This window comes from Mesorhizobium sp. SARCC-RB16n, from assembly GCF_008520305.1.
Lineage (GTDB): Bacteria > Pseudomonadota > Alphaproteobacteria > Rhizobiales > Rhizobiaceae > Mesorhizobium.
In genome coordinates this window covers 1-110,513 of sequence record NZ_ML703268.1, presented here as the reverse complement: position 1 = coordinate 110,513, position 110,513 = coordinate 1, and the positions used below count along the sequence as shown (strand labels likewise).

119 protein-coding genes, 4 tRNA genes and 1 pseudogene (1 of these 124 running past the window's edge) are annotated in these 110,513 nt (G+C 61.5%); 69 read left to right on the top strand and 55 right to left on the bottom strand.

The window, feature by feature from the left end; translation table 11 throughout:
• On the top strand, window positions 1-142 hold the end of the coding sequence (locus C7I87_RS15525; RefSeq protein WP_149905031.1) for a phosphodiester glycosidase family protein. The gene continues 650 nt to the left of window position 1, outside the view; only the last 142 of its 792 coding nucleotides appear in the window; its start codon lies beyond the left edge, outside the window; the stop codon is at window positions 140-142.
• Window positions 143-171: 29 nt separating this feature from the next.
• Here the strand turns inward: C7I87_RS15525 and C7I87_RS15520 are convergent, their stop codons facing one another.
• Both C7I87_RS15520 and C7I87_RS15515 read right to left on the bottom strand, forming a co-directional pair.
• Complete coding sequence (locus tag C7I87_RS15520) at window positions 172-804, bottom strand: DedA family protein (RefSeq protein WP_149905030.1); 633 nt, start codon at window positions 802-804, stop codon at window positions 172-174.
• A 26-nt stretch (window positions 805-830) separates the two neighbouring features.
• Entirely contained in the window at window positions 831-1,799 is a 969-nt protein-coding gene (locus C7I87_RS15515; RefSeq protein WP_149905029.1) for a DUF1402 family protein, read from the bottom strand.
• A gap of 236 nt (window positions 1,800-2,035) precedes the next feature.
• Between C7I87_RS15515 and C7I87_RS15510 the strand changes: the two genes are divergently transcribed.
• On the top strand, window positions 2,036-3,109 hold the full coding sequence (locus tag C7I87_RS15510; RefSeq protein ID WP_149905028.1) for a glycoside hydrolase family 25 protein: 1,074 nt from the start codon (window positions 2,036-2,038) through the stop codon (window positions 3,107-3,109).
• A 128-nt stretch (window positions 3,110-3,237) separates the two neighbouring features.
• On the opposite strand, the gene C7I87_RS35235 is transcribed toward C7I87_RS15510, so the two are convergent.
• From C7I87_RS35235 to C7I87_RS15490, 4 genes are all read right to left on the bottom strand, one after another.
• Complete coding sequence (locus tag C7I87_RS35235) at window positions 3,238-3,618, bottom strand: hypothetical protein (protein WP_188393876.1); 381 nt, start codon at window positions 3,616-3,618, stop codon at window positions 3,238-3,240.
• A gap of 91 nt (window positions 3,619-3,709) precedes the next feature.
• The gene (locus C7I87_RS15500) at window positions 3,710-5,236 is read right to left on the bottom strand and encodes a tripartite tricarboxylate transporter permease (protein ID WP_149905027.1); all 1,527 of its coding nucleotides are present in this window, start codon (window positions 5,234-5,236) and stop codon (window positions 3,710-3,712) included.
• A gap of 38 nt (window positions 5,237-5,274) precedes the next feature.
• Window positions 5,275-5,733, bottom strand: coding sequence for a tripartite tricarboxylate transporter TctB family protein (locus C7I87_RS15495; protein WP_149905026.1), 459 nt, complete (start codon window positions 5,731-5,733; stop codon window positions 5,275-5,277).
• A gap of 94 nt (window positions 5,734-5,827) precedes the next feature.
• Window positions 5,828-6,802, bottom strand: a complete 975-nt coding sequence (locus tag C7I87_RS15490) for a Bug family tripartite tricarboxylate transporter substrate binding protein (protein ID WP_246696292.1) — start codon at window positions 6,800-6,802, stop codon at window positions 5,828-5,830.
• A 270-nt stretch (window positions 6,803-7,072) separates the two neighbouring features.
• Here C7I87_RS15490 and C7I87_RS15485 point away from each other — a divergent pair, with 270 nt between their 5' ends.
• The 7 genes from C7I87_RS15485 (at window position 7,073) to C7I87_RS15455 (ending at window position 12,406) form a co-directional block, all read left to right on the top strand.
• Window positions 7,073-7,747 carry a response regulator transcription factor gene (locus C7I87_RS15485; RefSeq protein ID WP_149905025.1) on the top strand — a complete coding sequence of 225 codons (675 nt, stop codon included), beginning with the start codon at window positions 7,073-7,075 and terminating at the stop codon, window positions 7,745-7,747.
• Window positions 7,734-9,125, top strand: coding sequence for a sensor histidine kinase (locus C7I87_RS15480; protein WP_149905024.1), 1,392 nt, complete (start codon window positions 7,734-7,736; stop codon window positions 9,123-9,125). Before C7I87_RS15485 ends, C7I87_RS15480 begins: the two co-directional genes overlap by 14 nt.
• A complete protein-coding gene (locus C7I87_RS15475) occupies window positions 9,122-10,207 on the top strand; it encodes an ABC transporter substrate-binding protein (RefSeq protein WP_149905023.1) in 1,086 nt (361 codons plus the stop codon). The genes C7I87_RS15480 and C7I87_RS15475 overlap by 4 nt, the downstream gene beginning before the upstream one ends.
• The gene (locus tag C7I87_RS15470) at window positions 10,208-10,441 is read left to right on the top strand and encodes a hypothetical protein (protein WP_246696291.1); all 234 of its coding nucleotides are present in this window, start codon (window positions 10,208-10,210) and stop codon (window positions 10,439-10,441) included. It abuts the gene before it with no gap.
• A gap of 4 nt (window positions 10,442-10,445) precedes the next feature.
• The gene (locus C7I87_RS15465) at window positions 10,446-11,057 is read left to right on the top strand and encodes a hypothetical protein (RefSeq protein WP_246696290.1); all 612 of its coding nucleotides are present in this window, start codon (window positions 10,446-10,448) and stop codon (window positions 11,055-11,057) included.
• 98 nt (window positions 11,058-11,155) lie between these two features.
• Complete coding sequence (locus C7I87_RS15460; protein ID WP_188393854.1) at window positions 11,156-11,620, top strand: DUF488 domain-containing protein; 465 nt, start codon at window positions 11,156-11,158, stop codon at window positions 11,618-11,620.
• Complete coding sequence (locus tag C7I87_RS15455) at window positions 11,621-12,406, top strand: hypothetical protein (protein WP_149905020.1); 786 nt, start codon at window positions 11,621-11,623, stop codon at window positions 12,404-12,406.
• A gap of 68 nt (window positions 12,407-12,474) precedes the next feature.
• On the opposite strand, the gene C7I87_RS15450 is transcribed toward C7I87_RS15455, so the two are convergent.
• The 6 genes from C7I87_RS15450 to C7I87_RS15425 all read right to left on the bottom strand — a co-directional run bounded on the left by C7I87_RS15450 (window position 12,475) and on the right by C7I87_RS15425 (window position 20,349).
• The gene (locus tag C7I87_RS15450; protein WP_149905019.1) at window positions 12,475-16,272 is read right to left on the bottom strand and encodes a vitamin B12-dependent ribonucleotide reductase; all 3,798 of its coding nucleotides are present in this window, start codon (window positions 16,270-16,272) and stop codon (window positions 12,475-12,477) included.
• 676 nt (window positions 16,273-16,948) lie between these two features.
• On the bottom strand, window positions 16,949-17,260 hold the full coding sequence (locus C7I87_RS15445; protein WP_149905214.1) for a PilZ domain-containing protein: 312 nt from the start codon (window positions 17,258-17,260) through the stop codon (window positions 16,949-16,951).
• 115 nt (window positions 17,261-17,375) lie between these two features.
• A complete protein-coding gene (locus tag C7I87_RS15440) occupies window positions 17,376-17,864 on the bottom strand; it encodes an NUDIX hydrolase (RefSeq protein ID WP_149905018.1) in 489 nt (162 codons plus the stop codon).
• Window positions 17,865-18,074: 210 nt separating this feature from the next.
• Entirely contained in the window at window positions 18,075-18,575 is a 501-nt protein-coding gene (gene gpt / locus C7I87_RS15435; protein WP_149905017.1) for a xanthine phosphoribosyltransferase, read from the bottom strand.
• Window positions 18,576-18,689: 114 nt separating this feature from the next.
• Entirely contained in the window at window positions 18,690-19,523 is an 834-nt protein-coding gene (locus C7I87_RS15430) for a universal stress protein (RefSeq protein ID WP_149905016.1), read from the bottom strand.
• Window positions 19,524-19,605: 82 nt separating this feature from the next.
• On the bottom strand, window positions 19,606-20,349 hold the full coding sequence (locus C7I87_RS15425; protein WP_149905015.1) for a competence/damage-inducible protein A: 744 nt from the start codon (window positions 20,347-20,349) through the stop codon (window positions 19,606-19,608).
• Between the two features lie 309 nt (window positions 20,350-20,658).
• On the opposite strand from C7I87_RS15425, the gene C7I87_RS15415 reads away from it, so the two are divergent.
• A complete protein-coding gene (locus C7I87_RS15415) occupies window positions 20,659-20,943 on the top strand; it encodes a hypothetical protein (protein ID WP_149905013.1) in 285 nt (94 codons plus the stop codon).
• A gap of 65 nt (window positions 20,944-21,008) precedes the next feature.
• Here C7I87_RS15415 and C7I87_RS15410 read toward each other — a convergent pair whose 3' ends face one another.
• The 3 genes from C7I87_RS15410 to C7I87_RS15400 all read right to left on the bottom strand — a co-directional run bounded on the left by C7I87_RS15410 (window position 21,009) and on the right by C7I87_RS15400 (window position 22,761).
• Window positions 21,009-21,248, bottom strand: coding sequence for a DUF2188 domain-containing protein (locus C7I87_RS15410; protein WP_015318080.1), 240 nt, complete (start codon window positions 21,246-21,248; stop codon window positions 21,009-21,011).
• 28 nt (window positions 21,249-21,276) lie between these two features.
• Window positions 21,277-21,555 (bottom strand): DUF982 domain-containing protein, encoded by a 279-nt coding sequence (locus C7I87_RS15405; protein WP_149905012.1) that lies wholly within the window; start codon window positions 21,553-21,555, stop codon window positions 21,277-21,279.
• A gap of 102 nt (window positions 21,556-21,657) precedes the next feature.
• Window positions 21,658-22,761: an NADH:flavin oxidoreductase/NADH oxidase gene (locus C7I87_RS15400; RefSeq protein ID WP_149905011.1), complete on the bottom strand. Its 1,104-nt coding sequence runs from the start codon at window positions 22,759-22,761 to the stop codon at window positions 21,658-21,660.
• Window positions 22,762-22,917: 156 nt separating this feature from the next.
• Here C7I87_RS15400 and C7I87_RS15395 point away from each other — a divergent pair, with 156 nt between their 5' ends.
• Window positions 22,918-23,496 (top strand): NUDIX domain-containing protein, encoded by a 579-nt coding sequence (locus C7I87_RS15395; protein WP_149905010.1) that lies wholly within the window; start codon window positions 22,918-22,920, stop codon window positions 23,494-23,496.
• Window positions 23,497-23,518: 22 nt separating this feature from the next.
• Here C7I87_RS15395 and C7I87_RS15390 read toward each other — a convergent pair whose 3' ends face one another.
• A complete protein-coding gene (locus tag C7I87_RS15390; RefSeq protein ID WP_149905009.1) occupies window positions 23,519-24,058 on the bottom strand; it encodes a J domain-containing protein in 540 nt (179 codons plus the stop codon).
• A gap of 213 nt (window positions 24,059-24,271) precedes the next feature.
• On the opposite strand from C7I87_RS15390, the gene C7I87_RS15385 reads away from it, so the two are divergent.
• The 4 genes from C7I87_RS15385 (at window position 24,272) to C7I87_RS15370 (ending at window position 26,610) form a co-directional block, all read left to right on the top strand.
• Window positions 24,272-24,559, top strand: coding sequence for a PilZ domain-containing protein (locus tag C7I87_RS15385; protein WP_149905008.1), 288 nt, complete (start codon window positions 24,272-24,274; stop codon window positions 24,557-24,559).
• Window positions 24,560-24,728: 169 nt separating this feature from the next.
• The gene (locus C7I87_RS15380) at window positions 24,729-25,448 is read left to right on the top strand and encodes a carbonic anhydrase (protein ID WP_149905007.1); all 720 of its coding nucleotides are present in this window, start codon (window positions 24,729-24,731) and stop codon (window positions 25,446-25,448) included.
• 60 nt (window positions 25,449-25,508) lie between these two features.
• Entirely contained in the window at window positions 25,509-25,805 is a 297-nt protein-coding gene (locus tag C7I87_RS15375) for a hypothetical protein (protein WP_149905006.1), read from the top strand.
• 49 nt (window positions 25,806-25,854) lie between these two features.
• The gene (locus tag C7I87_RS15370; protein ID WP_149905005.1) at window positions 25,855-26,610 is read left to right on the top strand and encodes a bestrophin-like domain; all 756 of its coding nucleotides are present in this window, start codon (window positions 25,855-25,857) and stop codon (window positions 26,608-26,610) included.
• A 255-nt stretch (window positions 26,611-26,865) separates the two neighbouring features.
• On the opposite strand, the gene C7I87_RS15360 is transcribed toward C7I87_RS15370, so the two are convergent.
• A complete protein-coding gene (locus C7I87_RS15360; protein WP_149905004.1) occupies window positions 26,866-27,666 on the bottom strand; it encodes a hypothetical protein in 801 nt (266 codons plus the stop codon).
• 291 nt (window positions 27,667-27,957) lie between these two features.
• Window positions 27,958-28,043 (bottom strand) — tRNA-Leu (locus C7I87_RS15355).
• A gap of 249 nt (window positions 28,044-28,292) precedes the next feature.
• Here C7I87_RS15355 and C7I87_RS15350 point away from each other — a divergent pair.
• Together C7I87_RS15350 and ade are read left to right on the top strand one after the other, a co-directional pair.
• Window positions 28,293-28,496 carry a hypothetical protein gene (locus C7I87_RS15350; RefSeq protein WP_149905003.1) on the top strand — a complete coding sequence of 68 codons (204 nt, stop codon included), beginning with the start codon at window positions 28,293-28,295 and terminating at the stop codon, window positions 28,494-28,496.
• 94 nt (window positions 28,497-28,590) lie between these two features.
• A complete protein-coding gene (gene ade / locus C7I87_RS15345; RefSeq protein WP_149905002.1) occupies window positions 28,591-30,408 on the top strand; it encodes an adenine deaminase in 1,818 nt (605 codons plus the stop codon).
• A gap of 24 nt (window positions 30,409-30,432) precedes the next feature.
• On the opposite strand, the gene C7I87_RS15340 is transcribed toward ade, so the two are convergent.
• Window positions 30,433-31,593 carry an alpha/beta hydrolase gene (locus tag C7I87_RS15340; protein WP_149905001.1) on the bottom strand — a complete coding sequence of 387 codons (1,161 nt, stop codon included), beginning with the start codon at window positions 31,591-31,593 and terminating at the stop codon, window positions 30,433-30,435.
• A 142-nt stretch (window positions 31,594-31,735) separates the two neighbouring features.
• Entirely contained in the window at window positions 31,736-32,842 is a 1,107-nt protein-coding gene (locus C7I87_RS15335) for an alpha/beta hydrolase (RefSeq protein WP_188393853.1), read from the bottom strand.
• 353 nt (window positions 32,843-33,195) lie between these two features.
• Here C7I87_RS15335 and ilvA point away from each other — a divergent pair, with 353 nt between their 5' ends.
• Together ilvA and C7I87_RS15325 are read left to right on the top strand one after the other, a co-directional pair.
• Window positions 33,196-34,452: a threonine ammonia-lyase IlvA gene (gene ilvA, locus C7I87_RS15330; protein WP_149904999.1), complete on the top strand. Its 1,257-nt coding sequence runs from the start codon at window positions 33,196-33,198 to the stop codon at window positions 34,450-34,452.
• The gene (locus tag C7I87_RS15325) at window positions 34,449-35,003 is read left to right on the top strand and encodes a DUF1697 domain-containing protein (RefSeq protein ID WP_149904998.1); all 555 of its coding nucleotides are present in this window, start codon (window positions 34,449-34,451) and stop codon (window positions 35,001-35,003) included. Before ilvA ends, C7I87_RS15325 begins: the two co-directional genes overlap by 4 nt.
• Window positions 35,004-35,050: 47 nt before the next feature.
• Here C7I87_RS15325 and C7I87_RS15320 read toward each other — a convergent pair whose 3' ends face one another.
• Entirely contained in the window at window positions 35,051-35,344 is a 294-nt protein-coding gene (locus tag C7I87_RS15320) for a DUF2218 domain-containing protein (protein ID WP_127869427.1), read from the bottom strand.
• Between the two features lie 130 nt (window positions 35,345-35,474).
• Window positions 35,475-35,915, bottom strand: a complete 441-nt coding sequence (gene gloA / locus C7I87_RS15315) for a lactoylglutathione lyase (protein ID WP_149904997.1) — start codon at window positions 35,913-35,915, stop codon at window positions 35,475-35,477.
• A gap of 216 nt (window positions 35,916-36,131) precedes the next feature.
• Here gloA and C7I87_RS15310 point away from each other — a divergent pair, with 216 nt between their 5' ends.
• The 3 genes from C7I87_RS15310 to C7I87_RS15300 are packed head-to-tail and all read left to right on the top strand — an operon-like array spanning window position 36,132 to window position 38,104.
• Window positions 36,132-36,728: a cold-shock protein gene (locus tag C7I87_RS15310; protein WP_149905213.1), complete on the top strand. Its 597-nt coding sequence runs from the start codon at window positions 36,132-36,134 to the stop codon at window positions 36,726-36,728.
• Window positions 36,729-36,752: 24 nt separating this feature from the next.
• The gene (locus C7I87_RS15305) at window positions 36,753-37,316 is read left to right on the top strand and encodes a DUF192 domain-containing protein (protein WP_149904996.1); all 564 of its coding nucleotides are present in this window, start codon (window positions 36,753-36,755) and stop codon (window positions 37,314-37,316) included.
• A gap of 20 nt (window positions 37,317-37,336) precedes the next feature.
• Window positions 37,337-38,104 (top strand): alpha/beta fold hydrolase, encoded by a 768-nt coding sequence (locus tag C7I87_RS15300; RefSeq protein WP_149904995.1) that lies wholly within the window; start codon window positions 37,337-37,339, stop codon window positions 38,102-38,104.
• A 43-nt stretch (window positions 38,105-38,147) separates the two neighbouring features.
• Here the strand turns inward: C7I87_RS15300 and C7I87_RS15295 are convergent, their stop codons facing one another.
• Window positions 38,148-38,744, bottom strand: coding sequence for an HD domain-containing protein (locus tag C7I87_RS15295; RefSeq protein WP_149904994.1), 597 nt, complete (start codon window positions 38,742-38,744; stop codon window positions 38,148-38,150).
• Window positions 38,745-38,877: 133 nt separating this feature from the next.
• Here C7I87_RS15295 and cysE point away from each other — a divergent pair, with 133 nt between their 5' ends.
• On the top strand, window positions 38,878-39,726 hold the full coding sequence (gene cysE, locus C7I87_RS15290; protein ID WP_149904993.1) for a serine O-acetyltransferase: 849 nt from the start codon (window positions 38,878-38,880) through the stop codon (window positions 39,724-39,726).
• A 147-nt stretch (window positions 39,727-39,873) separates the two neighbouring features.
• On the top strand, window positions 39,874-40,077 hold the full coding sequence (locus C7I87_RS15285; protein ID WP_006200852.1) for a DUF3126 family protein: 204 nt from the start codon (window positions 39,874-39,876) through the stop codon (window positions 40,075-40,077).
• Window positions 40,078-40,132: 55 nt separating this feature from the next.
• On the opposite strand, the gene C7I87_RS15280 is transcribed toward C7I87_RS15285, so the two are convergent.
• Window positions 40,133-40,864 (bottom strand): hypothetical protein, encoded by a 732-nt coding sequence (locus C7I87_RS15280; RefSeq protein WP_149904992.1) that lies wholly within the window; start codon window positions 40,862-40,864, stop codon window positions 40,133-40,135.
• A gap of 117 nt (window positions 40,865-40,981) precedes the next feature.
• On the opposite strand from C7I87_RS15280, the gene C7I87_RS15275 reads away from it, so the two are divergent.
• Complete coding sequence (locus C7I87_RS15275; RefSeq protein ID WP_149904991.1) at window positions 40,982-41,317, top strand: DUF6949 family protein; 336 nt, start codon at window positions 40,982-40,984, stop codon at window positions 41,315-41,317.
• A gap of 19 nt (window positions 41,318-41,336) precedes the next feature.
• Window positions 41,337-41,864, top strand: coding sequence for a gamma carbonic anhydrase family protein (locus tag C7I87_RS15270; protein ID WP_149904990.1), 528 nt, complete (start codon window positions 41,337-41,339; stop codon window positions 41,862-41,864).
• 38 nt (window positions 41,865-41,902) lie between these two features.
• Here the strand turns inward: C7I87_RS15270 and C7I87_RS15265 are convergent, their stop codons facing one another.
• Window positions 41,903-42,577, bottom strand: a complete 675-nt coding sequence (locus C7I87_RS15265; protein ID WP_246696288.1) for an ankyrin repeat domain-containing protein — start codon at window positions 42,575-42,577, stop codon at window positions 41,903-41,905.
• Window positions 42,578-42,699: 122 nt separating this feature from the next.
• Between C7I87_RS15265 and C7I87_RS15260 the strand changes: the two genes are divergently transcribed.
• Window positions 42,700-43,359 carry a DUF2726 domain-containing protein gene (locus C7I87_RS15260; protein ID WP_149904989.1) on the top strand — a complete coding sequence of 220 codons (660 nt, stop codon included), beginning with the start codon at window positions 42,700-42,702 and terminating at the stop codon, window positions 43,357-43,359.
• Between the two features lie 176 nt (window positions 43,360-43,535).
• On the opposite strand, the gene C7I87_RS15255 is transcribed toward C7I87_RS15260, so the two are convergent.
• The 3 genes from C7I87_RS15255 to C7I87_RS15245 all read right to left on the bottom strand — a co-directional run bounded on the left by C7I87_RS15255 (window position 43,536) and on the right by C7I87_RS15245 (window position 45,776).
• On the bottom strand, window positions 43,536-44,144 hold the full coding sequence (locus tag C7I87_RS15255) for a transglutaminase-like cysteine peptidase (protein ID WP_149904988.1): 609 nt from the start codon (window positions 44,142-44,144) through the stop codon (window positions 43,536-43,538).
• Between the two features lie 264 nt (window positions 44,145-44,408).
• Entirely contained in the window at window positions 44,409-45,026 is a 618-nt protein-coding gene (locus C7I87_RS15250; RefSeq protein WP_149904987.1) for a PilZ domain-containing protein, read from the bottom strand.
• Between the two features lie 114 nt (window positions 45,027-45,140).
• Window positions 45,141-45,776, bottom strand: a complete 636-nt coding sequence (locus C7I87_RS15245; RefSeq protein WP_149904986.1) for a PAS domain-containing protein — start codon at window positions 45,774-45,776, stop codon at window positions 45,141-45,143.
• Between the two features lie 449 nt (window positions 45,777-46,225).
• On the opposite strand from C7I87_RS15245, the gene C7I87_RS15240 reads away from it, so the two are divergent.
• From C7I87_RS15240 to C7I87_RS15220, 5 genes are all read left to right on the top strand, one after another.
• On the top strand, window positions 46,226-46,981 hold the full coding sequence (locus C7I87_RS15240) for a rhomboid family intramembrane serine protease (RefSeq protein WP_149904985.1): 756 nt from the start codon (window positions 46,226-46,228) through the stop codon (window positions 46,979-46,981).
• Between the two features lie 87 nt (window positions 46,982-47,068).
• Window positions 47,069-47,500, top strand: coding sequence for a CBS domain-containing protein (locus tag C7I87_RS15235; RefSeq protein ID WP_149904984.1), 432 nt, complete (start codon window positions 47,069-47,071; stop codon window positions 47,498-47,500).
• A gap of 266 nt (window positions 47,501-47,766) precedes the next feature.
• Window positions 47,767-49,266, top strand: coding sequence for an Asp-tRNA(Asn)/Glu-tRNA(Gln) amidotransferase subunit GatB (gatB, locus tag C7I87_RS15230; RefSeq protein WP_149904983.1), 1,500 nt, complete (start codon window positions 47,767-47,769; stop codon window positions 49,264-49,266).
• 4 nt (window positions 49,267-49,270) lie between these two features.
• On the top strand, window positions 49,271-49,765 hold the full coding sequence (locus C7I87_RS15225) for a GNAT family N-acetyltransferase (RefSeq protein WP_149904982.1): 495 nt from the start codon (window positions 49,271-49,273) through the stop codon (window positions 49,763-49,765).
• 149 nt (window positions 49,766-49,914) lie between these two features.
• Entirely contained in the window at window positions 49,915-50,613 is a 699-nt protein-coding gene (locus tag C7I87_RS15220) for an AIM24 family protein (protein ID WP_149904981.1), read from the top strand.
• Window positions 50,614-50,748: 135 nt separating this feature from the next.
• Here the strand turns inward: C7I87_RS15220 and panC are convergent, their stop codons facing one another.
• Window positions 50,749-51,600 carry a pantoate--beta-alanine ligase gene (gene panC / locus C7I87_RS15215; RefSeq protein ID WP_149904980.1) on the bottom strand — a complete coding sequence of 284 codons (852 nt, stop codon included), beginning with the start codon at window positions 51,598-51,600 and terminating at the stop codon, window positions 50,749-50,751.
• Window positions 51,597-52,439 (bottom strand): 3-methyl-2-oxobutanoate hydroxymethyltransferase, encoded by an 843-nt coding sequence (gene panB, locus C7I87_RS15210; protein WP_149904979.1) that lies wholly within the window; start codon window positions 52,437-52,439, stop codon window positions 51,597-51,599. Before panB ends, panC begins: the two co-directional genes overlap by 4 nt.
• Window positions 52,440-52,665: 226 nt before the next feature.
• Here panB and C7I87_RS15205 point away from each other — a divergent pair, with 226 nt between their 5' ends.
• The 3 genes from C7I87_RS15205 to C7I87_RS15195 all read left to right on the top strand — a co-directional run bounded on the left by C7I87_RS15205 (window position 52,666) and on the right by C7I87_RS15195 (window position 54,255).
• Window positions 52,666-53,064, top strand: a complete 399-nt coding sequence (locus tag C7I87_RS15205) for an NADH:ubiquinone oxidoreductase subunit NDUFA12 (protein ID WP_149904978.1) — start codon at window positions 52,666-52,668, stop codon at window positions 53,062-53,064.
• A gap of 141 nt (window positions 53,065-53,205) precedes the next feature.
• Window positions 53,206-53,799 (top strand): DUF2155 domain-containing protein, encoded by a 594-nt coding sequence (locus C7I87_RS15200; RefSeq protein WP_149904977.1) that lies wholly within the window; start codon window positions 53,206-53,208, stop codon window positions 53,797-53,799.
• A 75-nt stretch (window positions 53,800-53,874) separates the two neighbouring features.
• Complete coding sequence (locus C7I87_RS15195; protein WP_149904976.1) at window positions 53,875-54,255, top strand: hypothetical protein; 381 nt, start codon at window positions 53,875-53,877, stop codon at window positions 54,253-54,255.
• Window positions 54,256-54,264: 9 nt separating this feature from the next.
• Here C7I87_RS15195 and aat read toward each other — a convergent pair whose 3' ends face one another.
• The 6 genes from aat to C7I87_RS15165 form a co-directional block, all read right to left on the bottom strand.
• Window positions 54,265-54,882 carry a leucyl/phenylalanyl-tRNA--protein transferase gene (gene aat / locus C7I87_RS15190; RefSeq protein ID WP_149904975.1) on the bottom strand — a complete coding sequence of 206 codons (618 nt, stop codon included), beginning with the start codon at window positions 54,880-54,882 and terminating at the stop codon, window positions 54,265-54,267.
• A 25-nt stretch (window positions 54,883-54,907) separates the two neighbouring features.
• Entirely contained in the window at window positions 54,908-56,251 is a 1,344-nt protein-coding gene (gene accC, locus C7I87_RS15185; RefSeq protein ID WP_149904974.1) for an acetyl-CoA carboxylase biotin carboxylase subunit, read from the bottom strand.
• 11 nt (window positions 56,252-56,262) lie between these two features.
• Complete coding sequence (gene accB, locus C7I87_RS15180) at window positions 56,263-56,724, bottom strand: acetyl-CoA carboxylase biotin carboxyl carrier protein (protein WP_149904973.1); 462 nt, start codon at window positions 56,722-56,724, stop codon at window positions 56,263-56,265.
• Between the two features lie 26 nt (window positions 56,725-56,750).
• Complete coding sequence (gene aroQ / locus C7I87_RS15175; RefSeq protein WP_027146847.1) at window positions 56,751-57,185, bottom strand: type II 3-dehydroquinate dehydratase; 435 nt, start codon at window positions 57,183-57,185, stop codon at window positions 56,751-56,753.
• A 145-nt stretch (window positions 57,186-57,330) separates the two neighbouring features.
• Window positions 57,331-58,152 carry a DsbA family protein gene (locus tag C7I87_RS15170; protein ID WP_149904972.1) on the bottom strand — a complete coding sequence of 274 codons (822 nt, stop codon included), beginning with the start codon at window positions 58,150-58,152 and terminating at the stop codon, window positions 57,331-57,333.
• 69 nt (window positions 58,153-58,221) lie between these two features.
• Entirely contained in the window at window positions 58,222-59,616 is a 1,395-nt protein-coding gene (locus C7I87_RS15165) for a M48 family metalloprotease (protein WP_149904971.1), read from the bottom strand.
• A gap of 147 nt (window positions 59,617-59,763) precedes the next feature.
• On the opposite strand from C7I87_RS15165, the gene C7I87_RS15160 reads away from it, so the two are divergent.
• The gene (locus C7I87_RS15160) at window positions 59,764-60,912 is read left to right on the top strand and encodes a pyridoxal phosphate-dependent aminotransferase (RefSeq protein WP_149904970.1); all 1,149 of its coding nucleotides are present in this window, start codon (window positions 59,764-59,766) and stop codon (window positions 60,910-60,912) included.
• Between the two features lie 4 nt (window positions 60,913-60,916).
• On the top strand, window positions 60,917-61,846 hold the full coding sequence (locus C7I87_RS15155) for a glutaminase (RefSeq protein ID WP_149904969.1): 930 nt from the start codon (window positions 60,917-60,919) through the stop codon (window positions 61,844-61,846).
• Window positions 61,847-61,940: 94 nt separating this feature from the next.
• Here C7I87_RS15155 and C7I87_RS15150 read toward each other — a convergent pair whose 3' ends face one another.
• Window positions 61,941-64,886 (bottom strand): Rne/Rng family ribonuclease, encoded by a 2,946-nt coding sequence (locus C7I87_RS15150; RefSeq protein ID WP_149904968.1) that lies wholly within the window; start codon window positions 64,884-64,886, stop codon window positions 61,941-61,943.
• 650 nt (window positions 64,887-65,536) lie between these two features.
• Here C7I87_RS15150 and C7I87_RS15145 point away from each other — a divergent pair.
• The 7 genes from C7I87_RS15145 (at window position 65,537) to C7I87_RS15115 (ending at window position 73,808) form a co-directional block, all read left to right on the top strand.
• Window positions 65,537-66,799, top strand: coding sequence for an N-acetylmuramoyl-L-alanine amidase (locus tag C7I87_RS15145; RefSeq protein ID WP_149904967.1), 1,263 nt, complete (start codon window positions 65,537-65,539; stop codon window positions 66,797-66,799).
• 212 nt (window positions 66,800-67,011) lie between these two features.
• Window positions 67,012-69,456, top strand: coding sequence for a penicillin-binding protein 1A (locus C7I87_RS15140; protein ID WP_149904966.1), 2,445 nt, complete (start codon window positions 67,012-67,014; stop codon window positions 69,454-69,456).
• A gap of 122 nt (window positions 69,457-69,578) precedes the next feature.
• Window positions 69,579-70,710, top strand: a protein-coding gene (gene prfB / locus C7I87_RS15135) for a peptide chain release factor 2 (protein WP_149904965.1) whose coding sequence is annotated in 2 segments (ribosomal slippage) — window positions 69,579-69,644 and window positions 69,646-70,710 — 1,131 coding nt in all. Because the reading frame shifts where the segments join, the coding sequence is not laid out codon by codon here.
• Between the two features lie 584 nt (window positions 70,711-71,294).
• A complete protein-coding gene (locus tag C7I87_RS15130) occupies window positions 71,295-71,672 on the top strand; it encodes a hypothetical protein (RefSeq protein WP_149904964.1) in 378 nt (125 codons plus the stop codon).
• A 116-nt stretch (window positions 71,673-71,788) separates the two neighbouring features.
• On the top strand, window positions 71,789-72,157 hold the full coding sequence (locus C7I87_RS15125) for a GFA family protein (protein WP_149905211.1): 369 nt from the start codon (window positions 71,789-71,791) through the stop codon (window positions 72,155-72,157).
• Window positions 72,158-72,307: 150 nt separating this feature from the next.
• The gene (locus C7I87_RS15120; protein ID WP_149904963.1) at window positions 72,308-72,958 is read left to right on the top strand and encodes a YiaD family glycine zipper/OmpA-like lipoprotein; all 651 of its coding nucleotides are present in this window, start codon (window positions 72,308-72,310) and stop codon (window positions 72,956-72,958) included.
• Window positions 72,959-73,208: 250 nt separating this feature from the next.
• Window positions 73,209-73,808: a hypothetical protein gene (locus tag C7I87_RS15115; protein WP_149904962.1), complete on the top strand. Its 600-nt coding sequence runs from the start codon at window positions 73,209-73,211 to the stop codon at window positions 73,806-73,808.
• A gap of 120 nt (window positions 73,809-73,928) precedes the next feature.
• On the opposite strand, the gene C7I87_RS15110 is transcribed toward C7I87_RS15115, so the two are convergent.
• The gene (locus tag C7I87_RS15110; protein ID WP_188393852.1) at window positions 73,929-75,521 is read right to left on the bottom strand and encodes a DEAD/DEAH box helicase; all 1,593 of its coding nucleotides are present in this window, start codon (window positions 75,519-75,521) and stop codon (window positions 73,929-73,931) included.
• Between the two features lie 192 nt (window positions 75,522-75,713).
• Window positions 75,714-76,487, bottom strand: coding sequence for an NAD kinase (locus tag C7I87_RS15105; protein WP_149904961.1), 774 nt, complete (start codon window positions 76,485-76,487; stop codon window positions 75,714-75,716).
• 772 nt (window positions 76,488-77,259) lie between these two features.
• Here C7I87_RS15105 and C7I87_RS35960 point away from each other — a divergent pair.
• Window positions 77,260-77,574: an NAD-dependent epimerase/dehydratase family protein gene (locus tag C7I87_RS35960; protein WP_373424738.1), complete on the top strand. Its 315-nt coding sequence runs from the start codon at window positions 77,260-77,262 to the stop codon at window positions 77,572-77,574.
• On the opposite strand, the gene C7I87_RS15090 is transcribed toward C7I87_RS35960, so the two are convergent.
• The 3 genes from C7I87_RS15090 to C7I87_RS15075 all read right to left on the bottom strand — a co-directional run bounded on the left by C7I87_RS15090 (window position 77,563) and on the right by C7I87_RS15075 (window position 80,741).
• Window positions 77,563-78,192, bottom strand: coding sequence for an FkbM family methyltransferase (locus tag C7I87_RS15090; protein ID WP_149904959.1), 630 nt, complete (start codon window positions 78,190-78,192; stop codon window positions 77,563-77,565). The genes C7I87_RS35960 and C7I87_RS15090 overlap by 12 nt on opposite strands.
• A gap of 463 nt (window positions 78,193-78,655) precedes the next feature.
• Entirely contained in the window at window positions 78,656-79,840 is a 1,185-nt protein-coding gene (glf, locus tag C7I87_RS15080; protein ID WP_188393850.1) for a UDP-galactopyranose mutase, read from the bottom strand.
• Window positions 79,841-79,856: 16 nt separating this feature from the next.
• On the bottom strand, window positions 79,857-80,741 hold the full coding sequence (locus C7I87_RS15075; protein WP_149904958.1) for a hypothetical protein: 885 nt from the start codon (window positions 80,739-80,741) through the stop codon (window positions 79,857-79,859).
• Between the two features lie 272 nt (window positions 80,742-81,013).
• Between C7I87_RS15075 and C7I87_RS15070 the strand changes: the two genes are divergently transcribed.
• From C7I87_RS15070 to C7I87_RS15055, 4 genes are all read left to right on the top strand, one after another.
• Entirely contained in the window at window positions 81,014-81,940 is a 927-nt protein-coding gene (locus tag C7I87_RS15070; RefSeq protein ID WP_149904957.1) for a hypothetical protein, read from the top strand.
• A 372-nt stretch (window positions 81,941-82,312) separates the two neighbouring features.
• The gene (locus tag C7I87_RS15065) at window positions 82,313-83,347 is read left to right on the top strand and encodes an extracellular solute-binding protein (RefSeq protein ID WP_149904956.1); all 1,035 of its coding nucleotides are present in this window, start codon (window positions 82,313-82,315) and stop codon (window positions 83,345-83,347) included.
• Window positions 83,348-83,445: 98 nt separating this feature from the next.
• Window positions 83,446-84,873, top strand: coding sequence for an amidase (locus tag C7I87_RS15060; RefSeq protein ID WP_149904955.1), 1,428 nt, complete (start codon window positions 83,446-83,448; stop codon window positions 84,871-84,873).
• A 21-nt stretch (window positions 84,874-84,894) separates the two neighbouring features.
• A complete protein-coding gene (locus tag C7I87_RS15055) occupies window positions 84,895-85,587 on the top strand; it encodes a TetR/AcrR family transcriptional regulator (protein ID WP_246696287.1) in 693 nt (230 codons plus the stop codon).
• 7 nt (window positions 85,588-85,594) lie between these two features.
• On the opposite strand, the gene C7I87_RS15050 is transcribed toward C7I87_RS15055, so the two are convergent.
• Both C7I87_RS15050 and C7I87_RS15045 read right to left on the bottom strand, forming a co-directional pair.
• Complete coding sequence (locus C7I87_RS15050; RefSeq protein WP_149904954.1) at window positions 85,595-86,356, bottom strand: MBL fold metallo-hydrolase; 762 nt, start codon at window positions 86,354-86,356, stop codon at window positions 85,595-85,597.
• Between the two features lie 2 nt (window positions 86,357-86,358).
• A pseudogene (locus C7I87_RS15045) lies at window positions 86,359-86,937 on the bottom strand (ABC transporter ATP-binding protein); the annotation flags it as partial.
• 359 nt (window positions 86,938-87,296) lie between these two features.
• Here C7I87_RS15045 and C7I87_RS15040 point away from each other — a divergent pair.
• Window positions 87,297-87,884, top strand: coding sequence for a TetR/AcrR family transcriptional regulator (locus C7I87_RS15040; protein WP_246696285.1), 588 nt, complete (start codon window positions 87,297-87,299; stop codon window positions 87,882-87,884).
• 26 nt (window positions 87,885-87,910) lie between these two features.
• Window positions 87,911-88,480, top strand: coding sequence for a DUF2569 family protein (locus tag C7I87_RS15035; RefSeq protein ID WP_149904953.1), 570 nt, complete (start codon window positions 87,911-87,913; stop codon window positions 88,478-88,480).
• 103 nt (window positions 88,481-88,583) lie between these two features.
• On the opposite strand, the gene C7I87_RS15030 is transcribed toward C7I87_RS15035, so the two are convergent.
• Window positions 88,584-88,659 (bottom strand) — tRNA-Thr (locus tag C7I87_RS15030).
• 154 nt (window positions 88,660-88,813) lie between these two features.
• Between C7I87_RS15030 and C7I87_RS15025 the strand changes: the two genes are divergently transcribed.
• From C7I87_RS15025 to C7I87_RS15015, 3 genes are all read left to right on the top strand, one after another.
• A complete protein-coding gene (locus C7I87_RS15025; RefSeq protein ID WP_149904952.1) occupies window positions 88,814-88,981 on the top strand; it encodes a hypothetical protein in 168 nt (55 codons plus the stop codon).
• Between the two features lie 171 nt (window positions 88,982-89,152).
• Window positions 89,153-89,377 carry a hypothetical protein gene (locus C7I87_RS15020; RefSeq protein ID WP_149904951.1) on the top strand — a complete coding sequence of 75 codons (225 nt, stop codon included), beginning with the start codon at window positions 89,153-89,155 and terminating at the stop codon, window positions 89,375-89,377.
• Window positions 89,378-89,679: 302 nt separating this feature from the next.
• Window positions 89,680-89,988, top strand: coding sequence for a BA14K family protein (locus C7I87_RS15015; protein WP_149904950.1), 309 nt, complete (start codon window positions 89,680-89,682; stop codon window positions 89,986-89,988).
• A gap of 82 nt (window positions 89,989-90,070) precedes the next feature.
• Here the strand turns inward: C7I87_RS15015 and C7I87_RS15010 are convergent, their stop codons facing one another.
• Window positions 90,071-90,496 (bottom strand): hypothetical protein, encoded by a 426-nt coding sequence (locus C7I87_RS15010; RefSeq protein ID WP_149904949.1) that lies wholly within the window; start codon window positions 90,494-90,496, stop codon window positions 90,071-90,073.
• Between the two features lie 128 nt (window positions 90,497-90,624).
• Entirely contained in the window at window positions 90,625-91,446 is an 822-nt protein-coding gene (bhcR, locus tag C7I87_RS15005) for an HTH-type transcriptional regulator BhcR (RefSeq protein ID WP_149904948.1), read from the bottom strand.
• Between the two features lie 206 nt (window positions 91,447-91,652).
• On the opposite strand from bhcR, the gene gcl reads away from it, so the two are divergent.
• The 3 genes from gcl (at window position 91,653) to C7I87_RS14990 (ending at window position 95,268) form a co-directional block, all read left to right on the top strand.
• Window positions 91,653-93,434, top strand: a complete 1,782-nt coding sequence (gene gcl, locus C7I87_RS15000; protein ID WP_149904947.1) for a glyoxylate carboligase — start codon at window positions 91,653-91,655, stop codon at window positions 93,432-93,434.
• A gap of 70 nt (window positions 93,435-93,504) precedes the next feature.
• Window positions 93,505-94,302: a 2-oxo-tetronate isomerase gene (otnI, locus tag C7I87_RS14995; protein WP_149904946.1), complete on the top strand. Its 798-nt coding sequence runs from the start codon at window positions 93,505-93,507 to the stop codon at window positions 94,300-94,302.
• Between the two features lie 48 nt (window positions 94,303-94,350).
• On the top strand, window positions 94,351-95,268 hold the full coding sequence (locus tag C7I87_RS14990; protein ID WP_149904945.1) for a 2-hydroxy-3-oxopropionate reductase: 918 nt from the start codon (window positions 94,351-94,353) through the stop codon (window positions 95,266-95,268).
• A gap of 119 nt (window positions 95,269-95,387) precedes the next feature.
• On the opposite strand, the gene C7I87_RS14985 is transcribed toward C7I87_RS14990, so the two are convergent.
• Complete coding sequence (locus tag C7I87_RS14985; RefSeq protein WP_149904944.1) at window positions 95,388-96,236, bottom strand: TrmH family RNA methyltransferase; 849 nt, start codon at window positions 96,234-96,236, stop codon at window positions 95,388-95,390.
• Between the two features lie 184 nt (window positions 96,237-96,420).
• Here C7I87_RS14985 and C7I87_RS14980 point away from each other — a divergent pair.
• Window positions 96,421-96,505, top strand: a tRNA-Tyr gene (locus C7I87_RS14980).
• A gap of 174 nt (window positions 96,506-96,679) precedes the next feature.
• Here the strand turns inward: C7I87_RS14980 and C7I87_RS14975 are convergent.
• The gene (locus C7I87_RS14975; RefSeq protein ID WP_246696284.1) at window positions 96,680-97,159 is read right to left on the bottom strand and encodes a hypothetical protein; all 480 of its coding nucleotides are present in this window, start codon (window positions 97,157-97,159) and stop codon (window positions 96,680-96,682) included.
• A gap of 209 nt (window positions 97,160-97,368) precedes the next feature.
• Between C7I87_RS14975 and C7I87_RS14970 the strand changes: the two genes are divergently transcribed.
• From C7I87_RS14970 to C7I87_RS14945, 6 genes are all read left to right on the top strand, one after another.
• Complete coding sequence (locus C7I87_RS14970; protein ID WP_188393875.1) at window positions 97,369-97,569, top strand: hypothetical protein; 201 nt, start codon at window positions 97,369-97,371, stop codon at window positions 97,567-97,569.
• 326 nt (window positions 97,570-97,895) lie between these two features.
• Window positions 97,896-98,327: a hypothetical protein gene (locus tag C7I87_RS14965; protein WP_149904943.1), complete on the top strand. Its 432-nt coding sequence runs from the start codon at window positions 97,896-97,898 to the stop codon at window positions 98,325-98,327.
• Between the two features lie 210 nt (window positions 98,328-98,537).
• Window positions 98,538-99,032, top strand: coding sequence for a DUF1772 domain-containing protein (locus tag C7I87_RS14960; protein ID WP_149904942.1), 495 nt, complete (start codon window positions 98,538-98,540; stop codon window positions 99,030-99,032).
• A gap of 81 nt (window positions 99,033-99,113) precedes the next feature.
• On the top strand, window positions 99,114-99,299 hold the full coding sequence (locus C7I87_RS14955; protein WP_149904941.1) for a hypothetical protein: 186 nt from the start codon (window positions 99,114-99,116) through the stop codon (window positions 99,297-99,299).
• Window positions 99,296-100,192: an alpha/beta fold hydrolase gene (locus tag C7I87_RS14950; RefSeq protein WP_149904940.1), complete on the top strand. Its 897-nt coding sequence runs from the start codon at window positions 99,296-99,298 to the stop codon at window positions 100,190-100,192. Before C7I87_RS14955 ends, C7I87_RS14950 begins: the two co-directional genes overlap by 4 nt.
• Before the next feature lie 124 nt (window positions 100,193-100,316).
• Window positions 100,317-100,727 (top strand): DUF427 domain-containing protein, encoded by a 411-nt coding sequence (locus C7I87_RS14945; RefSeq protein WP_149904939.1) that lies wholly within the window; start codon window positions 100,317-100,319, stop codon window positions 100,725-100,727.
• A 52-nt stretch (window positions 100,728-100,779) separates the two neighbouring features.
• On the opposite strand, the gene C7I87_RS14940 is transcribed toward C7I87_RS14945, so the two are convergent.
• From C7I87_RS14940 to C7I87_RS14930, 3 genes are all read right to left on the bottom strand, one after another.
• Complete coding sequence (locus C7I87_RS14940; RefSeq protein ID WP_149904938.1) at window positions 100,780-102,381, bottom strand: DHA2 family efflux MFS transporter permease subunit; 1,602 nt, start codon at window positions 102,379-102,381, stop codon at window positions 100,780-100,782.
• Entirely contained in the window at window positions 102,378-103,373 is a 996-nt protein-coding gene (locus C7I87_RS14935; protein WP_246696283.1) for an HlyD family secretion protein, read from the bottom strand. The genes C7I87_RS14940 and C7I87_RS14935 overlap by 4 nt, the downstream gene beginning before the upstream one ends.
• Before the next feature lie 315 nt (window positions 103,374-103,688).
• Entirely contained in the window at window positions 103,689-103,871 is a 183-nt protein-coding gene (locus C7I87_RS14930; protein ID WP_149904936.1) for a hypothetical protein, read from the bottom strand.
• Window positions 103,872-104,033: 162 nt separating this feature from the next.
• Between C7I87_RS14930 and C7I87_RS14925 the strand changes: the two genes are divergently transcribed.
• The 4 genes from C7I87_RS14925 (at window position 104,034) to C7I87_RS14910 (ending at window position 108,254) form a co-directional block, all read left to right on the top strand.
• Window positions 104,034-104,651 carry a (2Fe-2S)-binding protein gene (locus C7I87_RS14925; protein ID WP_149904935.1) on the top strand — a complete coding sequence of 206 codons (618 nt, stop codon included), beginning with the start codon at window positions 104,034-104,036 and terminating at the stop codon, window positions 104,649-104,651.
• A 1-nt stretch (window position 104,652) separates the two neighbouring features.
• Window positions 104,653-105,675, top strand: coding sequence for an FAD binding domain-containing protein (locus C7I87_RS14920; RefSeq protein WP_149904934.1), 1,023 nt, complete (start codon window positions 104,653-104,655; stop codon window positions 105,673-105,675).
• Window positions 105,676-105,678: 3 nt separating this feature from the next.
• Window positions 105,679-107,958 (top strand): xanthine dehydrogenase family protein molybdopterin-binding subunit, encoded by a 2,280-nt coding sequence (locus C7I87_RS14915; protein WP_149904933.1) that lies wholly within the window; start codon window positions 105,679-105,681, stop codon window positions 107,956-107,958.
• Window positions 107,959-108,180: 222 nt separating this feature from the next.
• Window positions 108,181-108,254 (top strand) — tRNA-Gly (locus C7I87_RS14910).
• Window positions 108,255-108,331: 77 nt separating this feature from the next.
• Here C7I87_RS14910 and C7I87_RS14905 read toward each other — a convergent pair.
• Window positions 108,332-108,796 carry a YidB family protein gene (locus C7I87_RS14905; protein WP_149904932.1) on the bottom strand — a complete coding sequence of 155 codons (465 nt, stop codon included), beginning with the start codon at window positions 108,794-108,796 and terminating at the stop codon, window positions 108,332-108,334.
• A 131-nt stretch (window positions 108,797-108,927) separates the two neighbouring features.
• Between C7I87_RS14905 and C7I87_RS14900 the strand changes: the two genes are divergently transcribed.
• Complete coding sequence (locus C7I87_RS14900) at window positions 108,928-109,185, top strand: GlsB/YeaQ/YmgE family stress response membrane protein (RefSeq protein ID WP_127279958.1); 258 nt, start codon at window positions 108,928-108,930, stop codon at window positions 109,183-109,185.
• A gap of 112 nt (window positions 109,186-109,297) precedes the next feature.
• Here the strand turns inward: C7I87_RS14900 and C7I87_RS14895 are convergent, their stop codons facing one another.
• Window positions 109,298-110,185: a DMT family transporter gene (locus tag C7I87_RS14895; protein WP_149904931.1), complete on the bottom strand. Its 888-nt coding sequence runs from the start codon at window positions 110,183-110,185 to the stop codon at window positions 109,298-109,300.
• Window positions 110,186-110,332: 147 nt separating this feature from the next.
• A partial coding sequence (locus C7I87_RS35590) for a hypothetical protein (RefSeq protein ID WP_210250636.1) occupies window positions 110,333-110,513 on the bottom strand: 181 nt, incomplete at its 5' end.

Here is a 110,513-nt window from a genome sequence, read left to right as displayed (position 1 = left end):
CCTGTTTCGCGATGCGCTCGGCTGCGACAACGCACTCTTTCTCGACGGCACGATATCGAGCCTGCTCGCTCCGGCCATCGGCCGCAACGACGACTACTGGAACCTGGGGCCGATGATCGGCGTCTTCAGGAAACGCGGTTGATGCTTGGCGCCATCAATCGCGGCGCGCGCCTAAGTCCGGGCGTCGCGCCTGCCGCGCAGTCTGATGACGACCACGGCGACGATGATCGCCGCTACAATGGCTGCAATCACCGCCAGGCCGAACAGGCTGGTCGCGTCGGGTTCGGGCAGACTGTCGGCCCCTTTCGCCACCAGCCATCCCGGCGACAGCACGACCGGCGCCCAGATGATCGCCGACAGGATATTGGCGATCTGGAAGCGGCGTCTGTTCATGCCCATCATGCCCGCGACCAGCGGCACGGTGGCACGCACCGGGCCGAAGAAGCGGCCGACGAAAACCGCGGCGAAACCGTAGCGATGGAAGAACAGGCGCGCCCTGGCGATATCGCGGCGATAGCGGTTGAGCGGCCATTTGTGGACGACGCCGCGCCCAAGCCATTTGCCGAGAAAATAGGAGATGGTGTCGCCGAGTGCCGCGCCGATCACCGCGGCAAGGAGAACGGGCAGGGGCTGGACGATACCGGCGCCCACCAGGCCGCCGACGATGATCAGCACGGTCGTGCCGGGCAACAGGATGCCGACCAGCACCAGCGATTCGCCGAAGGCCAGCAATCCGACCACGAGGCCCGCCCAGGCCTGATGGTTCTCGATGAAACAAACGCTCTGGTCGATGAACGACTGCACGCAAGCTCCCTTTTTGAAAGTGTTCCTCAGCTGCCGCTGTCGAGCAGGCTCCTGAGTTCGTCGAGCTTGTCGTTGACGAGCCAGCCGTAATAATTCTCGACCGGCAGCTTGCCGCCCTTGCCGCTGGCGAGGGCGGCTGCCCGATGCCGTGGCTGGCCGACATTGTAGAGCGTCGCCGTGATGCCGGGATTGCCGGAGATGTCGAAACCCTGTTCCTTGTAGGCATCGATGGCGTCGCGCACGATCGCGGCGATGTAGACGATGCTGCGGTCCGGATCCATGACATCGCGATAGATCGCCTGCGGATGATCCGGCGTGAGCCTGTCGTAGCCGCTCACCTTGTTGACCAGATCCGTCACTTCGAGCGCCGTCAGCGGGCTGATCTGGCCGAGGCCGAAAGTCTGGCCGGCGAAGAAGGGCTGGAAGAACGCCTGCTGGAAGGTCATGGCGTCATAAGTGACGCCGTCGACGGTCTTGCCGCGGAAATGCTCGACCCAGACCCTGTCGCGGCAGCTCCATAGGGAGGCGCTGTCCTTGATCTCCGCGCAACTGGCGAATTCCGGCCGCTGGACAAAGGTCTGCACCGGCACGCCCTTGTAGCGGAAGGCAAAGTCGAGGCCGGAATAGGACAACGCTTTCACATAATAGGTCTGCACCGAGCCGACGGCGGTAACGTTGTAAGTATGCTCACCGACCAGCGCGCCGACGATGTGGATGGGGTCGATGTCGTAGGCCGCCGCCGCCTGCTTGATGTGCGCCACGAGCTTCTTCTCGCGCTTCAACAGTGCGACGATCTTTTCGTACTTCTCATCGTAGGTGGTCTTGAAGGCGCGGGTTCGCGTGGCCGATGCCTCCGGAATGGCCGGCTGTGTCACGGAGCGGTTCCCCTTGGGAACGACGACCAGCCCGCTCGCATGCGCCGCCTGCAACGAAAAAGCTCCTCCGCCGGGAACGGCGAGCAGGAAGACCAGGAGAAGTCGCTGCAACGCGGTCATCGGGGGGCCTTTTCAGGATTCTTTGGAACGCCAGCACAAACGCCGCATATCGTTCTCAACAGCCACATCATGGCGCTGTCAAGGCTTGGCCGGGCCGCTGCCCGCGACTGTCTGATAGCGGCCACAGCTATGGTAAAAAACTTGATTCAAACTTTATTGGTAATTTCTCGTTCATAACTCGTCTGGTTGTCCGTCGGCCGTCGCCTTCGGTCTGTTGTGTTTGAGTACAGGTCCAGATGCGGTTACCAGGCGTCATCAGTTTCGTGATCGCATCGCTATGCCTTGCCGGCTGTTCGTCGACATCGGGCATGGATGCGCTCGACATGCAGAAGCCATCCAATGAAACGACCAGTTCGGTTGTGAGGCCAAGCGCGCCGATCGCGTCCGTTCCGGTGGCCAGGGCAAACGCGCCGCGCAAGCGGATTGAGGTTGCGTCCGAGGACGACACCGCTCGGCCCTTTGGCCTAGCAGAGGAAGAGACGGTGGCTTTTCCGGCGCCCGAACTGCCCGACAGCGTCGAGCCGCCGATCGAGGAGGCCGCCCTGGTGTCGCCGCCGAAGCTGTTGTCGCGGGCGGCACCACCCATGCTGGCAGGCCCGGTCACGCGATACGGTTTTCGCGATGCCAAGCCGATCAATTTCGGCCGCTCATCGCCCCGTCACCTTGCCGTGCACGGTGTCGACGTGTCGCGCTGGCAGGGTGACGTGAATTGGGAAAAGCTGCGCGCCCAGGGCGCCAACTTCGCCTACATCAAGGCGACCGACGGCGGCGACCATCTCGACCCGATGTTCACCAGGAACTGGCGCGGCGCCGGCGCCGCGGGCCTGAAGCGCGGCGCCTATCACTTCTTCTACTGGTGCCGCACCGCCGGCGAGCAAGCCGACTGGTTCATCCGCAACGTGCCGAAGGTGGAGGGCGCGCTGCCGCCGGTGATCGACGTCGAGTGGAACGGCGACTCCAGCTGCCAGCGCCGGCCGTCGCGCGAAAAGGTGCTTGAGAAGATGCAGGTGTTCATGGACAAGCTGGAGCGTCACTATGGCCAGCGGCCGATCATCTACACGGCGCCCGACTTCTATCGTGACAACCTCCAGGGCGCCTTCCCAGACTACCCCTTCTGGCTGCGCGCCGTGGCCCGGCATCCGTCAAAGGTCTATCCCGATCGCAAGTGGCTGTTCTGGCAATATTCCGGCTCCGGCCTGTCGCATGGCGTGACCGGCCGCATCGACCTCAACGTCTTCCATGGCGATGAGCGGCAATGGCGTGCCTGGGCAGGCGGTGGCGGCCGGCAGATGATGGCTGACTCGGACTAGGAAATACCGCCCGCCCACGGACGATCGTTGCCAGCCTATTGGAACTGATTGCTCCCGCCGTTCTTTTCCTCGCTCAGCCGCAGCCGCGTCCTCAGGTCCATGCGCGGCATCGATCATGGTGAGAAGCGTCAGCGTGTCGTGCTGGTCGGATCGGCCCTGACATAGGCGAGCCGGTTCACGATATGGGTGTCGTTATCGGCTTCGTCGCTCATGCGCATCGTCCCGGCTGTTGTCTTCCTGGATTTTATCCGATTGGATCGATCGTTGAATGGTCCTTTTATCACGTCATCGTGCGGATGACCTGCCGCATTGGCCACCAGGTCCAGGCGCGGTTTCACCGCGCTTGGAAACATCCTCGGAGGCAGGATGCAGAACATTGGCATGAGGCTTTGGCGCAGTGGGGCACTGGTCTGCTTGCCGACATTGCTATTGCCTGCGAGCCTGATGGCCGCAGGTCTGAAAGACGCCACCGCCGATACGCTCGAGCGCTGCCTGAACGATGCGGCCAATGGTTCTACCGCTGGTCAAACCGACTGCGAGACGGCGGCATCAAGCGACTACGATCGCCGGATGAATGCCGCTTATGCGACATTGCTGCGTCTAGCCGTCGATCGCCGGCATCCCAGCGGTGCGAGCCACCTTCAATCGCCGCGAGCGCCAGGACAGCATCGTCGGCAGGACCGCCACCGCCGCCGCCATGAACCACAACACGATGCAGATGGCACTGGAGAAGAGGATAGACAATTCGCCGCCGCTGATCGCGAGCGCGTTGCGCAGGTTGATTTCCATGACATGGCCGAGCACGAAGCCGAGGATGATCGGCGCCATGTCGAAGCCCGCCTTACGCAGCAGCCAGCCGGCCATGCCGATGCCGAGCATCAGGAAAATTGCGAAGACGGAGGCGTGGGTCGAATAGACGCCAACGATCGACAGGACCAGAATGCCGGGAACCAGAAGCCAGTTCGGAACGGTCAGCACGCGGGCGAAGATGTTGACCAGCGGAAGATTGAGCAGCAGCAGCAGAAAGTTGCCGATGAACAGCGAAGCGACCAGGCCGCCGACGATCTCCGGCCGCTCGGTCAACAGCATCGGTCCCGGCTGGATGTTATAGAGCATCAAGGCGCCAAGCATGACGGCGGTGGTGCCGGAGCCTGGAATCCCGAGGGTAAGCATCGGCACGAAAGCGCCGCAGGCGGTGGCGTTGTTGGCCGCTTCCGGCGCCGCCAACCCGCGCACGTCGCCCTTGCCGAAGGTGTCCTCGGTGTCCGACAAGCGTTTTTCGGTGGTGTAGGCGATAGCGCTGGAAACGGAAGCGCCGGTGCCAGGCAGCACGCCGACGACGAAGCCGATAACCGAGCTGCGCAGCATGGTGCCCGTGCATCTTGCGACATCGGCCGCGCGCACGGTCATGCGACCGAGTTCGCGGATCACGGTGAAGCCGCGGCCCTGGTGCTCTAGGATGACCAGCGCTTCCGAAATCGAAAACAGGCCGATCACCAGCACCACGAATTCGATGCCGTCGCCGAGTTCGGGCTGATTGAAAGTGAAGCGGTAGGCGCCCGACGTGGCGTCGAGGCCGACGGTGGCGAGCATCAGGCCGAGTGTGCAGCCGATCAGCGTCTTGACGGGCTGGCTACCGACCATCGAGCCCAGAGTGGCGAAAGCGAAGACCATCAGCACGAAATATTCGGCCGGGCCGAAGCCGATGGCCAGCCGGGCAAGCACCGGCGCGAACAGCGCCAGGCCGATGGAGCCGAGAATGCCGCCGACGAAGGACGAGATGCCGGACAGCGTCAAGGCTTCGCCGGCCCGCCCCTGCCGCGCCATCGGATAGCCGTCGAGTGCCGTCATCACGGCGCCGGCATCGCCCGGCACATTGAGCAGGATCGACGAAATGCGACCGCCATATTCGGCGCCGCAATAGATGGCCGACAACAGGATCATCGTGCTTTCGGCGGGAAGGCCCATCGTGTAGGCGATCGGCAGCAACAGGGCGATGCCGTTGATGGGGCCGATGGCGGGAAGCGCGCCGACCAGTGTGCCGATGAAGCAGCCGATCAGGCCGACGAGAAGGTTCTGGCCGGTCAGGGCAACGGCGAACCCATGCCAGAGATAATCGAGATTCATAATGTTTGCCTTTCCCGCAAGGAGCGGCCGACCCGCGGTCAGCCGAACAGTGTGCCCGTGGGCAGATAGACTTGCAGCAGGTAGGAGAAGATGAACCACCACAACGCCGCATGACCGGCCGCGCCGGCTGCCGCGTAACCGAGCGGCGCGCCGAAGATCAGGCCCGTGCCGAAGGTCAGCAGGAAGATGCACATAGCGAAACCAACCGTCTCGAAGATCGCGACGCAGACGACCAGCAACAGAGGGATGGCGAGCACGCGCCACAAAAGCCGTCCGGATGGAAACGCCTCGGCAGTGCCGGGCGAGCGCAGATAGAACAGGCACAGAAGTCCCAGAACGGTGGCCAGGGCCACCGGCACCACGCGAGGCCCGAGCGGGTCGGACGAGAAGGCGTACTCGATGCTGGCGCCGCCGACACCATAGGCAACGGCCAGGCCGATCAGACACAATGCCGAGATGCGGCCAATCAGTAAGGTGGTTCTGGCGTTGTCAGACATTGCGGTCCTCCGTCAGTCCGTTTGAAGTCATTCGTCCGGAAGTCGGCAGGCGGACCTTCCAATCGTCGGGGAGGGTCCGCTGCCTTTTTGGGGACTACATTCCGGCTTCCTTGGCGAGTTGCTTGAAGCGCACGACGTCGGCCTTGACGCGCTCCTCGAAGGGCTTGCCGACCATGGTGAATTCGAACAGCCCGCGCTCCTCGCGTTCCTTCGCGAATTCGGGGGTCTTGCTGGCAGCCTCGAAGGCTTTCACCCACCAGTCGAAATCGGCGTCGGAGACATCCTTGCCGACGTAGTAACCGCGCCAGATCGGCCAATCGATGTCAAAGCCCTGTTCGTGCGCGGTTGGAACATCGGCCAATGCGCCCGTCAGCCGCTGCGGTGCCATGACGGCAAGGATGCGGATCTTGCCGGCGACATGGTGCTTGACCATTTCGGCGGCATCGCCCGATCCGACCTGGACGTGCCCGCCTTCGAGTGCCGTCAGAACGGCGCCACCGCCTTCGAGGGCAGCGTAGTGCATCTGCTTGGGCTCCTGGCCGGCGGCCTTGGCGAGAAGCGAGGCCTTCATCCAGTCCTGCGAACCGACGGCGCCACCGCCGGCGATGGCAAAGGAAGACGGATCGGCCTTGTAGGCGTCGACGAGATCCTTGAGCGTCTTGTAGGGCGAGTCGGCATTCACGACGAGAACCCCGTAATCCGCGCCAAGCGCGCCGAGCCACCGTACGGCATTCTCGTCATACTGGCCGAATTTGCCCTGGGCGATCAGCAGCGCCGAGCCCGACGAAGCGGCGGTGATGAGATTGCCGTCCTTGGGGCGCTTGGCAATGACATGGTTGTAGGCGACCGCGCCGACCCCGCCTTCCATGTAGGTCACGGCCATCGGCTGTGAAATCTGCTTGGTGACAAGCAATGCGTTGGCGGCGAGGCGGCAGGTGAGATCGAAGCCGCCGCCGGGCTTGGCACCGGCGAGGCATTCCGGCTTTGCCGGCTGGGCCAGCGCCGCGCCGCCCGCGGCCATCGCCACAAGGGCGGCACCGGCCACCATTTTCGTTAGAAATCGGATCATCGTTTTCTCCTCATGGACGTGGAATGCCGTGGCGGAAAACCGAACCGCCAGCGCGGGCGAGCGCACGAAGCCTTCGATCGCCACGGCGCTTGCCGCGTTCGATCAAACGTCTCGTCTGTTTCGGGGCTCTCCTCCCCCGCGCATGTCCGGACACTCCTCGTGACGCGGACAGGCGCAGCTCTGATACACCTCAAAACTGTCACCATGCTGTCATGCCCGGTGGCGGCTTTGGCGCTTGAAAGCCGCCGGGTTCAGTGCAAGACGTTGCGAATGCGTATCCTGCTGGTCGAAGACACCCACGATGTCGGCGAGGCGATCGTCCGCCGCTTCGAGGCGGTCGGACACACCGTCGACTGGGAACCGCATGGCGATGCGGCGTCGGAGATTCTCGACTTCACCGAATTCGACCTGGTCATCCTCGACGTCATGCTGCCGGGTCTCGACGGCTTCGAGATCCTGCGGCGGCTTCGCCAGCGGAGCAACGCCGTGCCTGTGCTGATGCTGACCGCGCGCTCGGAAGTCGATGACCGCGTCAGCGCACTGGATCTCGGCGCCGACGACTACCTGATCAAACCGTTCGATTTTCGCGAGCTCGAAGCGCGCGCAAGGGTGCTGATGCGCCGACGCAGCGGTGAGGCGACGAACCTGGTCGTCTGCGGTGACATCGTGCTCGACCGCGCCAATCGCACTGTGCGCGTCGGCAAGCGCGAGGTGCAGTTGAAGCGGCGCGAGATCAGCCTTCTCGAGATTCTGGCGAGCAAACCCGGCCGGGTTTTCGGCAAGGACGAATTGCTGGACCAACTGTTCGGGTTCGACGAAGCCGCAGGCGCCAACGCGATCGAGCTCTACATCGGCCGCCTGCGAAAAAAGCTGGAAGGCGCCAAGGCGCACATCGTCACGGTGCGGCACATCGGCTACAAGCTTGTCTCCGATGCAGAGCATTGAGCGCTCCCTCTTCTCGCGGCTGGTGCTGCGCGTCGCGCTGGTGTTGGCGGTGGGTGCGGCCATTTTGGTCACCGCCGCCTGGTACTATGCGCGTGCCGCCGCCGACGATGCCTATGATCGCCTGCTGCAAGGCGCGGCGTTTCAGATGACCGAGAGCCTGACGGTCGAGGAGGGAACGCTTACCTTCGATCTGCCGCCGTCCGCATTCGAACTGCTCGGCCTGGCCGGGCGGGACCGCATCTTCTACCGGGTGATGGCGCCGTCGGGCCGGACGCTGACCGGCTATGACGATCTTCCGCCCGGGATCGATCTCGGCGCGGTGCGGTCAAACCCGGTGTTTCATTCGGCCGTCTATCGCGGCGTGCCGGTGCGCGTGGCGGTCACGGGCCGCGCACTGTCCGATCCAGCGGTTTCCGGATGGGCTCACATCATCATCGCCCAGACAACCGAGGCGCGGGCGGAACTGGCATCCCAACTGACGCTGCGGGCCAGCGTGCTGGTCGCCATCATGAGCGTTCTGGCACTGGCCGGCTCGGCCTTGGCGGTGCGCTATTCCCTGCGTCCGGTGGCCGATCTTGGCGAGGCGCTGCGCTCGCGCGATCCGCAAGACCTGACGCCGCTTGCCGTGGCGGTGCCGCGCGAGCTATCGCCCTTCGTCGCCTCCATCAACCATTTCATGAACCGGCTCGACGGCCGGATGAAGCTGCTGCAGCGCTTCGTCGCCGACAGTGCCCATCAGCTGCGCACACCGCTTACCGCCCTTTCGGCGCAGGTGAGCCTGATCAATGACGACAGCCTGTCCGACGGCGACCGCCGCCATCTGACACGGGTACGCGACCGCGCGGCGGAACTGTCGCGTTTCACCAATCAGCTGCTCAGCCATGCCATGGTCATCCATCGGTTTGATTCGGCGCAACTGGTGCCGGTCAATCTCACCGAGGCGGCGCGCAAGGCCTTTCGCGCCGCCGTTCCGATCACCATAGATCCGGACATCGTCGTTTCCTTCGAGGCTCCGGACGACGAGGTGACCGTTCTCGGCGACGCGCTCAGCCTGCGCGAGGCAATCGTCAACGTCATCGACAATGCCTTGCGCCATGGGACCATTTCCCGGCTCGAAGTGCGCGTCGCGACTGGCGATGGGCTGGCGATGGTCGACGTGGAGGACGACGGTCCAGGCCTTTCGGCGGCGGACTTCGACCATCTGACCAGGCGGTTTACCTCCACCAAAAGCGGCGAGGGCAGCGCGGGACTTGGCTTCGCCATCGCTTCCGAGGTCGCGGCCGCTCTCGGCGGCGCGCTTCGGTTTCGCGAGAAGACCGGTGCTCACGGTTTCACCGTGGTGCTGGAATTGCCGCTTCATGCGCAGGAGAGGTCATGAGAGCGACCCTCGCCACGCTGTGCGCCCTGGCCCTGCTGCTGTTTGCCGGCGTCGCCAGCGCCGTCGAAGGCGACCGGGTGTTCTTCAAGTCGAAACAGGCGCAGTCGGCCGTGCTGACCATCCATGCGGCGACCGATCTCGACGCCATGCGGCCGCTCGTCCTCGACTTTCAGCAAATTGCGCCCGGCGTGTCGGTGGAGTTCGCCGACTATGTCACCAACGACCTGTTCCGCGAGGCGGAGCAGGCGTGCCGCCAAGGCAGCGGGCCGGGCGACATCCTTTTGTCGTCATCGGTGGATCAGCTGGTGAAACTGGCTAATGACGGCTGCGCCCTGCAGCATGTCTCGCCCGAAGCGCGATCAGCGCCGGCTTGGGCCGACTGGCGCGAGGAGGTATACGGCTTCACCTTCGAGCCGGCCGTCTTCGTCTACGATTCCACGAAAGTACCGCCCGGGGACGTCCCGCATACACATGACGAGCTCGCCAATCTTCTGCGCCGCGAGCCCGAGGTCTACCGCGGTCGCATCGGCACCTACGATGTCGCCGCCTCCGGCATCGGCTATCTGCTGGCCTTCAACGATGCACGCCAGGCGCCGACGATCTACGGGCGGCTGCTGGAAAGCTTCAGCCGAGCGGAAGCGGTCAAACGCTGCTGCAACGCCGAGGTTCTCGGCGAAGTCGCCAACGGCAACATTCGCATCGCCTACAACATTCTCGGGTCCTACGCCTATGCCGCCTACCGCAAGAATCCCAACCTGAAGATCGTCGTGCCGCGCGACTACGCGCTGATCCTGTCCAGGGGCGTGATGATCCCAACGACCACCGGCAACCGCGATCTCGCGGCACGGTTTCTCGACTATCTGCTGTCCGAGCGGGGTCAGCGCGTCGCCCGCGAGCAGGCGTTTTTCTTCTCGGAGAAATCGCCCTTGCCCGACGGTGTCGACGGGCCGGCGGCACTTATGGAATCGGGCATAGGACGGCCCATCCGCATCGGCCCCGCTTTGCTTGCCGCTCAGGACAGGATTCTGCGTGAGCGCTTCATCGCCGACTGGGCGAGCTTGATTGCCAAGCCGTTGAATTGATTGCCGGGTCTGCAGGACGGCAGCGGGCTGTGCAGGATATGGGACGGGCAGATCTACGCCCTGACGGGTGGCGGCGCCGAGCAGCTGAATTCGCGCGAAGCGACACCGGCGCCGAAAGGGCTGTTGCTGCCGGCGTTCGGTGCGACGTTCAGCGAATGGCCCGACTTCGCCAATGCCAACCCCCACGGCTCGGCCTGGGATGCCTTTACGCTGACGGGATGCAGCGATGAATAGCGCGATGAGGTCCAGCGTCTGGGCCTGCGCCTTGCTTGTATCGGTGACGATACCTACGAAAGCTCGCGCGGACGAACCCGCGCCATCGCGCCCGCCAATCGACAAATGCATCTGGGAAAAACTGACAGAGAGCACTGTCGGGCTTGCCGCCTGGGTGCAGCGTTGCGACTTCGGCTTCCGCCAGATTCATTTCGAATTCGTCGGCAACGGGCTCGCCATCAAATACAGTGATGGTGGTGCGGCCGATCCGCTTGTCGAAGTCTTCGACATCAGATCAGGCGAAACCTCCGAAGCTGCTGTGCAGCGTCTGTTGCAGGAGAAGACCGACAAGGCTGTCAGCGCACGCTGCGCGTTGACGCGTTACACAGAGGGAACCGTGCCCGCCGGAGTCAAGCGCTACACATTCAGCCCCGACGCTGCCTACGCCAAGAAGTTGAAGGCGCACGCTGATGACGAGGTTCCCGAGCCGCCCTGCGGCGAATGGGGCGAAATGCCCGACGGCATCCAGTATTTCGAGGTGCCAGCGGACGAGGGGCGGAAAGTGCTGTTCGTGCATATCGGCCAGGACGAGTCGTTGTTCGATGAGCAGACGCTGCGGGTGTTGGCTGCGGAGTAGGGGCTGACGAGCCGACGGAGACCGCCTCGTTTGGCGTGCGTCACGCTTCGGACAAGTTTGATCGGCTATGACAATTACAACAGATAATGAGATGTCCCATGGCGCTATTTACGATTGGCTACGAAGGCTCTGACGTTGAGGATTTCGTATCCGTACTAAAGGCAGCAAAGGTCGAATTGCTGGTTGATGTCAGAGATTTACCTCTGTCTAGGAAGCCTGGCTTCTCCAAAAACTCACTTAGGAGCCACCTCGAAAGCTCTGCGATCGACTATCTGCACACGAAAGTTCTTGGTGATCCGAAGGAGGGTCGGCTGGCTGCCAGAAGCGGGGATCGTCAGCGGTTCGAGCGAATTTTCAGAAGCCACGTCGCAAATGAGGCGGCAAAAAAAACGATCCGTGAGCTAGCCCTGCAAGCCGAAACAAAAAACATCTGTTTGATGTGTTTTGAAAGAGACCATAAGGACTGCCATCGATCTATTGTTTGTGAAGAGATGTTGAAAATAAAAAATATTTCAGTTAAGAATCTTGGAGTGCCGAAAGGATTTTGTTTAAAGGCTGCTTGATTGGCATCTATTTCTCAGCGCGACTCTGCAGTAATCCTGGTAAAGGCAGCGCCAAGAGTTGGTGAAACTCACGGGGAGCTGGTCTGTTGTGCGGGATTGGATTTTAACGGCAATTGGGTTCGGCTGTATCCCGTCGCGTTTAGAACCCTAGAAGATTCTCAGAAGTTTGGTAGATGGGACACCATAGAGTATGGCTGGAGCCTTCCTAAGGGCGATCACAGACATGAGAGTCGAAGGCTAGAGCACAGATCTCTGGTAATAACAGGCAGTTTGGTCGAAAAATCACGAGCTCAATTCTTAGCCCGGCATGTTGTTTCCAGTCTCAATGACGAACTGGAGCAGGGCCGAAGCTTGGCGCTCATTCGACCTCGGAATGCTGAATTTGTGGCTGAAAGAAAAGATCGTGCTGTGCTTGACGAGGAGAAAACGCGATTTCGTTCTTGGCACGACCAAGAAGCCAACAGTCTATTTGGCTTCATGGGCAAGGACTTGGTTCCTTACGAGCCATCTCCGTTTCTTTTCAAATATAGATATGAAACCATTGATGGACCACGCGAAGGAACATGCCAGGATTGGGAGATAGAAGCGACGTTTCTCAAGTGGAAACGCCTTTATGGTGAGTCAGAAACGCTTCGAAAAATGACCGAAAGATTTGGGGTTGAGTATCCGAAGAAGGGTTTCGTTCTCGCAATGGGCACGCACAAAGCCTATCCGCAATGGCTGATCAATGGTGTTATCCGGCTCGATCACGGTGTTGAAAACGAAATACAACAATTGCTGTTTTGACGGTTTAAAAAATTCGGCCCGATCTTACGACCGGGCCGATGATGATATTGCGTTTTAGCGGCTGGTTCTCAGCTGCACCCGCTCGTGGCGCCGCACGTGTCGCACTTCTCGCAAGTTCCATTCCTCACCATGGTAAAGTTCTGGCACTCGGAGCAGGAATTGCCGGTGTAGCCTTGCAGCAGCGACTTGGCGCGGCGGTCGGCGGCGAGTTTCTTCGCCTCGGCAGCTTCATGGGCCGCCGTATCGGTAAACAGCGCCGCGGTGGTATCGGTCGAGGCTTCGGAGGCCGCCTCCTCGAAGGCGATGTCTTCCGCCAACTCCTTGGCCCGCTCCTCATAGTCGCGCTTGTAGGCGATCGCCTCGTCGCTTGCCGGCTTCAACGCCAGCACGTTGGAGCCGGAGAAGGCTGTCGGCGCCGAGCGGGCAGGGGTGCCGGAGGAACCGGCAAAGCCCTTCGGCTCGCTGCCGCCCGCCCTCGACACCAGCTTCACCGGTGAGCCGCGGGTCAGGCCCTTGGAGACGGCGTCGGTCTTGCCTTCGCTGATGCCGCGGCCAAGTGCGGTGTTGGAGAAGTCCGACTGGTCGACATGGGCGAGGTCGTTGCGGCCGAGATAGGAGATGGCGAGTTCCCGGAACACGTAGTCGAGGATCGACGTCGCGCTCTTGATGGCATCGTTGCCGATCACCATGCCGGCCGGCTCGAACTTGGTGAAGGTGAAGGCGTGCACATATTCGTCGAGCGGCACGCCATATTGCAGGCCGAGCGAGATCGCGATGGCGAAGTTGTTGAGAAGGCCACGCAGCGTGGCACCCTCCTTGTTCATGTCGATGAAGATCTCGCCCAGACGGCCATCGTCATATTCGCCGGTACGCAGGAAGATGGTGTTGCCGCCGATCTTGGCCTTCTGCGTATAACCCTTGCGGCGGCCGGGCAGCTTTTCCTGCTCGCGCGACACGCGTTCGATGATGCGCTCGACGATGCGCTCGGTGATCTGCGCCGCGCGCGCCGCCGCCGGTGCCTGGATCAGCTGCTCGACCGCATCGTCCTCATCCTCCTCGCCATCGGCGAGCAGCGAGGCATTGAGCGGCTGCGACAGCTTCGAGCCGTCGCGGTAGAGCGCGTTGGCCTTCAGCGCCAGCTTCCACGACAGCATGTAAGCGCTCTTGGCATCCTCCACCGTCGCGTCATTCGGCATGTTGATGGTCTTGGAAATGGCGCCGGAGATGAAGGGCTGTGCCGCCGCCATCATCTGGATGTGGCTGTTGATCGAAAGCGAGCGCTTGCCGATCTTGCCGCAGGGGCTGGCGCAGTCGAACACGGCGAGGTGTTCGGCCTTGAGGAACGGCGCGCCTTCCAGCGTCATCGCACCGCAGACATGGATGTTGGCGGCCTCGATGTCCTTCCGGGAGAAACCCAGCGCCGGCAGCATTTCGAACGAGAAGTCGTTGAGCTGCTCGTCGGTGAAGCCAAAGGTCTCCTTCACCCAGTCGGCGCCGAGCGTCCACTGGTTGAAGACGAATTTGATGTCGAAGGCCGACTTCAGCGCGGCATTGAGCGCCGCGATCTTGTCGTCGGTAAAGCCCTTGGCCTTGAGCGAGCCGGGGTTGACCGCCGGCGCCTGGTTGAGATTGCCGTGACCGACGGCATAGGCCTCGATCTCGGCGATCTGACTCTCGGAATAGCCGAGCGTGCGCAGCGCTTCCGGCACGGCGCGGTTGATGATCTTGAAGTAGCCGCCGCCGGCGAGCTTCTTGAACTTCACCAGGGCGAAGTCGGGCTCGATGCCGGTGGTGTCGCAATCCATGACCAGGCCGATCGTGCCGGTCGGCGCGATCACGGTCGCCTGGGCGTTGCGGTAGCCATGCTCCTCGCCGAGCTCGATGGCGCGGTCCCAGGCGGCTTTGGCGTGGGTCGCCAAATCCTGCTGCTTCAGGTCCGACGCGACGAGAGGCACCGGATTGACGGCGAGTTTCTCGTAACCGTCCTTGTCGCCATAGGCGGCGCGACGATGGTTGCGCATGACGCGCAGCATGTTCTGGGCGTTGCGGTCATAGTCGGGGAAGGCGCCGAGTTCGGAAGCCATTTCCGCCGAGGTGGAGTAGGCGACGCCGGTCATGATCGCGGTCAGCGCGGCGCAGATGGCACGGCCTTCGTCGGAGTCGTAGGGAATGCCCGAAGTCATCAGCAGGCCGCCGATATTGGCATAGCCGAGGCCCAGCGTGCGGTAGTCGTAGGAGAGCTTGGCGATCTCCTTCGACGGGAACTGCGCCATCATCACCGAGATTTCGAGAACCATGGTCCACAGCCGCACGGTGTGCTCGTAGGCAGCGATATCGATCGTGCCGTCGGCGTTGCGGTAGGGGAGCAGATTGATCGAGGCGAGGTTGCAGGCCGTGTCGTCGAGGAACATGTATTCCGAGCACGGATTGGAGGCCCGGATCGCACCGGCGGAGGCGCAGGTGTGCCAGTCGTTCATCGTCGTGTTGAAATGCAGGCCGGGATCGGCCGACGCCCAGGCGGCGTAGCCGATCTTTTCCCAGAGGTCCCGCGCCTTCAGCGTCTTCAAGACCTTGCCGTCCTTGCGGGCGGTCAGGTGCCAGTCGGCGTCGGTCTCGACGGCGCGCAGGAAATTGTCCTTCAGCGACACCGAATTGTTGGAGTTCTGGCCCGAAACGGTGAGGTAGGCGTCAGAATCCCAGTCGGTGTCGTAGGTCTTGAACGACATCGACTTGTAGCCCTGCTTGGCGAACTGGATGACGCGGTAGATGTAGTTTTCCGGCACCGCCGATTTCTTGGCCGCCTTGATTTCGCGCTTCAGAGCTGTGTTGACGGCCGGATCGAAGCAGTCGTCGTCATGGCCTTCGCAATTGACGCAAGCCTTCATGATCGCTTCGAGATGCTTCTTGACGATCTTGGAACCGGTCACCAGCGAGGCGACCTTCTGCTCCTCATTGACCTTCCAGTCGATGAATTCCTCGATGTCGGGGTGGTCGGCGTCGACGATGACCATTTTTGCCGCGCGGCGCGTCGTGCCGCCCGACTTGATGGCGCCCGCCGCACGGTCGCCGATCTTGAGGAAGCTCATCAGGCCGGAGGAGCGGCCGCCGCCGGACAGCTTTTCGCCTTCGCCGCGCAGCAGCGAGAAGTTCGAGCCGGTGCCGGAGCCATACTTGAACAGGCGCGCCTCGCGCACCCACAGATCCATGATGCCGCCCTCGTTGACGAGGTCGTCCTGCACGCCCTGGATGAAGCAGGCATGCGGCTGCGGATGCTCGTAGGAGGATTTCGACTTGGTCAGCTTGCCGGTGAAGGGGTCGACGTAGAAGTGACCCTGGCTCGGGCCGTCGATGCCATAGGCCCAGTGCAGGCCGGTGTTGAACCATTGCGGCGAGTTCGGCGCGACGCGCTGGGTCGCCAGCATATAGGCGAGCTCGTCGCGAAAGGCGCGCGCGTCTTCCTCCGATGCCTTGAAGTAGCCGCCCTTCCAGCCCCAATAGGTCCAGGTGCCGGCCAGCCGGTCGAAGACCTGGCGGGCGTCGATCTCGGAACCATAGCGCTCGGCCTCGGGAAGCTTGGCGAGCTCGGCCTCATCGGCGACGGAGCGCCACAGGAAGGAGGGGACGTCGTTCTCCTCGACCTTCTTCAGGCGCGCGGGGACACCGGCCTTGCGGAAGTATTTTTGGGCCAGGATGTCGGCGGCGACCTGGGAGAACTGCGCCGGCACATCGATGTTGTCCAAGCGGAACACCACCGAGCCATCCGGATTCTTGATCTCGGAAAGTGCCTTGCGGAATTCGATCTCCGCATAAGCGGCCCCTTCTTGACCTGCATGTCCTGGCTTGGTGAAACGACGCTCGATGCGCATTGGTCCGGTCCCTTTTGTCTATATATAGCGCTTTCATCAGGGGATTTCTGCCCCCAAAAGACGAAACGCGCAGTCCGCCGTTTGCCGGCATTGCGAACAATGCCGGCATCTCCTCTTCGCAGGCGCTGCCACGCACGCGACAAAACGCCTTGCCGGGCGTTTGCCGAGGCTGCCAACCGACCCCACGGGTCCCTCAAAACTGAAATTTTCGATTTCCTCACCTGAGGGAAATTCACACTATCTAGCGTCGAACCTACCTGCAAACACTAAATATAGTGTTAACAGACAATTTATTCCAGTCCGACAATTCTCCCTTTCGTCGCCCCACCACCCCACGATCCCAACGCTTCCGCCGGCCTCGTAAACAGGCGGAAATGCGGGCAAAACGCACATAATTCGGGAAAAAGACCGGGCTCAGAACTTTCCGGTCGCGCTCTCAACAGGAGCGCATGGCCTATAAAAGGCGACTCGTTTCGAGCCGTCAAGGATTCGTTTGCGTAGCTTTTGTGACCCCAACATCTTGTGTGTCACACATGTGGATAACGGGGATAGAATTGACCGCTATGGCGGCCATTTTCCGGCGGCAGGCATGCGCGATCACCGGGCCGCGATACGCGAGGTGCGGAAATACTGTCCCGCGGGCTCGGAAAAAACCGGCAAGCCGGTGCAACAGCAGTCAGCCGTAGTGCAGCTTCGGCTTGGGTTCGGTACCGGTGAACCGTACGCCGATCCGGTCGTTGCGGCGCCAGCGGACCTCGCAGCGATAGGCGACGCTGTCGAGCGGCACATAGAGAAGGAAATGATCGGGAACCCGTGCCTCGAGCGGTATTTTCAGTTCGGCGCCGCCCGCATGCTGGTTGCGCACCGTGCAACTCACTTCGGAATTCTGGATCCCGGTGATGATCGTTCCACCTTTGAGCACGCGCGGACGATGCTCGCGCTGGGGCTCAGTGGACTCTTGCTGCAGTGGGTTTACAGGGTTCGCCATCATGAAACGCGCCAGACTGGCCAATTTCTAGCGAAGAAAAATTAGCAAACCATTCACGCGATGCATCACATGGTTGTGAATCCACCGATGCGCGCGCGGGCGGATGGCCTGCGCCCTAGGAGAACCTGCGCGGGTCGGCGCAGAAATAGGCGATGATCTGGCCAAGGTCGGGCTCATTGACCATGCGCACGGCCTCGCTCGAACTGACCCATCTGCGGGTGCGGGAATGCTTTTCCTTCCAGCGGTCGGCGATCTTGTCGACGTGCAGTGGAAACACCAGCACCTCGCAAGGCACTTCTTCGCCCGAAGCCAGCACCTTGGCATAGAAATAGCGGCCAGCTTCGAGATGAGAGATGTTTCCGCGCAACCCGGCTTCCTCGGCGGCCTCGCGCGCTGCTGCTTCACAGAGCGGCTCCCGGGCTTCCGGCCAGCCCTTCGGCAGCACCCAGCGGCCAGTATCGCGGCTGGTGATCAGCATGACTTCGACGCCATTCCCGGCATCGCGCCAGGGCAGGGCGGCAACCTGCAGACGGCACGGCGCAGTGCCGAAGAGTCGCTTGACCCTGTCAGCAAGGTGGTTGTGCGTCATCGCCCGTGTCAACATCGGAGAAGCTAGCCCCAGCCTCCAGAATCGTTTGCCGCCTCATGAATTTTACGGCTAATTGTGACCAATAAAAGTAAAAACTTCGGTCACGCTGGCTGATTCCCGTCAATAAGGGTCGATTTCACAGGAAATCCTGTCGGCGGGGCACTCCGCGCAAGCAAATATTGTCGTCGGCGCTGGCTTGATTGGAAAAATGCGGCTTGCCGCGAATCAGCCGGCGTGATCGTCGGCGATCGGCTTCTGATAGGTGAAACCCATGTCCCAGGGGAAATAGATCCAGGTGTCCTGGCTGACCTCGGTGACGAAAGTATCGACCAGCGGCCGGCCCTTGGGCTTGGCGTAGACGGTCGCGAAATGGGCCTTGGGCATCATTGCCCGCACGATGCCGGCAGTCTTGCCGGTGTCGGTCAGGTCGTCGATGATCAGCACGCCGGCGCCGTCGTCGGCCAGCAAGGTCGGCGTGATTTCCTTCAGGACCTGCAATTGTCCCTGGCTGGTATAGTCGTGATAGGAGGCGACACAGACCGTCTCGATGATGCGGATGCCGAGTTCGCGCGAGATGATCGCCGCCGGGACAAGGCCACCGCGCGTGATGCAGACGATAGCCTTCCACTGGCCTTTGCTGGTGCCGGCAAGCCGCCAGGCAAGCGCGCGGGCATCGCGATGGAACTGGTCCCAGGAGACCGGGAAGGCTTTTTCGGGAAGGGACATTTCTTGCGCACTCCGCGGCACGCGACGGCCGCGTGCAAGAAAACAGGGGAATGCGCGCGGAATTAACTGGAAACCCCCGGGCTTGGCAAGGTGGCTGGTTGCGATCGCTGTGACTTATCGCGACAGGAAGGCCGCCACCTGCGCCGTGCGCAGCACCGTGCGTGTCACCCCGCCGAACAGAAGCTGGCGCAGCCAGGAGTGGCTGTAGGCGCCAAGCACCAGGAGATCGGCACCGGTCTCCGCGATCCTGTTCTGGATCATGTCGTCGACCGAGGAGCCGTCCGATTTCTGCACCGAGACACTGACGGTGGCGCCGTGGCGCGACAGGGCCGACGCGATTTCGGCCCCCGCGGCCTCCGGGCTTTCGTCGAGCGTATCGGGTGGATCGATGACCAATATGTCGGTTTTCTCGGCCTCGATGATGAAGGGCAAGGCATCGAAGGCAGCGCGGGCCGCTTCCTTGCTGCCGTTCCAGGCGAGCAGCACGTGTTTGAAGGTGGTGACGAGAGGACCGGCATGCGGCACCACCAGCACCGGCCGGCCGGCATCGTAGACCAGCGTATCCACGTCCGCGCTCGGATCGCCGCCGGTCTCGCGTTGGGCGGCGATGATGAGATCGGCGGCGCGCACGTTTGAAATGCCGGTCAGCGCGCTGTCGCCGGAGAAGCTCTCCAGGCTGCGCCATTCGAAGGAGAGGCCGGAATCCTCGATGCGCCTGAGGAAGACAGCCTGGAGTTTGTCCGCCCGCTCCCGATTCATGTCGGCCGACACCTGCAGGAACTCCGTGTCGGGAAAGCCCGTCGCCGAAGTGTAGGGCACGGGCAGCGCCTCGGCATGGATGCCGATCAGATGGCTCTCGAAGCGGCTGGCAAGCGGAATGGCGCAGTCGAGTACCCGCTCCGCGTCCTGCTCGTTCTGCAGAATGGCAACGATGGTCTTGAAACGCATGATGATCCCTCAATCTTGCGAGCGACGGGCCTCGCGGCAGGAAAACGTTGCAGCGTCGTGCTTGGTTCCGGTTTGCGCCGGATCAGCTCGCCTTGCCGGCGAAGCCGGCCACCATGGCTTCGACGTCAGCGCGCGCCGCTTCAAGCGCATCCGCGCTACGGGCACGAACCACCAGTTCAGTCCAGAACTTGCCGTCGCCATATTTGGGGTAGGAGCCGATGATCGTATCCGGATGCGCTTTTTGGACCTCGCCCAACGGCCCGCCGACAAGGCCCTCGCCGAACGGGCAGTGCACCGTGGCCGACAGCATTTTGGTGCCGGCTCTCAGCGTCGGGACGACATTGTCGAGCATGGCCTGGAAGATCGAGGGCACGCCGGCCATGACATGGACGTTGCCGATGCGGAAACCGGGCGCCACGGACACCGGGTTGTCGATATGGTCGGCGCCGCGCGGCATTCGCGCCATGCGCTTGCGCGCCTCCGTGTATTCGATCCCGCGCGCCGCATAACTCGCCTCCAGCAAGGCATAGGCCTTGGCATCGTATTCACAAGGCACGCCGAACGCCTTGGCGATCGAATCGGCTGTGATATCGTCATGCGTCGGGCCGATGCCACCGGTTGTGAACACATAGGTATAGCGCGTGCGCACGGCATTCACCGCCGCGACGATCTCGTCTTCCTCGTCGGGAACGATGCGCACCTCCTTCAGGTCGATGCCGATCGCCGTCATGATATCGGCGAGGTGACCGATGTTCTTGTCCTTGGTGCGGCCGGACAGAATCTCATCGCCGATGACAAGCATGGCGGCAGTGACGATTTCAGGCATGGAAGGCTCCGGCAGACGGGCCGTCTGAATAGCGCGACCGACGGGCGGCGGCAATGCCGCCCAAACGGCGAACGATCCGGCATACGAGATATCGTCTGGATTACAGTGCTTGGCATGGTTTGACCAAGATGGGAACAAGCCGCAACTTGTCGATCCGGCGGGTCGTTGCCTTCATCGAGCGCATCGCGGCGCGTGCGTTTTCAGATGTGGCATCACCACCGGTTCACAACAATTTCAATGAACCATTCGGCTGATTGCCGGGTTTACCCCGTGTCGCATCCCAAGGCGGCCAAGACACGGAGTAATTCAATGTACAGGAAACTTTTCGCAGCATCCGTCCTGACGATCGGTCTCGCCACATCGGCGATGGCCCAATCGTCGGACGGCACCTACTCCAACCATCACAATTGGTGGCTGTTCGGCAATGAGGATTCCTCTGCCGTCGACCAGACCACCACCGGCAGCATCAACGGCGATGGTTCTGGACTGAATACCCTTGGCAATCCTGGCCCAGCGGGGCCTTGTGCCTCAAGCACGCCAGGTCCTGATGCGAATGCTCAAGGCAACGTCAACGATCAGTATTGCGGTAAATAGCTAGTCGCAAGCCTGCCGCCGGACGCCGTCTCTCCCGGCGTCCGCGGCTGGCGCATGGCTGGATATCAATCCGAGATTTCGGTCTGAGGCCGGTCGCGGCCGTCGGCCAGTTCCTCATGCCATTTGCCTTCGGCGTCCTCATACTGGATGCCATCGGTGGAACCTGCCACCTGTTGTTCGGCCGAAGCGATCTCTGCGGCGCGCAACGCATCCTGATGGGTGGGAAATGTCTCCGAGAAGGTTGCGCCGACCTTGTAGGCCCAGCCACCGTCATGCTCGACGATCTTGTAAGTCAGCTTCGCCATCAAAACCTCCAGTTAAAGGTCCGCCTGCTCAATGCAACCGGTCGTCGGGCAGCTTGTCGTCGGGCACCAGCACTTCCGATTCCCTGGCGGCCTCGATCAGTGCCCTGCGCGCGTCCGCTGTCGAACGATAACCTTCCAGCACTTTGAGGCAAGTGTCGAGGGCATCACGATGACGAGGTCCGCGATTGAGCGGCCACACAGTCATCAGGCACTCCGCCGCCTCCTGGGTCGAGCGGATATGGCGATATTTGCCCACATGGCCAAGCTCGACCACGACCGGCGTTTCAAACGGTTTGTTGTCCATCATCATGGCCGCAACGCAAAGCAGCCAATTTGGTTGCAAAAGTGGCCCTTGGCCTGCGCCCAAAGGTCGCGTCACCCATGGGCGCCGGTATCGGAAGATAGGCGATCAGCTCGCCGCCTTCATCCAGTGTTCCATCGTCGTCACCGAGCGGGCGAGCTGAGGCGCCGGATGGATCTTTTCGCTGAACGTGGCGGCCGCACGCCATCCCCAACGCGGATCGGCGAGGAAGGCGCGCGCCAGCGCCACCATGTCGGCGCGACCCTCGGCTATAACAGCCTCGGCCTGTTTCGGGTCGTCGATCAGGCCGACCGCACGGGTCGGAATGCCGGCGCCCTTGCGCACGGCTTCGGCCAGATGCACCTGGTATCCCGGCCCGGTAGGCAATTTCTGCAATGGCGAATTGCCCCCGCTCGAGCAGCAGAGATAGGCGATGCCTTCGGCCTTCAGCGCTTTCGCCACCTCGATCGCGTCCTCGACGTCAAAGCCGCCGTCGACCCAGTCCGTCACCGACAGCCGTGCGCCGAGCATCAGCCTTGGCGCCGCTTTCTTCACCGCCCTGGCGATTTCGACGACAAGACGCATCCGGTTTTCCAGCGAGCCGCCCCAGCGGTCCGTGCGCTGGTTGGACAGCGGCGACAGGAACTGGAAGATCAGGTAGCCATGCGCCGCGTGCAGTTCGATGAAGTCGAAGCCGGCACGTTCGGCCCGCCTGGCGGCTTCCGCGAACCGCTCGATCAGCTGCAGGATTTCCTCGTTCTCCAGGGCGTGCGGCACGTTCCAGCCGGTGTCGTAGGCGATGGCCGAGGCCGAGACGGTCTGCCAGGGATCCTCGTTTGGCCGCAATGGGCCGCCACCTTCCCAGGGCTTGCGGTTCGAGGCCTTGCGGCCGGCGTGCGCCAGCTGCGTGCCGAACTTCGTGCCGGGCGCAGCCACACGCCGGGCCGCGTCCAGCGCGCGGCGCGCGGCTGCTTCATTGTCTTCGGAATAGAGGCCGAGGCAGCCATGGCTGATGCGTCCGCGCCGCTCGACATCGGTCATCTCCACCGTCACCATGCCGGCGCCGGACATGGCCAGGTTCATCCAGTGGTAGAGATGCCAGTCGCTGGCCGAGCCGTCCTCGGCGGAATACTGGCACATCGGCGCCACGGCTATGCGGTTGGGAAAGGTGAGCCCATCGAGCGTGATCGGCTGGAAAAGCGATGTCGTCATGAAAAAACTCCGGGAGGGGAATGCGCTATTTAGGCGACGGCACCCTTCCATACCACACACGAGACGGTGAAGCGCGCTGGACCAATCGTTGGCCCGGTTGCGCCTGTGCCGGTTCGCGGCTACGCCTGCGTCCGCCAGCAAGCAACGAGGTGTCAGATGGAAGACCGCATTCGTATCCGCTCGGAAGAGGTTCTCTCCGACGACTGGGCGGTCCTGAAGAAGACCGTGCTCGACTATCGCCGGCGTGACGGTCAATGGGAGACGCAGATCCGCCAGACCTATGATCGCGGCGACGGCGCGGTGATCCTGCCCTACGACCCCGAGCGTTCGACGGTGCTGCTGGTGCGCCAGTTCCGCTATCCCGCCTATGTCACCGGCCACCGCGAGCCACTGATCGAGGCCTGCGCCGGGCTGCTGGATGAAAACGATCCGGAGACCGCCATCCGCAAGGAAGCCGAGGAAGAACTGGGTTACCGGTTGAACAAGATCGAGCGGCTGTTTTCGCCTTACATGAGCCCGGGCAGTGTCACGGAGCGGCTCTGGTTCTTCGTCGCCCGCTATTCGCCCGCCGACCGCATCTCGGCCGGTGGTGGCGCTCCGGAGGAGGGCGAGGACATCGAGGTCCTGGAAATGCCGCTCGACGAAGCGCTGGCCGGCATTGCCGACGGCCGCATTGTCGATGCCAAGACCATCATCCTGATCCAGCATCTGAAGCTGAACCCGATCTCGACTTGATCAGAGACCGAGGGATTCCAATTCAGCCTGCATGATCCAACAGTCGGGGGGTGGCTGCGTCACGATGATGTTCGGAATTAACCCGATCGATGCCTTCGACGGTGATGGCGAACGTGCCGTTTTCTGTTCTGGCTATCCAACCCTTCGCTTTCAGATACCAGAGGTGAAACTCGAGGTGCTCACGCGGACAGCCTGACATTCGTTCGAGTTCTTCGTCACCGATGCCAGGATGGTTGACGTCTTGTCGGCGTTTTACATAAAGCAGTGAGAGCACTTTGGCCTGAAAGACGGAATCTCGATCGAGGCTCTTGGTGTTGCTCGCCTCATCGGTCAGCCCGGCCCGGAGGTCCAAATGGGCCTTGTACTGAATGTCGTACTGTGCGCGCTTGACCGGATCCTTGAGCGTGTTGTGGGCCTCCAGGATATCACTGAAGCGCGACTCATCGCCGGTGACCTGGTTGTCGGGATGGTAGCGCATGGCAAAATGACGAAAAATGCGTTCTATCGTTTCCGAATTTGCATTCGGACTGATTTCCAGCATTTCGTAGAAGTCAATGAACATACTGGTCTTCCCATGCTATGTATTTTGGGCTGTCACCGCCGCACTCTCGGGGGCCAAACCCGGCGATGATCATAGAGCTGAATATTTCATGATTTGCTAATGTAAAGAACGTACAAAGGACAAGAACGGAACCTGAGCGAAAACGTAAGACCTTTGCGCTCCGCACCGCAGACTTTGGTCTGATAGCACTTTGCTCGTTAGAGGCAGCTTACCATGATCGACAAACCTTCTGAACCGCCAATCGAGCGTCGAAGTCACTTGAGAGAGGTGGTTCTGAAGGATGCGTTCATAATCACGCAGGATGGCGAAATCGGCTGCGCCGTCAGAAATCAACATGAGCACGGCGCCGAGTTGCGTGTCGCTGCGGGGGTTGAAGTGCCAGATACCTTCCGGCTGCGCGTTCCGTTGGACGGCGCGACTTATCGAGCGGAAGTGCGGTGGAGAAAAGGCGAGCGACTAGGCATCCAGATCCACGGCAATTTCTCGCTGAAGATTAGATGATAAGGGGCCAGCCTGAGTATTCGGGGGCACGCCCAGGCACCGCGTTGGAGTGGGTTTCGTGGTCCCAGCATCCCGGCCTCCTCTCTTCAATCTCGACCTTGTCGCCAATCGCTTGCCTATATATTAGCGTGAGCGCATATTATTCGGAAGCAATGGCGGGGGAGTTAGAATGTGCAGCACCTGTGATGGTACAGGGGTCGGCCGGAGGGAGTTCCTCAAGGTCGGCGCGGTGCTCGTTGCGTTCGGCCTTGGTGGGGCCACGTGGTCGGCGCGCGCGGCCCAAGGCGCGGCGACCCCGTTAAGCGCCGATGAAGCGCTCGCTGCGCTGAAATCCGGCAACGAAAGCTACGTCAGTCACCCGGAACTCTGCTCGATGGACCTTGCCGCGCAGCGAAACGCCGTCGCCGCACATCAGGCGCCCTGGGCCACGATCATCAGTTGCGCCGACAGTCGCGTTCCTCCGGAGCTGATTTTCGGCGGTCACGGCGTTGGAGAACTGTTCGTTGCCCGCAATGCCGGCAACCTCGTCGACACTGCGACGCTCGGTACGGTCGAATACGGGGCAGCGGTGCTCGGCTCACCCTTGATCGTCGTTCTGGCGCACACAAACTGCGGCGCCGTCAAGGCGGCGTGCGATGTGGTCACCAAGAACGCGACCTATCCTGGCGCGATCGGCCCGATGATCGAACCGATCCTGCCCGCGGCGATAGCAGTGCGGAGCGAAACGGGCGACTTCGTCGACAATACCGCCAAGGAAAGCGCTCGGAGGACCGCGAAGCGGCTGGCTGCCTCGAGCAAGGTGCTAACCGGTCTCATCAAGGCGGGGAAGCTGAAGATAGTCGCAGCGATCTATGATCTCCAAACGGGTTCGGTAACTTACATCGAATGACACATCCGTCATCGGGATCGAAGGCTCGGGCGGCCTCGATGCGTTGGCGTCTGACTTGGCTTGCTTTGGCGGGATTATTTTGAGCGGTTGCGCAACGGCCTGCCGACATCGACGGTGGAGCGCTATCGCGGCAGCCTTGCCGGCTGGGACTGTCGCCAGGTGAGGATGGCGGTGGAATTGGTCTCGTTTGGCGATCTGCCTCCGGCCGATCTGGCGGCGCTCAACGCTATTTCGACCCGGCTTAGGCCGACTCCCGAACAGGTCGACGGAACTATCGCGGCGGGCCGCGAGGCGGTGCGCGTCACCCGCGCCTGCGTCAGGCGTTCGGCAGGGCGCAAGAACGCGCCGGAATCGTGATGGCGGTCATCAACTGACGACCTTGCCATTGCCAATCGGAATGAGCGGCATGCGCGAAGCTTTCATCGCAATGGTCATCTTCCTGTGCTTGACGGCGGCCGCGCTCGCCAGCACGGCTGTGTGGCCAAAACTGCCGGCCAAACATCGTGACGACGACACGAACACCGTGGTTCGGCACGCCGCGAATCTGTTCGGGGTCATGACCTCGCTGATGCTGGGGCTGATGATCAATTCGGCCAAGAACACCTTTGAATCGATCGATCACAATGTCCACGCCTACGCGACCGAGTTGATCCTGCTCGACAGGACCTTACGCCAATATGGTCCGCAAACCGAAACGGTACGCCAGCCGCTGGTCGTCTATGTGCAGCGGGTGGCGGGCGATGCCTCGCCGACCAGCGAGACGCTGGTCGGCGCTAACCAGCTCTCTGAGCAGTTCCTGGCGGAAATCGGCACCCGGCTGAGTGCGCTGGCGCCGACCGACGACGCGCATGGCTTCATTGTGCAGGACGCCCGCCAGCATTTGCAGAAAGTGCTGGAATTGCGCTGGGTGCTGATCGAGCAGTCGGAGGGCACGATTCCGGTGCCCCTGATCACGCTGCTGGTTACCTGGCTGGTACTGATCTTCGCCAGCTTCGGCTTCAGGGCGCCACGTAACACGATCACCATTTCGACCTACCTAGTGTCGGCGGCTTTGGTTGCCGGAGCGATCTATCTGATCTTCGATATGGACCTGGCTTTTTCCGGCCCAATCCAGATCTCGATGGCTCCGCTGGAGAGGGCATTGTCCGAGTTACAGGAGTGATCCGCAGCCGGTGACCGCGCCGGCTAAATGACGTTGCGGCGATTCAACAGAGCAAATCCAACAACATGACCTCTATTTCGTGCCTTTGATCTGCTGCACCTCGATGGTCACAATCTTCGCGACATGGCGCTGGAGAACCGGCGCGACATCCTGGCCGACTTGATCCCGCCGAACATCAGGATTCAATTCTCTCGGGCGATGCTGCCAGCATCCAGGAAGCGGCTTATTCGCCTCAGCGAGAAGCGCCAGAGCGGCCTACCAGACGAGAAACCGGCTCGCAATGAAACCGGCGAGCGAAGCTACCGTCGCGAACAGTACCATGGCCGAAATGGAAACCGGCCATCGCCGTCGTGCCCTGCTGTCATCAAACTCTATAGCGATTTCCGGCGGCCGATTAGGCGGCAAATGCCCGGTCGTTGGAAGTTTGGCGGCGTTAACCCCTGTCACCGTGTTCACCGGCTCGGCTTCGCTATTCAGAGCCTGCAACCGATAAGCATTCAGGGTCTCGACCATCTTCTCGGTCGATAGCGGCCATCCCGCACCGGATATACTAAACTCAATCCCGGGCCTTCTGTTCAACGGCGTCTTGGCGCTAAGTTCAAAGCGAAAGCCGATCGACTTGTAGCGGTTCTGCTTCCGGACGTGAAAGCCCTGAATATCCCGCCATGCAATTTTCAACGGTCGGATGAAGCCGCCGCCGAGCACAAAGCCATCGCCGTCCAGGATCAAAGCACGCGGGCGGATGAACGTTAATGCGCCGCCCAGCGCTGACAGTCCGAAAACGACTATGCAACCCCATCCCGCAAATAAGAGCTTGACCGCGATTAGTCCTGAGCGAGATGCGGAGTCCTGGATCGCATGAGTTCCCACCCAAACGAGGGCTATGCCTCCGAGAAGATAGAAAAGGCTCTTGCCTCGCGATCCTCTGATGGTCCTAGGCTCGATTGGTTCGGTCGCGCCGATCATTGCCGCGCGCCCATTGCCAAAATGATCTTCAGCATCCCCAACCTCCCTAGTCATCGCCCGGCTGAATACTCGCGCAACCGTTGTGCCCAAGCAAGCCGGCTCCCTTTCGGGTAGTGTCTGGCTGCGCAAACGCCTATATGCTCGGCGGAAGCATAGGAATTTCTGCCATGCTTCGATCAGAGATCATGGGCTGGCATTGGGCCATAACTTGGGACAATCCTTTGCCTGCCGAGTCTTCTCGATGGCGGGTGCCCTGAAATCTAGACTCAGCTTCTGCTGCATCTGGACCTGTATTGCCTCCGCTAACAAACCTTCGCCGCGCGCGCCAACCCATCAAATCCCAGCATTGTCCACCTCGGTAAAGCAGCTCGGCTAACTGACTGGTGCGGACGACGGGAATCGAACCCGTACGATCAGAGATCGAGGGATTTTAAGTCCCTTGCGTCTACCAATTCCGCCACGTCCGCAGGCCAGCCCTTTTCAGACGCCAGACAAAGCCCGTCAAGTCGTGTTCTGCGGTGGCCGCACGCGCAACCCAAAGGAGGTGGCGTAGCGATACTGGTGCGATCGCGGAATTTTCCGCGCCGCGAGCATCGATAAATATCTGGGTGGCGGATCTGATCCGCCTAAGGCCGGCGCCTCTCAGGCCCAAACCCATCCCCCCGCCCACTTGGGGCGCCGGCCGCCCCTCTCCAGCAACCATAGCTGCAGGCGCTTTGCGCTGGCCCGCCACCTTCACCGGGCAGAATGTCGGCAAGGTCGTCGACGTCAGCATCGACGGCATCGGGGTGACGTCGCCGCGCATCAGGGAACCGATCCGCGGCGGCGAAATCATGGTCAGCGGAACGTTCAAGCCGGCGAGGTCGAGCGCATCGCCGAACGGATTTCAGCCGGCAACGCCAAGGTGGAAGTCGACGTGAAACCGGAGTAATCCGGCGATCCCTGGCAAATCCACTCTTCCTCGCTGGCCAAAACGCCGTCGGCTTGGCACAGTCGGGCAAACAGGAGTCTTTGATGGCCAGGAAGCCGCCCGCCCGCGCGACGAAACCCAAACCGTGGACCGAAATGGCGACCGATCTGGTCGATGTCGCGATGGGCCGCAAACCCGCCGATCTCGTCATCCGCAACGGGCGCTGGGTGAACGTCCATTCGGGCGAGATCATCGCCGGCACCGACATTGCCATATCAGGCGGCCGCTTCGCCTATTGCGGGCCGAATGCCAGCCATACGATCGGGCAGGGCACCAAGGTGGTCGACGCGGGCGGACGCTACCTCGTGCCCGGCCTTTGCGACGCGCACATGCATGTCGAGAGCGGCATGGTGACGGTCACCGAATTCTGTCGCGCCGTCATCCCGCACGGCACCACCTCGATGTTCATCGATCCGCACGAGATCGCCAATGTGCTGGGCCTGCCGGGCGTGCGGCTGATGCATGACGAGGCCGTGGCCATGCCCATCAACGTGCATGTGCAGATGCCGTCCTGTGTGCCTTCGGCACCGGGGCTGGAGCACGCCGGCGCCGAGTTGACGGTCGCCGATGTCGCCGAGGCGATGACCTGGGAAAACATCATCGGACTTGGCGAGGTGATGAATTTCCCCGGCGTCGCCGCCAACGATCCGGTGATGTCGGGCGAGATCGCCGCGACGGTTCGTGCAGGCAAGACGGTTGGCGGCCATTATGCCTCGCGCGATCTTGGTCTGCCGTTCCACGGCTATGTCGCCGGCGGACCCGAGGATGATCACGAGGGCACGCGCGCCGAGGACGCCATCGCCCGCGTGCGCCAAGGCATGAAGGCGATGCTCAGGTTGGGCTCGGCCTGGTATGACGTTGCCTCCCAGATCAAGGCGGTGACGGAGAGTGGCATCGATCCGCGCAATTTCATCCTGTGCACCGATGACAGCCATTCCGGTACGCTGGTGCACGAGGGACACATGGACCGGGTGGTGCGCCACGCTATCAGCCAAGGTCTGAAGCCGGTGACCGCGATCCAGATGGCAACGCTCAATACCGCCCTTCATTTCAAGCTCGAACGCGAGATCGGTTCGATCGCGCCGGGGCGGTTGGGCGACCTGCTGATCGTCTCCAATCTCACCCAGATGAGCATCGACGAGGTCTATGCGCGCGGTGTCAGGCTGGCCAAGGGTGGCAAGCTCGACATCGATATTCCGGCCTATGACTACCCGAGGACGGCGAAGAACACCGTCAAGCTCGGCAAGAAGCTGAAGGCCGGCGATTTCGACATCGCTGCCCCCAAAGGCGCCAACGAGGTGCGGGTTCGGGTGATCGGTGTCATCGAGAACCAGGCCCCCACGCGTCCGCTGGAGGCCGATCTGCCGGTCGAGGATGGACTGGTCGCCATGGATCGCCGCAACGATATATCTCAGATCGCACTGGTCGAGCGGCACAGGGGCACGGGCGGCGTCACCAATGCCTTCGTCTCCGGTTTCGGTTACATGGCCGACTGCGCCATGGCCTCCAGCGTGGCCCATGACGCCCATCACATCATCTGCGTTGGCACCAACAAGCAGGACATGGCGCTGGCCGTGAACCGGTTGGGGGAAGTCGGTGGCGGGGTCGTGCTGTTCTCCAGGGGCAAGGAACTGGCACTGGTCGAAATGCCGATCGCCGGGCTGATGTCGGACGAGCGCGCCGAGATCGTCGCGGCCAAGGCTGAGAAACTGACCGAGGCGATGCGCAAGATGGGCTGTTCCCTGAACAACGCCTACATGCAGCACTCGCTGCTGGCGCTGGTGGTCATTCCGGAGTTGAGAATTTCCGATGTCGGGCTGATCGACGTGACGACGTTCCAGAAAGTCGATCTGTTCGTCTGAAACCAGCCGTCCGCTCTTGTTTGCTTACCCGCCGGTGGCGATGGTCAGCACCTTGAACGGCGTCGTGATGATGACTTCGGCGGCGGAGCCGACGGCCTTTCCCAGGCCCTGGCCGATATTGTTGAGCTGTGCCGGGTCTTCGTCCGCGGCCAGGCCCGCCGGCGTGCGCAGCCTGTCGCCGAGCAATTGCACCAGGAACGGGTTGTCGGCGAATTTGGCGTGGTTGAGGCCGCCGTCGCCGCCTTTTGTCTTGGTCAGGTCGACGACGGCCACGCCGTAGCTGACGAGGTCGGCGGCATTGCCATAGTCGCCGACACGCGGTTTGTCGCCGGAGATAAACGAAGACAATTTGAGAGCCCGGTCGTCGCCTGAAAGCAGCACGGCGAACGGCTTGTCGGGCTTGCCGTAGCGGATCATCTGCTTCTTGAACACGTCGACGTCGATGTCCGGTGAGGCAAGGATGACATAACCCAGCTTGCCGCCGAGATCGCGGTCGCCGGTGATGGCGAGTTGGCGCAACGCCTCCATCGTCAGCCAGGTTCCCATCGAATGGGCAATGATGTCGATACTCTTGACCCGCGTCTTGGCGAGCATCCTGAGCGTTGCCTCGAGATCGTCACGGGCGGCGGTGGCACTGTCCTTGTCGTAGATATAGCCCGTCGTCTTAGCGCTCGACGCCCACGAGAACAGCACCGGCGTGCCCGGATATTTCGTGTCGTGGGCGATCTGCGTCAGCCGGTAGATGCCGTCGTCGAAACCATTGTTGAAGCCATGCACGAAAACCAGCGCACGGTCGCCGCGCATGGCGATGTCGGCGCCGACCGCCTTGGCGAATTGCGGTGCGCCTTCGTAAAGGGTGACATCCCTGGCCGTGAAATCCTTGGCCGGGTTGCTGTTGGCGGAACCCTTGGCGCGCTCGATGTTGCCGATCTGATGACTCTTGGGAACCGTGACATCGACCCGCGCGAAACTGGTGGTCGGGGAGCGGTCGCCGTCGAAGACCTGCCGTGGGTCCTTCACCGCCCTCTGGCGGGTGGTGGCGACGAATATTTCGTGGGTGGCCGCAATATCGGAAGCCGGTACGGTGATCGTCGTCTTGTTGAGCAGATCATGCGTATTGCCGGCGCAGCCAGCGACCAGCAGCGCGAACGCGACGACACCGAAACTCTTCAAGCGCAAGACCACGCGTCGGCTCCCGCATAAGGGGACGTCAAACGCATGACGTCGCACGATACTCCGATAAAGCCAGAGGCGGGCGCGGTCCAGTTCAATTCGGCCAGTAGTTCGGCGATGGTGAACAGGTACGGCGAAAACCGCGGCGCCGCATCTACTGTCCAAGCAGGCTGATGCGGTCGGTCACATCCCGGTCGCTGGCGAAACCATCGTCCTCGCGCAGCCGCTGGCCGATCATCTTCACCAGTGCCGGATTGTCTGCGAATTTCGTGTGGTTGAAGCTGTCGCTGCCTTTGATCTTGGAGAGATCGACGACCGTCACGCCGTACGAGGCAAGATCGGCGGCGTCCTTGTAATCGCCGACGCGTGGCCGCGAACCGGCGATCAGGCCGGAGAGTCTGAGGGCCCGATCATCATCCGACAACAGCAGGATGAACGGCTTGTCGGGCTTGCCATAGCGGCGCATCTGGCTCTTGAACACATCGACATCGATGTCGGGGGAGGCCAGCACCACATCGCCCAGCTTGCCGCCGAGGTCGCGATCGCCGCTGATGGCCATCTGGCGCAGCGTTTCCATTGTCACCCAGGTTCCCATCGAATGGGCGACAATGTCGATGCGCCGCGCACCCGATTGCTGCAGCATTCGCAAGGTCACTTCGAGCTGGTCACGGGCGGCACTGGCGCTTTCCTTGTCATAGACATAGTCGGTTGTCTTGGCGCCCGAGGCCCACGAGAACAGCACCGGCGTTCCCGGATAGCCGGAATCATGCACGATCTGGGTCAAGCGGTAGACGGCGTCGTCGAAGCCGGTGTTGTAGCCGTGGACGAAGACCATCACGCGGCCGCCGCGTGCCGCTATGTCGGCGCTGAGGGCGCTGGCGAATTTCGGCTGCGTGTCGTATCCGACGACTTCGGAAGCCATGAAGTACTTTGCCGGATCGTTCGACTTGCCGCGTGAGCGCCGCTCGATCTGGCCGGTTGTGTGGAGCCCGGGAACGGTGACGTTGACGCGGGCGTAGTTGAGCGTCGCCGAGCGTTGGCCGTCGAAAACCTTGTTGGGGTCGTCGGAGGGCTTGCGGGTCGTGGCAATGAAGATCGAGTGGTTGCCCGCGATTTCCGTCACCGGCGCGGACATGACCGCGCTGCCGAGCAGTTCCTCGGTTTTGCGGCCGCCGCAGCCCGCCACCAGCAGCGCAAGCGCAAGAATGCAAATCGTCTTCAAATGCACGTCAAAAATTCCACTCGAGCCCAAAAGGGCCATCCACCCTCCGCGATATCTCCCCAGCAGGCGAAGTGCGGCGGAAGTAAGTCATGTCCAGCCAAAATGCGGTCGGCGCCTCGTGACGGTTATCGCAGTGTTGCGCGAAAGCCAAAGCGGCAGGAAGGCCGCAACGTCACAGAAGGCAGGCTCCTGCATCTTGGCCGGATGTCGAATTCAGGATGCGCGGCTCGGCGCGACGCGAGACGCATGAACAAACCTTCCCAAGTGCTTGCGAGCATTTCGGGAAGGCGCCGTTGCAGGCACGGGCGGGACCGGGCAATGGTCTTGCCGGGCCGGATATGTAATAGGGTTATGTCTAACTCGCCCGCGGGCGATCCCGGGATGATCTTGTCATGACCAGCTTTTCCTCGCGCGTCGCAATCGCCGCCTCTGCGATCCGCCAGATCTTCCCGGAGACACCGCTGCAGGAAAATGACTATCTGTCCAAAAAAACAGGCGCGCGGGTGCTGTTGAAGCGCGAGGATTTGAGTCCCGTGCGGTCCTACAAGATCCGTGGCGCCTTCAACTTCTTCCGCAAGGCGCTTGGCGAAGGCAACCAGGCCGAGCTGTTTGTCTGCGCGTCCGCCGGCAACCATGCGCAGGGCTTTGCCTTCGTCTGCCGCCATTTCGGCAAGAAGGGCGTCGTGTACATGCCGGTGACGACCCCGCAGCAGAAGATCGACAAGACCAGGCTGTTCGGTGGCGACTTCGTCGAGATCAGGCTGGTCGGCGATTTTTTCGACGACTGCTACCGCGCCGCCTTCGAATTCACCGAAAGCTCCGGTGCCCATATGGTGCCGCCCTTCGACCATAAGGACATTATCGAGGGCCAGGCGACGGTGGCCTATGAGATCGCGGACCAGATGCAGGGCGCGCGCATGCCCGACATCGTCATGCTGCCCGTGGGTGGCGGCGGTCTGGCTGCCGGGGTGACGCACTATTTCGCCGATCAGGGCCGTGATGCGCGGTTCGTCTTCTGCGAGCCGGCCGGCGCGCCGAGCCTGCGCGAGAGCCTCGCGGCGGGAAAGCGGCTGAAGCTCGCCAAGGTCGACAACTTCGTCGACGGCGCGGCGGTCGCCGAGATCGGCCGCGAACCTTTGCGCTATCTCAAGGAGTTCGCGGCCGACAGCGTGCGGCTGGTCCCGGAAAACCGGCTCTGCGCGACCATGATCGAGATGCTCAACGTCGAAGGCGTGGTCCTGGAACCCGCGGGCGCGCTGGCGATCGATGCGCTGAAGGATTTTTCCAGGAAGGAAATTCGGGGCAAGACCATCGTCGCCGTCGTCTCCGGGGGTAATTTCGACTTCGAGCGGCTGCCGGATGTCAAGGAACGGGCGCTGCGCTTCGAAGGCCTGAAGAAATACTTCATCATCCGCTTCCCGCAGCGGCCGGGTGCGTTGCGCGACTTCCTCGAAATGCTGGGTCCGGACGACGATATCGCGCGCTTCGAATATCTGAAGAAATCGGCGCGCAATTTCGGCTCGGTGCTGATCGGCATCGAAACCAAGGATCGCCGCAATTTCGATCTGCTCAAGGCGAATTTCGAGGCCGAAGGCGTCCAATATCAGGACATCACCGACAATGAGACACTGGCGGGTTTCATCATATGAGCGGAAAGACCTTCATTGCCCTGTTTTCCGGCATCAATGTCGGCGGCAACCGCATCGTCAAGATGGCGGAGTTGCGCGCCTTCTTCGAGAATCTCGGCTTTTCCGATGTCTCCACCTATGTGCAGAGCGGTAATGTCGTATTCCGGGCCGACAAGGGCGACGCCATCGCGCTGACCAAACGCATCGAGGCGGCTTTCGAGACAAAATGGAGTTTCCATTCGCGCATCATGGTGCGCGATTTACAATGGTTCGAACGGCTGGTGCGCGAAAATCCCTACCCGGAAGCGGCTGCCGACCACACGAAGCTCCACGCCTATGTGCTGGAACGTGAGCCGACCGCCGATGAGGTGGCGCGGCTTGCAGAAAAGTGCACTGGGCCCGAGCGTTTCGAGGTCAAGGGCGATGTGCTCTACCTCAGCGCGCCGGACGGGCTCGGCAAATCGGTGTTTGCCAATCTCATTGGACGCGTTCTGAAGGTGCCGGGCACGGCCCGCAATTGGCGCTCGGTGCTGGCGCTGCTGGAGATGGCGCGCAAGTCCGGTAGCGATTGATCCATGCGTCTCGCCGGGAATGCGCGACAGCGACACGCATGAACGATCTACGCCGCCTCGGCGCGTTTCCAGTCGAAGGCCAGTTCCTCGCGAAACGCAAAGCGCTTGATGTGGTCGGCAACGACGCTTTCGAGACGCTCGATCGAAGCGGCCTCGTCGGTCGATACCGTGATGTGCAGCGCTGCCCCGTCGGCGTCCATGACCGTGCGGCCGAGTGAAAGGTCGATGACACCGTGATTGGGGTCGAACTCGACGGGAAACTTGTGCGCCCAATGTTTGCACAGCTGTTGCAGATAGCGGCTTGCGTGCGCCGTGGTGACATTGGCATGGCTGGTCGGCATGAACGGGTTCTCCGAAGCTGAATCTCATGACGTGGCGCCGCTCTTCAGGGCAGGCGCCATAGCCCGATAGATAGGCACAACCACGCGAAACACCATGGAGTGGCCGCCGGCCACTCGAAAAGGTGATCGATTACCAGCTTCCGGTATTCGCCATCGACGCCCACGGTTCCGCCTTGGCCTTGGCCGGGCCTTTCTGCAGAAGCTCGATGGAGATGCCGTCCGGCGACCTGATAAAGGCCATGTTGCCGTCGCGCGGCGGCCGGTTGATGGTGACGCCATTGTCCATCAGCCGCTGGCAGGTGGCGTAGATGTCGTCGACCTCGTAGGCGAGGTGGCCGAAATTCCGGCCGCCCTTGTAGTCTTCCGGATCCCAATTGTAGGTGAGTTCGACCAGCGGCGCCTTCTCGTTGATGCCGCTCTGCTCGTCTTCCGGAGCGGCGAGGAAGATCAGCGTGAAGCGGCCCTGCTCGTTTTCGTAGCGGCGAACTTCCTTCAGCCCCAGCTTGTTGCAGTAGAAATCGAGCGAGGCATCGACATCGGCGACGCGGACCATGGTGTGCAGATAGCGCATGTGTTTTCCTCGATCTGTTGGGTTGCGGCGCAACATAGGGTCGGCCCGGTCAAAGGGCAATCGTCCGGCGCCAGGCAGTGCCGGCAAAGAACAATTCCGGTATTCGCGCAATGAACCGTGAAAAAAGGCACGTCAGGTCTTGCACACACCGGAAGCCGCGGTGTTAATCTGGTGTCAAGAATCAGTTGCGGTGTTCTTGAAAAAGGGGGCATTCTTATGGGGGAAAAGGCCTCTTTGACGGGGCGGGCCGGTACCCTTGGCGACGCTTTGACGCGCGACGAAGGCGGTGATGCCGGCGACCTTGCCGAAATTGCCGGTGCCATCAAGTGGTTCGATGTGGCCAAGGGCTATGGCTTCATCCTTCCGGATGACGGTGTTTCGGGCGATATCCTCCTCCATGTGACATGTCTTCGACGGGATGGCTTCCAGACAGCCTTGGAAGGCGCGCGCGTGGTCTGTCTTGTGAAGCAGGGCGAGCGCGGGCTGCAGGCTTTCCGGGTGCTTTCCATGGATCTCACCACCGCCATCCATCCCGCGGAAATGCAGGAACAGCGCACCCATGTCTCGGTGACGCCGGAGAGCGGGCTCGAACGCGCTTTGGTCAAATGGTTCAACCGCACCAAGGGGTTTGGTTTCCTGACGCGCGGCGAGGGCACCGAAGATATTTTCGTCCATATGGAGACCTTGCGGCGCTACGGCATCACCGAGCTTCGTCCGGGGCAAGTCGTGCTTGTTCGTTTCGGCCGCGGTGACAAAGGCCTTATGGCCGCCGAAATTCACCCCGATATGGGCACCTTGCCGGTCTCGCATTAGGGCGAGCCCGACCGAGGATTTCATATGACACACAGGAACGGGCTGACGACGGGCGTGATGTGCGCTGTGGCCGCCGTCATGGTCGCCGCGGGCGCCTTCTTCTATTTCCAGGTACCAAGCGCCGCCGACGGTCAGGCAATGATCCTTCCCGTCGATCCCGTGCCGCTGGTCGCTGTGACCAAAAACGGTAAACACTCCTTCTCCATCGAGGTCGCCGATACCGAAGCCGAGCGTGAGGCCGGCCTGATGTTTCGCGAGGACATGGCCGCCGATCATGGCATGCTGTTCGTCTTCGACGAGACGCGCGACGTCAATTTCTGGATGAAAAACACGCCAATGCCGCTCGATCTGATCTTTGTCGGTCAGGACGGCAGGATCCGCGCGATCAAGCAGGGTGAGCCGCAATCCAAGGCGATCGTCTCGCCGGGCGAGCCGGTCCGCTTCGTGCTCGAACTCAAGGCCGGCACTGCCGCCAGGGACGGCATCGCGGACGGCGATCTGCTGCGCCATCCGGCGATCGGCACGGCATCCGGACCTGGCATGCCGCCGGCGGACAAGGGCGATTCTCCGAACGTCGATTCCGACTGAGCGGCGGGGACCGCCTTCCGATGCAGTTTTTCTCCCGTGACGGGTTCGATCTTGCCTACCTCGACCGCCAGCCGGCATCGGGCGAGGGCGATCCGGTGCTCATGATCCACGGCTTCGCATCGAGCCATTATGTCAACTGGGTGTCGCCCGGCTGGTTCAAGACGCTCAACGATGCCGGCTATCGGGCCATCGCCTTCGACAATCGCGGCCACGGCTCGTCATCCAAGAGTTACGACGAGGCCGATTATACGCCCGCGAAAATGGCTTCGGACGCGGCGGCCCTGCTTGACCATCTCGGCATCGAGCGGGCCCATGTCATGGGCTATTCGATGGGCGCGCGCATTGCGGCGTTCCTGGCACTGTCCGATCCGGACAAGGTGGCGACGCTGGTCTTTGGCGGCCTCGGCATCGGCATGATCGATGGGGTCGGCGATTGGGATCCGATCGCCGCCGCCCTGCTTGCCGACGATCCGGCCGCGACCACAAATCCGCGCGGGCGCGCTTTTCGCGCCTTCGCCGACCAGACCCGCAGCGACCGCCGGGCGCTTGCCGCCTGCATCGCCACGTCACGGGAATTGCTTGGTGAAGAGGATATTGCCCGCATAGCCCAACCGACGCTGATCGCCGTCGGTACCACCGACGACATTGGCGGGTCGCCGGACGAGCTTGCGGCGCTGATGCCCAACGCCAGGGCCTTCCACATCGAGGGCCGCGACCATATGCTGGCCGTCGGGGACAAGACCTTCAAGCAACGGGTGCTGGCGTTCTACGCCGAAAATCCACTCTGAGGCTCCGGTTTTTAGACGAAGCGTCTCGGATCGCGAAACTGAATTAGGTCAAGGCCTGCAGGGACCGCGCGATATTTTGTCTGGCTTGCGGTTCGAAGCGCTGCCGGAACTCCTGCGTGTGGAAGATGTGCGGTCGGGCAAGGAAGGTCTTCAGCATCGCGCTGCGGCCCGCACGCCACATCGGCTCTTCAACCCAGCCATATTCACGGCGAACCGCGCGTTCATAGGAATCGAACGCCTCAGCCGTGGCACCCAGGATCGAAAGATCCATGTCGAGAAACAGGCTGGCGTCGCGTATCGCCGCCGCGTTGTCGAGCAGCGGCACCTGGTGTGTGGCGGTGGCGAGGATCATCGCGCCGATGCGGCTCAGGCGGCCGGCATCGATGCGGCCGGCGAGCTTTTGCTCGGCAAGGGCAGCACTTTGCGCCTCGTTGTCCTTGGCCCTGCTGTCGTAGATGACGTCGTGGAACCAGATCGCCGCTTCGACGGCTTCGGGGTCGTCTAGAAGCGCTCGATAGTCGCCGGCCAGCGCCAGCATCGCTTCGATATGGGCGAGGTTGTGGTAGTGGCGATCCTCAGCGGCATAGAGCGCCTTGAGCTCGGTTTTCAGCGCGTCGTCGATCAAGGGTTCGTTTTCCATGGCTGCTTGAATTCCTGCGAACCAAATCCATTTGACACAGCACTAAGGAAAATTGAGTTCAATCGTGCTATGATCTGGCTTATATGTGCGGCCGGATAACAGGCAGACTAGCAGGACGCAGGACGAGACGTCGATGAACAGCATCAGCATATCCCGCCCCAGCGCGTTGCAGCCGGTCGACCCGATCTGGCGTTCGATCCGCGACGAAGCGATGGAAGCGGTCAATCGCGACCCGTTGCTGGCCGCGTTCCTCTATTCGACGATCCTCAACCAGGAAAGCCTGGAAGAGGCGGTCATCCATAGGATCGCGGAGCGGCTTGCCCATCAGGATATCGGCTCCGATCTCATTCGCCAGACCTTCAAGTCGATGCTCGCCGACGACACGGACTGGCCGACCACGGTGCGCGTCGACATCCAGGCCTATTATGACCGCGACCCTGCTTGCGACCGGTTCATCATGCCGGTGCTCTACTTCAAGGGCTTTCACGCCATCCAGACCCACCGGCTGGCGCATTGGCTGTGGAACCACGGCCGCAAGGATTTCGCGCTCTACCTGCAGAGCCGCTCGTCCGCGGTCTTCCAGACCGATATCAATCCGGCCGCGCGCATCGGCAAGGGCATCTTCATCGATCACGCCACCGGCCTCGTCGTCGGCGAGACGGCGGTCATCGAGGACGATGTGTCGATCCTGCACGGCGTCACGCTGGGCGGCACCGGCAAGGCCGGCGGCGACCGCCATCCCAAGATCCGCCACGGCGTGCTGATTGGCGCCGGCGCCAAAATTCTCGGCAACATCGAGGTCGGCCATTGCTCCAAGATTGCCGCCGGATCGGTGGTGCTGTCGCCTGTGCCGCACAACAAGACGGTAGCCGGCGTGCCGGCCCGCGTGGTTGGCGAGACCGGTTGCGACCAGCCTTCGCGCCAGATGGATCAGCTTCTGCCGTCGCAGAAGATGGACCACGTGATCAGTTTCGATATCTGATTTGCCGGCAGTTGCCCGGCTTGATTGCGATTTGCCCGGCGGCGCCGCCGCTTCCGGTGCAATAAGACCGGCTCGCCTTTACATCGCCATTGTCGACGTGCCAGAAGCGCCGTTCAAACGAGCAAGCCCGATGATCGGAGAAGACTGTTGAAGCCGGACGAAATCAGAAAGCTGGACGCCTATTTCAAGCGCGTCTTCCAGAACCCCAAGCTTGAAGTCAAGGCACGGCCGCGCAAGGAAGATTCGGCCGAAGTCTATGTCGGTGACGAATTCCTCGGTATCGTCTTCAAGGACGAGGACGACGGCGACTATAATTTCTCGATGGCGATCCTGGACATCGATCTGGCTTGAGCCAGCAATGCCACGGCAGGCCGCGTCGAGCACGGCCGGCCTGCTTTTCACCCTGTCAATGTCCCGTCTTGAGGATTCGCCCTGCCTCGGCCGCGATCGCCGCATCGAGCGTCTGCCAGTCGCCAAGGAATTCCCTAGGGAAGCGATAGGTAAGGCTGAGATCATTCCCGACATGGATGTCCCGCTCGCAAGGGGCAAGCGATTCGCTGGCGCTCGGACCGCTGAGGCAGCGGGCCACGAAAGGGTCCTTGCCACCGCGCTTGCCGACGACCAGCACCTCGTTCAGGTAGCCTGATTTCTCATTGAACCCGTAGACTGTCGTACCGCCAGGCCCTGGAATGCCGGGCTGGACGATCAGCGCGCTGTAGATCGGCCCGAACCGGCCACTCATATCGCGCGACATCATCTGCTGCTCGAAGGACAGGAAGATGATGTTCCTGTTGGCCCCGGCGTGATTGAAATCATCACGCGATGCCTCGCTGTAGCCGTCCATCTGGGGATAGCGCAGGTAAAGGTCGAGGCGCGGGGCGATGCCGTCGCGCCGGGCCGGCTCGAAGCGAATGAAATTGGCCGGCACGGTGATGATGTTGTTGCCGATCGCCACCTCGCGCACGGTCGCGTCGTCGGTGTATCCGGCCATGGCAATGGAACGGCCGAACCATTTGCCGCCAAGGCTGATGGCTATCGACAGCAAAGCCAGAGCCGCGAACGCGTAGAACACCCGCTTCATCAGCATGGAATCGACCACGGTGAGTTCCGGGCCGTCGTCGATCGTTGCCTCCTTCATCTCGGTCCTCGTCCCACCGCCTGCCTCGGGTGTCCCTCGACGGCACACATCGCACGGCACGGCTCTTGCTGCCGTCCTGAAACGACTGTGCGATTTCATGGTAAATGGAGGGTTAATATGGCCCAGATGGAACTCTTGGTGTTCGCCTTTGTCGTCGGGCTGACGGTTTGCGGGCTGACGGGCTCGACAATGGAGCTGGTATCGGGTCGCAAGGTCGCCTTCACCGAGCCCTATGTGTCGCCCTCGCATGTACTGCGCTCGCTGGCTGTCACTGCCGGCGCCGGGCCGTTCATGCTGGTCAACGATGCCCTCGATGCGCGGCGCCAAAACCGCATTTCGACAGTGGCGCTCTTGTCATGCGGCTGCACCGCTATTGCCTGGTCCCTGGCGCTGGGTATCGTCGTGCTCGCCATTGCTTCTTGGGCGGTCCGTCTCCTAGGGTTTCCAGCCTGAGACGATTCGGAGACCGACAATGCCGCTTTATGCGATCGATGGAACGGAGCCCAGCTTCGCCGACGCGGACTCGAACTGGATCGCGCCCGATGCCATGCTGATTGGCGACATCAGGATCGGCCGCAATGCCGGCTTCTGGTTCGGCGTCGTCATCAGGGGCGACAACGAGCCCGTCGCCATCGGCGCCGATACCAATGTGCAGGAACATACTATCATGCACACCGATCCCGGCTTTCCGCTGACCATCGGGCAGGGCTGTACGATCGGCCATCGCGCCATGCTTCATGGCTGCACGATTGGTGACAACAGCCTGATCGGCATGGGCGCCATCGTGCTGAACGGCGCCAGCATCGGCAAGAATTCACTCGTCGGCGCCGGCGCTCTGGTCACCGAAGGCAAGGAGTTTCCGGACAATTCGCTGATCGTCGGTGCGCCGGCCAAGGCGATCAGGGTGCTGGACGACGCTGCGGTCGAGCGGCTGCGGGCCTCGGCCGCGCACTATGTCGCCAACGCCAGGCGCTTCAAGGACGGTTTGAAGAAGATCTGAGGTCTCGGCCAGGACGTGGCTTCGGCCACCGGTTGCGTCTATCGATCCCGGTCGCCGGGCGCGCGCTCGGCAGTGGCTTCTCGCAACAGCGATGCGCCCATCTCGAATCCGGCGATGTCAGCTTCTTCAAGGGCTGTCGTGTAATGATCGACACGAGTCCTCAAAGAAGGGTCCGCGCCTGCGGCGAGAAGCAGGCGGATCGCCTCGGCGTCACGCATGGCCACGCCGTAGTGGAGCGGCGTCCAGTCGTTCACGCCACGCATGTCCGGATCGGCACCGTGATCGACGAGGATGCGGATGATGTCGAGCTTGTCGGCGCGCTCGGTGGACAGCGCCGCGATGATCGATGGAAATCCGGCATGATCCTCGTAGTTCGGGCTCGATCCGGCATCGAGCAGCGCCGCGACGAAGGCAAGCGGGCTCCAGTAGATCGCGTATTCGAGTGGATGCCCAAGACCGAACTCAAACGGCATGCGTTCGTCGAACCAATTCGCGGAGCCGCCCAGGACGGTGCCGAGGGCCTCGAACTCGCCGGCCTTGAAGGCATCGTCAATTGCCTTGAACAGCCTGTGGCGCCCGCATCGATCTTCGGGAATTTCCAGCATTGCCATGATCCAAGAGGCGGAGTTGACGACTGATAGTGCCTCGATCTCCCGCCTGTGGAAATATATATCAGAATGCACTAATGTTTTCCTGGCAACAAAATGGGCCATTACTCCGGAGCGCGTTGCTCAGCAGGTAGCAGTGTTGCAAATCGACGTTAGAGATCGCTGATTATTTTCGCGACGTGAACATGGCAGTCATGCGCGCTAAGTCCCGGAGGTAGCTTGCTTTCATGCCATCCGAGTTTGTCGAGCTAATCGAGAAGCCTGTTCTGCTATTCGCTGCTCTCCTCGCCGGCGTTCTTGCTGGTATGGCCTTGGAGCGTCTCCTATCGAGGAGGCGGAGGCAGGCATGGAGGGAAAGGAATCGCTCGCGCTGGGCGAGAGAGCGCAGTGAAGGCGACATACTTAGCGGCCTGTGGGTCGCCCCCAAGCCTGTTTCCCCGCCACCGAAAGCAACTGATCCGGCAGACCAGTTGCGGATCGTCATGGGGGCAAATTTCACAATTCAACCTCTCCTCAACAGGAGCGAAGTCCGCGTCTTCAAGGAACTCGATCGCATGGTGATCGGCTGCAATCCGGGATGGCAGGTGATGGCCCAAGTTTCGTTGGGCGAAATCCTACGCAGTACAGATGCAGACGCCTATAGTTGCATCAACTCAAAACGCGTCGATCTGCTGCTCGTGGATGAGAACTGCCTACCTCGACACGCACTGGAATACCAAGGCCATGCCCATCATCAGGGTTCGGCCGCCGCGCGTGACGCGGTGAAAAAGGAAGCCTTGCGTCGGGCAGGCGTCAGCTATCACGAGATCGTCGGCGGTCAAACGACGCCTTCCGAACTTAGACGGCTCGTCGAGAAACTCGTGGAGAGGCCTGCATCGACCCAATAGCGTCTTCACGGCTTTTGTAGTGATCTTAGCACCTTCCGCCGGAAATGGCGGAGCCGGCCCGGGGACGGGGCCGGCTCCTTTGACCCGGTCGTTGGGGACGGGGAGGGTGGGGACTCGACCGGGTTTCTCGTTGAACGCGTCGCAACCGTGCAACGCGCCTGACCTTGCTGGCGTCCTCAGCGGACGCTGGCGACCGCGTCGGAACGGCCGTCGTTGATCGTCACCCAAACGCCGGAGTTCTCCGTCGATTGACGCTTGAGATAGGTGTAGTCGGTGTCCGTCCAGGACAGCACCTTGGTTTCCAGATTGTCGAGAATGAACTCGCCGAGGCTGGTGCGCACGGTCAGCACCGCATGGCCGTCGCCGTTCGGCTGGCGCGCAACCGTCATCAACAGATCGCCGGCAGGCACGCCCACATCCATCAGCTCGCGGCGCTTTTCCAGCGCGTAGTCCTCGCAATCGCCAAAGCCGTTGTCCGGATAGGCCCAGTATTCCTCGACACCGTAGTTTTCCATGTCGGTGCGCGGCCTGACGCGGGTGTTGACCGAATTGTTGATGCTGACGAGCGTCGCCCAGAGCTTGCGGGTCAGGTCGACCGGCTCTCCCTTGGGGGTCTTTTCGTTGCATTCGCCCGGGATACGTTGGCAGAATTCATAGTGCCCAACAGGCTGCGTGGTGCGTCCGCCGGTATGCATATAGGCCGGTCCCGCGGCATATGCTGATCCCCAGGCGGAAAGCTGCATCGCCATTGCCATCAGCAACAGCTTGCCCCTCGTTCTTTTCATTATTCAGTCTCCCCGTTCGAGGGAGACATTGCCACATGTGGATTTATTCGACGCAAAAGTGCGAAGTAGATATTAAGTAAAACGCCGGTAGAATAAACATAAAATTTGAATCATTTGAGTATTGAATTGTTTGGATTGCTGGGTTGGTTTCGGCAAATTCGGCCTCGCGGACCATTTCTGTGCGAGACCATATCGACCGCTGCCCTCCCGGAATCAAAAAACCGGCCGCGAGGGCCGGCTTGACGGGCGTGCTTTTCGGCCCGATCAGGCGCGCGGCGTGTTGAATTCGGAATCGAGCGTTTCGGGACGCTGGATGACGGCGAATTCGATGGCGACGCCATCTTCGAAATGCCGGACGATCTGGCCGCGCATCGTGCCGAGCATGACTTGGACGCCGATCGCCGGTTTGACGTCGATCTCGATCGCGGCGCCGGACAGTGACAGATCGATGATCCGGCACTGATACTGACGGCCGTCGGTGAGCTGCAGCACGCTGGTCGGGTTGCGTGGCGAGACGCGCTCGTGGCGGCGGTCTTCCGGCAGGTCGAGCTCGTGCTTGTTGGCGAGCCATGTCAACTGCGCCGCGAGCTTGTCTTTCTTGCGGTCGGACGCAATCACCGTCATTGCGAAGCCGTCCGGCAGCGTCCGTGTCAAGACTCCTTCGATGCGGCCGATATGGTCTATATAGGCGATGACCTTCTCGCCGGGCATGCCGACGCGGTCGGTGCGAAGCGCAACGTTGCCGGGCGACATGTCCATGACCTGGCACGGGTGCTCGGTGCGGTCCTCCAGCATGAAACGTCCGTATATCTTGACCCGGACGCGCTGAAAGTTACGCCTTTCAGCTTGGGACGGCGCGTAATCGACCGCCGCTGACCTCATGACTGCCTACACCCTGTTTGGCATCCCGCGCGTCAATGCGAGGGACTTCATCAAAGAAGTACAACAAAGCGGGTTAACAAAGGGGAAAAACGAGTCCACGGGACTGTGTGATCATCAACTATCTTCGCGCCCGCCGTCGAAGACGACGAGATGGCGGATGCGGCGCGCCCGGCCGAGCGCCGAGATCGTGTCAGGCGCCCCGATCTCGTCGGGAACGAGCGAGGGAACGTCGATCGCCGGGCGGTTATTCAGCAGCTCTTTCTCCGGGTCGATGACGCGGATGGAATCGATCAAGGCGTCCGTGATCGGATCCGCGCCGAGCCAGAACGGCTTCTCAGCGGCGCTGATCACGCCGAGGCAGCGCGGATTTTCAATGCCGCCGTCGAGCGGCAAGGCGAGCAATTCGAACTTGTTGGAGCGGCCGTTACGGCTGAAGCCTTCGAAAATGATCAGCACGACGGATTTCTGGTCGAAAACCCCGTGGATCAGCCGCGAAACCAGCCGCTGATCCTTCTCGCGCCAAAGCGAGGGGAAAGAGAACCCCTTGAGTTCACGGCCGTAGCAGGCGCAGAGCCTGGTGCCGGCCAGACGAAATACGGGCAGCCCACGCGTGTCCCTTTCCAGGATGAAGGTATCGGCCAGAAGCGACTTGATATCGGCCGGCTCGACTTCCGATCGCTTCGGAGCGGAGCGTCCGTCACGCAGGCGGTTCCAATAGTGGAACAGCGTGATCGATCCGTTTTGGTTCATATTAAAAAGCTCCGCGCATTCTGTCGTCTGATGTCCCATCGGTGAACAGAAGGGCGCCCTCCGATGACCTACATGCGTTGGGGAGCAGGAAGCGTGCCAGCGTCGTTAACACTTGTTCACGGGTCGGGGCCGTTAAGGTTAACAACTGGTTTACGTTGCGTGCCGGTGAGCCGTGTGGCACACCAAAACCACTCCAGAAGCGGTTGTTTCGCGACGATCGGCAGCACTTCAGTCAAGAGTTTTAGGGGAGCAAGGGGGCTCGACCGGCCGTTCAAGGGAAACCTTGGACGGCTTCTTTTTTGATTCGCGTCCTTGATTCGGAGCGGGACGATTCGCCGTTTGCGGTTCCATCGGCGGTGATCTAGATGCTGGCCAGACCGAATGAGCCCAAGCCGAACCAGTTCAGACCGAACTAGGCCAAACCGAACTAGCATCGAGTGCGATTGCAGATGAGCGAACCGCAATATCCGTCCGAGCCCGAAACGACCGAGACCATGCCGCCACCGGCGCGCGAGCCGGTGTTCAACCTGCCGCCGATCGTGCTGGCGGTGATCGGCATCTGCGCGATCGTCTATCTGCTGCAGCAATATGTGCTGAACTACGCCCAGCAGATGACGCTGCTGTATGACGGGGCTTTCATTCCCGTCCTTTATACTGGCCAATACGGCTTCGACTGGTTCCTTTTCACCCGGCCTTTCACTTACGCCTTCATGCATGGCGGCTTTGCCCATATCGCCGTCAATATGGTCTGGCTCGCCGCTTTTGGCTCGCCGTTGGCCAATCGTCTCGGCGCGCTCCGGTTCGGGTTGTTCTTTGCCGTCACCGGACTGGCTTCGGTTGCGCTCTTCTGGGCGATGCATCCCTATGGAGAAGCGCCGCTGGTCGGCGCATCGGGCGCCATATCGGGCATGATGGGAGCGGCGGCGCGTTTTGGTTTCCACACCGACCGCTCTGCCGGCAAGGCGGCTTTCGCCGGCCCGGTGCTGCCGGTCGCGATCGTGCTGCGCTCGCGCGGTGTCGTCATCTTCCTGGCCATGTGGATGATCATCAATCTCGCCACCGGCCTTCTCGGCTTCGCGCCGGGCATCGACGGCCAGATCGCCTGGGAGGCCCATATTGGCGGCTTTCTCGCGGGCTTCTTCGGCCTGCGCTGGTTCGACAGGGGATGGCAACCGCCCGAATGGGAGACCTCCGAGCGGGCTTGAAATGCAACCGATCACGGCGCACGATGTTCACTCTTATGTGAAAGCCGGTCAGGGCAGGAACCGGTTGGCAAAATAGAGGAGGACGCCATGACGGTTAAGGCCATTCTCGAGCAAAAAGGCCATGACGTGTTGACGCTCGGGCCGAACGAAAAACTGAGTGAAGCCATCCGAATCCTCGCCGAGCACAGGATCGGCGCGCTGGTCATCACCAATGGCGATCGCAAGATCGTCGGCATCCTGTCGGAGCGCGACATCGTGCGCGTGGTCGCCAGGGAAGGCGGCGCCGCGCTCGATATCCCCGTGCGTTCGGCCATGACGCCGAAGGTGAAGATCTGCAATGAGAACCACACCGTCAACGAAGTGATGGAGATCATGACCAGGGGCCGTTTCCGCCATCTGCCGGTGGAAAAGGACGGCCTGCTGGATGGCATCGTGTCCATCGGCGACGTGGTCAAGCGCCGCATCGAGGACGTCGAGCGCGAGGCCGAGGAAATCCGGGCCTACATCGCCACCGCCTGAGCGGTGACGGGAACCGCCGGCCGAATGCCGGCCGGCGGCGCCAGGCTACCTGTTGTCCAGTTCGGCACGAACGAGCGCGAGCTCGCACCTTGTGATGCGGTAGGCCCGCCCCCGACGACCGTCTAGACGTCCAGAAAACGCCAGGCCGCGGCTTTGCGCTTGTCTCTTTTGGCGGTTTGCACTAGCCAATGACTTTCACGCCAGACGTGAAAGTCACGTCCCAAACGTGAAACTCCCGTCAGAGTCACCGTAGTTCGCAGGCCACCATGAGCATCATCGACACCCGCACGCCCGACGCCAAACGCCTGATATCGGGCGCCACCGGCGATTGGGAAATCATCGTCGGGCTTGAAGTGCATGCGCAAGTGATATCGGAGGCAAAGCTCTTCTCCGGCGCCTCGACCGCATTCGGTGCCGCGCCCAATGCCAATGTCAGCCTGGTCGATGCTGCAATGCCTGGCATGCTGCCTGTCATCAACGAGGAATGCGTCAAGCAGGCGATCCGCACCGGTCTGGGGCTGAAGGCGGCGATCAACCACAAGTCGGTCTTCGACCGGAAGAATTACTTCTATCCGGACCTGCCGCAGGGCTACCAGATCTCGCAGTTCAAACAGCCGATCGTCGGCGAGGGCACGGTGATCGTCTCGGTCGGTCCCGACCGTCAGGGCGAGTTCGAGGACATCGAGGTCGGCATCGAGCGCCTGCACCTGGAGCAGGATGCCGGCAAGTCGATCCACGACCAGCACCCGACCATGTCCTATGTCGACCTCAACCGCTCCGGCGTGGCGCTGATGGAGATCGTATCGAAACCCGACCTGCGCTCCGGCGATGAGGCCAAGGCCTATGTGACCAAGCTGCGTACCATCATGCGCTATCTCGGCACTTGCGACGGCAACATGGATGAAGGCTCGCTGCGCGCCGACGTCAACGTCTCGGTACGCCGGCCAGGTGGCGAATTCGGCACCCGCTGCGAGATCAAGAACATGAACTCGATCCGCTTCATCGGCCAGGCCATCGACTACGAGGCGCGCCGGCAGATCGCGATCCTCGAGGACGGCGGCAAGATCGACCAGGAAACGCGGCTGTTCGACGCCGTCAAGGGCGAGACGCGCTCGATGCGCTCCAAGGAAGAGGCGCACGACTATCGCTATTTCCCCGATCCCGATCTTCTGCCGCTGGAATTCGACCAGGCCTATGTCGATGCCCTGGCCAGGGAATTGCCGGAACTGCCCGATGACAAGAAAGCGCGGCTGATCTCTTCGCTCGGCCTCTCGACCTACGACGCAGCGATCCTGGTGTCGGAAAAGCCGATCGCCGACTATTTCGAGAAGGTGGCGGCCGGGCGCGACGGCAAGCTCGCCGCCAACTGGGTCATCAACGATCTGCTGGGCGCTCTCAACAAGGCCGGCAAGGACATTGAATCCGCTCCGGTTTCGCCCGACCAGCTCGGTGCGGTCATCGACCTGATCAAGGAAGGCACCATTTCCGGCAAGATAGCCAAGGACCTGTTCGAGATCGTCTGGAACGAGGGTGGTGATCCACGCCAGCTGGTCGAAAGCCGTGGCATGAAGCAGGTCACCGACACCGGCGCCATCGAGAAGGCGGTCGACGAGGTGATCGCGGCCAATCCCGACAAGGTCGAGCAGGCACGCGCCAAGCCAACCATGGCCGGCTGGTTCGTCGGACAGGTGATGAAGGCGACCGGCGGCAAGGCCAATCCGCAGGCCGTCAACGATCTCGTCAAGGCCAAGCTGGGTATCGAGTAAGGGCATGTTCGTCCGCACCGCCGGGGATCGCGACCTCGCAGCCGTCCGGGCGTTGCTGGTCGAAACCTGGCATGCCACTTATGACGCGATCTACGGTGCCGAACGGGTCACCGAAATCACCAATGAATGGCATTCCATTGCTTCGTTGAAGGCGAGGCTGACGAAGCCGAACAGCGAGTTCCTCGTTGCCGATGACGGCAAGCGCGTTGGCGGCATGGCCTTTGCCGAAGCCGTCGATGGCGGCGGCGTTGTCATGCTCAGGCAGCTCTATGTGCTTCCCTCGCTGCAGGGCCTAGGCACTGGCGGCATGCTCCTCGACGAAGTCATCGAGAGCTTTCCGGAGGCGCACCGGATTCGGCTCGAAGTGGAAGAGAAGAACAGCCGCGCCGTTGCCTTCTATCAGGCCAATGGCTTCGTCCAGGCCGGCCGCACCGAGAATTGCGGCTCCGCCGGGTCCGCCGTCCCGGCGCTGATCTATGAACGGGTACTTGCTGCCTGAGCACCACGCAGCAAGATCACCTTCGCGCGAGCGCGCGTCCCAGAGTCTGTTTTCGTTTGACGGCCGTAATGTCCGGCACCAAAGCTGCTTGGGCCGACCCGCGCGGAGCCGGAATAACCTGACACGCGCAGGACGGCTTGGGGGGAACCATGCCAAATCTGCCGGAACTGATGACGACGCAGGTGTCGGACGAAACCTTTGGTGGCGTCACCTATCACATAGCGGGCGAACTGGTGCCTGTACTTTCCGTCGACGTGACGCGGATGTCCGTCTATTTCGAGCACCACATCCTGCTGTGGAAGAATTCCACGATAACCATCGGCCTGAAATCGCTGAAGGGTGCGCTGAAGCGCATGATGGCCGGCATGCAGATCTTCGTTACCGAGGCGTCGGGAGCGGGCATCATTGCCTTCAGTCGCGACGGGCCGGGGCACATCGTGCCGATTCACCTGCGGCGAGGCGAGGAGATCCAGGTGCGCGAGCACCAGTTTCTCGCCGCCACCGGCAATGTCGACTACACATTCGAGCGTGTACGCGGCCTGGCGACGATGCTGTTCGGCCAGAGCGGCTTCTTCATCGACCGGTTTCGCGGCGATACCGGCGATGGCATCGTCTGGTTGCACGGCTACGGCAACGTTTTTGAAAAGACGCTCGCTGCGGGCGAAACCATCGACATCGAACCCGGCGGCTGGCTGTTCAAGGATGCCTCGGTCAGGATGGAAACCAAGATCGACCGGCTGTCGAGCGGCTTCTTCGGTGCCAACATGAATTTCATCGTCAACCGCTTCACCGGCCCAGGCAGGGTCGGCATCCAGTCGATGTACCTGCATATGCCGACCGAGGAGTAGGCTCGGGGAGACGCAAGCCAGGATCAGCGCGAACGCAGCGGTTGGCGACAACCCGTGTCAGCAGTTCCAGTTCCCGCTGTGCCTGGCGTCGGCAGCGGCGAGCCTGCAAGCCGTGATCAGGAGTGCGAACGCCGATCAGGCGGCGGGAACTTTCACATTGTCGATCAGCCTGGTCTTTCCCAGCCAGACGGCGGCGAGAACACGGCCCGCTCGGTCGTGCCGCCATGGCGTAAGTGTCAGGCTTTCGCGGGCCTCGACATAGTCGACCTTCTGGAAACCGGTCACAATCAGGGCGCGGCTTGCTTCGGCGATCGTTTCCTCTTGACCTGCGCCCGCCGCCAGCGCCGCTGCAGCCTTGCGCAGGATAAGGTTGAACTGGCGGGCGATCTGGAGTTCGGCTTCATCGAGATAGGCGTTGCGCGACGACATGGCGAGGCCATGCGCGTCGCGTATGGTCGGGGCGCCGATGATTTCGACGGGCAGGTCGAGGTCGCGGCAAAGCTGCCTGACGACGCAAAGCTGCTGATAATCCTTTTCGCCAAAGATGGCGAAGTCGGGAGCAGCCTGCAGGAGAAGCTTGGTCACCACGGTGGCGACGCCGTCGAAAAAGGTGGGGCGAAAGTCCGATTCGAGCCCGGCAGACGGGCCGCCGACCGAGATTTTCGTGGCAAAACCGGTCGGATACATCTCGCTGGCATCAGGCGTGAAGGCAAGATCGGCCTTGGCCGTCGCCAGCATGTCAAGATCGAGGATGAGTTGGCGCGGGTACTTGTCGAGATCCTCGCTCGGCGCGAACTGCGTCGGATTGACGAAGATCGACACCACGCAGCGATCGGCCCGTTCGAGGGCGATCTTGACCAGCGAAAGATGCCCGTCATGCAATGCGCCCATGGTTGGCACCAAGGCGATGCGCAGCCCATCGCGCCGCCAGTCGCGGATTCGCGCCCGAAGCGCGGCAACGCTTTCGACGACGTCGGGTCGGCTCATGCTTCATCCCCGGCATTTGATTTTGAAAAGACGTGGGCACGGCCGGGGAATTCGCGATTCCGTACCTCCGCTGCGTAGCGCTCGGCGGCATGCGCGATCACGCTTCGCAGATCGGCGTATTGCTTGACGAATTTCGGCACGCGGTCGACGGTCAGCCCGACCATGTCGTCGATCACCAGGATCTGGCCGTCGCAATCGCTGCTGGCGCCGATGCCGATGGTCGGTATCGCGATGCGGCGGGTGATCTCTGCGGCGACCGGCTCGATCGTTCCTTCGATGACCAGGGAAAACGCACCGGCCTTCTCGACCGCGAGCGCATCGGCGATCAGGGCGGCCACATTCTCGTCCGTGCGGCCCTTGATCTTGTAGCCGCCATCCTTTTCCACCGATTGCGGCTGCAGGCCGATATGACCCATGACCGGGATCTCGGCGGCCACGATCGCTGCGATCTGAGCGGCCATGCCGACGCCTCCCTCGAGTTTCACCGCCTGGCAGACGGTCTCGCCCACGATGCGCCGCGCCGAGGCCACGGCCTGCTCGGCCGAGTCCTCATAGGTGCCGGCCGGCATGTCGACGACGACGCAGGCCTCGGCCGAGCCCCGCATCACGGCTTGGCCGTGCGCGATCATCATGTCCAGCGAGGCGCCCAGCGTCGTCTGATGGCCATGCAGGACCATGGCGACGCTGTCGCCGACCAGGAGCAAGTCGACATGAGGATCGAGCAGACGGGCGATCGGGTAGGTGTAGGCGGTGAGGCAGACGATCGGGAGACCGCCCTTGCGGCGGCGAATGGCATCGGCACTGACCCGGATATCGGTGGTCGGCAATTTCGTGGCCAATCGTCACCTCCTCGGCCAACGGCTGGCCTGACATCCATATGGGCACGGGCAGAGCTTTAGAAAGACTGGAACCACTTGGCAACCTTGCCGTCCGCGTCGACGGCATCACGGCTTTTGTCAGGTGCCGCGCGCGCCATTTGCGCACTCTGCGTGGCAAAACCCTTGCCTTCCCGAAGACCTGACGCCATAAGCAGGAAACAGGCGCCGCCAGCGCGAGGGTTCTGAGATGAAGACTTTCCTGACGCAGTTTTTCACCTGGTGGAACAGCCAGACGCTGGGAACGCGCCTGCACACCTGGCGGTATGGCAAGAAGGTCGGCCAGGACGAGGTCGGCAATGTCTATTACGAGGGCGGTATCGATTCGGAAGGCCGCACGCGCCGCTGGGTCATCTACCGCAACTATTCGGAAGCGTCGGCCATCCCGCCGGGCTGGCACGGCTGGATTCACCACCGTGTCGACATTGCGCCGCCCAGTGACGAGTACAAGCCGCGCGACTGGCAGAAGCCGCACCTACCCAATCTGACCGGCACGCCCGCGGCCTATCGCCCGAAGGGCTCGGTGCTGACCAATCAGCATCGCCCGCAGGTCACCGGCGACTACGACGCCTGGACGCCGGGGTCGTAACGGCGCGGGTTGTAACGGTAAGGTGCCGGCCGGTCCTTTATCGCCACAATTGGTGTTTAGCTGCTTGCTGATCAGAAAACGGCGACTAGCCTTGGCGATCGACGGAATCACCTGGGCGCGAACCACCACCGGTACCCCTGCATGAGCTTTTTCAACCTGATATCGACGGGCGGTCTGACGCTAGCCGCCAGCCTCGCCGTCAGCACCGCCACCTTTGCGGCTTCGCCCGCACCCGCCGCCCCGCCGCCAGCGCCGGCGGGGCCTGCGGGATCGGATCGCATCACCAACCCGGTCGCCGAGTTCGCCGGCATCGACAAGATCACCGGCCGCATCATCACCTTCGATGTCTATATCGACGAGACAGTGCAGTTCGGCGCCCTGCAAGTGACGCCACGCGTCTGCTATTCCCGGCCGCAGAACGAAGAGCCGAAGACCGATTCTTTCGTCGAGGTCGACGAGATCACGCTCGACCGCAAGATCCGCCGCATCTTTACCGGTTGGATGTTTGCCGAAAGCCCTGGTCTCAATGCCGTCGAGCACGCCGTCTATGACGTCTGGCTGAAGGAATGCAAGCAGAAGTCGGATGTGCCGGCGCCCGATGCTGGCAAGAGTGGCGCGACCAAGGCCGACGCTTCGAACCCTGCCCAGACCAAGCCGGCCAAGCCGAAAGCCGCAACCAGCCCGGACGTGGAACAGCCCGACCCCACGGAACCGGACGTCACCGGCACCAACTGATCCTTTGGAACCGTCGTAGTAATCGCGCGTTGGGCGACTGACGAGAGCGTGTCGATGCGTCTGGAGGATATTTCGATGTCGGACAGCAAACGGATCACAGCCAGCAAGAAAGAGCTTCTCGAACTCGAAAAAGGGTTCTGGACAGGCGATGCGGCCTACTATGCGGCGAATGCCGATGCGGAGTGCCTGGTGGCGTTTCCGCAAATGGCCAAGGCGATGGACAATGCCGATCTGGCCAAGACCGCAACCAAACCCAACCGATGGCGCGACCTGGACATCGAGCTCAAGGGAATAATCGAGCCGGGCAGCGATATCATCATGCTGACCTACGAGGCGCACGCGACCCGGGAGAATGGCGAACCCTACGCGGCGCTGGTCAGCACCGGCTATGTTCATCGCGTCAATGGCTGGAAGATGATGTTCCATGCGCAGACGCCGATCGAGGCGCCCAAGTAGGCCTGATCCCTACGGAAAAAATACCGCTTCGCCCTTCAGCGCGTCGGCCAGCATCTTCTCATACTTGCCGCGCGGCACGTCGACCGCGCCGAAGCGCTTGAGGTGCTCGGTGGTGAACTGCGTGTCGAGGAGCGCGAAGCCGCGTGCCTTCAAGCGTCCGACGAGATGGACGAGGCAGATCTTCGACGCGTCCGTCTCTTTGGAAAACATGCTTTCCCCGAAAAACACCCGTCCGAGCGAGACCCCATAGAGCCCGCCGACCAGACGCCCCTCGCGCCAGGCCTCGACCGAATGGCAATGACCCATGCGGTGCAGTTGCACATATGCTTCGCGGATCGGCGCATTGATCCAGGTTGACCGGCGCTCTTCGCGCTTTTCGGCGCAGCCGTCGATCGTCGCCTCGAAATCGAAGTCGAAGCGGATGTCAAACAGATGCCTGCGGATCGTCTTCTTCAGGCTTTTGGGGGTGTGGAAACCGTCGAGTGGAATGATGCCGCGCGTCTCCGGCCGCACCCAGAACACCTCCGGGTCACCAGCACTTTCGGCCATCGGGAAGACGCCCGAGGCGTATGCCTTGAGCAGAAGGTCGGTGGGGATGCGATAGCCTGGCGCGTAGGGACGGGTCATCGCTTCATCATAGCGGCAAGTTGGGCTATTCGCTCTGGGCCAGATATTTTTCCAGCCAGTGGATATCGTAGTCGCCATTGGCGATGTCGGCATTGCCGACGAGATCGCGAAACAGCGGCAACGTCGTCTTGATCCCGTCGACGACGAATTCGTCGAGCGCCCGGCGCAGCCGCATCATGCATTCGACGCGGTTGCGTCCATGCACGATCAGCTTGCCGATCAGGCTGTCATAGTAGGGCGGGATCTTGTAGCCGGAGTAGACACCGGAATCGACGCGGATGCCGAGGCCGCCGGGCGTGTGGAAATGCGTAATCGTGCCGGGCGAGGGGGTGAAGGTGCGCGGATCCTCGGCATTGATGCGGCATTCGATGGCGTGGCCAGTGAATTTGATATCTTCCTGTTTGACCGAAAGGCCGCCGCCGGAAGCGACGCGAATCTGCTCGTGCACCAGATCGATGCCGGTGATCGCTTCCGTCACCGGATGCTCGACCTGGAGACGCGTGTTCATCTCGATGAAATAGAACTCGCCATTCTCGTACAGGAACTCGATCGTTCCGGCGCCCGAATAGCCGAGATCGGCAATCGCCTTGGCGCAGATGCCGCCGATGCGTGACCGTTCCTCGGCGTTGAGCGCCGGCGAATTGGCCTCTTCCCAGACTTTCTGGTGGCGCCGCTGCAGCGAGCAGTCGCGCTCGCCGAAATGCACGCCGCCGCCAAAACCGTCGCCGAACACCTGCACCTCGATGTGGCGCGGCTTCTCCAGGTATTTCTCGATGTAGACCGCGTCGTCGCCGAAAGCCGCGCCCGCTTCCGAGCGTGCCGTCTGCAGGGCGATTTCGAGGTCTGCTTCGGTATGCGCCACCTTCATGCCGCGTCCGCCGCCGCCAGCCGACGCCTTGATGATGACGGGATAGCCGATCTCGGCGGCGATCCGCCCGGCTTCCTTTTCCTCGGTCACCGCTCCGTCGGAGCCAGGCACCACCGGAATGCCGAGGCGTTTTGCCGTGCGCTTGGCCTCGATCTTGTCGCCCATGATGCGGATGTGGTCGCCGGACGGACCGATGAAGGTGATGTTGTGCGCCGCAAGGATGTCGGCGAACTTGGCGTTCTCCGACAGGAAGCCGTAGCCCGGATGCACGGCGTCGGCGCCGGTGATCTCGCAGGCGGCGACGATCTGGTGGATGTTGAGGTAGCTGTCGCGCGACGGCGGCGGCCCGATGCACACGCTTTCGTCGGCCAGCCGCACATGCATGGCGTCAGCATCGGCGGTCGAATGCACCACCACCGTCTGGATGCCGAGTTCCTTGCAGGCACGCAGCACCCGAAGCGCGATTTCGCCGCGATTGGCGATGAGGATCTTCTGGAACATTCGGGCCCGCTCTACTCGATCACGACGAGCGGCATGCCGTATTCGACCGGCGTCGCGTCCTCGAACAGGATCGCCGTCACTGTGCCGGCGCGCGGCGAGGGAATCTGGTTCATCGTCTTCATCGCTTCGATGATCAACAGCGTCTGTCCTTCCTTGACCTTCTGGCCGATCTCGATGAAGGGCTTGGCGTCCGGCGACGGCGCCAGGTAGGCGGTGCCGACCATGGGCGAAGGGACGGCGTTCTTGGACACGTCGACCGCCGCCGGGGCAGCCGCGGCGACAGATTGGGCGGCGGCGGCCGGCGCATAGGCCGATTGCGGTGCGGCGATCGCATGGACGGTGGGCGCCTGCCGCGACACCCGCACCTTCAGGTCGCCGAGTTCAACCTCGATCTCGGTCAGGTTGGTGTCGTTCAGTATGCCCGCCAGATCGCGGATCAGTTGCTGGTCAACACCGGTCTTCTTTATCGACATTTTCGAGCCTTCTGTTTGTTGGCCGGTCATAGGCGTGCGGCCAGCGCCTGCAGCGCCAGCGTGTAGCCGAGCGGCCCAAAGCCACAGATCATGCCGACAGCGACCGGCGCGACCATGGAGACGTGGCGGAACGGTTCCCGCGCGTGGATGTTGGAAAGATGAACTTCGGCGACCGGCAGCGGCGCGATTGAGCGGATGGCGTCGTGGATGGCGATCGAGGTATGGCTGTAGGCGCCTGGATTGATTACGATGCCGGCTGCTTTGTCGCCGGCTTCCTGGATCCAGTCGACAAGATCGCCTTCATGGTTCGACTGGCGAAAATCGATCTCGATCCCAAGCGATTTGCCTGCCTGCTTGCAGTCGTCGGCGATTGCCGCGAGCGTCTTGCCGCCATAGATGCCCGGCTCGCGCTTGCCGAGCGCGTTGAGATTGGGACCGTTCAGGACGAAAACCGTTTTCAAGAAAGCCGACCTTTTCCGGCGCCGGCGTCAAGCCGGCGCGCTGGGCCTCTATACCGGGCATAGTCGCTCGCGGAAAGAGCGCAAGTACGTTCTTTCACTGTCCACAACAGGCCGAAATGCGCCCGTGAAGAAAACCGCCCGCCGGTCAAAGCGCGGCTTTCACCGCCTCGATCTTTTCGGCAAGCACTTCCTGCCCGAGCGCCCCGAACACGACCTCGTTGCCGACGACGTAGGAAGGGGTTCCGGTGATCTGCAGCTTGTTGGCAAGATCGTAAGTCTTGGAGAAGGCCTCGGGGATCGACGGGTCCTTCATCTTCTCGCGCAGCGTCGCCTCGTCGGCGCCGAGCGAAAGCGCGATCTTGATCGCCATTGCCTCGGTGGCGCGCCCCTGGCCGCCGAGCAGCGCATTGTGGAATTCGCCGTACTTCTCCGGCATCATCAGGTGGAACGCCATCGAAACGACGCTGGCCTTCTGCGAATCCGGGCCGAGGATCGGGAATTCCTTGAGCACGAAACGCAGATCCGGATCGGACTTGGTCAGGGCCCGCATGTCCTCGATGGCGCGTTTGCAGAAGCCGCAATTGTAGTCGTAGAACTCGACGATCGTGACTTTGCCCTTCGGATTGCCGACGACGCCGTCGAAGGTGGAGTTGAAGATCTGATCCTTGGCGTTCTTGATGACACCGAGTGCCGCGAGGCGCTGTTCCTCCTTCTGCTTGGCCTCGAGGGCATCCTGCACTTCGAGCAGCACTTCCGGATTCTTCAGGAGATAGTCGCGGATGATTCCCTCGACCTCGGTGCGGTCGATTTTGGTATCGGCCACGGCCGTCTGGACAGGCCGAGCCGTCTGGACAGGCTGTGCCGTACCGGCCTTCGCAACCTGCGGACTACCGGCCACGAAACCGAAAGCCAGCATGGCAAGGGCGACCGCAACCCCCGTGGTGCCCAGCAGCAGTGCCTTTTTCATCGTTCTCGTTCCTTCTGCCTGTTTTCCGGTCTGGCTGTGTCACAGCACACGGCCGGAAGGTTCATGAGATTACTGGCTCTTGCCTGACGATTTGTAGTTTATGATGTCCTGGGCGCGTATCCAGCGCGGCTCGCCGCGCTTCATCTGCTGTTGCGCCCGCATGGCGAAGATCTTCGCATCCTTGTAGTTCCCGGAATAAAAATGGCCTTCGGCGGTGGCGAGCTCGGCCCCCGGTATGTCTCCCAGCTCGCCGTAAGCCTGCGCCAGATAACGATATCCGGTGGAATTCTCCTTGTCGCGCGCCAGGCCATTGTTGATCTGCATGACAGCTTCCTTGAGCGAATCGGGCGTGCCGACCGCCATCAGCGCCTGGCCAAGCGAGACAGGCAGCAGGCCGGACCGTGCCGGATCGAGGCTGACCGCTTTGGAATAAGCGTCGGCCGCATCCTCGGGCTTGTTCGCTTTCATCAATATATCGCCGCGCAGTTCTTGGAAGTAGGCGTTCTTGGGCTGCGCCTTGATCAGGGCGTTGGTCTTGGTGAGCGCCGCGGCGATGTTGCCGTAGAGATAGGTCGACTGGGCATCGCCATATTGCGCCGCCATGCTGCCCCGCATCTTTTGCATCAGCCGCGCAGCGGCGGCCTGGCCGTCCATATACACGGCAATCTTAACTCGCATCATGTCGTGGCGCTGCTGCAGCGTCGGTGCGTCGATCTTGTCGACATTGGGGCTCTGCTTGACCAGCACTTCGAGGTTGGCGATGCGGTCCTGCGGCATCGGATGGCTGATCCGGTAAGGATCGACCTGCGCGCCCGACAGCGACAGTGCCGACTGGAAGCGGTGGAAGGTCTTCAGCATGCCCATGCCGGACTGGCCGGTGGCATTGAGATAGGTGATGGCCGAGCGGTCGGCCGTGATTTCCTCGGTGCGCTGATAGGCGACGATGCTGCGCTGCGCCATCTCGCCGCCGCCAGCCGCCACGCCCATGCCGGCGCCGGCAAGACCGCGGCTGTTGGTGGTCGCACCGGCAACGATGGCGCCGGCGCCAAGCAAGGTGGCGATGATGGCCATGGTCTTGGCGCGTTCGAGCTGGTCGCGCAGTTTCTGCTGGTGGCCGCCGGCGATATGCCCGGCCTCGTGCGCGATGACGCCGATGATTTCGTTCGGGGTCTCAGCCGTCATCAGCGCGCCGGTGTTGATGAACAGACGGCGCCCGGTGACGAAGGCGTTGAAGCTGGAATCGTTGACCAGTACGATGTCGATGCCGTCATTCGCCAGCCCTGCCGCCCTGAAGATCGGCCGTGCATAATCGCGCACCAGAGATTCGATCTCGGCGTCGCGAACCACCGGCACGCCCTGGGCGAAGGCGGTCACCGAACCGGCCACCGCGACTGCGGCGGCAAGCGAGATCGTCGCGAAGACACGCGCTGCCTCGGCAATCGTCGATCTGGATCGGCTCAACATAATGTGTCCACTGGTAGACGAGCGGGCGAAAGATGAAAAGTCGGCACCTGAAAAACTTCCTCAACTTGTGATCCTCAGATCAATCGGGCATTTGTGCGGCGCATGCGTCAGGACCTGGCGCGCTCAATCCTCGGGACAGGGGTAAAAATGGTCGTTTCGCTCTCCCATCGCGGCAATGTCGAGCCGTTCCACGCCATGGATGTGTTGGCCGAAGCGAACCGGCTGAAGGCTCTGGGTATACCGGTGATTTCCATGGCGGTCGGCCAGCCATCCGATCCGGCGCCTGTACGGGTTCGCGCCGCCGCGGCCAAGGCGCTGGAGCATGGACGCATAGGCTATACCGACACCTTGGGTCTGGCCTCGCTGCGCAAGGCGATCGCGGGGCATTACGCCGATCATTATGGCCTCGATATCGACCCTGGCCGGATCGCGGTGACCACCGGATCGTCGGCGGCCTTCAATCTCGCCTTCCTGGCGATGTTCGATCCGGGCGATCGGGTCGCCATCGCTGCGCCCGGCTACCCCGCCTATCGCAACATCATGGCAGCCCTTGGCATTGACGTGGTCGAAATCGAGCTCGGCGATGCGGCTTACCTGCATGCCGGCCATCTGGAGGCCGCGCATCGCGAGAAGCCGTTGAAGGGCGTGCTGTTTGCAAGTCCGGCCAATCCGACCGGCGCTGTCATACCGGCCGATGGGCTGGCGACCCTGGTCACCACGGCGCACTCCCTCGGCATCGCCGTCATTTCCGATGAGATCTATCATCGGCTGGCCTATGGCGCCCCTGACACCACCGCACTCGCCTTCAGCAACAGCGTGACGGTGATCAACTCCTTCTCGAAATACTACTGCATGACCGGCTGGCGCATCGGCTGGATGGTGTTGCCGGAAGAACTCGTGCGGCCGGTCGAGCGTATCGCCCAGAGCCTCTACATCTCGCCGCCTGAGCTGTCGCAGATCGCGGCGATCGAGGCCTTTGCCGCAACGGAGGAATTGGAGGCGGTGAAGCGGCGCTATGCCTGGAACCGCGAGCTTCTGATGAAACGTCTCCCAGAGCTGGGTTTTCCCCTGGCGGCGCCCATGGATGGCGCCTTCTATGCGTTTTGCGATGTCACCCGGCACAGCAATGACAGCATGGCCTTTGCCCGCAAGATGCTGGCCGAGGCGCATGTGGCGGCGACGCCCGGCCGCGACTTCGACACCCGCGCCGGCCATCGCACGATGCGGTTTTCCTATGCCGGCAGCCACGACGACATGGTCGAGGCGATGGCACGCATCGAACGCTGGTTGAGGTAGCGCCATGGCGGAGCTCGAACAGGCGCTGGCGGAAGTCGCGGCGGAGATGGCTGAACGCACCGATCGCGGCGATGTCGCGACCTATATTCCCCAACTGGGCAAGGTCGATCCGAAGAAGTTCGGTATCGCAGCCGTTACCAATGACGGCCGCACGCTGGTGGCTGGCGATGCCGACCAGGCTTTTTCGATCCAGAGCATCTCGAAGGTGTTCACCTTGACGCTGGCGCTCGGCAATGTCGGCGACGCGCTGTGGAAGCGGGTAGGGCGCGAGCCCTCCGGCAACCCGTTCAACTCGATTGTCCAGCTCGAGCATGAGAACGGCATTCCGCGCAACCCGTTCATCAATGCCGGCGCTATCGTCATTTCCGACATCCTGCTTGCCGGCCACCAGCCGCGCGAGGCGATCGGCGAGATCCTGCGCTTCGTCCAGTTCCTCTGCGACGACGAGACAATCATTATCGACCGCGAGGTCGCGGCCTCCGAACGCGCCACCGGCTATCGCAACTTCGCGCTTGCCAACTACATGAAATCCTTCGGCAATCTCAATCATGCGCCGGAACTGGCGTTGGGCGTCTATTTCCACCATTGCGCCATCGCCATGAGCTGCCGGCAACTGGCCATGGCCGGTCGCTTCCTTGCCAATGGCGGCAAGAATCCGGCAACCGGGCATTCCGTGGTGTCGGCGGAGCGGGCGCGGCGCATCGGCGCCATGATGCTGACCTGCGGCCACTATGACGGCTCCGGCGATTTCGCCTTCCGCGTCGGTATTCCCGGCAAGAGCGGCGTTGGCGGCGGCATATTGGGCATCGTGCCGGGTGTCGCCTCGCTCGCCGTCTGGTCGCCCGGCCTCAACGCCAACGGCAATTCCAAGTTAGGTTCGATCGCGCTGGAAAAGCTCGCCAGAATAATGAACTGGTCGATCTTCGCGCCGTAGGACCACGAACTGCCGAAGATGAAAATCCCGCGCCGTTCGTTTCGATCGGCGCGGGATTCTTTTGTCAGAAAATCATTTCAAGAATTTGAAAAGCTTAGAAAAAACCTTTCCGCTGCCACCAACCGGCACGCTTGGGCTTTTCTTCGGTCTTGGCTTCCGGCTCATCGGCCACGGTCGAGGAAACCACCGGCACGACAGGTGCGTCGGCGGCTGCCACCTTGCGGCGTGACGGCCGGGCTTTCGGTGTCTCCCCGGCGGCGGCTGCCTCGTCCGATGCCGTGGCTGGCGTTTCGGCGGGCGCCTGCACGGCCACTTCCGCGGTCGGCTCCTCGGCGACGGCTGCCTTCTTCGGCTTGGCTGCGCGACGCGGCTTCTTGGGCTTCTCGGTGCTTGGCACCTCGTCGCTCACGATAGCCGCCGGTTCTTCGACGGCAGCGACAGCCAGCGGCTCGATCGACACGGGCTCGCTTAGCGAAGCGTCAGCCTCGGCAGGCTCGGTCGTTTCACCGGCTTCCGCCTCGATCATCTCGCCTTCACCGTCTTCGCGACGGTTGCGCTTGCCGCCGCGCTTGCCACGCCGACGCTTCTTGCCTTGGCCATCGTCGGATGCTTCCGCCGTTTCGACAGTCTCGGTTGCGGCGACCGCAGCCTCGTCGTCTGCCTCGGCCTCGTCATGGTCCGTCCCGCTTTCCGATGCGGAGAAGCCGTCATCGGACGTGGAGACGGGAGCGCCGTCCGTTGGGGCGCCGTGCTCGCGGTCGCGATCCTTGCCGCCGCGCCGCCTGCGGCGCTTGCGGCGTTTGCGGTCGCGGCCTTCGCCATCCTCGGCTGTCCGCTGCGGCTGACCCTGCTGGGCATGACGCGGCTGTTCGGCCTGAGCCGGCGCTTCGTCTTCCTCCTCGACGACGACGATCTCGTCCTCGGGCTCTTCCGGCTCGACATAGGCCGGCAGGCTGCGCGCCTCGACAAAACCTTCCGGCTTTTCGGCCAGCGCGCCACGGAAGATCGCATAGTGCTGCGCGCCGACCGTATCGTCGGCCTCGATGGTGACGGTCAGGCCGAAGCGGCTTTCCAGTTCCACCAGCGTGCCGCGCTTGTGGTTGAGCACGTAGAGCGCGGTCGCGGCCGGCGTGCGCACCGTGATGTGGCTGCGCGAATCCTTGAGCAGGAATTCCTCGATCGCCCGCACCACCATCAGCGCGACCGACGAATCGGAGCGCACATGGCCGGTGCCGCCGCAATGCGGGCACGGCTTCATGGTCGATTCCAGCACGCTGGCGCGGATGCGCTGACGCGACATCTCCATCAGGCCGAAATGCGAAATGCGGCCGACCTGAATGCGTGCCCTGTCGTTCTTGAGGTGATCCTTCAGCCGCTTCTCGACGGAGCGGTTGTTGCGGTTCTCCTCCATGTCGATGAAGTCGATGACGATCAGGCCGGCAAGGTCGCGCAGCCGAAGCTGGCGGGCGACTTCCTCGGCCGCTTCCAGATTGGTGTGAAGCGCGGTGTCCTCGATCGAGTGCTCCTTGGTGGAACGGCCCGAATTGACGTCGATGGCGACCAGCGCCTCGGTCTGGTTGATGATAATGTAGCCGCCGCTCTTCAGCGTCACTTGCGGCTGCAGCATGCGGTCGAGCTGCGCCTCGATGCCGTTGCGCACGAAGATCGGCGTCGTGTCGCGGAACGGCTGAACCACCTTGGCGTGGCTCGGCATCAGCATGCGCATGAAGTCCTTGGCCTCGCGATAGCCTTCCTCGCCGGACACAAGAATCTCGTCGATGTCCTTGTTGTAGAGGTCGCGCACCGAACGCTTGATCAGGCTGCCTTCCTCGTAGACGAGGGCAGGGGCGGTGGATTGAAGCGTGAGATTGCGCACGTTCTCCCACAGCCGCATCAGATATTCGTAGTCGCGCTTGATCTCGGCCTTGGTGCGGCTCTCGCCGGCGGTGCGCAGGATGACCCCCATGCCCTGCGGCACTTCGAGATCCGCGACGACCTCCTTGAGGCGCTTGCGGTCGACCGCGCTGGTGATCTTGCGCGAAATGCCGCCGCCGCGCGCCGTGTTGGGCATCAACACCGAATAGCGGCCGGCAAGCGACAGGTAGGTGGTGAGCGCCGCGCCCTTGTTGCCGCGCTCTTCCTTGACGACCTGCACCAGCAGGATCTGCCGGCGCTTGATCACTTCCTGGATCTTGTACTGGCGGCGCACCGGCTTGCGGCGGTTGCGCACTTCCTCGAGCGCATCCTCGGCGCCGACCGATTCGATCTCATGGTCGTCGGGATGGGAAGAGGATACTTCCTCCAGCATGCCGCGATCATTGTCGGTGGAGGTGGCTTCACTGCCCTGTTCCGCCTGCGGGGCAGGCTCGGAAATCACATCGGCTTCGACGGAGGCGGCGATCGACTTGGGGCCGCCGTCGCCGGTCTCGCTTTCGTCCTGTTCGGAAGAACCCTCGTTATCTTCGGATGCACTGTCATGCTCGGGTGCACCGGCGTCTTCCGAGGCATCCGCCGCGTGTTCCGTGGCCCCGGAAACGTCGGACATGTCCTCGGCGACGATATCCGTGCCATTGTCGTTGTTTTCGTCAACCTCGCCGGCGGCTTCGTTTGCCTCGCCGGAATCGGCCGTGCCGGCATCGCGCCTGTCTTCACCACGGTCGCGGGTCTTGCCGCCGCGCCGGCGACCGCGCCGTCCACGATCCCGGCTCTGGCGATCGTCGCCTTCGCCGTCCTCGTTCTCTTCGTCCTCGGCCTCCTGCGCTTCAGCGCGCAGCAGTGCCTGACGGTCGGCGACCGGAATCTGGTAGTAGTCGGGATGTATTTCACTGAAGGCGAGAAAACCGTGACGGTTGCCGCCATATTCGACAAAGGCTGCCTGAAGGGAGGGTTCGACGCGCGTTACGCGGGCGAGGTAGATGTTTCCTTTGAGCTGCTTCTTGTCCTGAGATTCAAAGTCGAATTCTTCGATACGGTTACCGCGTACGACGACAACGCGTGTTTCCTCCGGGTGGGAGGCGTCTATCAGCATTTTGTTGGGCATTATTTCGTTTCCCCCCGGCAGCCGTCAGCCGCAGCTGGCGGGGCAAAGCCCGCTGCTGTGTGTCTGGATGAGAGTGGGTGCCGGATAATTGAACGTCCGCCGGACGGTGCCTGCGTGTCACGGCGGTGCCGCCCGCAGCCATATTGGCGCGGTTTGATGCGGACCTTTCCATGATTGCGCTTGAAGCCATCGTCACCAGCAGAACTTTTGAACCAAAGCCCGGAAACCGGACCAGCTTGTTTGCTCATACAGAGCCGGCGCGGGAACAAACCCGGCCGTTTTCCTCACGCAGGTGATTCCCCCGCCACGGGAGCACACCTGCGAAATTCGTCGCAATCACCTGAAGCCTTTTCGCGTGAAGCGAAAGGAGCCGCCTTTCATCTGACCCTGTAGCAGGAAGCTGCGGAGGAGGGCGGTTCCAGGATTGCAGTGATCCACCATCGCTTTTATGATTTGGCGGGGTGGAAGGCAACCCCGATTTCCGATGCCGGCAAAAAGCAGTTCCGTAGCGTAAGCCTGGGCTCCGATCCTTCCATGAAAAGGCTTGGTTAACCTTCTCTGGATACCAATCGTTAATCGAGTTCGCCTGGCTGGCACTTCGATGGAATGAACGGGCGCGGGGCGCCAAACCGGGAGCGACTGGAAGAGAGATGGGACTGGCGGACTTCACAGACAAGGGATGTCGTGTCGGCGGCCAGATTCTCCTTGCCTTCTGTCTCGTGTGGCTGGTGGTGTTTTCGTCTGCCTTTTCCACGGTTGCCAACGCCGCCGACGCGCCGCTTGTGGCGAAGGGCTACAAGATGGCCGGCGATGCCACCAAGATGCGCATCGTCATCGATTTCGATCGCGAGCCTGACATCAAATGGTTCCTGCTGCGCGGGCCCAACCGCCTTGTCGTCGATCTTGCGAACACCCGATTTGCCATCGATGCCAAGGATTTGAAACCGCGTGGCCTGGTCAAGGGCGTGCGGCTTGGCGAACTCGGCGAGGGCGTCTCGCGACTGATCCTGACCGGTAAGGGGCCGTTCGCCGTCGACAAGCTCGATGTGCTCAAGAACGAGGATGGAGCCGGCTACCGCATTGCCATCGACATGTCGGCGGCCTCCGAACGTGAGTTTGACGCCGCCCTTGCCAACCAGGCGCTGACCACCGGCTCCACGGTTTCGACCGATAAGGGCGGCCGGGTCGGTACGGGACCTGTCTCCAATCCGGGCCACCGGTTCACCGTCGTCATTGACCCCGGCCATGGCGGCATAGACGGCGGCGCCGAGGGCTTGAACGGCACTATCGAGAAGAACGTCACGCTGGCCTTTGCCACGGAGTTGCGCGACAAGCTCGCGGCCATCGGCAAATACGATGTCTTCATGACCCGTGATACCGATGAATATCTGCGCCTGGACGACCGCGTCCGCATTGCCCGCCAGCATGAGGCCGATCTGTTGATTTCCATTCATGCCGACACGATCAGCGTCAAGGGCATCCGCGGTGCCACCGTCTATACGGTCTCCGACAAGGCTTCCGACCCGGAAGCGCAGGCGCTTGCCGACCGTGAAAACCTGTCCGACCAGTTCGCCGGCATGGTCATCAAGGACGACAACAAGGAAGTGACCGATATCCTGATCGACCTGATCCGCCGCGAGACGCACACCTTCTCGATGAGTTTTGCCCACACATTGGTCGGTCAGCTCTCGACCAGCGTCGGCCTTATCAACAATCCGCAGCGTTCGGCCGGATTCAAGGTGTTGAAGGCCCCAGACGTGCCGTCCGTGCTGGTCGAGCTCGGCTATCTCTCCAACGCCAAGGACGAGGCGCAACTGCTCGACGCCGAGTGGCGCGGCAAGGCAGCGCAAAGCATCACCAACGCCGTCGCATTGTTCGCTTCCGCGCGCGCCGGGCCTGGAACCGGAGGTTGACATGTGTCGCGGCGCCTGCAACCACAGGCGGCGTTGCGGCATGACAACACCCGGTGCTTTATTTCTGGGTAGCGGCCGCGAAACGCGACCCTGCCGTATTTTGTCCACATGATCGCGACATGGGTTTTCGATTGCGGATTGGGACCGGCTCGAAAGCTTGCGTGGAAGGCGGCTTCGTTTAGGAAATTCCCGAACCAAGGACTGGAGCGGGTATGATTCGTCTCATTGGCTATTTCTTCGGCATCGGCACGACGCTAGCCCTTCTGGCCGCGGCGGGCGTTGCCCTCTACATCGGCCATGTGGCAAAGGATCTGCCCGACTACGAAGTGCTGGCCAAGTACGAGCCGCCGGTGACCACCCGCATCCATGCCTCGGATGGCGCGCTGATGGCGGAGTATGCACGAGAGCGGCGCCTGTATTTGCCGATCCAGGCCATCCCGGATCGCGTCAAGGCTGCCTTCCTGTCGGCGGAGGACAAAAATTTCTACAGCCACCCCGGTGTCGACATAACGGGGTTGGGCAGAGCTGTTATCACTTACGTTTCGGGTGGCCCCATGCAGGGCGGTTCGACGATCACCCAACAGGTGGCCAAGAACTTCCTGCTCACCAACGAGCGCTCCCTGGAACGCAAGGTCAAGGAAGCCATCCTGTCGTTCCGCATTGAACAGGCCTATTCCAAGGATCGTATCCTTGAGCTCTATCTCAATGAGATTTTCTTCGGCTTCAACGCCTATGGTGTCGCCGGTGCCGCACTGACCTACTTCGACAAATCGGTGAACGAGCTGACCGTGGCCGAGGCCGCTTATCTGGCGTCGCTCCCGAAAGGTCCGGCCAACTACAATCCCTTCAAGCACGCCGACCGGGCAATCGAACGGCGAAACTGGGTCATCGGCCAGATGGTCGAAAACGGTTACGTGACGCCCGAAGAGGGCGCGAAGGCGAAGGCCGAGCCGCTTGGCGTAGCTCCGCGCCGCACCGGCTCCTACCTTTTCGCCGGCGAATATTTCACGGAAGAGGTTCGTCGGCAGATCATCGCTCGCTACGGCGAGAACGCCCTCTATGAGGGCGGGCTGTCGATTCGCACCACCCTCGATCCGAAGGTCCAGCTCATTGCCCGCAAGGCAATGCAGAATGGATTGATGAAATACGATACTTTGCGCGGCTATCGCGGGCCAGTGAAGGCGATCGACGTCTCCGGCGACTGGGGTGTGCCATTAGGTGCAGTCAAGGGACTGGAAGACGTTCCCGAGTGGTCGCTGGCCGTCGTGCTCGACAGTTCGGCGTCCGGGCTGTCGATCGGCCTGCAGCCCGCACGCCAGGCGTCGGGCGATATCGTGAAGGAACGCGTCGAAGGCACCGTCAGCAAGGAAGACATGGGTTTTGCCATGCGCCATGTGGTCGACGGCAAGACGGTCAAGGCCAAGTCGCCGGCCGACGTGCTGAAGCCGGGCGACGTCATCTTCGTCCAGAAGAACGACGGCTCCGACAATGCCTACAGCTTGCGTCAGGTTCCCGAGGTGGAAGGCGGACTGATCGCGATGGATCCGCACACCGGCCGCGTGTTGGCCATGGTCGGCGGTTTCTCCTATTCGCAATCGGAATTCAACCGCGCTACGCAGGCAATGCGCCAGCCGGGCTCCTCGTTCAAGCCGATCGTCTATTCGGCCGCGCTCGACAATGGGTATACGCCGGCCTCGGTGATCATGGACGGACCGATCACCATCCAGAGCGGCAACACCACCTGGACGCCGAAGAATTATGACGGCACGGTCGCCGGCCCGGCAACGCTACGTTCCGGCATCGAGAAGTCGCGCAACCTGATGACGGTGCGGCTTGCCAATGACATGGGCATGAAGCTGGTCGTCGAATATGCCGAGCGCTTCGGCGTCTATGATCATCTGGCGCCATATCTGCCGATGGCGTTGGGCTCCGGCGAGACGACGGTGATGCGCATGGTTTCGGCCTATTCGATCATGGCCAATGGCGGCAAGTCGATCAAACCGTCGCTGATCGATCGTATCCAGGACCGTTACGGCAAGACGGTGTTCAAGCAGGATGAGCGTGGCTGCGAAGGCTGCAACGCACCTGAATGGAAGAATCAGCCGGAGCCGGAACTGGTCGACAATTCCGAGCAGGTGCTCGATCCGATGACCGCCTACCAGATCACCTCGATGATGGAAGGCGTTGTCCAGCGCGGCACCGGCGCCACCATCGGCGAGCTTGGTCGCCACATCGCCGGCAAGACCGGCACCACCAACGACGAGAAGGACGCCTGGTTCATCGGTTTCACGCCGAACCTCGTGGTTGGTCTCTACATGGGTTACGACACGCCGCGCGGCCTTGGCCATGGCGCCACCGGCGGCGGTCTTGCCGCCCCGATCTTCAAGGATTTCATGCGCGTGGCGCTGGACGGCACGCCCAATGTCGACTTCAAAGTGCCCGACGGCATGAACCTGATCGCCATCAACCGCAAGACCGGCATGCGCGCCTCCTCGGGCGATCCCGGCACCATCATCGAGGCCTTCAAGCCGGGCACCGGCCCCGCCGACAGCTACTGGGTGATCGGCATGGGCGCCGACGGCTCCAACGCCTCCGGCGGCGCGCTGTCGCCGCAGGCCAACCAGGCCATCCAGGACGGCGGCGGCGGTCTTTACTGACGGCCCATACGCCGAAATGGGCCAGCCTCGAGCTGGCCCATTTCGCTTTACACATGGCGGCACCGTCCCTATGTATCGCGCCGACCGAAGCGTCATTCAGCAACAGGACAAAATATCAGGCCATGCGCGCGGAAACGCAGAATATTGTCGATGAGATCAGGCAGGCGATAACCCTGCTGAGGAGGCATCTTTGACTGGGATCAGGCTATAAAGCGGCTTGAATACCTGAATGTTCGCGCCGAGGATGCCAGCCTCTGGAACGAACCGCTGGAAGCGCAGAAGCTGATGCGCGAACGCCAGGGCCTTGAGGAGGGCATCGCGGCGGTCAAGGGCCTGACCCAGGCGCTGGAAGACAATATCGGCCTGATCGAGCTGGGCGAGGAAGAGGGCGACGAAGGCGTCATCGCCGAGGCCGAAGCCGCGATCCGCTCGATGCAGGGCGAGGCCAAGGCCCGCCAGGTCGAGACGTTGCTCTCGGGCGAGGCCGACGCCAACGACACCTATCTCGAAATCCATGCCGGCGCTGGCGGTACCGAAAGCCAGGACTGGGCCTCGATGCTGTTGCGAATGTACACGCGCTGGGCCGAGCGCCGCCGCTTCAAGGTCGAGGTGCTGGAAGTGCATGACGGCGAAGAGGCCGGCATCAAGTCCGCGACCTTGCTGATCAAGGGCCATAATGCCTATGGCTGGTTGAAGACTGAATCCGGCGTCCACCGACTGGTGCGCATCTCGCCCTATGACAGCAATGCGCGCCGCCATACGTCCTTCTCCAGCGTCTGGGTCTATCCTGTCGTCGACGACAGGATAGAGATCGACGTCTCCGAATCGGACGTGCGCATCGATACCTATCGTTCGTCCGGCTCGGGCGGCCAGCACGTTAACACCACCGATTCGGCCGTGCGCATCACCCATATCGCCACCGGCATCGCGGTCGCCTGCCAGGCAGAACGCTCGCAGCACAAGAACAAGGCCAAGGCCTGGGAAATGCTGCGCTCGCGCCTCTACGAGGAAGAGCTGAAGAAGCGCGAAGCGGTCGCCAACGCCACCGAGGCATCGAAGAGCGATATCGGCTGGGGTCACCAGATACGCTCCTACGTGCTGCAGCCCTATCAGTTGGTGAAGGATCTGCGTACCGGCGTCGAAAGCACTAGCCCGTCGAGCGTGCTTGACGGCGACCTCGACGATTTCATGGAAGCCTCGCTGTCGCAACGCATCGAGGGCGGCGCGGGTGAGGCGATGGCCGACCTGGATTAGGCTGCTTGCGCAGGCAATGATCGCAAGCTCGTCGAAAAAGCGGCCGTATCGTCGTGCGGCGACCGCTTGGCCTCAAGCGCTCGGACGATGCCACGCGACAAGCTCGCGCTCATCGCAAGGTTTCTGATTCGGTGTATTTCTCTTGTGCTGGGGCTTTTCCTGTCCCCAAAACGGGCGCGTCGCATGTCGTCATTCGTCCGGCTGCCCATATCTTCGTGGGCTGCAGCGCGGCTGGTTCTCCGTTTCGGACTATCACCGGCAATCAAGAGCATGTGATTGCGCGGATCCGGCAATCGGCCGGCTGGAACCACTCCGGACCAATCCCGTTGTTTGCATGCCCCGCCTGCCGGGAACAAACTTGGCCTGAATCTCGTCAGCGGTAGCAGCATGTCATGCGCGCGCCCATAGTCTGGACGCGGCTGCTTCTTGCGTCGACCAAGGAATCAGCCCAGCATCCAAACGCTGGGAGACAAAAAGCATTTATGGCCGGACGCGGCATATCTGCGACCTGATGATCCGGCCACTGGGAAGACACGTTCCGGGAACGGGCAGGCGAAATGCTTGACGCTCGAAAGGAACGTCCCATGTCTGCTGCCACGCCCAGATCGGCCCGAGCCGTTCAACCGGTCGGCCGACTTATGTTTTCTCTGTTCGCCATCGGCTTAGGCGCGATGTTAGCGCCAGCTGCCTTTGCTCATGACGCCAAGCCCACGGCAGCAAAGCCGCAGGGTTGGAGCTATCCATTCGCCTGCTGCGCCAACTATGACTGTCGTGCCACGCATACCGGCGAGGTGCTGGAGAAACCCGAGGGCTACGTGATCGCCGGCACCGGCGAGGTTGTCCCGATGACGGACAAGCGCATCAAGGACAGCCCCGACGGCGAATTTCACTGGTGCGCTCATCAGGCCGGTCTCGATGCCGGCAAGACGATATGCCTGTTCGTGCCGCCACGCTCTTTTTGATGCCGCGCGGGCGGTTGAAGTGCTTCGGCGCAAAAGCCTGCTGACGGACGGTTGTCAGGATCGCTTCTTTATGGTGCCTTGCCGCTGGGGCGGCGGATAATGGAGAGGTGATGTTCATGGCCATCAAGGGAAGCTGCCACTGTAAGGCGACGATATTCGAGGTGTCGGAGGCGCCGCAGACGGTGACGCAATGCACCTGTTCGTTCTGCTCGAAACGCGGCTCGCTCTGGGCTTATTACACCCCATCGCAATTCAAGCTCATCACGCCGCTGAGGAACGTCTCCTTCTATCAATGGGGCTCGAAGACTATAAAGCATGGGTTTTGCGCCACCTGCGGCTGCGGCACCTTCACCGAAACGCCGGACTGGTCGACCGGGGAGCCGGATTTCGACAATCCGAAGATCAGCGTCAACTCGCGGCTGTTCGATGACTTCGATCTCGACAGGGTCGAAGTGGTGGTCATTGACGGCAAGAATCTCTGGTAGCCCGTCAAGGCGCTTCTTTGCGTAACGGGCCCGGGGAAAAGCCGCGCCGGCCATTTTTCCCGTTCCGCTTTTCGCCGCAATTCATGGTACAAGTCGACGGAAGGGCTGATTTGGCGCCGCCAAAAGGCGCGACTTGGAGAGGGACCATCTATGAAGAAGACCGTGCTCGTCGCTGTGGCGACGGCTCTGCTCGTGACCGCGTGCACCACCACCGATCCGTATACGGGCGACCAGAAGATTTCCAACACGGCCGCGGGCGCGGGCCTCGGCGCTCTGGCGGGCGCCAGCCTTGGTCTGCTTGCCGGCGGCAATGACCGCCGCAATGCGCTGATCGGCGCCGGCATCGGCGCGCTGGCCGGCGGCGCCATCGGCGCCACCATGGACCAGAACGAGGCTGAACTGCGCCGGCAGCTCCAGGGCACCGGCGTCAGCGTCACTCGCAGCGGCGACCAGATCATCCTCAACATGCCGTCGGACATCACCTTCAATATCGATCAGGATGCGGTGAAGCCGGGCTTCTATCCGGTGCTGAATTCCGTCGCGCTGGTGCTGAAGAAGTTCAAGCAGACCACGGTGGATGTGTTCGGCCATACCGATTCGACCGGTGGCGATCAGCACAATTTCGATCTGTCGCAGCGCCGTGCGCTGGCGGTCGCCAACTATCTCTCCGGCCAGGGCGTCGATCAGCGCCGCTTCGCCGTCACCGGATTCGGCAAGACCCGGCCGATCGCCTCCAACGCGACAGCCGCCGGCCGCGAGCAGAACCGGCGCGTCGAGATCCAGCTTTCGCCGCTCACCTGAGCAGAATCGCATCACGGCGAAACGGCCCCCAACGGGGGCCGTTTTCTATTCAGGCGTATGCTTGGCGCTCTCGGCTTTATGGCCGCAGTCAAATAAAATTAGCAATATCTAATAAATTCTTTTACGCGGCAGGGGAAAGGATTAGCATCGACGCCGTTCCAGAGGGATGGGGCGGTCCAGTCGGCCGCGCAATCAACATCTTTGCCGCCTCGGTCTTGCACGGCCAGATCATGAAATCTGGGAGGAATGCATGACAAGAACAACCAGCCTTGGGCGCTGCGGCGTCCTCGCTTTGATCGGTCTCACCGGGACGTGGCTTGCCACGGCCCACGCCGAGGACACCAACAAGGCCGACATCGATGCGCTGAAAAAATCGCTCGCCAAATATCAGGACTACACCGCCGCCGTCCGCGATCTCTATCTGTCGACAGTCGGCTGCGTCTACTATAGCGGCGAAAAGATACCCGGCTCCATGTACTATCCGAAGGGCGCCATGGGCATCCATTTCGTCAACGTCCCGAGCGTCGGCCAAAAACTCGACCCGATGAAGCCCAACGTCCTGATCTACGAGCCGACCAAGAAAGGCCTGAAGTTGGTCGGCGTGGAATGGCTGGTGCCGCTAACTCCGGACGTCAAGGCGCCGCCGAAGCTGTTTGGTCAAACCTTCATGGGTCCGATGGAGGGACACTATCCGCTCATCCCGAGGGAGTTCGTCCACTACGATCTCCATGCCTGGCTCGAGGACAATCCGAACGGCATGTTCAGTCCGACGAATCCGAAGGTGAAATGCAACAAGGCCGAGTTTCCGATGCTGGAAAAACCGACCAAGATGATGCCCGGGCCGATGTGACCTGGAGCGGATCAGCATTCCAGGCAAACCGAGGAAAAGCGCTATGCGCTTTTCCTCGGTTTGCTCTTGGCTGCAAGGCGAAAAAAGAGGCAAGCCGGGTAGGCGGCTTGCTAGCGGGAATCAGACCTTGGCGACGATGCGCATGAAGGCCGGCATGTCGTCGCCGAAGCCGACGGTGGTGTCGTTGTCTTCCTGATGGTGGCGGGCAGGGCGGTTGTTGCTGCGCTGCGGCCTGGTGTCACCGCGCTCAGGTGCGCGCGGCTCGTTGCGGTCGGACGATTTGCGCTCGGTGTTTTCCGAGCGGATTGCATCCTTGCGCGCGCGCCGTTCGACAATGTCGGCCGCCTCGGCCACATCGGGCTGCGGTTGAGCAACCACGGCCGAGGCATCTTCCTCGCCGTTTCTGCCGCGACGCTCGCCGCCCCTCTTGCGCTCGCCATTGTCCTTGCGGTCATGGGCCTTGCGGTCCTCGTCCTTGCGGCCGGCGCGGCGCGGCGCGCCTTTGCCACGGCGCGGAGCATCGTCCTCGCCTTCGCTGGCGACCACCGTCGACAGGTCGCCGTCATGCCACTCGATCTTGGTGCCGATCAGCCGCTCGATGGCGTCGATATATTTGGTGTCGGACTTGGTCGCGATGGTGAAGGACTTGCCCGAGCGCCCGGCGCGGCCGGTGCGGCCGATGCGGTGGACATAGTCCTCGGCATGGATCGGCACGTCGTAGTTGAAGACATGGCTGACATCGGGAATGTCGAGGCCGCGCGCGGCGACGTCCGAGGCGACGAGATAGCGCAGCTTGCCGTCACGAAAATTGGCCAACATCTGCATGCGGGCGCGCTGGTCCATGTCGCCATGCAGCGCACCGGCGTCGAAATCGTACTTCAGCAGCGAGCGGAACAGCTCCGAGACCTCGATCTTGCGGTTGCAGAAGATGATCGCGTTCTTCAGCTCCGCATCCTCGGCTTTGATCAGGTTGCGCAGCGTTTCACGCTTGTCCCAAGGTTTCGAACCCGATTTGACCAGCCGTTGGATGATGTTGGTAGCCGCTGACGCGGCCTTGGAGACCTCGACCCGCACCGGCGCGTGCAGGAATTTTTCCGTCAGCTTGGTGATTTCCGGCGGCATGGTCGCCGAGAAGAACAGCGTCTGACGGGTGAACGGAATCATCTCGCAGATGCGTTCGATGTCGGGAATGAAACCCATGTCGAGCATGCGGTCGGCCTCGTCGATAACGAGGATCTCGACGCCGTTGAGCAGCAGCTTGCCGCGCTCGCGGTGGTCGAGCAGACGGCCTGGCGTAGCGATCAGCACATCGGCGCCGCGCTCCAGTTTCTTGTCCTGCTCGTCGAACGACACGCCGCCGATCAACAATGCGATGTTGAGCTTGTGGTTCTTGCCGTATTTAACGAAGTTTTCTTCGACCTGCGCGGCAAGCTCACGCGTCGGCTCGAGGATCAGCGTGCGCGGCATGCGGGCGCGGGCGCGGCCCTTTTCAAGCCGGGTCAGCATAGGCAGAACGAAGGAGGCGGTCTTGCCGGTGCCGGTCTGGGCAATGCCCAGCACGTCCTTGCCGAGCAAGGCGTGCGGGATCGCGCCAGCCTGGATCGGGGTCGGCTGGGTGTAGCCGGCATCGGTGACTGCGGAAAGCACCTTCGGCGACAGGCCAAGGTCTGAAAAGGTCAACGCTTCTTGAGCGATCGTCGTGTCTGAGGACAAGTGTTGCTGTCTTTGGCTGGTTCGGGGAAGCGCAACGTCATTCGTCGCGGCAAGCGCCACGCGCCTGCAAGATTGGTATTGCGATTAGGCGCAAGCCCGCGATTTGTCAACAGAAACGGGCAGGATTGGCGCGATTGTGAAGTTGTAACCTTAATCGCGATGCTTAATCCTGCCGCTTGTCTCTGTGCCGGCTCAATAACGGAACTGTTCGGCCAAGATGCGCTCGTTCCAGGAGTGATTGGGATCGAACAGCAAAGTTGCGGTAGCCGTCGGCGATTCCCGCACCGTGACCGAGGTCACCGCCTTGACCTCCGTGTGGTCGGCGGCTGCGTTCACCGGCCGCTTTTCCGGCTCCAGAATGTCGAAGCGCACGGTCGCCTTGTTGGAGAGCAATGCGCCGCGCCAGCGTCGCGGACGAAAAGGGCTGACCGGCGTGAGAGCCAGAAGCGGCGCGTCGAGCGGCAGGATCGGGCCGTGCGCGGAAAGATTGTACGCGGTCGATCCGGCCGGCGTCGCAATCATGACGCCGTCGCAACTCAGTTCCTCGAGCCGCATCTGGTCATCGACGCTGATGCGGATCTTGGCCGTCTGATAGGATTGGCGCCACAGCGCAACTTCGTTGATTGCTACCGCCGTGACGTGTTCGCCATCCGAGGTGGTTGCCAGCATCTCCAGCGGGCGGATCGTTTCGGCGACCGCGGCCGCGATGCGCTCGCTGAGCCCTCCGGACCGGTACTCATTCATCAGGAAGCCGATCGTGCCACGGTTCATGCCGTAGACTTTCTTTCCCGTACCCATCGTGTCGCGCAAGGTCTGCAGCAGGAATCCGTCGCCGCCCAGCGCCACTACGACGGTTGCCTCGGCGACCGAGCATTGGCCATAGCGCGCCGACAGGCTCTCCAGTGCCGCCTTGGCGTCTGTTGTGTCGGACGAGACGAAAGCGATGCTGTTGGCGGCTGTGCTCATGGCTTCCCGATCGCGACCGATTGGCGCCGACAGGTTCGGGCCGCGCCAGCGCCGGGGTAGCATGGGGCGGGCGGGTCTGCAAAGAGAGCCTCTGCCAGTTCACGAAGCGACGTGCGGCAGTGCCGCTGCACAGGGCGGTCGCGGTTGATGTCGTGGCGCGATCGAATGTGATGGTTAAGGCCGGGCTTAAGGTCTCGTAAAGCCGGATCGATCATGTTAGCCGGCATGGGTGGCGTGGGGCGCCCGCAGCACTGTCTTATCCTTCGGGACGCGAAGGACGCTGCGGCACGTTAGATTTGTGTGCATGATCCCGCGCATCCTGATGCCGGAGTACGTGCGCCAGCCAGACGAGGCCGACATGTTGCCGGTAGCACGCCTGATCATCGTCTTTGTCATGTTGGGAAGTTTCGCGCTTGTCTTCGCCGAATTGGTGCGCCAGTCGGAAGAAATGAGCGCCAGGCCGGTCCCCACGGCGTCACGCTGCGGTGATGCCGCCGGGATGCCTTGCCCGCAAAGGGCGTTGTAGGCCGCCCAAAACACGCTGACCGGACCAATATCGCCGAACTTGGCAGGCGCCAGACGTGATCCCGAGGTGACCGATCACCGGCTGGCGCAAGACAAGTTTTACGGTTGCAATTGTGGCATCGACAACAGCACTGATAGAAGGGCTTCGGATCTGACATTGGATTCCGTTCCCCTCGTCTCTGGGAATCGAGCCATGCGCCGCGGTGACCGGCCGAGTTCTGCAGTGGTGGAGCATGCTGCGTAGCGTATTGGTTTCCGGGGCTGCGGCTTCATCGGCTCGCATCTCATAGATCGCCTGCTGCGGCGCGACGATCTGGAAACGCTTGTCGTCGTCGACAATCTGTGGACCGGATTGCGCGACAACATAGCCCATGTCTCGGACCCACGCTTCAGCCTGCGGATTGGCGATGCCGAAAGCTTCGCGGCGAGCGGGCATTTCGATGAGATCATCCATCTGGCGTCTGGGAGGACGCCGAGCCTAACCCGCCAGAGACCGTTGGGCTTGGGTGTGAAGCACGCGTTGCCTAATGCCAACCGAGTTCGACGTTGCCTATACAGCTGACAGCAATCCGATCCTCATCGCCAATTCGGGCGAAAACCGCTCGTGCGTTTCGGCAACTATAAGGCCGATCTCTTTTTCGGCCTCAGCATCAAGAATTGCCTCCAGCACCTCGGCCTCGGTCCCTTCGATATCGAGTTTGAGGACGGAAACCTTCTGCGGCAGTGCATTGATGTAGGCCACGAGGTCGACTATCTCGACGTTCCCCACAGGTTCGCCATGCACATCGCGCCGATCAAGCGATGACCATGTCGTTTGATGGATGTTCCCTTTGCTGACCGCCGCAGTTTGAAAGAAAGGTGCCAGACCAGCCTTGGCGCCGACTGCTTTGTTTTCAATCGTCACCATATCGTTGCCGGAAAACCGCTCTCGAAGGATCGCCAGCGCAGTAGGGTCTGGCTCAAATGCAATCACCCGCATTCCCTGATCTACAAAATATGCGGTGACATCGCCGACGTTGGCGCCAGCGTCAATAATAAGCGAATTGGGTGGTAGGCGTCGCATGAATTTTCTTAGTTTGAACGACGCTCTTTTATACGAGTGGCGGTTATTTGGCTTGAACTTCCGATACGTATGCCAACGCAGCCACATTTCAAAAAAACTATCTGAAAAAGAAAACACCAGTATATCTCTCCCCAACAAAAAGTGACCCCTATGACAAAATATTTCGTTGATGCCAATGGGCTTATATCGGCGGCTTCGAGGGTTCCGACCGCAGTTGAGGTTATGTCGACGATATTGTGGATGGGTTGGAGCGCTTCTTCTGGCGCGACAGCATCTCGCACCGCGGTCCCCTGAACATCGGCAACAACACGAAATCTCGGTTCTCGACACCGCAAAATTCGTCTGCTCGCTTGTTCCCGGCAACCGTATCGAACACCATGCGCCCGTCCCGCAAGATCCGACGAATCGGTGCCCGGACCTGACCCTGGCAAGGTAGGTTCTCCCCGGGTGGGAAGCCACGACCGGCTACCAGGAAGGGATTCGGCGCACTTTCGAATGGTTCAGGCAACAGATCGCCGACGGCGGCAAATTGGCGGCGACGGCCTGAGAAGCAGAGATTTGCGGCTTCAGATCCGGTCCGTCATGGCGACCGCGAAACAGAATCGAGCCGACCGGCGAAATAGGGCTCGATCACGGTTTCGAAGACCTTTAGGGCGGCGCCGATCGCCTGGTGCATGTCGAGGTAGCGGTAGGTCCCCAACCGCCCCCCGAGATGCAGGTTTTTCTCCGCACTCGCCCGGTCGAGATAGCGGCGATAGACCGCCTGATCCTTGCGCGTGTCGATCGGATAATAAGGCTCGTCGGCGCGGCCGGCAAAACGGGAATATTCGCGGCCGATGAGCGTTTTGTCGCTCCGGTGCTGTCGTTGCGGATTGAAATGCCGGAATTCGACCACGCGGGTATAAGGCACGGCTTCGTCCGCGTAGTTCATGATCGCCGTGCCCTGATGGTCCGGCGTGTCCATGACCTCCAGATCGATATCGATGGTTCGCCAGCCGAGTTCGCCCTCGCTATAGTCGAAATAGCGGTCGATCGGGCCGGTGTAGACGACCGGCAGGTCCTTGCGCAGTAGGGACTTGATATCGAAGAAGTCGACGCCAAGCCGTGTTTCGATGAGCTCATGCGCGAGCATCTTTTCGAAGATCGCCGTATAGCCATCCGCTGGCTGGCCCTGGAAGCGGTCGTTGAAGTAGCCGTCCTCGAACGTGTAGCGGACGGGCAGGCGCGCGATGATCTGCGCCGGCAGTTCGCGCGGGTCCGTCTGCCATTGCTTGGCGGTGTAGCCCTTGATGAAGGCCTCGTAGAGGTGGCGGCCGACGAGGGAGATCGCCTTCTCCTCGAGATTGGCCGGTTGGCGGTCGCCCAGTTCCGCCGCCTGCTCGGCGATCATGCCGCGCGCCTCGTCAGGGCTCAGCCGCTTGCCGAAGAACTGGCAGATCGTAGCAAGGTTGATCGGCAGCGGATAGACCTTGTCGCGATAAGTCGAAAAAGCACGATGGCGATAGGTCGTGAAACCGGTGAAGGCCCGCAGATAATTCCAGACCTCCTCGTTGGATGTATGGAACAGATGCGGCCCGTAGCGATGGACCTCGACCCCGGTGACCGGATCTTGTTCGGTGTAGGCGTTGCCGCCGATGTGCCGGCGCCGGTCGATCACCAGCACGCGTCGCCCAAGCTGCGTGGCGATGCGCTCGGCAAGCGTCGCACCGTAAAAGCCCGCGCCGACGATGAGGATGTCGGCCTTGGCCAACAGGTTCCTGTCCATTCGCGTATCCTAGTCCTTAGGGCTTGAGAATTATTTGGGACAGGTCGACCGACTTGGAATATTGCCTGCGCAGAAGGCGCCATAACAATTCCATCAATCGATTCGCCTGGCGAAAGGCTTTCCTGTCCAAGAGATAGTCGGCCACCATACGCAGGCCGATCATGGGTTTCGATCGCCAGCGCCTGCCTTTGCGATCGACGGCCTCATAGGACAATGGAAAGAGCTCGCCAAATCCATATTGCGACGCCAATTGGCGATATTCCTTGTCAGGCGTTCTGCCTGACTCGAGCATCGCTGTTTTCAGGTGAGCCCCCACTGGCCGCGTGTGACGGACAGGCAAGGCGTCGAATACGGCCGATGTTCCATGGTTTTCTTCGGCAAGTCTGGTCCACAAAAAGTCCAGACCAAAACCGCTCATGGAGTGTTTGAACAGAGGCAGCATCTTGGCGGCGACGTCGGCTCTCAGGCACGGAGCCATGATCTCGATCGTGTCCACCAGGCGAAACTCGAAACTCTTGCAGCGGAGGAATGGGAGGTGGGAATAATAGCTGTCCAGCGTCAGTGAAGGTTGGCCGATATGGAGGTCGAGCCGGCGCATGTTGGCAAACATCGCCTCGATAGTCGCCCGGTCTGCTTCCAGATCATCGTCCGGAAGCCAGACATACTGGTAGCGATCAAGGAGTTCAGGCTGTTGGCTCAACAGAGCATGGATGCCATCCCATTTGCCGCCCTTGTAGTCGACCCGGTTTTCATGCGGCAGCCGGAACGCCGACGGGTCGCTTCCGAAGTAACTGACGATCAAATCGAATTCACAATTGGGATCGTTCGCCCCCCATCCACGATGCAGAGAGTTGTCGCCTGCCCTGACTATCACGAGATCGCGGTTGTTGGTGCTCGTCAAAGTTTTCTGTTTCCGACATTTTCATGCCCTTGATCCAAGGCCCGGGCGAGCCCTACACGAAAGCAAGTTGAATGCGAAGGGCATGGCAGAGGGAAGATCTCCTGGAGTTGGATAAGCACGATGTCTTGTCGGCATAACGGGTGTATTCAAACGTCATGGCGATTCCGATCGGCAGGAGCCCGGCATGTGGACGGCTATTGCCCGTACGAGCCTTCTGATAATCAAGATTCGCTTATGTACCGGACTCTGATCTTATAGGAACCAGGAATTCTATGAAGCTGATCGTTGTGACCCCGGCTGGCCGCGAGAAATATCTTCGCCTGCTTGCCCACCATGTTCTGAAGAGCCCTGATGTGCACGAGTGGCACCTGTGGGATAATTGTCGCAACGAAGCGGACCGCGCCTACCTGCAGCGATTGGCCGCTTCCGATCCACGTTGCCGGATCAAAAAACTTCCGCATGCCAATGGCACCTTCAATGTCATCGGTGATTTCTATCGTTTCTGCGATGATGCCGAGGCTTTCTACCTGCGTCTTGATGACGATGTCGTTTTTGTTGAGGACGGATTCTTCGGGCGGTTCATGACAAGGGTCATGGCCGAAAGGGGATCGGCCATCTGGTACGCGCCTTTGATCATCAACAATGCGATCTGCAATTCAATGATCAAGCAGCTTTCCGGGGTCAGAATAGACGGCCCGCTCACCTGCCAGGCGTCGTGCGAATTCTCTTGGGCCCACGCCAGCTTTCCACAGGCGCTTCATCCGGTCTTTGTCGAAGCCGTCCGGACCAATCGGCTTGGTGACTTCCGCGTGCCGGACCGCGAGATCAGGCTGTCGCGTTTTTCGATCAATGCAATCGGGTTTTTCGGATCGGACATTGTCAGTCTGGGGGACGCCTTCCATCCGCCGTCTGGCGATGAGGAAGAGTGGTTGTCGGCAACGTTGCCGGCAAAGCTGGATAGGCCAGGCAAGATTTTTGGTGACCTGGTCGTCGCGCATTTCAGCTTCTATACACAGGAACGTCAGCTGCTGCGCACCAACATTCTCGAAGGTTATTATGAGATTGCCGGCCTGGCTCCCCCCATTTACGAGAAGCCTCCAGTCGGCTGGAGGGAGCGGCTGAGGCAATGGAGGAGACGCCGAAGGGGATCGGCGCCACCACGATATACAATCTCGCTTCCGGCACCCATCTCCGAGTGACGCACGGGCTCCGGCCCGTTCATTGTAGCGAGAGGTCGAAGCGGACGAAGTCGCTGTCGCCCTCACGGCAGAGATCGTCTGCTTCATGCTGCCGTCAGCGAGATCAACCCGCGCATCGGCGGCATCGCGGCGTTATGCTGCGGCAGGTTTCGTTTTCAAAAAAGATATTGACTGTACGTTTAGTTATAATCTAGCTTCGCCGATAATGAGTTGGCCAGCCGGCATGTGCCGGGTGAATGGCTGCGAAGAGGGGAATATCCTGACAGCCATTCGGCCCGTTGTTTGGGCGAACGGCGTCACCCGGTTCTTTTCATCGGCAGGAATGGACCTGAGGCGGCGACGCTGCGGGTCCCAACAATGGGAGCAACTCGCATGAACTGGAAACTGACCGCTGCGGCCGTCGGGCTGTCGCTGTTCGCCGCAACAGGCGTCGCCCGCGCCGACGGCGAACTCAACATCTACACCTGGGGCAATTATACCAGTCCGGACCTGATCAAGAAGTTCGAGGAGACCTACAAGATCAAGGTCACCGTGACCGACTACGACTCCAATGACACCGCGTTAGCCAAGGTCCGCCAGGGCGCTTCCGGCTATGACATCGTCGTGCCTTCCGCCAGCGTCGTGCCGATCTGGATCAGCGAAGGCCTGCTGCTGGAAACCGATCCCAACACGATGGAGAATTTCAAGAATGTCGATCCGCGATGGGTCGACGTTCCCTTCGATCCGGGCCGCAAATACACCGTTCCCTGGCAGTGGGGCACGACAGGCATTTCGGTGAACAAGTCAGTTTATTCAGGCGACCCGAACACGTCTGCGCTGTTCCTCGACCCACCGCCCGAGCTTGTCGGCAAGATCAATGTCGTCCCCGAAATGGGGGACATCATGTTCCTCGCAATCGCTTATGAAGGCGGAAAATACTGCACCAACGACATGCAGGTGCTGAAGAAGGTGCATGACAAGCTGGTCGAGGCAAAGGCGAAATGGCTCTCACTCGACTACGCGGCTGTCGACGGCCTGGGCAGGGGCGACATCGCCGCCGGCGTCGACTGGAATGGCATATCGCTGCGCGAGCGGCTGCAGAACGACAAGATCGTCTACGGCTATCCGAAGGAAGGTTTTCCGATCTGGATGGACAATGTCGCCGTCCTCAAGGATGCCAAGAATGTCGACAATGCCAAGCTCTTCCAGAACTTCATCATGGACCCGAAAAACGCCGCGATGATTTCGGCTTTCGCCCGCTATTCGAACGGGATCAAGGGCTCGGAAGCCTTTATGCCCGAGGATATGAAGAACGCACCCGAGGTGAATATTCCGGCCGAATTCGCCGCCAAGGGCCAGTTCATGCCGGCCTGCCCACCGGATGTGCAGGCGCTTTACACGAAGATCTGGACCGACCTCCAGAAGTAGCGCCACCAGCCGAACCCAAAAAAAGCCACCGGGCCGCGATGCGCGGTCCGGTCACCCCTTCATGCCTAGTGCGGTCACGTGATCGCGGGAGATTTTCGATGTCCGATCTCGACCTTTGCTACATGCCGGCAAGCGAGGCGCTGCGGCTGTTCAAGGCGAAGAAACTCTCGCCCGTCGAACTGATGCGGGCCACCATCAGCCGCGCCGAGGCCACGAAGTCGGCGATCAACTGCTTCACCTTCACGCATTTCGAGGAGGCGATGAAGCTGGCCGCGAAGGCGGAGGCGAGATACGCCAAGGGTGCCAGAACCGGCGCGCTCGAAGGCCTGCCGATCGGCATCAAGGACGAGAGCTACATCAAGGGCAAGCCGACGTCGCATGGCTCGCTGCTGTCCAGGGATGCCATAAGCGGCCACACCTCGACGATGAACGAGCGCATCATCAAGGCCGGTGGCATCGTCCATGCGCGCACGGCGACGCCCGAGTTCAGCTGCGCCGGTTATACCTGGTCGAAACGATGGGGCGTAACGCGCAACCCCTGGAACCGCGACTTCACGCCGGGTGGCTCGTCGGGAGGTTCGGCGGCAACGCTGGCGTCGGGCACATCGTCGATCGCCACCGGCTCCGACATTGCCGGATCGATCCGCATTCCGGCTTCAGCCTGCGGCCTAGTCGGCTACAAGCCGCCCTATGGGCGCAACCCGGACGAGCCGCCCTTCAACCTCGACTTCTACTGCCACACCGGCCCGCTGGCGCGGAACGTCAGGGATGCGATCCTACTGCAGAATGTCATGGCGGGGCCGAGCCCGCTCGACATCGCCACGCTTCGCCCCAAGCTGCGCCTGCCGCTCGACTACAAGCCAATCAAGGGCTGGAAGATTGCGTTCTCGATGGACCTGGGCTCTTTCGAGGTCGATGCCGACGTCCGCAGCAACATGCTTGCCGCTTGCGAAGTGTTCCGCTCGCTCGGGGCGACGGTCGAGGAAGTCGATCTTGGCTGGGATGACGGGGTGCTCAAGGCAGGAATGGCCTATCTGGAGCATCTTTTCGGCGCTTCGCTGTCGCAACTGCTTGTCGAGCACGGCAGCGACATGACCAGCTATGCCAAGCGGTTTGCCGAAGATGGGCAAAAGTCCAAGGCCGCCGACTTCGTCGCGACATTGGATGTGGCTGCACAGATGTATCAGACGCTGGGTCCGCTGCTGGAAACCTACGATGTGCTGATCTGCCCGACGAACGCGCTTCCCGCGGTGCCGGCGGAGTTCGACCAGACCACGGGAACCGTCGAGATCAACGGCAAAGAGGTGAACCCGTCGCTGGGCTGGGTGATGACGACGCCGTTCAACATGCTGAGCCGCTGTCCGGTGCTTTCCATGCCTTCGGGCCGGGCGGCGAGCGGCGTGCCGACGGGCTTCCAGATCGTCGGCCGCACCTATAGCGATGCCGATGTCTTCCGGGCGGCGATGGCCTATGAAACGGCGCAGGGGCAATGGTACACAAACGCCGGGACGCGCCCATCGCTTTGACAGGCGGTGCAAGAGAAGTGGATGAAGATGGTGCAACGCAAGGCAACGGCAAAAGGCGCGGCCGAGAAGGCCAAGGGCAGGGCGTCGGCCGCGCCCAAGGACCGGCGCCGGGAGCGCGGCGAAGCCAGCGTGCAGCGCATCATCGATGCCACCATCGATCTCATCGGGGAGGAGGGGCTGGCGAGCGTCACCATGCAGCGCATCGCCGAGCATGTCGGCTCGTCCAACGCCCTCGTGGTTTTCCATTTTCGCAGCAAGGAGAACCTGTTCCGGGCCGTCCTGCAGTATCTCAGCGATCAATATGACGCGCTTTGGCTCAACCTGGTGCGGGCACCCGGCCTGTCGCCGGTCGAAAGGCTGCTCGGCGCGGTCGGCTGTGCGCAGCACTTCGCCAGGCAGCATCCGAAATGGGTGTCGGTCTTCGTTGCGTTCTCCAGCGACCGCAAGAGCATGCAGATCTACAATGAAATCGGCCTGCCCAGCGATCTCGCCTACACCGCCGAAGCGCGCGAATTGCTGGTCGAGATTTCGCGCGGTGGCGGTTACGCCGGCGTCGACATAGACACGCTGTCGGAGAGCCTGAATTACCTCGTTCACGGAGCGTGGTACTGGGATCACCTCAACCCGGCTGGCCGCGACACCGACGTCGTGCGCAAGACCATGCTGCTGCTGCTGCACCAGGCCTTTCCACGGCACTTTGAAATGATGCGCTAGCCGTTTCTCAGGGGCTCTGCCGCAGATGGCAGCCGGCCTGCCGCTTCCCTGCAAGATACTCGTCGATCAACTGGCGGTAGCGCACCTTGCCGAAGCTCGGGAAATGGCCGCCATGTACGACCGAGACGTCGAGATCGCGGATGGCGAGCAGCGTCGCCATGTAGTCTGGTATATCCGAGTGGTAGACATCGTCGATCAGCAGGCCGTCATAGATGATGTCGCCGGACAGCAGGATGCCGGTCTTCTTCTCGGACAGCGCAATGCCGCCCGGCGAGTGGCCTGGCGTGTGGACGACCTCGAAGGCGCGGTCGCCGAGATCGATGATGTCGCCATGCGCGAGCAGACGGTCGGCCGGCGCTGGCTGGATGCGGTAGCGCGCTGTTTCCCAGCCTTTCGGCTGGCGATCGAACATGTCGTCGGTCGCATAGGTGCCGGCGGCGGTCCATTCGTTGCGAGGATCGGCTAGGATTGCCGCTTCGGCCGAATGCACGCAGCGATCGGGGAACTCATGGTGGCAGCCGATGTGGTCGAAATGCGTGTGGCTGGCAACGCAGGTCAGCTTGCGCTCGCTCACCAGAGGCACTTGCGTGCGCAGACTGAAATGGCCGAGACCACTGTCGAACAGGAGATCGCGGTCGCGGCCGCGTACATGCCACATATTGCAGCGGAAGAACGGCTTGATCCAGGGCTCGTGGATCAGTGTGATGCCGTCCGACATGCGGATCGTCTCGTACCAGTCCGGTGCGTCGATGACCGCAAGCAAGCCCATGTTCAATCCGTCAAAAGGATGATCTGGTCGGTATCGCATGAAACGGCCACGGTGTCGCCCGGCCGGACAGTGGCGGTAGCGGGCAGCTTGGCGACGAATTGCAAGGAGGGCTCTTCGACGGACGTCGCAAGCACGCGCTTGAAACTGCCCTGGAAGACGACGTCGCTCACTTCCGCCTTGCCGAGCTTCGTGCCAGCCGAGGCTGTGCCCAGCACAAGGTGCTCAGGCCGTATGGCCAATGCCGCCGCCGACCCCAACGGCAAGGCACTAGGCAGCAACACCGATCCGACCGGCGTCGCGACGGTGCTCGTCCTGTCCCTGGTCTCCACGACCGTGCCGGCGAGGATAGTGCTCTCGCCCATGAAGGTCGCGGAAAAGCGCGTCGCCGGCCTGGCATAGACGGGCTCGGCCGGCCCTTCGTCCTCGATGCGGCCGTCATTCATCACCACGCAATGGTCGGCCAGCGCCATCGCTTCTTCCTGGTCGTGGGTGACATGGATGAAGGCGGTGCCGACGCGCTTCTGGATCGCCTTCAATTCGTCCTGCATCTGGCGGCGCAGTTTGAGGTCCAGCGCACCGAGCAACGAGATATTTACATTAGATTTTGTGCAGATAAAATATTCTTCTATTGAGTAACTTATTCTCTTCAAAAGACCATCTGGACGGTTGTTGGCAGCCACAACCGCGGCGGCTTTGGCCTATCAGTCGATGACGGGGGACGATGAAGCCTCGCTACAGTCGCGGATATTCACATTTTCGGGGCCTGTTGGCGGTGTCGCTCTGGGCGCCAATCGCATTCTGCAAGCCGCTTTCACGGCCACTTACCCCGGTATCTATGCGCAGTCGCCGAGTCGGCGCTGACCGCCATTAAGAACGATCTAAATTCGGTTGACCCGGGTCAAGGGGTCGATGGATCGAGACGATCGCCGCGCAGGCCGAAGTGTCGATCGGCACCATCTACAATTACTACCAGAACAAGGGCGACATCCTGGGTGCCATCGTCTCGATGGAGGTCAATGAGGTGCTCAATGCCGGGCGCGGCGTGGTCGCCAGGCCGCCGGCCAATGTCGGCGACGCGCTGGACACGCTGATCGGCATCTATATCGAGCACTCGCTGCACTATCTCAGCAAGGAGATGTGGCGGCAGGCGATGGCGATCTCGACGCAATTGCCCGACAGCCCGTTCGGCCAGGCTTATACCGGCGTCGACCGCTCGCTCACCGAACAGATCCGCGCGCTGATCACCCGGCTACAGGAAATTGGCCTGGTGCGGCAGGATATCGACGGCGCGGCGCTCGGCGAACTGATCTTCAACAACATGAACATGATGTTCATCGAATTCGTGAAGCGCGACGAGGCGAAGATACCGGAGTTGACGGCTGCGATACGGAGGCAGAACAGTATACTGGTGGCGGCGATTGGGGTGTGGGAGTCAGGAGCAGGCAGGAGAGGTCGTCGCTTCGGTATCAGACATCGTCTTACGCGAGGCTCAGCTCTTGAGTTGAGTTTGAAATCTGGTACAACTTAGAGGGGCATAAAAAGAGGGAGGGGTAAATGGGGGCATTTTCCATCTGGCATTGGGCGATCGTGCTGCTGTTGATCGGCGTGCCTGTTTTCTTTGCTGTTCGATCAGCCGCGAAGCCGTCACAGAATCCTGAGGCTCTTGTGGGCTTCGGCGGCTGGCTGATGCTGCTGGCTATCGGTCAGACATTGTCACCGCTGCGCACACTCGCCGACTTCGCCAAGTCGGCCGACGGTTACCAGCAACTCATGACCCTGCCGAACGGCTCCCTAGCTGTGTATGGCGAGGTTGCCCTCAATCTCGCATTTCTGGCGCTTCAGCTGGTTGTGCTGATTTCAATGCTGCGGCGAAGCCGCCGCTTCCCGCAATTGTTTCTGCTTCAGTGGCTTGCGATCCCTGTCGTTTTTGTCCTGGATACGATCTGGATTTCGTCAATTCTGGGCGTTCCGGTCAACCAGATGCTCGCAGGCGACGCGCTGGCGGCACCGATAGCTTCGTTTGTCGTGACCGGCATCTGGGCTGCTTACGTCTACAAGTCTGTGAGGGTGAGGAATACGTTCACCAGGACGAACGTGGCGGCCCAAATCGCGAGCGCTTCGTAGAGGGTGGTGGCGCTCGTAGTCGCTCTACGCCGGGATTTCGGAGGACACTCCTGCGTCTACGGGCTTGGGGTGGCCTGCCACCCGGAGCTCGAAGAGCGAAGGGTGGTGCCCCCGGACGGAATCGAACCGCCGACCTTCGGTTTACAAAACCGCTGCTCTACCAGCTGAGCTACAAGGGCACGGCGCTTCGGTTAGCATATTTGGTGCGCCAGTAAAGACAAAACTCCATTTTTGGCTCCGTCGTGGTGCATGGCGCCATGGCCCATGCTGAAATCCGTAAACGCGCTTCCTACATGAGGACGAGGGTGCAATCGCTTCGGACTGGAGTGTCGCATGATCAGGCTTGTCATCATTCTCCCTATCGTCGTCCTGGCATGGATGCTGCTGGTGAAGCTCATCAGCGATGTGAAGAAGGCCAATGTCGACTGGACTGGAGTCACCACCATCATCGGCTTCATCGCACTCGCCTTCTGGCTTCGCCATATCACCGGCATGGGCTAAGCCCGTGGTGAGTAATCCGTAGTGGTCATGGCGCGAACCGGTACTGCCTGCTCACTACGCGCCAGCCGTGTTTTAAAAAAATCTCCGGATCTGTCGAACCTTTCGCCGCGGTGCGCCGACTGATCTTCAGAGGCGAATGGTCGCCTCGATCAAAAGATCCAGGAGCTCATCATGTTCAAGCGCAGTTTCGTTTCAGGTCTCGTCGCCATCTTCGTTGCCACCGGAGCGCTCGCCGTCACCGTCCAGTCTTCGTCGGCTCATGGCATGCATCACCATCATGATCATTACGACGACTACGTCGACTACCAGGATTACCCGGACTACCCGGACTACCCGGACTACTGGTGGGTCTATGGCCATCACCATCATCACCACCACCACATCATCGTCTACTGAGTGCGGCCTGGCCGCGTTGAAGAAACCGGTCCAGGAAAGGGCGGCTTCGGCCGCCCTTTTTGCATTGACTCGGCCTCCCTGTCGCCGTCACCGACGATGACCTGATTGGCGAAAGGTACCTGAAGCGCACGGGCCTGGTTCATCAACGACGGCGAGGGCGCCGAGCCATTCAGGCTGCCGTTATCTGCCTCTTCGAAAATCTCTCGAAAAAATCAAAACCCGTCGAACCTTTTTCAATGCCGCTGCGACAGATGATCAAGAGGCGGATGGATCGCCTCTGTCAACGAAGCAAGGAGATCATCATGTTCAAGCGCACACTCGTTTCCGGTCTTATCGCCTCCACCGTCGCCGCCACCGCTTTGGTCGGCACCGTCCAGCCCTCGGCTGCTCACTCGCATCATCACGACCTTGGCATCGGCATAGCCGCCGGCGTTGGCGGTTTCGTCCTTGGCAGCCTTCTCGCTCAGCAGCAGCCGCCGCGCGCTGTCTATGTCGACGAGGATGGCGGTTCATGGCACGTTCGCCGCTGCTTCGAGCGCTACGCGAGCTACGATCCGGACTCAGACACCTATATCGGCCATGACGGCTACAGCCACTACTGCCGACTCTGAGGACCTACGACAGGAAAGTGGACCAACGACAGGAAAGAGGGGTTGCGAGGCAGCCCCTCTTCCTCGTGTGAAGACCGCCTGTCTAAAGGTCCGTTTTCGGCTCGAGGATTGGCAAACCGGCCGCGCGGCAGGAGCCACCAATTTGAAGCCGGGCAGCCTCCGTCTCGTCGCCCATCGCGACCAATTCAAAGCTGCTTGCGGCTTCCGGGTAGACCTTGGCGATGAATGGCTTGTCGCCGCCATGGACGCCGGACGAGGTCTTGGCGCTGACGATGCCGCAAACCACGATCTCCTGGCGGCCATCAAGCGTTCGCTCGCCGGCGAGCATGGTCCCGAACCTGGCGGAGACCGGATCCGGCAGGCGTTGGCGGACACCTGTCGTGATAATCTCCTCCAGCGCGAGTGAGATCGGAATGGGATTGACCCGTTGGTCGCGGGTATCAGGTCGTGGTGTCGCCACACATCCGCAAAGCGAAGCTGCAAGCAGAAGCTGGACCATTTTCCTCATGCGCGCCCTTTCGCATGCATTCGGGCGCCCAGGCAAGGCGGCCAAGTCCCATATGGCGTGGGCCATGTAGGACTGGCGATCGTGGTCGATTCTTTCGACATGGCGGCTGCAAAACAGGCGCTTCGTGATTAGCTGACCGTCACGCCGCCTATCATCCTGGTTACCTCGGCCGCGGCGTCGCGCACCAGCGGGCCGATCTCGGCCAGTCGCTCCGGCGTGACCCGGACCGTCGGCCCGGAAACGGAAACGCCGCCGATCGGCTCGCCATATTCATTGAAGATGGCGGCGGCGACACAACGCATGCCGGGGTGACGCTCCTCGTCGTCGACCGACCAGCCGCGATGCTTAATAACAGCCAGATCGTGCGCGAGGGCGGCGATGTCGGAAAGCGTCCTGTCCGTATAGCGCTGCAGGCCCGCCTTGTGCAGGATGGCTCCGACGCGCTCCGGTTCGAGATGCGCCAGCACCGCCTTGCCGATACCCGAGGCATGGAACGGGCTGCGCGTGCCAGGCCGGAAGAAGGCGCGGATCGCCTGGTGGGTCTCGACCTGGCTGACGAAGACCACGCAGTCGTCCTCGGCCACGCCGAGATTGGCGGTCTCGCCGGTCTTCTCCATCAGTTCCTGCATGACGATGCGGGCACGGTCGACCAGCTTGCGGCGGCGCAGGAACGCCGCGCCCATGCGGTAGGTCTCGACACCGATCGACCAGAGCTGGTCCGCTGTATCGAACTCCACCATGCCGTGGTTTTCGAGTGTCGTCAGCATGCGGTAGGCGGTGGAGGCAGCGAGCCCGCTTTGCGCCGATATCTCGCTCAACGACAGGCCGCTGCCTTCCGCGACAATGGCCAGGATGCGCAAGGCACGGTCGAGCGACTGCACCGAGGCAGCTTCGGCCGGACCATTGAAGGAGCGCGGGCGCCCACGTTGACGTTTTTCACTCGTTTCCATGACCGGCATTCTCGGCCGTTTCTCCCAAAGTGCAATGAAAAAGTTTTTCATGAAATTCCGGAAGCAAATCTTGGAAAAGGGAAAAGCGAGCAAAATCAGTCGATAGCCGCCGTTCTCTAGAAATGAAAAAATATTCTGAAAAAATTGAAAAATTACGGGGCCGGTGACATCCTTGGCCATCCAACAATCATTCGTGGAGGCAGGAAATGGCCAGGATGCGCGCTGTCGATGCCGCTGTTCTCGTTCTCGAAAAGGAAGGCATTTCCTGCGCCTTCGGCGTGCCGGGCGCGGCGATCAATCCGCTATACTCGGCGCTGAAGGCGAGGGGCACCATCCGCCATGTCCTTGCCCGCCACGTCGAGGGAGCCTCGCATATGGCCGAAGGCTATACCCGGGCCAAGGCAGGCAATATCGGTCTCTGCATCGGCACTTCGGGGCCGGCCGGCACCGACATGATCACCGGGCTCTATTCGGCGGCGGCCGATTCCATTCCGATCCTGTGCATCACCGGACAGGCGCCGCGCGCACGCCTCAACAAGGAGGATTTCCAGGCCGTCGACATCGCCGCCATCGCTGCGCCCGTTGCCAAATGGGCGGTGACCGTGATGGAGCCCTATCTGGTGCCGATGGCGCTGCAGAAGGCGTTCCATTTGATGCGCTCGTCGCGGCCAGGTCCGGTGCTGATCGACCTGCCGGTCGACGTCCAACTGGCCGAGATCGAGTTCGACATCGATGCGTATGAGCCGCTGGCGCCTTTCAAGCCGGCGATGACACGCGCCCAGGCAGAAAAGGCACTGGCGATGCTCAATGCGGCCGAGAAGCCGCTGATCGTGGCCGGCGGCGGCGTCATCAATGCCGACGCGTCGGACCTGTTGATCGAATTTGCCGAGATCACGGGCGTTCCGGTTATCCCGACGCTGATGGGCTGGGGCGCTATCCCCGACGACCACCGGCTGATGGCCGGCATGTGCGGGCTGCAGACCTCGCACCGCTACGGCAATGCGACGATGCTGGAAGCCGATTTCGTCTTCGGCATTGGCAACCGCTGGGCCAACCGCCACACGGGCTCGGTGGACGTCTATACCAAGGACAAGAAATTCATTCATGTCGACATCGAGCCGACGCAGATCGGCCGCGTCTTCGCGCCTGATCTCGGCGTCGTCTCCGATGCCGGTGCTGCGCTGAAGATGCTGCTCGACGTCGCCACCGAATGGAAGACGGCGGGCAAGCTGCGCGACTGGTCGGGCTGGGCCAAGGAATGCCAGGGCCGCAAGAAGACGATGAAGCGCAAGACCCATTTCGAACAGGTCCCGCTGAAGCCGCAGCGTGTCTACGAGGAGATGAACAAGGCGTTTGGCCGCGACGTCACCTATGTCACCACGATCGGCCTGTCGCAGATCGCCGGCGCGCAGTTCCTGCATGTCTACAAGCCGCGCAACTGGATCAATTGCGGCCAGGCCGGCCCGCTCGGCTGGACCTTGCCGGCCGCACTCGGCGTGCGCGCCGCCGATCCAGACCGCACCATCGTGGCGCTGTCGGGCGATTATGATTTCCAGTTCATGATCGAGGAACTGGCGGTCGGCGCGCAGCACAAGCTGCCCTACATCCACGTCGTCGTGAACAACGCCTATCTCGGCCTGATCCGCCAGGCGCAGCGCGGCTTCTCGATGGACTATGAGGTCAGTCTCGCCTTCGAGAACATCAACCGCGCCGACGATCCAGAGGCCGGCTATGGCGTCGACCATGTCGCCGTCGCCGAGGCGATGGGCTGCAAGGCGGTCAGGGTGCGCAAGCCGGAGGAATTCGCCGGGGCCTTCAAGCAAGCGCAGCGGTTGATGAAGGAACACCAGGTTCCGGTCGTGCTCGAATTCATTCTCGAACGGGTCACGAACATCTCGATGGGCACCGAGATCGACAAGATCACCGAATTCGAGGACCTTGCCGAACATCAGGAAGACGCGCCGACCGCGATCGTGATGCTCGACTAATTTTGTTCGAGCATCTGATTGTCCCAAACCGGTTTCCACTTTTGGGTCCGATGCTCCAGGGAGAAAAAGAATGCCGCGTTTTTCAGCCAATCTGTCGATGCTCTTTGGCGAGCACGACTTCCTCGACCGCTTCGAAGCCGCCGCCCGTGCCGGCTTCAAGGGTGTCGAATATATCGGCCCTTATGATCACGCGCCCGATGTGGTCGCCGCCCGGCTGAAGAAGAACGGCCTGACGCAGGTGCTGTTCAACCTGCCGGCGGGAGACTGGGCCAAGGGTGAGCGCGGCATCGCCGTGCTACCGGATCGCGTGCCGGAATTCCGCCAGGGCATCGCAAAGGCGATCGCCTATGCGCAAGCGCTTGGCTGCGGGCAGGTCAACTGCCTCGCCGGCATCGCGCCGCAAGGCATTGCACGGGACGCGCTTGAAAATGTCTTCGCCGAAAACCTCGCCTTCGCGGCGGAGAAACTGGAACACGCCGGCATCAAGCTGTTGATCGAGCCGATCAACACGCGCGATATTCCTGGCTTCTTCCTGAACTATTCCGACCACGCGCTGGCGCTGATCGACCGCGTCGGTTCCAAGAACCTGTACCTGCAATACGACATCTACCACATGCAGATCATGGAGGGGGATCTCGCCCGTAAGATCGAGGCAAACCTCGGCCGCATCGCGCATATCCAGCTTGCGGACAATCCCGGCCGTCACGAGCCAGGGACGGGCGAGATCAACTATCCGTTCCTGTACGAGCATATCGACCGGATTGGTTACACCGGCTGGGTGGGGGCGGAATACAAGCCGAAGGCGGGGACTGAAGCCGGACTGGGGTGGTTCAGGGGGCTAGCCGGGCAGGGAAGTGCCGCGGCGTAGCGGGAATTTGCGCTACTGAACGCGGCCTGACAGAGACGGAGAGAAACAATGGAAACCATAGGCTTCATCGGCCTCGGCATCATGGGCGCGCCTATGGCGGGGCATCTGCTCGACGCCGGCTATACGGTCATCGCCAGTGACCATCGCTCGAATCCACCAGCCGATCTTGCCGCCAAGGGGCTGAAGACCGTCACCGGCCATGCCGCCGTCGCCAAGGCCGCCGACATCATCATCTTGATGGTTCCTGACACACCGCAGGTGGCCGATGTGCTGTTCGGCGACAACGGCGTCGCGTCCGGCCTGACCAAGGGCAAGCTGGTCATCGACATGAGCTCGATCTCGCCGATCGAGACCAAGGAATTCGCAAAAAGGATCAACGATCTCGGCTGCGACTATCTCGACGCGCCGGTTTCGGGCGGCGAAGTCGGCGCCAAGGCCGCATCCCTGACCATCATGGTCGGCGGCGACGAAAAGCCCTTCGAGCGCGCAAAGACCGTGTTCGAGAAGATGGGCAAGAACATCACGCTGGTCGGGCCGAATGGCGTCGGCCAGACCACCAAGGTCGCTAACCAGATCGTCGTCGCGCTCACCATTGAAGCCGTCGCCGAAGCGCTTGTTTTTGCATCGAAAGCCGGCGCTGACCCGGCCAAGGTCAGGCAGGCACTGATGGGCGGGCTGGCGGCCTCGCGCATTCTCGAAGTGCATGGCGAGCGCATGGTCAAGCGCACCTTCGCGCCGGGCTTCCGCATCGAACTGCACCAGAAGGATCTCAACCTGGCGCTGGAGGGTGCGAAGGCGCTCGGCGTGTCGCTGCCCAATACATCGACCACGCAGCAGCTGTTCAATTCCTGTGCGGCCAATGGCGGCGCGAACGAGGATCACTCTGCACTGGTCAGGGCACTGGAACGGATGGCGAATTTCGAGGTCGGCAAGGAGGCAAAAGAAATCAAAGGCAAAGCGGCATAGGTCGGAAGAGGGCGGCGCAACGTTCCCAAGCCGTCAACTTTTGACTTAACCCAGGAACGGGTTCCGGCAAGCGTCGCCGGGACCCGTTTTGATTCCTGCGGGAGGCTTGCCGCTTCCAGTCAGCCGCGCTTCAGAAATGCCCGCGCCGCGTAAAGGCTCACCGCCGCGGCGTTCGACACGTTGAGCGATCTGATCGCGCCGGGCATATCGAGCCTGGCCAGCGTCGTCACCGTCTCGCGCGTCTTCTGGCGCAGGCCCTTGCCTTCAGCTCCGAGCACCAGCGCGATCTTGTCGCCGGCAAAGCTTGTTTCGAGTTCAGCCGGTCCGTCCGAATCGAGCCCGATGGTCTGGAAGCCGGCCTCGTGCAACTGGCCCAGCGCATCGGCGAGGTTCTTCACCTCGATCTGATCGATGTGCTCAAGCGCGCCGGAGGCGGATTTTGCCAGCACGCCGGATTCCTGCGGGCTGTGGCGCGCGGTGGTGATCAAGGCGCCGGCGCCGAAGGCGACCGCCGAGCGCAGGATGGCGCCGACATTGTGCGGATCGGTGACCTGGTCGAGCACCAGCACCAGCCTTGTTTCGCCGAGTGCGTCGAGGCGCTTGGGTTTGAGCGGCTCCGCCTCGATCAGTACGCCCTGATGCACCGCGTCCGATCCGGTGACCTTGTCGATCTCCCTGGGTTCGACCAGGTCAGCCTTGAAGGACAGGGCGGCCAGATCGGTGATCTCGAGCCGTTCGGCGGCATTGCGCGTCACCAACATTTTTTTGATCCGGCGTCGCGGATTGTCGAGCGCGGCACGCACAGTGTGCAGGCCATAAAGGCGCACCATGCCATCCCCGGCGTTTTCACCTGGTGGCACGGGTTGGCGCGGCCTGAACGCCGGGGCGCCGCCGCTTTTCTCGTCGCGAAAGGCGCGGCGGAGCTTGGCGTAATGGGTGTCTTTCGGGGTGTTGGAATTGTTGCTCATGGCCGGCTTCTATAGCCGTCTCCTCCCGCCAAGGATATGCCCTGTCGCCGCAGCCGGCGAACAACATCGAAAAACCCTTCCTGCGCGGTTGACACCCACTGGCCTTGCCGCCATAAGGCGCTTCGCTGATTTCGGAGAAGACAACTCGGGTCCGGATCGGCGTGAATGGCTCCGGCGGCAGACTGGAGAGGTGCCCGAGTGGTTAAAGGGGACGGACTGTAAATCCGTTAGCTTAGCTTACGTTGGTTCGAATCCAACCCTCTCCACCACTGCCGGCCCGGAAGACCTGAAACGCGAAAAACTTCGGACCGAAAAGGTGCATGGCTTTTCAGGTGAATCCGGCACGTCAGTGCAAGAGCTGAAATAGCTCGTTAGCCGCAGCCTTAATGCGCCCGTCTGGATCACCCGAGGCGATCTTTCAGGAATTTGAAGCTCAAGGCCGATCACGTTGTCGTCTGGATGATCAATGTCAGCGTGCCATCACCATCAATGTTGGCGGCCACGACCTGCGAAGAGTTGAGCCCGTTCGCCCTCAGCGCCGTTGTTGCCTGAGGCGATGCATCGATGGAGTTCTGCAGCCGCAACAGATCTTCCGCACTGGTCTGGGTAATCACGGCTTCCGCCTGCGCTTTGATTTCCGCAGGTAGATCCTCGACGGCCACAATGGCAACATCGGTGAAACTCTGGTCAGCCGCCCCTTGCTCGGGCAGCGGTATCTGGTCCGACTGGGGCTCCAAGGGTGTCATCTGGGGAACAGGTGTCGTCTGAGGAACCTGCGGGTCGATGGCTTGCCCATAGAGTGGCTGCGTGACGACCGCTCCGGAAAGCACGGCAAGCATCATCAACATCCGCATCGTCGTTCCCGCTATTTTCTTCGAAACGTCGAAGACAACCCTTGTGCCGGGCGATGGTTCCGCACTCACGACAGCCGCCGCGCAATTTCAGTCGTTTCCGCTTGTACAATCGTTTTCCGCTTGCCGCATGAGCGGTTCGTACGGAATCGTACCATCGATTGATCTGCATCTTGGACCGGATCACAATAAAGCTGAGGGTGACCGCAGGCACCACTCCGTACGAAATCGACAATTGGCTCCTGTGTGAAATGCGCGATCATTGCAAAATGGGACGCCAATTGGACGACAAACTCGATTGCAAGGCTTGCGGGACGATCCAGATGGACATTCCCGACGACGCCAACGAGTCGACGCCAATTTATTGCAGCAATTGCGGTGCCTTCCTCGGCGAATGGGGTGAATTGCAGGACGATTTCTACCGCCAGGCCCGCGGCACCGAAGCATTTGACCTGCGTGACGGGACCATTGTCAAGAAATAGGATGCGATAAAGGCAACCTCCGGACCGCCGCGGGGTGCAAGGTCACTATGGACCGCTCCTCTGTCGGCAGAGGGCACCTGTTCGGCCGTCGGCTCAGTCTCGGTTAGCTGACGTCGATGATGCTTCGACATTGATGTTCGTCGCTTTCAGCGTCTCACCGAGCTTCATGTGGATCGTATCGGTTAAGGGATAGGCTCTGCCGCCTGCGCATTTATGATCCGGCCAGTGGGGCCGAATTCTCCGGTTTCGCGCTCTTGTCGAAGCACCGCCGTGCGATAATTCCCTTGAAGGCGTGGGCACTTCTCCCTTCACGACAGGAGCTGACCATGAAACATCAGACACTCGACCAACTGCAGGCCGTCGCCAGGATTGAATCCTCGGCGCCACATTCGGAAATGACACGAAATGAGCGCATCGCGCGATGGGCTGAACTTCTCGAGCAGAATCCCGAGCGATGCCTTGGCGCGTTTACAGGTACCGAACATATGCATCCGGAGGCGCGCGCCATGGCACGCGGTGAAGGGTCGGCAATTACTGTTGCCTTCGAAGACCCGGTGCTGCGTGCGTCGGGTCTAAGGGATGACACTTATGGCGAGGCCAAGCGCTTCTTCGAACTCAATGACTGGCAACTGCACGATATCGTTTGCGACTGTCACGTAGGCGCTACCATGAAAGCTCGGTGGGCTGCCGCTCGGGTCCGCGCGACAATTGGCGGCAACAGGTTTCTTGCGTGGTTGAGGCAAAGGATCATGTTCTGAGGCGCGCGGGGCGGCTTAGGTGAGGATCGTCACCTGTTCGCATCGCAGCCGCGCGCGGTGCGTCCCCACCTGACCCGTCTTGTCGGTCAGTCCCTGTGCTCGTGGCATAGCCGAACGGCTGCACGATTACTTCTCTGCGTTCTGCCGGCTACGGCGGCCACCGGCCACTCCATGCCGGTTCCGAAACGGCGCGGCTAAAGGAGTAACAGCATGCGCGTTTTGATGGTTTTCACGCTCCTGCTGGTCGCAATCGCAACTGCGCTCTCGCTTGCACATGCGTTGGAGCTACCGGGCAAAATGCGCCTGAAGGAGGCGACCTACAAGGCAGTACAGGCGATCTACTATCCCGGCTTCACGATCGGCGGTTTTGCTGAAATCGGAGGCGTTCTCGCGCTTGCCATCCTGCTCTATTTGACGCCTTCCGCAAGTACTCGTTTCTGGTGGACGCTGGCCTCGCTCTTCCTCCTGGCGGCGCAACACGCGACCTATTGGTTGGTCACGCATCCCGTCAATAATTTCTGGGTGCAGGATGTCGCCGTGTCGAGATCGGGCGTGGCGTTTTTCTCCATGTTCGCTCGGAAGCGAGATGGTGATTGGAAGGATTTCCGGAATATCTGGGAAATGTCGCACGTCGTCAGGGCAAGCTTTGCGATGTCGAGCCTGACCTCAATCGCCGTTGCGGCAACGTTTTTTGCGGATGGCTGATCGGGGCCTGCGCCCGAGCGACCAGACAAGCAACCAAATTCGCGGACCCTCGTTGTCGAACATCAGCCAGAGGAGGTTTCGATGAAGAAATCCTTGTCGCTTCTGGTGTTGGCTGCTGCTCTTGCGCTCGGGGCCTGTGATAACAGCACCGAACCGACGAAAGCCAACACCGACGCCATCAACAAGAATCCGCAGGTTGACCAGGATGCCAGACCCAAGTCGACGACTGGCGGCGACCAGCCGGCTGCAGCGCCGGAGAGTAAATGAACCCCGTCTCATCTTGCGATACGCCACTTCTGCGCATCGCCTATCTCGGCGGTGGGCGAGAAAACGGGACGCCCGTTGTCCTGCTGCATGGTTGGCCGGACGATGCAACCACTTACGCGCGCATTTCGCCGGTCCTTCACGAGGCTGGCTTTCGGACGTTTGCGCCGTGGTTGCGAGGTTTTGGACCGACATCGTTCCTGTTGAAAGAAACCATGCGATCCGGCGAGATTGCCGCAATGGCGCAGGATGTGCTGGACTTTGCCGACGCGCTTGGCCTCGGCCGCTTTGCGGTCGTCGGTCACGACTGGGGAGCACGGATATCCTACCTCCTGGCCTCGACCTTTCCCGATCGCATCAGTTGCTGTGCCGCGCTATCGCTTGGCTGGCAACCCGGCAAACCGGAAACGCCAGCGCCTGAACAGGCGAAAGCTTTTTGGTATCAATGGTTCATGGCAACGGCACGCGGCGCCGAGTTCGTGCGAAAGAACCGCAAGGAGTTTGCCAGATTCCAATGGGACAGCTGGAGCCCGTTGGGTTGGTTCGACGACGCCATTTTCGATGAAGTGGCTGCATCCTTCGACAACCCGGATTGGCCGGACGTGACGTTGCATTCCTATCGGGTTCGCTGGGGTGAGGCGGAACCCGATCCGCGCTACGCGGAACTGGCCCACCGGCAAACATCGGTCAAGATCATCACGGTACCGACCTTGACGCTTCATGGCGGCGACGACCGTGTTGTGCTGACCGCATCGTCGGAAGGGCTGGAGAAGCATTTCACCGCATCCTACGAACGAGTGGTCCTGGACGCGGTCGGACACTTCCCGACACGTGAGGCCCCACAAGAGGTTTCGCGGCTGTTGGCGAGCTTTCTCAACAGTTTTGCCAGCCGATAATCGCCTGGCTCGGCGGTCTATTCGGCTTCATCGCACAAGCTGGAACCTGACGCATCGCCGTGCATTTCGTCTCCACGGATCGAAACGCGGTCTCGCGATCAATCGATAGCCAGGGAGAATTCGGATGCAAACTTCAGTCGCAACTTCAGAACCCGACTTTCGCCCACTGACCATAGAGCCGTTTGTCGGGACCGTGACCGTGCGATTTTCCGACGCTGTGGTCGCAGCCACGGAGCACGCGAAGCTAGTCAGGGAAGAAGGACAGGAGCCGACGTTCTTTATCCCTTTCGAGGACATCTATTTCGACCTTTTCGAAAAGACCGACACCACGAGCAGCTCACCGCTCAAGGGGACCGCGAATTACTGGCGGGTCCATGCTGTCGGTAGCTCGGCCGACGACTTCATGTGGGCATACGAGACGCCCGATACGGCAGCGCTGGCCATTGCAGGTCATGGCACCTTCGATCCGCAAAAGGCGCGCATCGATGTCGACCCGGTGGAGGACAAACGGCACACCCCCCGTGTCATGGAATAGGACTGTCTTCGAACAACCGGCCTTCCGGCGGCATTTTGCTGGTTCCGTCCCGCTATTTCGGCTGGCGCCTGTCGGGTTTTGGAGACCGCAGCAGCAAGGCGAGGGGAACAAACAGTGCCGTCGCGATGGCGCAGTAGCGAAAAACGTCGATGTAGGCGAGCAGCGAAGCCTGGCGCGCGATCAACTGCCCAAGCCAGCCGACAGCTTGCTGCTTGGCTTGAAGCATGCCCGAGCCTTGCGCAACAAAGTGATCCGTCACCTGACGCAGCACCTGCTGATAGGCGGGCGACGACTGCGCGGTATGGCTGACAAGGTTCGATTGATGCAGCTGCGCGTTTTGAGCGATCACAGTGTTCGACAATGACACGCCGATGCTCCCACCGATGTTGCGGGCGACGTTGATCAGCGCCGACGCCTGGTTGGTCTTCTGCGGAGCGAGGCCGACATAGGCCGCTGTCGAAATGGGGATGAACAGGAAAGGCAGGCCGATCATCAGGAAGATGCGCGCGAAGGCAAAGAAGCGGAAGCTGGCGTCCGGGGTGAGCGACGTCATGTGCCACAGCGCGACCACGACAACGGACATGCCCATCATGATCAGATATTTGGGCTGCACGATACCGGCGGCAAATCCGGAGATCGGCATCAGCATCAGCATGGCGATGCCGCCGGGCATCATCGAGAGGCCCGACAGGGTGGCGGTATAATCGAAGGCGGTTTGTTGCAGCTGCGGCATCAACTGCGTTGTGCTGAACAACACCGCGCCGACAGCCATCATCACCAGGAACGACGTGCCGAACTGGCGGCTGAACAGCAGGCGTATATCGACGATCGGATCGCGGTGACGGAACTCCCATGGGATCAGCAGCAGGAACGAGATCGCCGAAATCACCGCAAAGGTCGTGATGAAACCCGATGCGAACCAGTCGTTTCGCTGACCCTCGTCAAGGAAGATTTCGAGGCAGCCAAGAGCGGTGGCGACTAGGATGAACCCGACCCAATCTATTCTGAGGCCGCCCTTCAGCCGCTCCTGACGTTCGCGCTCGATCACGTCCGGCTCGACGAGCAGCCACTGCACCAAGGCCAGCGACATGATGCCGAACGGCACATTGATGAAGAAGATCCAGTGCCAGGAGAAATGGTCCGTCAGCCAGCCGCCGATAGTCGGCCCGACTGTCGGTGCGACGATGACGGCGATGCCATAAAGGGCAAAAGCCTGGGAACGCTTTTCGGGCGGAAAGGTGTCGGCAAGGATGGATTGTTCGCTCGGCGCCATGCCGCCGCCGCCGAGGCCCTGCAGGATCCTGAAGAAAATGAGCATTTCCAGATTGGGCGCGAGGCCGCACAGCAGCGATGCGATGGTGAACGTTGCCACGCAAAGCATGTAGTAGCGCTTCCGCCCGATCACGCTGGCCAGCCAGCCGCTGACCGGGATGATCACCGAATTCGCGACCAGATAGGTAGTGATCACCCAGGTGCTCTCGTCCATCCCGGCAGCCAGGCTGCCGGCGATGTTGCGCAGGGCCACATTGGCGATCGAGGTGTCCAGTACCAGCATGAAGGTAGCGATGGAGACGACGATGGCGATCAGCCAAGGATTGCGCCCGCCGGCCGCTGACCGGCTTTCGCTTTGGCCGCTTGAAATTTCACCAGTCATCGCACCTTGACCGTCGGCACCACCGACAGGCCCGGACCCAGCAGCACGCCGGGCGGTTTGTCGAAGACGATCTTCACCGGCACGCGCTGCACCACCTTGACGAAGTTGCCGGTGGCGTTTTCGGCCGGCAGCAGGCTGAAGGCGGTGCCACTACCCGCCTGGATGCTGTCGACGCGGCCATGAAAAGATCTTTCCGGATAGGCGTCGATGTCGATGTCGACCGGCTGTCCCGGCCGCATCAGATCGAGCTGTGTTTCCTTGAAGTTGGCCTTCACCCAGACTTCGTCCGGAACAAACATCATCAGCACCTGGCCTGGCTGGGCATAGGTACCGTTGGCGACCGAAATGCTGGTTGCCCGCCCGGCGACCGGTGCGGTGATGGTCGTGCGGGACAGCGTGGTACTCGCCTGGTTCTGGCTGGCCTTGGCCTGATCGAGCTTGGCTTCGGCGCTCTTGGCCTGCGCCTGCAAAACAGCGACTTGGCTCTTGGCGGCAGCCACATTGGCTTGGGCGCTGTCGAGAGCAGCCTGGTCCTGGCGCAGCGTGGAAGTGGCTTGCTGAGCCTGCTGTTGGGTGGCCGTGCCCTTGGCCAGAAGTTCACGGTTGCGCTGATCCTCGGCTTTGGCGAAATCGAGCGCCGCCTGCGCTTGCGCCACCTGCTTTTCCGCCGCATCGATCTTTGCGTTTTGTGCTTCGATCTGGGCCCCGACGTCGACAATGTCGGCCTGCGCCGAGGCCACGCCAGCATCGGCCTGTCTGAGGCTGGCCCGATAGTCGCTGTCGTCGATGCGCAACAGGACGTCGCCCGCCTTGACCGGTTGATTGTCGGTCACCGCAAGGTCAGTGATCCGTCCTGCTATCTCGGCGCCGATGGTTACCGTGCGGGCATCGATAAAAGCGTCGTCGGTCGATTCATATTGCCGGGCATTCAGCCACCACATGACCAGTGCCACGGCGGCCAGGAGAAGCACGATCAGGATTGCAATGGCCACATAAGGATGCCGCCGGGGAAAGCCCAGGAGGCTGGGCTTTTGTTCGTCCGCGTCCTTGGCCCGCGTTTCGCGCTCCGGGGCGTTGGGCTGCGCCACATCGCCCGTGCGTTTTGGCGATGCATCCGATCCGGCCTTGCTCGAAGCGCCGCGCGCATTTTTGGTTTTGTCTAATTTTTCGGTCTCGGTTTTCGCGTCCACGGGGAGAACTTTCAAGCAAGGCGCCGACCGCTTAACGACCGATTCAACGACAGCTCTTCACAAAGGTTCCTGACGAACAGGCTCAGGGCATTCGCCTGGGACGGCAACCAAAGCCATTCAGCCGACGGCAAATCTGATCACCGCGATGAGGATCACGATGCCGACCAGCCCTGCGACGAAGATGATCCGGCGTGTGCGGGTTCGCAGTATGATCTCACCTTGCCGCGCCTGCTCAGCCGAAAAGACAGGGCCTTCGTCACCATTCAGATCGCTGCGCCGATCGCTCCGCTCATTGTTCATGATCGCCTCCTTCCTTGGACCTATCGAGGAAACCACGGCCCTGCGGGTGAAGTTCCGCATGGCCGCCCTGCAAAGAAACGATCACAGCGATGTGAGGAGGGAACTTTGCCCCCCACGAATAGTTTCGTCCGCTTGAGACTCCAGCCAGCCGGAAAGCCAGCCATGTCCAATTCCACAAGTCCCAGTGGCCTGAGCAGACGCACCTTCATGACGGGTTCTGTTACGGCGGCAGCCGCAATGCCTCTCATGGCCACCTCGCCAAAAGCCGCCGAGCTATCGCCTGCCAGAGCTGCCGAACCTCGCGACTTGTCAACGATTTCGCTTCGGATCAACAAGCAGGCCTACACTCTCGCACTTGACAATCGCACGAGCCTGCTTGACGCCTTACGTGACCATGTTGGCCTGACCGGCACCAAGAAGGGTTGCGACCACGGCCAGTGCGGCGCCTGCACCGTTCTTGTCGATGGCAAGCGGGTGCTCTCCTGCCTGAGCTTCGCCGTCATGAACCAGGGCCGCGAGATCACGACTGTCGAAGGCCTGGCTTCGGCCGACGGCGAACTGCATCCGGTGCAACAGGCGTTTGTCGACCATGATGCCTTTCAATGTGGCTATTGCACGCCGGGCCAGATCGTGTCCGCCATCGGTTGCATCGACGAAGGCCATGCCGGCTCGGAGGATGACATCCGCGAGTATATGAGCGGCAATCTGTGCCGGTGCGCGGCCTATCCGAACATCGTTGCGGCGATCATCCAGGCGCGCGACGAGATCAGGAGGGCCTAGGATGCGTCCCTTCCTCTATGAAAGACCAACGAGCGTCTCGGCGGCGATCGCGATGGCGTCTCGTCTCGACGCCAGGAATGTTGCGCCAACACAGGCCAAAACCCAGTTCATCGCCGGCGGCACCAATCTGGCCGACTACATGAAGCTGGGCGTCGCGCAGCCGGAGCGGCTGCTCGACCTTAACGAGCTTACTGAGCCTGCTTTGCGTCAGATCAAAACGGACGACGACACCATCCGTTTCGGTGCACTGGTTCGCATGGGTGAGGCAGCCGATAACAATGACGTCAGGCGCCGCTGCCCGCTCCTTGCCGACAGTCTGAAATTCGCCGCCAGCGGCCAGCTTCGCAATATGGCCAGCCTTGCCGGCAATGTGCTGCAGCGAACGCGGTGCGAGTATTTTCGCGAAACCTCCTGGCCGTGCAACAAGCGGGAGCCCGGCTCCGGCTGTGCAGCGATGCAAGGGGTAAACCGTCAGCATGCCGTGCTCGGCACCAGTGATGCCTGCATAGCCACATATCACGGTGATTTTGCGCAGGCCCTGATCGCGCTCGATGCGGTCGTCGAAGTGGAGGGGCAGCGTGGCCCGCGCAAGATCCCGTTCGCCAGCCTGCACCGGCTTCCCGGCGACACGCCCAACATAGAGACGGATCTGGCCGCCGATGAAGTCATCGTCGCCATCGAGGTTCCGCTTGACCCATGGAGCCGTCGCTCGCGCTACCTGAAGATACGCGATCGCGAATCCTACGCTTTTGCGCTGGCCTCGGCGGCGGTGGCGCTGGAAATGGATGGAAACACTGTCAGGCAAGCGCGCATAGCGCTGGGCGGAGTCGCGACGGTGCCGTGGCGCGCGAGGGCGGCGGAGGATGCGCTACGTGGCAATGTCCTCGACGACAAGATCGCAGCAGCTGCGGCCGAAGCCGCATTCGCTGATGCCAGGCCACGAGAACACAACGCATTCAAGATACCGCTCGGAAAGCGCACGCTGGTGCGAGCGCTGCTCGAAACCCGTGACATGAAGGTCTGAGCCATGAATCAAGCCGCGCCAGTTCCAAAAGAAAACCAGGGTGAACCGGTCGTCCGCATCGACGGCAGGCTGAAGGTTACCGGACAGGCAAGCTATCCGGCCGACATCGCCACAGCGAATGTCGCTTATGGCGTTCTTGCCACGAGCAGCATCGCTCGGGGCAAGGTTTCCAAAGTCCATACGGAGGAAGCCAGGGCCGTGCCCGGAGTGCTGGACATCGTGACCTATGGCGACATGGACGAGACAGACACGCCGAAATTTGGCAACACCGGTGCAAGCTCCATCGGCCCCCTGCACGACAAGACAATTTTCCACGAGGGCCAGATCATCGCTTTGGTCGTTGCCGAGACATTCGAGGCGGCGGAGGAAGCGTCGATGTTGATCCGCGCCGACTACGAAGACGAACCGCCCAGCGCCAGCTTCGATTCCAAAGGCGTGAAGGTGGAACCGGCGGCCGGCAAAAGCCCGATGTTGCAGGAGGATGTCAAAGCTGGCGACTTCGATGCTGCCTATGCATCCGCTGCCGTCAAGATCGACCAAAAATACTCGACGCCGACCCAGCATCACAATCCGATCGAACTGTTTTCGACCACGGCGATGTGGCAAGGCCATCAACTCACCATCCATGAGCCCAGCCAGAATGTCACCGGTTGGAAAATCGAACTTGCCCGGCAGTTGAAGATCGATCCTGCTAATGTGCGGATTGTCAGCCCTTACGTTGGGGGCGCGTTCGGTTCCAAGGGACCGATGACAGCTCGCACTGCAATTGTCGCGGTTGCCGCGCGTCGTGTTGGACGGCCGGTACGCTGTGTGGTCAGCCGCATGCAGGCTTTCAACACCCAGACCTATCGCGCCGAGACCAGGCATCGAATCCGCATCGGCGCCGGCAAGGACGGCCGCATCACGGCGTTCGGACACGAGGGCTGGGAGGTGACGTCACGCCCTGACCCTTATGTCGTCGGCGGCACGTCGGCCACCGGCCGCATGTACAATTACGGTTCCGTGCTCACTCACGTTTCTATCGTCCATGCCGATCGCAACACACCGGGCTACATGCGCTCGCCGCCGGAGACGCCGTACGTCTACGCGCTCGAGAACGCCATGGACGAAATGGCTGTGGCGCTCGGCATGGATCCCGTCGAGTTTCGGCGCATAAACGAGCCTGAAAAAGAGCCTATCGGTGGCAAGCCGTTCTCCAGCCGCTCGCTGGTCAAATGCTACGACCAGGCCGCGGAGGCCTTTGGCTGGTCGAAGCGTGATGCAGCGGTCGGGTCGATGCGCGATGGCGACTGGCTGGTCGGTATGGGATGTGCGACGGCAATCTATCCCACGGCCAGCGCGCCATGCGCGGCCCGAGTTCGCCTTACCTCTGATGGACAAGTTCGCGTTCAGTGCGGCTCGCATGAGATCGGCACCGGTGTGCGCACCGTCGCCGGGCAGATGGCCGCCGAACGTCTGGGGATAGGAATGGACAAGGTCAGCGTCGAGATGGGCGACAGCGCTCTGCCGCCGGCGCCGGTCTCGGGCGGCTCGATTTCGACCGCGAGCGTCTGCTCGGCGGTTCTGAAGGCCTGTGACGCGGTGCGCGCGAAACTTTTTGCGGCAGCCGTCGCTCGAGATGGGCCGTTGGCTGGCTCCGGCAATGCCAAGCTGGACATGGAGCAGGAGAAGATCGTGGCAAGCGGCGGCAAATCCGCCAAGCTGTCGGATGTCTTCAAGGTGATGCAGGTTGGCGCGATAGAAGAATATGCCGAGTTTGCGCCAAAGGGTTCGACGCCGGAAGCACTGAAGAAACTCTATGCCGGGCAGGCGGAATTCCACGGCGGCGATCAGGACAAGGACTCCGTGAAATATGCCTTTGGCGCTGAATTCGTCGAAGTGCGCATCAACAGCTATACGCGCGAAATCCGGGTGCCGCGCATCGTCGGTGCCTTTGCCGCCGGACGCATCATGAACACGCGCACCGCGCGCAGCCAACTGATGGGCGGCATGATCTGGGGTATCGGCCAAGCCCTTCACGAGGCGACGGAAATCGACCGACGCAACGCCCGCTATGTCAATCGTGACCTGCAAGATTATCTGGTGCCGGTCAACGCCGATATCAAACAGGTCGACGTCATCCTTGTTCCCGAGGTCGACCTCGACGTCAATCCAGCGGGCGTCAAAGGCTTGGGGGAGCTTGGCAATGTCGGGACTGCGGCGGCCGTGGCGAGCGCCGTGTACCATGCCACCGGCAAACGCATTCGAGATTTGCCGATCAGGATAGACAATTTGATAAGCTGACGATCAACGGGCGCGACAGAACTGGTCGAGCGGGCTCATGCCCCACATTGTCCTTCTCGGTCGGTGGATTAAATTCGGCGCTTAACCTGGCGACCGCTGCGGACAAGACCATTTTGTTCATGCAATTGACCATTGAAGGTGTCTAACCGCGTTTCGCCATGGCGGCGGCAAGAGAGGCTTCTTGACCTTCGGAACCTTGTCGAATAGCTAGGGCGTGCGTGCGCGGGTATGGTGAAATGGTATCACATGAGCCTTCCAAGCTCTTGGTGCGGGTTCGATTCCCGCTACCCGCTCCAGATTTTCAGCTACACGTTGGCAAGGTGAAGCGCTGCGCGGCAGGCGCGCAGCGCTTCAGGCATTGGCGTGCGCCGCGCTAGCTGTTGAACGCGGACGCGACCTGGTGCTGCTGCGGCACCTGGCCATTCGGCGTCAGCTTGTCGACGATGCCGGGCAAGGCAGCCGATAGCTGCTTGAGCAGTTCCTGCTCGTCGAGCCCTGTCCGTTGGGCGATCTCTCGAACGACCTGCGGTCCGATCGCGTTGCCCAGCTCATTGGCGTTGATCGACTGGTTCTGCCCCGTTCCGACCCAGGAGTCGGCGACATTGCCATGGCCGGCATTCTTGAGCTTGTCGAGCAGGCCGCCCAGTCCGCCGAGCAGGCCGCCATCATCGGACGCGGTTCCGACGGGTGTGGGATCGGCCGGCGCGGGAGCTTGAGGCGGGTCCGGCTGTTCGGCACTTCTGCCGCTCAGCATCTTTCCGACCAGCAGCGCACCGAGCGCGATCATCAGCGGTTTGGTGATGTTGCCGCCGGGAACGGCGTTGTCAAAAAGTCCCATAGTGGATCCTCCATTTCAACCAAGCCCAGCCCGTCGTCAACAATGGCGCATTCGGGCGGAATTTCAAGCTGACTTGTGGTTTTGACATTCATATGAAAATGTCCGGTTGGCGGAGGGATGGAGAGGAAAAAATGGGTATCATCAGCTGGATCATTCTCGGCGTCATCGCCGGCTTCATAGGCAGCAAAATCGTCAACAAGACCGGTCAGGGCATGATCATGGATATCGTGCTTGGCATTGTCGGTGCCATCGTCGGCGGCCTGATCTTCAGCGCCTTCGGTGCTTCGGGCGTCACCGGCCTCAACATCTACAGCTTGATCGTCGCCGTGGTCGGCGCGGTCGTTGTCCTGTGGGCCTACCATCAGTTCAGCGGCAAGCGGACCATCTAGACCTGATCGGCAGATTACCAGCTCTGCCGAATCCTGAATTGCTACAATCCGCCGTCGGTGCTGCCGTGCACTCACGGCGTCGGCATCTATGATGCCGGTGCGCCGCCGCGGATCAGGCGACCACGGCCAGCCGACGCTTGCGCTGGTCCAGCGAAACGATGGTCAGCCCGCTGCAGACGACCAGCAGGATGCCGCATACCGCCAGTGCATTGGGAAATTGCCCGAACACCAGCAGGCCTGAAATGACGGCCCAGACCGTGAAGCAGTAGTAGAACGGCGCCACCGCTCCGGTTGGCCCGACGCGATAGGCCATGAAGATGAAGAAGTGGCCGAAGATCAGGAAGAAACCGGCTCCCGCCATCAGCAAAAGGTGATGCGCCTCCGGCGCCACCCAGCGCTCGGATACCAGGTGCGCGGCGCCGGCACCGATCAGGACCACGACGACAGCTGAAATCGCCACGATCATTCCTGGCACTTCGGCGGTGATCTTGCGGCCGGCCAGATCGCGGGCGGCGGCGAATGTCGCGTTGCCGAGCGCCAGCACGGCGTAGACCGAAATGCCTTGCATGGTCGGCTGCGCCACCATCAGCGCGCCGATGAAGCCGAGCCCGATCAGCGCCATGCGCTGGCCGCCGATACGCTCGCCAAACAGGATCGAGGATCCGACCAGCATCAGGAGCGGCGTGATCTGCCCCAGCGCGGTGGAATCGGCGATCTGCATGTTGGCGAGCGCGACGACGTAACACAGGATCGCCGCCAGTTCGAGCAGGTTCCTGCGCAGCACCCGCTTGTCGAAGATCAGCCGGACCTGCTTGCCGTAGCCGAGCGCAAACAACAGCGGAAAGCCCCACAGCGCTGCCGCGGCACCACGCAGGAAGAGCACTTCGTAGGAGGGCAGGCCGGCAGTGGCGAGCTTCATCATCGTGTCGTTGACCAGGTACGACCCGGTCGAGACGATCATGAACAGCGGGCCGCGAATGGCAGTCGGGATGAAATGCATCGGCGCAGGAAATCAGACCCGGATCGCCGCCGCAATGGGCCATGGACCGCCGGCAAATCCGACAGTGGCGGATGCGCTGGCTTGCGGAATCCTGCCGTTGTTCCGTCGGGCCTTTCCCCATTCCATTTTCAGCGGCGGGTCCCTATATCAGCGCCATATCCCCGCAATCGGATCATGGGTTCTGGCCGAGTGAGATGGCGCTTGGGCAAAAGACGCTTGTGTTTTTTGGCCTTTCTCGCTAATCGCCCCGCATTCGACTGAACTGAAGGTCCAGGCCGTCCAAGGAAAGAGACTATGGCAAAAGGTAAATTCGAGCGCACTAAGCCTC

Coding starts and splice junctions, on each gene's coding strand:
- C7I87_RS15515 (WP_149905029.1), bottom strand. CDS start 1,799: ATGACCGCGTTGCAGCGACTTCTCCTGGTCTTCCTGCTCGCCGTTCCC.
- C7I87_RS15510 (WP_149905028.1), top strand. CDS start 2,036: ATGCGGTTACCAGGCGTCATCAGTTTCGTGATCGCATCGCTATGCCTT.
- C7I87_RS15500 (WP_149905027.1), bottom strand. CDS start 5,236: ATGAATCTCGATTATCTCTGGCATGGGTTCGCCGTTGCCCTGACCGGC.
- C7I87_RS15495 (WP_149905026.1), bottom strand. CDS start 5,733: ATGTCTGACAACGCCAGAACCACCTTACTGATTGGCCGCATCTCGGCA.
- C7I87_RS15490 (WP_246696292.1), bottom strand. CDS start 6,802: ATGATCCGATTTCTAACGAAAATGGTGGCCGGTGCCGCCCTTGTGGCG.
- C7I87_RS15485 (WP_149905025.1), top strand. CDS start 7,073: ATGCGTATCCTGCTGGTCGAAGACACCCACGATGTCGGCGAGGCGATC.
- C7I87_RS15480 (WP_149905024.1), top strand. CDS start 7,734: ATGCAGAGCATTGAGCGCTCCCTCTTCTCGCGGCTGGTGCTGCGCGTC.
- C7I87_RS15475 (WP_149905023.1), top strand. CDS start 9,122: ATGAGAGCGACCCTCGCCACGCTGTGCGCCCTGGCCCTGCTGCTGTTT.
- C7I87_RS15465 (WP_246696290.1), top strand. CDS start 10,446: ATGAGGTCCAGCGTCTGGGCCTGCGCCTTGCTTGTATCGGTGACGATA.
- C7I87_RS15460 (WP_188393854.1), top strand. CDS start 11,156: ATGGCGCTATTTACGATTGGCTACGAAGGCTCTGACGTTGAGGATTTC.
- C7I87_RS15450 (WP_149905019.1), bottom strand. CDS start 16,272: ATGCGCATCGAGCGTCGTTTCACCAAGCCAGGACATGCAGGTCAAGAA.
- C7I87_RS15445 (WP_149905214.1), bottom strand. CDS start 17,260: ATGGCGAACCCTGTAAACCCACTGCAGCAAGAGTCCACTGAGCCCCAG.
- C7I87_RS15440 (WP_149905018.1), bottom strand. CDS start 17,864: ATGTTGACACGGGCGATGACGCACAACCACCTTGCTGACAGGGTCAAG.
- gpt (WP_149905017.1), bottom strand. CDS start 18,575: ATGTCCCTTCCCGAAAAAGCCTTCCCGGTCTCCTGGGACCAGTTCCAT.
- C7I87_RS15430 (WP_149905016.1), bottom strand. CDS start 19,523: ATGCGTTTCAAGACCATCGTTGCCATTCTGCAGAACGAGCAGGACGCG.
- C7I87_RS15425 (WP_149905015.1), bottom strand. CDS start 20,349: ATGCCTGAAATCGTCACTGCCGCCATGCTTGTCATCGGCGATGAGATT.
- C7I87_RS15415 (WP_149905013.1), top strand. CDS start 20,659: ATGTACAGGAAACTTTTCGCAGCATCCGTCCTGACGATCGGTCTCGCC.
- C7I87_RS15410 (WP_015318080.1), bottom strand. CDS start 21,248: ATGGCGAAGCTGACTTACAAGATCGTCGAGCATGACGGTGGCTGGGCC.
- C7I87_RS15405 (WP_149905012.1), bottom strand. CDS start 21,555: ATGATGGACAACAAACCGTTTGAAACGCCGGTCGTGGTCGAGCTTGGC.
- C7I87_RS15400 (WP_149905011.1), bottom strand. CDS start 22,761: ATGACGACATCGCTTTTCCAGCCGATCACGCTCGATGGGCTCACCTTT.
- C7I87_RS15395 (WP_149905010.1), top strand. CDS start 22,918: ATGGAAGACCGCATTCGTATCCGCTCGGAAGAGGTTCTCTCCGACGAC.
- C7I87_RS15390 (WP_149905009.1), bottom strand. CDS start 24,058: ATGTTCATTGACTTCTACGAAATGCTGGAAATCAGTCCGAATGCAAAT.
- C7I87_RS15385 (WP_149905008.1), top strand. CDS start 24,272: ATGATCGACAAACCTTCTGAACCGCCAATCGAGCGTCGAAGTCACTTG.
- C7I87_RS15380 (WP_149905007.1), top strand. CDS start 24,729: ATGTGCAGCACCTGTGATGGTACAGGGGTCGGCCGGAGGGAGTTCCTC.
- C7I87_RS15370 (WP_149905005.1), top strand. CDS start 25,855: ATGCGCGAAGCTTTCATCGCAATGGTCATCTTCCTGTGCTTGACGGCG.
- ade (WP_149905002.1), top strand. CDS start 28,591: ATGGCCAGGAAGCCGCCCGCCCGCGCGACGAAACCCAAACCGTGGACC.
- C7I87_RS15335 (WP_188393853.1), bottom strand. CDS start 32,842: ATGGCCCTTTTGGGCTCGAGTGGAATTTTTGACGTGCATTTGAAGACG.
- ilvA (WP_149904999.1), top strand. CDS start 33,196: ATGACCAGCTTTTCCTCGCGCGTCGCAATCGCCGCCTCTGCGATCCGC.
- C7I87_RS15325 (WP_149904998.1), top strand. CDS start 34,449: ATGAGCGGAAAGACCTTCATTGCCCTGTTTTCCGGCATCAATGTCGGC.
- C7I87_RS15320 (WP_127869427.1), bottom strand. CDS start 35,344: ATGCCGACCAGCCATGCCAATGTCACCACGGCGCACGCAAGCCGCTAT.
- gloA (WP_149904997.1), bottom strand. CDS start 35,915: ATGCGCTATCTGCACACCATGGTCCGCGTCGCCGATGTCGATGCCTCG.
- C7I87_RS15310 (WP_149905213.1), top strand. CDS start 36,132: ATGGGGGAAAAGGCCTCTTTGACGGGGCGGGCCGGTACCCTTGGCGAC.
- C7I87_RS15305 (WP_149904996.1), top strand. CDS start 36,753: ATGACACACAGGAACGGGCTGACGACGGGCGTGATGTGCGCTGTGGCC.
- C7I87_RS15300 (WP_149904995.1), top strand. CDS start 37,337: ATGCAGTTTTTCTCCCGTGACGGGTTCGATCTTGCCTACCTCGACCGC.
- C7I87_RS15295 (WP_149904994.1), bottom strand. CDS start 38,744: ATGGAAAACGAACCCTTGATCGACGACGCGCTGAAAACCGAGCTCAAG.
- cysE (WP_149904993.1), top strand. CDS start 38,878: ATGAACAGCATCAGCATATCCCGCCCCAGCGCGTTGCAGCCGGTCGAC.
- C7I87_RS15280 (WP_149904992.1), bottom strand. CDS start 40,864: ATGAAGGAGGCAACGATCGACGACGGCCCGGAACTCACCGTGGTCGAT.
- C7I87_RS15275 (WP_149904991.1), top strand. CDS start 40,982: ATGGCCCAGATGGAACTCTTGGTGTTCGCCTTTGTCGTCGGGCTGACG.
- C7I87_RS15270 (WP_149904990.1), top strand. CDS start 41,337: ATGCCGCTTTATGCGATCGATGGAACGGAGCCCAGCTTCGCCGACGCG.
- C7I87_RS15265 (WP_246696288.1), bottom strand. CDS start 42,577: ATGGCCCATTTTGTTGCCAGGAAAACATTAGTGCATTCTGATATATAT.
- C7I87_RS15260 (WP_149904989.1), top strand. CDS start 42,700: ATGCCATCCGAGTTTGTCGAGCTAATCGAGAAGCCTGTTCTGCTATTC.
- C7I87_RS15255 (WP_149904988.1), bottom strand. CDS start 44,144: ATGAAAAGAACGAGGGGCAAGCTGTTGCTGATGGCAATGGCGATGCAG.
- C7I87_RS15250 (WP_149904987.1), bottom strand. CDS start 45,026: ATGAGGTCAGCGGCGGTCGATTACGCGCCGTCCCAAGCTGAAAGGCGT.
- C7I87_RS15245 (WP_149904986.1), bottom strand. CDS start 45,776: ATGAACCAAAACGGATCGATCACGCTGTTCCACTATTGGAACCGCCTG.
- C7I87_RS15240 (WP_149904985.1), top strand. CDS start 46,226: ATGAGCGAACCGCAATATCCGTCCGAGCCCGAAACGACCGAGACCATG.
- C7I87_RS15235 (WP_149904984.1), top strand. CDS start 47,069: ATGACGGTTAAGGCCATTCTCGAGCAAAAAGGCCATGACGTGTTGACG.
- gatB (WP_149904983.1), top strand. CDS start 47,767: ATGAGCATCATCGACACCCGCACGCCCGACGCCAAACGCCTGATATCG.
- C7I87_RS15225 (WP_149904982.1), top strand. CDS start 49,271: ATGTTCGTCCGCACCGCCGGGGATCGCGACCTCGCAGCCGTCCGGGCG.
- C7I87_RS15220 (WP_149904981.1), top strand. CDS start 49,915: ATGCCAAATCTGCCGGAACTGATGACGACGCAGGTGTCGGACGAAACC.
- panC (WP_149904980.1), bottom strand. CDS start 51,600: ATGAGCCGACCCGACGTCGTCGAAAGCGTTGCCGCGCTTCGGGCGCGA.
- C7I87_RS15205 (WP_149904978.1), top strand. CDS start 52,666: ATGAAGACTTTCCTGACGCAGTTTTTCACCTGGTGGAACAGCCAGACG.
- C7I87_RS15200 (WP_149904977.1), top strand. CDS start 53,206: ATGAGCTTTTTCAACCTGATATCGACGGGCGGTCTGACGCTAGCCGCC.
- C7I87_RS15195 (WP_149904976.1), top strand. CDS start 53,875: ATGTCGGACAGCAAACGGATCACAGCCAGCAAGAAAGAGCTTCTCGAA.
- aat (WP_149904975.1), bottom strand. CDS start 54,882: ATGACCCGTCCCTACGCGCCAGGCTATCGCATCCCCACCGACCTTCTG.
- accC (WP_149904974.1), bottom strand. CDS start 56,251: ATGTTCCAGAAGATCCTCATCGCCAATCGCGGCGAAATCGCGCTTCGG.
- accB (WP_149904973.1), bottom strand. CDS start 56,724: ATGTCGATAAAGAAGACCGGTGTTGACCAGCAACTGATCCGCGATCTG.
- C7I87_RS15170 (WP_149904972.1), bottom strand. CDS start 58,152: ATGAAAAAGGCACTGCTGCTGGGCACCACGGGGGTTGCGGTCGCCCTT.
- C7I87_RS15165 (WP_149904971.1), bottom strand. CDS start 59,616: ATGTTGAGCCGATCCAGATCGACGATTGCCGAGGCAGCGCGTGTCTTC.
- C7I87_RS15160 (WP_149904970.1), top strand. CDS start 59,764: ATGGTCGTTTCGCTCTCCCATCGCGGCAATGTCGAGCCGTTCCACGCC.
- C7I87_RS15155 (WP_149904969.1), top strand. CDS start 60,917: ATGGCGGAGCTCGAACAGGCGCTGGCGGAAGTCGCGGCGGAGATGGCT.
- C7I87_RS15150 (WP_149904968.1), bottom strand. CDS start 64,886: ATGCCCAACAAAATGCTGATAGACGCCTCCCACCCGGAGGAAACACGC.
- C7I87_RS15145 (WP_149904967.1), top strand. CDS start 65,537: ATGGGACTGGCGGACTTCACAGACAAGGGATGTCGTGTCGGCGGCCAG.
- C7I87_RS15140 (WP_149904966.1), top strand. CDS start 67,012: ATGATTCGTCTCATTGGCTATTTCTTCGGCATCGGCACGACGCTAGCC.
- C7I87_RS15130 (WP_149904964.1), top strand. CDS start 71,295: ATGTCTGCTGCCACGCCCAGATCGGCCCGAGCCGTTCAACCGGTCGGC.
- C7I87_RS15125 (WP_149905211.1), top strand. CDS start 71,789: ATGGCCATCAAGGGAAGCTGCCACTGTAAGGCGACGATATTCGAGGTG.
- C7I87_RS15120 (WP_149904963.1), top strand. CDS start 72,308: ATGAAGAAGACCGTGCTCGTCGCTGTGGCGACGGCTCTGCTCGTGACC.
- C7I87_RS15115 (WP_149904962.1), top strand. CDS start 73,209: ATGACAAGAACAACCAGCCTTGGGCGCTGCGGCGTCCTCGCTTTGATC.
- C7I87_RS15105 (WP_149904961.1), bottom strand. CDS start 76,487: ATGAGCACAGCCGCCAACAGCATCGCTTTCGTCTCGTCCGACACAACA.
- glf (WP_188393850.1), bottom strand. CDS start 79,840: ATGGACAGGAACCTGTTGGCCAAGGCCGACATCCTCATCGTCGGCGCG.
- C7I87_RS15070 (WP_149904957.1), top strand. CDS start 81,014: ATGAAGCTGATCGTTGTGACCCCGGCTGGCCGCGAGAAATATCTTCGC.
- C7I87_RS15065 (WP_149904956.1), top strand. CDS start 82,313: ATGAACTGGAAACTGACCGCTGCGGCCGTCGGGCTGTCGCTGTTCGCC.
- C7I87_RS15060 (WP_149904955.1), top strand. CDS start 83,446: ATGTCCGATCTCGACCTTTGCTACATGCCGGCAAGCGAGGCGCTGCGG.
- C7I87_RS15055 (WP_246696287.1), top strand. CDS start 84,895: ATGAAGATGGTGCAACGCAAGGCAACGGCAAAAGGCGCGGCCGAGAAG.
- C7I87_RS15050 (WP_149904954.1), bottom strand. CDS start 86,356: ATGGGCTTGCTTGCGGTCATCGACGCACCGGACTGGTACGAGACGATC.
- C7I87_RS15035 (WP_149904953.1), top strand. CDS start 87,911: ATGGGGGCATTTTCCATCTGGCATTGGGCGATCGTGCTGCTGTTGATC.
- C7I87_RS15025 (WP_149904952.1), top strand. CDS start 88,814: ATGATCAGGCTTGTCATCATTCTCCCTATCGTCGTCCTGGCATGGATG.
- C7I87_RS15020 (WP_149904951.1), top strand. CDS start 89,153: ATGTTCAAGCGCAGTTTCGTTTCAGGTCTCGTCGCCATCTTCGTTGCC.
- C7I87_RS15015 (WP_149904950.1), top strand. CDS start 89,680: ATGTTCAAGCGCACACTCGTTTCCGGTCTTATCGCCTCCACCGTCGCC.
- C7I87_RS15010 (WP_149904949.1), bottom strand. CDS start 90,496: ATGAGGAAAATGGTCCAGCTTCTGCTTGCAGCTTCGCTTTGCGGATGT.
- bhcR (WP_149904948.1), bottom strand. CDS start 91,446: ATGGAAACGAGTGAAAAACGTCAACGTGGGCGCCCGCGCTCCTTCAAT.
- gcl (WP_149904947.1), top strand. CDS start 91,653: ATGGCCAGGATGCGCGCTGTCGATGCCGCTGTTCTCGTTCTCGAAAAG.
- otnI (WP_149904946.1), top strand. CDS start 93,505: ATGCCGCGTTTTTCAGCCAATCTGTCGATGCTCTTTGGCGAGCACGAC.
- C7I87_RS14990 (WP_149904945.1), top strand. CDS start 94,351: ATGGAAACCATAGGCTTCATCGGCCTCGGCATCATGGGCGCGCCTATG.
- C7I87_RS14985 (WP_149904944.1), bottom strand. CDS start 96,236: ATGAGCAACAATTCCAACACCCCGAAAGACACCCATTACGCCAAGCTC.
- C7I87_RS14965 (WP_149904943.1), top strand. CDS start 97,896: ATGAAACATCAGACACTCGACCAACTGCAGGCCGTCGCCAGGATTGAA.
- C7I87_RS14960 (WP_149904942.1), top strand. CDS start 98,538: ATGCGCGTTTTGATGGTTTTCACGCTCCTGCTGGTCGCAATCGCAACT.
- C7I87_RS14955 (WP_149904941.1), top strand. CDS start 99,114: ATGAAGAAATCCTTGTCGCTTCTGGTGTTGGCTGCTGCTCTTGCGCTC.
- C7I87_RS14950 (WP_149904940.1), top strand. CDS start 99,296: ATGAACCCCGTCTCATCTTGCGATACGCCACTTCTGCGCATCGCCTAT.
- C7I87_RS14945 (WP_149904939.1), top strand. CDS start 100,317: ATGCAAACTTCAGTCGCAACTTCAGAACCCGACTTTCGCCCACTGACC.
- C7I87_RS14940 (WP_149904938.1), bottom strand. CDS start 102,381: ATGACTGGTGAAATTTCAAGCGGCCAAAGCGAAAGCCGGTCAGCGGCC.
- C7I87_RS14930 (WP_149904936.1), bottom strand. CDS start 103,871: ATGAACAATGAGCGGAGCGATCGGCGCAGCGATCTGAATGGTGACGAA.
- C7I87_RS14925 (WP_149904935.1), top strand. CDS start 104,034: ATGTCCAATTCCACAAGTCCCAGTGGCCTGAGCAGACGCACCTTCATG.
- C7I87_RS14920 (WP_149904934.1), top strand. CDS start 104,653: ATGCGTCCCTTCCTCTATGAAAGACCAACGAGCGTCTCGGCGGCGATC.
- C7I87_RS14915 (WP_149904933.1), top strand. CDS start 105,679: ATGAATCAAGCCGCGCCAGTTCCAAAAGAAAACCAGGGTGAACCGGTC.
- C7I87_RS14905 (WP_149904932.1), bottom strand. CDS start 108,796: ATGGGACTTTTTGACAACGCCGTTCCCGGCGGCAACATCACCAAACCG.
- C7I87_RS14900 (WP_127279958.1), top strand. CDS start 108,928: ATGGGTATCATCAGCTGGATCATTCTCGGCGTCATCGCCGGCTTCATA.
- C7I87_RS14895 (WP_149904931.1), bottom strand. CDS start 110,185: ATGCATTTCATCCCGACTGCCATTCGCGGCCCGCTGTTCATGATCGTC.